Annotated in this window: 98 protein-coding genes, 1 other RNA gene, 2 pseudogenes and 1 riboswitch; of the genes and pseudogenes, 36 read left to right on the forward strand and 65 right to left on the reverse strand. The window is 66.6% G+C overall.

Translation table 11 applies throughout. From position 1 onward, the window contains the following. Positions 1-107: 107 nt before the first annotated feature. On the reverse strand, positions 108-731 hold the full coding sequence (locus FHT08_RS09685; RefSeq protein WP_166774969.1) for a LemA family protein: 624 nt from the start codon (positions 729-731) through the stop codon (positions 108-110). A 259-nt stretch (positions 732-990) separates the two neighbouring features. Beyond that, positions 991-1371, reverse strand: a complete 381-nt coding sequence (locus FHT08_RS09690) for a diacylglycerol kinase (RefSeq protein WP_104607379.1) — start codon at positions 1369-1371, stop codon at positions 991-993. A 318-nt stretch (positions 1372-1689) separates the two neighbouring features. Here FHT08_RS09690 and FHT08_RS09695 point away from each other — a divergent pair, with 318 nt between their 5' ends. Continuing rightward, a complete protein-coding gene (locus FHT08_RS09695) occupies positions 1690-2391 on the forward strand; it encodes an SGNH/GDSL hydrolase family protein (RefSeq protein WP_166774970.1) in 702 nt (233 codons plus the stop codon). 237 nt (positions 2392-2628) lie between these two features. On the opposite strand, the gene FHT08_RS09700 is transcribed toward FHT08_RS09695, so the two are convergent. The 3 genes from FHT08_RS09700 to FHT08_RS09710 form a co-directional block, all read right to left on the reverse strand. Next, positions 2629-3900: a HAMP domain-containing sensor histidine kinase gene (locus FHT08_RS09700; RefSeq protein WP_166774971.1), complete on the reverse strand. Its 1272-nt coding sequence runs from the start codon at positions 3898-3900 to the stop codon at positions 2629-2631. Between the two features lie 144 nt (positions 3901-4044). Next, a complete protein-coding gene (locus FHT08_RS09705; protein WP_002811889.1) occupies positions 4045-4758 on the reverse strand; it encodes a response regulator transcription factor in 714 nt (237 codons plus the stop codon). Between the two features lie 104 nt (positions 4759-4862). Continuing rightward, positions 4863-5531 carry an arylesterase gene (locus tag FHT08_RS09710; protein WP_208408955.1) on the reverse strand — a complete coding sequence of 223 codons (669 nt, stop codon included), beginning with the start codon at positions 5529-5531 and terminating at the stop codon, positions 4863-4865. 91 nt (positions 5532-5622) lie between these two features. On the opposite strand from FHT08_RS09710, the gene FHT08_RS09715 reads away from it, so the two are divergent. The 7 genes from FHT08_RS09715 to FHT08_RS09745 all read left to right on the forward strand — a co-directional run bounded on the left by FHT08_RS09715 (position 5623) and on the right by FHT08_RS09745 (position 13215). Then, entirely contained in the window at positions 5623-6240 is a 618-nt protein-coding gene (locus FHT08_RS09715) for an ATP-binding cassette domain-containing protein (RefSeq protein WP_258077291.1), read from the forward strand. Continuing rightward, positions 6237-8720, forward strand: coding sequence for an FtsX-like permease family protein (locus tag FHT08_RS09720; RefSeq protein WP_166774973.1), 2484 nt, complete (start codon positions 6237-6239; stop codon positions 8718-8720). Before FHT08_RS09715 ends, FHT08_RS09720 begins: the two co-directional genes overlap by 4 nt. Positions 8721-8920: 200 nt before the next feature. After that, positions 8921-9838 carry a TauD/TfdA family dioxygenase gene (locus FHT08_RS09725; RefSeq protein WP_166774974.1) on the forward strand — a complete coding sequence of 306 codons (918 nt, stop codon included), beginning with the start codon at positions 8921-8923 and terminating at the stop codon, positions 9836-9838. Positions 9839-9924: 86 nt separating this feature from the next. Continuing rightward, a complete protein-coding gene (locus FHT08_RS09730) occupies positions 9925-10968 on the forward strand; it encodes an ABC transporter substrate-binding protein (protein ID WP_104538485.1) in 1044 nt (347 codons plus the stop codon). A gap of 3 nt (positions 10969-10971) precedes the next feature. Then, positions 10972-11811, forward strand: coding sequence for an ABC transporter ATP-binding protein (locus FHT08_RS09735; protein ID WP_104538486.1), 840 nt, complete (start codon positions 10972-10974; stop codon positions 11809-11811). Next, the gene (locus tag FHT08_RS09740; RefSeq protein ID WP_104607371.1) at positions 11808-12692 is read left to right on the forward strand and encodes an ABC transporter permease; all 885 of its coding nucleotides are present in this window, start codon (positions 11808-11810) and stop codon (positions 12690-12692) included. Before FHT08_RS09735 ends, FHT08_RS09740 begins: the two co-directional genes overlap by 4 nt. Positions 12693-12861: 169 nt before the next feature. Further along, positions 12862-13215, forward strand: coding sequence for a DMT family protein (locus FHT08_RS09745; RefSeq protein WP_039408585.1), 354 nt, complete (start codon positions 12862-12864; stop codon positions 13213-13215). 139 nt (positions 13216-13354) lie between these two features. Here FHT08_RS09745 and FHT08_RS09750 read toward each other — a convergent pair whose 3' ends face one another. From FHT08_RS09750 to FHT08_RS09770, 5 genes and pseudogenes are all read right to left on the reverse strand, one after another. After that, positions 13355-14278, reverse strand: a complete 924-nt coding sequence (locus FHT08_RS09750; protein ID WP_166774975.1) for a DUF6607 family protein — start codon at positions 14276-14278, stop codon at positions 13355-13357. Between the two features lie 27 nt (positions 14279-14305). Next, a complete protein-coding gene (locus FHT08_RS09755; RefSeq protein ID WP_104607369.1) occupies positions 14306-14938 on the reverse strand; it encodes a Hemin transport protein in 633 nt (210 codons plus the stop codon). 14 nt (positions 14939-14952) lie between these two features. Further along, positions 14953-15420: pseudogene (locus FHT08_RS09760) on the reverse strand (TonB-dependent receptor plug domain-containing protein); the annotation flags it as partial. 157 nt (positions 15421-15577) lie between these two features. Further along, the gene (locus tag FHT08_RS09765; RefSeq protein WP_024938306.1) at positions 15578-15817 is read right to left on the reverse strand and encodes a hemin uptake protein HemP; all 240 of its coding nucleotides are present in this window, start codon (positions 15815-15817) and stop codon (positions 15578-15580) included. A gap of 318 nt (positions 15818-16135) precedes the next feature. After that, positions 16136-17104 carry an aldo/keto reductase gene (locus FHT08_RS09770; protein ID WP_166774976.1) on the reverse strand — a complete coding sequence of 323 codons (969 nt, stop codon included), beginning with the start codon at positions 17102-17104 and terminating at the stop codon, positions 16136-16138. Between the two features lie 1249 nt (positions 17105-18353). Between FHT08_RS09770 and FHT08_RS09775 the strand changes: the two genes are divergently transcribed. The 4 genes from FHT08_RS09775 to FHT08_RS09790 all read left to right on the forward strand — a co-directional run bounded on the left by FHT08_RS09775 (position 18354) and on the right by FHT08_RS09790 (position 22992). Continuing rightward, a complete protein-coding gene (locus FHT08_RS09775; RefSeq protein ID WP_166774977.1) occupies positions 18354-19652 on the forward strand; it encodes a nucleoside transporter C-terminal domain-containing protein in 1299 nt (432 codons plus the stop codon). A 78-nt stretch (positions 19653-19730) separates the two neighbouring features. Continuing rightward, the gene (locus FHT08_RS09780; protein ID WP_016903834.1) at positions 19731-20687 is read left to right on the forward strand and encodes a ribokinase; all 957 of its coding nucleotides are present in this window, start codon (positions 19731-19733) and stop codon (positions 20685-20687) included. Positions 20688-21137: 450 nt separating this feature from the next. Further along, positions 21138-22136, forward strand: coding sequence for a tRNA dihydrouridine synthase DusB (gene dusB / locus FHT08_RS09785; RefSeq protein WP_166774978.1), 999 nt, complete (start codon positions 21138-21140; stop codon positions 22134-22136). 28 nt (positions 22137-22164) lie between these two features. After that, positions 22165-22992 (forward strand): class I SAM-dependent methyltransferase, encoded by an 828-nt coding sequence (locus FHT08_RS09790; RefSeq protein ID WP_166774979.1) that lies wholly within the window; start codon positions 22165-22167, stop codon positions 22990-22992. Between the two features lie 58 nt (positions 22993-23050). On the opposite strand, the gene FHT08_RS09795 is transcribed toward FHT08_RS09790, so the two are convergent. Further along, positions 23051-24139, reverse strand: coding sequence for a metal-dependent hydrolase (locus tag FHT08_RS09795; protein WP_104607362.1), 1089 nt, complete (start codon positions 24137-24139; stop codon positions 23051-23053). A 724-nt stretch (positions 24140-24863) separates the two neighbouring features. Between FHT08_RS09795 and metK the strand changes: the two genes are divergently transcribed. Continuing rightward, positions 24864-26075, forward strand: coding sequence for a methionine adenosyltransferase (gene metK / locus FHT08_RS09800; RefSeq protein ID WP_104538497.1), 1212 nt, complete (start codon positions 24864-24866; stop codon positions 26073-26075). Positions 26076-26357: 282 nt separating this feature from the next. On the opposite strand, the gene FHT08_RS09805 is transcribed toward metK, so the two are convergent. The 6 genes from FHT08_RS09805 to FHT08_RS09830 form a co-directional block, all read right to left on the reverse strand. After that, complete coding sequence (locus tag FHT08_RS09805) at positions 26358-27560, reverse strand: OmpA family protein (RefSeq protein WP_166774980.1); 1203 nt, start codon at positions 27558-27560, stop codon at positions 26358-26360. A gap of 325 nt (positions 27561-27885) precedes the next feature. Further along, positions 27886-29910, reverse strand: a complete 2025-nt coding sequence (locus tag FHT08_RS09810) for an alpha/beta fold hydrolase (protein WP_166774981.1) — start codon at positions 29908-29910, stop codon at positions 27886-27888. Continuing rightward, a complete protein-coding gene (locus tag FHT08_RS09815; RefSeq protein ID WP_166774982.1) occupies positions 29907-30944 on the reverse strand; it encodes a DUF4105 domain-containing protein in 1038 nt (345 codons plus the stop codon). Before FHT08_RS09815 ends, FHT08_RS09810 begins: the two co-directional genes overlap by 4 nt. Then, on the reverse strand, positions 30941-31513 hold the full coding sequence (locus FHT08_RS09820; RefSeq protein ID WP_166766267.1) for a TetR/AcrR family transcriptional regulator: 573 nt from the start codon (positions 31511-31513) through the stop codon (positions 30941-30943). Before FHT08_RS09820 ends, FHT08_RS09815 begins: the two co-directional genes overlap by 4 nt. 132 nt (positions 31514-31645) lie before the next feature. After that, positions 31646-34360 (reverse strand): phosphoenolpyruvate carboxylase, encoded by a 2715-nt coding sequence (gene ppc, locus FHT08_RS09825; protein ID WP_166774983.1) that lies wholly within the window; start codon positions 34358-34360, stop codon positions 31646-31648. A gap of 389 nt (positions 34361-34749) precedes the next feature. Further along, on the reverse strand, positions 34750-37275 hold the full coding sequence (locus FHT08_RS09830; protein WP_166774984.1) for a prolyl oligopeptidase family serine peptidase: 2526 nt from the start codon (positions 37273-37275) through the stop codon (positions 34750-34752). A 138-nt stretch (positions 37276-37413) separates the two neighbouring features. Next, positions 37414-37527: riboswitch (S-adenosyl-L-homocysteine riboswitch) on the forward strand. Positions 37528-37558: 31 nt separating this feature from the next. On the opposite strand from FHT08_RS09830, the gene ahcY reads away from it, so the two are divergent. Next, positions 37559-39001, forward strand: a complete 1443-nt coding sequence (gene ahcY / locus FHT08_RS09835) for an adenosylhomocysteinase (RefSeq protein ID WP_166774985.1) — start codon at positions 37559-37561, stop codon at positions 38999-39001. Positions 39002-39406: 405 nt separating this feature from the next. Here ahcY and FHT08_RS09840 read toward each other — a convergent pair whose 3' ends face one another. After that, positions 39407-39964 carry a DUF3228 family protein gene (locus FHT08_RS09840; RefSeq protein WP_166774986.1) on the reverse strand — a complete coding sequence of 186 codons (558 nt, stop codon included), beginning with the start codon at positions 39962-39964 and terminating at the stop codon, positions 39407-39409. 57 nt (positions 39965-40021) lie between these two features. Next, a complete protein-coding gene (locus tag FHT08_RS09845; protein ID WP_046345723.1) occupies positions 40022-40567 on the reverse strand; it encodes a DUF2058 domain-containing protein in 546 nt (181 codons plus the stop codon). A gap of 383 nt (positions 40568-40950) precedes the next feature. Here FHT08_RS09845 and FHT08_RS09850 point away from each other — a divergent pair, with 383 nt between their 5' ends. Next, the gene (locus FHT08_RS09850; protein WP_166775442.1) at positions 40951-42321 is read left to right on the forward strand and encodes an alpha-amylase family protein; all 1371 of its coding nucleotides are present in this window, start codon (positions 40951-40953) and stop codon (positions 42319-42321) included. A gap of 133 nt (positions 42322-42454) precedes the next feature. Here the strand turns inward: FHT08_RS09850 and FHT08_RS09855 are convergent, their stop codons facing one another. The 3 genes from FHT08_RS09855 to FHT08_RS09865 all read right to left on the reverse strand — a co-directional run bounded on the left by FHT08_RS09855 (position 42455) and on the right by FHT08_RS09865 (position 45296). Continuing rightward, a complete protein-coding gene (locus FHT08_RS09855) occupies positions 42455-43390 on the reverse strand; it encodes a Gfo/Idh/MocA family oxidoreductase (protein ID WP_104538507.1) in 936 nt (311 codons plus the stop codon). Between the two features lie 370 nt (positions 43391-43760). Further along, positions 43761-44738: an NAD(P)H-quinone oxidoreductase gene (locus tag FHT08_RS09860; RefSeq protein WP_166774987.1), complete on the reverse strand. Its 978-nt coding sequence runs from the start codon at positions 44736-44738 to the stop codon at positions 43761-43763. A 321-nt stretch (positions 44739-45059) separates the two neighbouring features. Continuing rightward, the gene (locus FHT08_RS09865) at positions 45060-45296 is read right to left on the reverse strand and encodes a hypothetical protein (protein ID WP_166774988.1); all 237 of its coding nucleotides are present in this window, start codon (positions 45294-45296) and stop codon (positions 45060-45062) included. A 214-nt stretch (positions 45297-45510) separates the two neighbouring features. Here FHT08_RS09865 and metF point away from each other — a divergent pair, with 214 nt between their 5' ends. Then, positions 45511-46338: a methylenetetrahydrofolate reductase [NAD(P)H] gene (metF, locus tag FHT08_RS09870; protein ID WP_104538511.1), complete on the forward strand. Its 828-nt coding sequence runs from the start codon at positions 45511-45513 to the stop codon at positions 46336-46338. A gap of 149 nt (positions 46339-46487) precedes the next feature. Beyond that, complete coding sequence (locus FHT08_RS09875; protein ID WP_104538842.1) at positions 46488-47081, forward strand: hypothetical protein; 594 nt, start codon at positions 46488-46490, stop codon at positions 47079-47081. Positions 47082-47239: 158 nt separating this feature from the next. Here the strand turns inward: FHT08_RS09875 and FHT08_RS09880 are convergent, their stop codons facing one another. From FHT08_RS09880 to FHT08_RS09900, 5 genes are all read right to left on the reverse strand, one after another. Next, on the reverse strand, positions 47240-47752 hold the full coding sequence (locus FHT08_RS09880; protein ID WP_104606800.1) for an AAA family ATPase: 513 nt from the start codon (positions 47750-47752) through the stop codon (positions 47240-47242). Positions 47753-47754: 2 nt separating this feature from the next. Further along, positions 47755-48702, reverse strand: a complete 948-nt coding sequence (locus FHT08_RS09885; RefSeq protein ID WP_104606762.1) for a Nudix family hydrolase — start codon at positions 48700-48702, stop codon at positions 47755-47757. A gap of 170 nt (positions 48703-48872) precedes the next feature. Further along, positions 48873-49241, reverse strand: a complete 369-nt coding sequence (locus FHT08_RS09890; RefSeq protein WP_104606763.1) for a VOC family protein — start codon at positions 49239-49241, stop codon at positions 48873-48875. Positions 49242-49689: 448 nt separating this feature from the next. Then, the gene (secA, locus tag FHT08_RS09895; RefSeq protein WP_166774989.1) at positions 49690-52428 is read right to left on the reverse strand and encodes a preprotein translocase subunit SecA; all 2739 of its coding nucleotides are present in this window, start codon (positions 52426-52428) and stop codon (positions 49690-49692) included. Positions 52429-52583: 155 nt separating this feature from the next. Then, complete coding sequence (locus tag FHT08_RS09900) at positions 52584-53528, reverse strand: M23 family metallopeptidase (RefSeq protein WP_166774990.1); 945 nt, start codon at positions 53526-53528, stop codon at positions 52584-52586. Between FHT08_RS09900 and FHT08_RS09905 the strand changes: the two genes are divergently transcribed. Continuing rightward, a complete protein-coding gene (locus FHT08_RS09905) occupies positions 53529-53975 on the forward strand; it encodes a DUF721 domain-containing protein (protein ID WP_166774991.1) in 447 nt (148 codons plus the stop codon). A 186-nt stretch (positions 53976-54161) separates the two neighbouring features. Here the strand turns inward: FHT08_RS09905 and lpxC are convergent, their stop codons facing one another. From lpxC to mraZ, 15 genes are all read right to left on the reverse strand, one after another. Then, complete coding sequence (lpxC, locus tag FHT08_RS09910; RefSeq protein WP_039515842.1) at positions 54162-55073, reverse strand: UDP-3-O-acyl-N-acetylglucosamine deacetylase; 912 nt, start codon at positions 55071-55073, stop codon at positions 54162-54164. 233 nt (positions 55074-55306) lie between these two features. Continuing rightward, complete coding sequence (gene ftsZ, locus FHT08_RS09915; protein WP_039530676.1) at positions 55307-56545, reverse strand: cell division protein FtsZ; 1239 nt, start codon at positions 56543-56545, stop codon at positions 55307-55309. A 291-nt stretch (positions 56546-56836) separates the two neighbouring features. Next, on the reverse strand, positions 56837-58072 hold the full coding sequence (ftsA, locus tag FHT08_RS09920; protein ID WP_003485272.1) for a cell division protein FtsA: 1236 nt from the start codon (positions 58070-58072) through the stop codon (positions 56837-56839). Beyond that, positions 58069-58905 carry a cell division protein FtsQ/DivIB gene (locus tag FHT08_RS09925; RefSeq protein WP_166774992.1) on the reverse strand — a complete coding sequence of 279 codons (837 nt, stop codon included), beginning with the start codon at positions 58903-58905 and terminating at the stop codon, positions 58069-58071. Before FHT08_RS09925 ends, ftsA begins: the two co-directional genes overlap by 4 nt. 112 nt (positions 58906-59017) lie before the next feature. Further along, entirely contained in the window at positions 59018-59974 is a 957-nt protein-coding gene (locus FHT08_RS09930) for a D-alanine--D-alanine ligase (protein WP_166774993.1), read from the reverse strand. Beyond that, complete coding sequence (gene murC, locus FHT08_RS09935; RefSeq protein WP_104606770.1) at positions 59971-61404, reverse strand: UDP-N-acetylmuramate--L-alanine ligase; 1434 nt, start codon at positions 61402-61404, stop codon at positions 59971-59973. The genes FHT08_RS09930 and murC overlap by 4 nt, the downstream gene beginning before the upstream one ends. Then, positions 61401-62681 carry an undecaprenyldiphospho-muramoylpentapeptide beta-N-acetylglucosaminyltransferase gene (murG, locus tag FHT08_RS09940; protein ID WP_166774994.1) on the reverse strand — a complete coding sequence of 427 codons (1281 nt, stop codon included), beginning with the start codon at positions 62679-62681 and terminating at the stop codon, positions 61401-61403. The genes murC and murG overlap by 4 nt, the downstream gene beginning before the upstream one ends. Next, on the reverse strand, positions 62678-64057 hold the full coding sequence (gene ftsW, locus FHT08_RS09945; protein WP_104606772.1) for a putative lipid II flippase FtsW: 1380 nt from the start codon (positions 64055-64057) through the stop codon (positions 62678-62680). The genes murG and ftsW overlap by 4 nt, the downstream gene beginning before the upstream one ends. After that, the gene (gene mraY, locus FHT08_RS09950) at positions 64057-65142 is read right to left on the reverse strand and encodes a phospho-N-acetylmuramoyl-pentapeptide-transferase (protein ID WP_104538520.1); all 1086 of its coding nucleotides are present in this window, start codon (positions 65140-65142) and stop codon (positions 64057-64059) included. The genes ftsW and mraY overlap by 1 nt, the downstream gene beginning before the upstream one ends. Beyond that, positions 65132-66625, reverse strand: coding sequence for a UDP-N-acetylmuramoyl-tripeptide--D-alanyl-D-alanine ligase (murF, locus tag FHT08_RS09955; protein WP_166774995.1), 1494 nt, complete (start codon positions 66623-66625; stop codon positions 65132-65134). Before murF ends, mraY begins: the two co-directional genes overlap by 11 nt. After that, positions 66622-68097 carry a UDP-N-acetylmuramoyl-L-alanyl-D-glutamate--2,6-diaminopimelate ligase gene (locus FHT08_RS09960; protein WP_181141378.1) on the reverse strand — a complete coding sequence of 492 codons (1476 nt, stop codon included), beginning with the start codon at positions 68095-68097 and terminating at the stop codon, positions 66622-66624. Before FHT08_RS09960 ends, murF begins: the two co-directional genes overlap by 4 nt. 8 nt (positions 68098-68105) lie before the next feature. Continuing rightward, on the reverse strand, positions 68106-69974 hold the full coding sequence (locus FHT08_RS09965) for a penicillin-binding protein 2 (protein ID WP_024939428.1): 1869 nt from the start codon (positions 69972-69974) through the stop codon (positions 68106-68108). Positions 69975-70185: 211 nt separating this feature from the next. After that, complete coding sequence (gene ftsL / locus FHT08_RS09970; protein WP_005991913.1) at positions 70186-70449, reverse strand: cell division protein FtsL; 264 nt, start codon at positions 70447-70449, stop codon at positions 70186-70188. Further along, positions 70446-71504, reverse strand: coding sequence for a 16S rRNA (cytosine(1402)-N(4))-methyltransferase RsmH (gene rsmH, locus FHT08_RS09975; RefSeq protein ID WP_166775443.1), 1059 nt, complete (start codon positions 71502-71504; stop codon positions 70446-70448). Before rsmH ends, ftsL begins: the two co-directional genes overlap by 4 nt. A 14-nt stretch (positions 71505-71518) precedes the next feature. Then, positions 71519-71974, reverse strand: coding sequence for a division/cell wall cluster transcriptional repressor MraZ (gene mraZ, locus FHT08_RS09980; protein WP_104538522.1), 456 nt, complete (start codon positions 71972-71974; stop codon positions 71519-71521). A 314-nt stretch (positions 71975-72288) separates the two neighbouring features. Between mraZ and FHT08_RS09985 the strand changes: the two genes are divergently transcribed. Next, positions 72289-73062, forward strand: coding sequence for an NRDE family protein (locus tag FHT08_RS09985; protein ID WP_166774996.1), 774 nt, complete (start codon positions 72289-72291; stop codon positions 73060-73062). Positions 73063-73259: 197 nt separating this feature from the next. Here the strand turns inward: FHT08_RS09985 and rnpB are convergent. Both rnpB and rsmI read right to left on the reverse strand, forming a co-directional pair. Beyond that, positions 73260-73687, reverse strand: an RNA gene (gene rnpB / locus FHT08_RS09990) — RNase P RNA component class A. Between the two features lie 162 nt (positions 73688-73849). Further along, entirely contained in the window at positions 73850-74671 is an 822-nt protein-coding gene (rsmI, locus tag FHT08_RS09995; protein ID WP_039523544.1) for a 16S rRNA (cytidine(1402)-2'-O)-methyltransferase, read from the reverse strand. A gap of 82 nt (positions 74672-74753) precedes the next feature. On the opposite strand from rsmI, the gene FHT08_RS10000 reads away from it, so the two are divergent. Genes FHT08_RS10000 through FHT08_RS10015 form a run of 4 tightly spaced genes read left to right on the forward strand, consistent with a single transcriptional unit; the run spans position 74754 to position 78795 of the window. Next, on the forward strand, positions 74754-76484 hold the full coding sequence (locus FHT08_RS10000) for a penicillin-binding protein activator (RefSeq protein ID WP_104538524.1): 1731 nt from the start codon (positions 74754-74756) through the stop codon (positions 76482-76484). Between the two features lie 4 nt (positions 76485-76488). Beyond that, complete coding sequence (locus FHT08_RS10005; protein ID WP_104538525.1) at positions 76489-76857, forward strand: YraN family protein; 369 nt, start codon at positions 76489-76491, stop codon at positions 76855-76857. A 16-nt stretch (positions 76858-76873) separates the two neighbouring features. Continuing rightward, complete coding sequence (locus tag FHT08_RS10010; protein WP_104606776.1) at positions 76874-77413, forward strand: metal-dependent hydrolase; 540 nt, start codon at positions 76874-76876, stop codon at positions 77411-77413. Beyond that, positions 77410-78795, forward strand: coding sequence for an FAD-linked oxidase C-terminal domain-containing protein (locus FHT08_RS10015; RefSeq protein ID WP_166774997.1), 1386 nt, complete (start codon positions 77410-77412; stop codon positions 78793-78795). The genes FHT08_RS10010 and FHT08_RS10015 overlap by 4 nt, the downstream gene beginning before the upstream one ends. A 13-nt stretch (positions 78796-78808) precedes the next feature. Here the strand turns inward: FHT08_RS10015 and FHT08_RS10020 are convergent, their stop codons facing one another. The 6 genes from FHT08_RS10020 to FHT08_RS10045 all read right to left on the reverse strand — a co-directional run bounded on the left by FHT08_RS10020 (position 78809) and on the right by FHT08_RS10045 (position 86883). Beyond that, positions 78809-79525 (reverse strand): response regulator transcription factor, encoded by a 717-nt coding sequence (locus FHT08_RS10020; RefSeq protein ID WP_166774998.1) that lies wholly within the window; start codon positions 79523-79525, stop codon positions 78809-78811. Continuing rightward, the gene (locus FHT08_RS10025; protein WP_104606779.1) at positions 79515-82181 is read right to left on the reverse strand and encodes a sensor histidine kinase KdpD; all 2667 of its coding nucleotides are present in this window, start codon (positions 82179-82181) and stop codon (positions 79515-79517) included. The genes FHT08_RS10020 and FHT08_RS10025 overlap by 11 nt, the downstream gene beginning before the upstream one ends. A 62-nt stretch (positions 82182-82243) precedes the next feature. Next, positions 82244-82897, reverse strand: coding sequence for a potassium-transporting ATPase subunit KdpC (kdpC, locus tag FHT08_RS10030; RefSeq protein WP_047130174.1), 654 nt, complete (start codon positions 82895-82897; stop codon positions 82244-82246). A gap of 3 nt (positions 82898-82900) precedes the next feature. Further along, a complete protein-coding gene (kdpB, locus tag FHT08_RS10035; protein ID WP_166774999.1) occupies positions 82901-84949 on the reverse strand; it encodes a potassium-transporting ATPase subunit KdpB in 2049 nt (682 codons plus the stop codon). Between the two features lie 11 nt (positions 84950-84960). Then, positions 84961-86775 carry a potassium-transporting ATPase subunit KdpA gene (gene kdpA, locus FHT08_RS10040; protein ID WP_166775000.1) on the reverse strand — a complete coding sequence of 605 codons (1815 nt, stop codon included), beginning with the start codon at positions 86773-86775 and terminating at the stop codon, positions 84961-84963. A 15-nt stretch (positions 86776-86790) separates the two neighbouring features. Beyond that, complete coding sequence (locus tag FHT08_RS10045) at positions 86791-86883, reverse strand: potassium-transporting ATPase subunit F (protein ID WP_006452907.1); 93 nt, start codon at positions 86881-86883, stop codon at positions 86791-86793. 1006 nt (positions 86884-87889) lie between these two features. Here FHT08_RS10045 and FHT08_RS10050 point away from each other — a divergent pair. Next, positions 87890-88228 (forward strand): hypothetical protein, encoded by a 339-nt coding sequence (locus FHT08_RS10050; protein ID WP_039509881.1) that lies wholly within the window; start codon positions 87890-87892, stop codon positions 88226-88228. A 41-nt stretch (positions 88229-88269) separates the two neighbouring features. Here FHT08_RS10050 and FHT08_RS10055 read toward each other — a convergent pair whose 3' ends face one another. Together FHT08_RS10055 and FHT08_RS10060 are read right to left on the reverse strand one after the other, a co-directional pair. Then, on the reverse strand, positions 88270-89196 hold the full coding sequence (locus tag FHT08_RS10055; protein ID WP_047130177.1) for a DMT family transporter: 927 nt from the start codon (positions 89194-89196) through the stop codon (positions 88270-88272). Continuing rightward, the gene (locus FHT08_RS10060) at positions 89193-89984 is read right to left on the reverse strand and encodes a PhzF family phenazine biosynthesis protein (RefSeq protein ID WP_166775444.1); all 792 of its coding nucleotides are present in this window, start codon (positions 89982-89984) and stop codon (positions 89193-89195) included. The genes FHT08_RS10055 and FHT08_RS10060 overlap by 4 nt, the downstream gene beginning before the upstream one ends. Positions 89985-90113: 129 nt before the next feature. On the opposite strand from FHT08_RS10060, the gene FHT08_RS10065 reads away from it, so the two are divergent. Further along, the gene (locus FHT08_RS10065) at positions 90114-91523 is read left to right on the forward strand and encodes a PLP-dependent aminotransferase family protein (protein WP_047130178.1); all 1410 of its coding nucleotides are present in this window, start codon (positions 90114-90116) and stop codon (positions 91521-91523) included. A 61-nt stretch (positions 91524-91584) separates the two neighbouring features. On the opposite strand, the gene FHT08_RS10070 is transcribed toward FHT08_RS10065, so the two are convergent. The 11 genes and pseudogenes from FHT08_RS10070 to FHT08_RS10115 form a co-directional block, all read right to left on the reverse strand. Further along, entirely contained in the window at positions 91585-92301 is a 717-nt protein-coding gene (locus tag FHT08_RS10070; RefSeq protein WP_166775001.1) for a DUF4386 domain-containing protein, read from the reverse strand. A 44-nt stretch (positions 92302-92345) separates the two neighbouring features. Beyond that, the gene (locus FHT08_RS10075) at positions 92346-92807 is read right to left on the reverse strand and encodes a hypothetical protein (protein ID WP_208408957.1); all 462 of its coding nucleotides are present in this window, start codon (positions 92805-92807) and stop codon (positions 92346-92348) included. Beyond that, entirely contained in the window at positions 92804-93019 is a 216-nt protein-coding gene (locus FHT08_RS10080) for a hypothetical protein (RefSeq protein WP_146096362.1), read from the reverse strand. Before FHT08_RS10080 ends, FHT08_RS10075 begins: the two co-directional genes overlap by 4 nt. A 9-nt stretch (positions 93020-93028) precedes the next feature. Continuing rightward, positions 93029-93325: a helix-turn-helix domain-containing protein gene (locus FHT08_RS10085; protein ID WP_243849001.1), complete on the reverse strand. Its 297-nt coding sequence runs from the start codon at positions 93323-93325 to the stop codon at positions 93029-93031. Positions 93326-93541: 216 nt separating this feature from the next. Then, positions 93542-94372 (reverse strand): S-formylglutathione hydrolase, encoded by an 831-nt coding sequence (fghA, locus tag FHT08_RS10090; protein WP_166775002.1) that lies wholly within the window; start codon positions 94370-94372, stop codon positions 93542-93544. Between the two features lie 58 nt (positions 94373-94430). Continuing rightward, positions 94431-95006, reverse strand: a complete 576-nt coding sequence (gfa, locus tag FHT08_RS10095) for an S-(hydroxymethyl)glutathione synthase (protein WP_166775003.1) — start codon at positions 95004-95006, stop codon at positions 94431-94433. A gap of 68 nt (positions 95007-95074) precedes the next feature. Further along, on the reverse strand, positions 95075-96184 hold the full coding sequence (locus tag FHT08_RS10100) for an S-(hydroxymethyl)glutathione dehydrogenase/class III alcohol dehydrogenase (protein WP_166775004.1): 1110 nt from the start codon (positions 96182-96184) through the stop codon (positions 95075-95077). A 63-nt stretch (positions 96185-96247) separates the two neighbouring features. Further along, a complete protein-coding gene (gene frmR, locus FHT08_RS10105; protein WP_016902624.1) occupies positions 96248-96523 on the reverse strand; it encodes a formaldehyde-responsive transcriptional repressor FrmR in 276 nt (91 codons plus the stop codon). 278 nt (positions 96524-96801) lie between these two features. Continuing rightward, complete coding sequence (locus tag FHT08_RS10110) at positions 96802-97206, reverse strand: hypothetical protein (protein WP_243849002.1); 405 nt, start codon at positions 97204-97206, stop codon at positions 96802-96804. 307 nt (positions 97207-97513) lie between these two features. Beyond that, a pseudogene (locus tag FHT08_RS19985) lies at positions 97514-97810 on the reverse strand (hypothetical protein); the annotation flags it as partial. A gap of 499 nt (positions 97811-98309) precedes the next feature. Continuing rightward, positions 98310-99410, reverse strand: coding sequence for a glycosyltransferase (locus tag FHT08_RS10115; protein WP_166775005.1), 1101 nt, complete (start codon positions 99408-99410; stop codon positions 98310-98312). Between the two features lie 137 nt (positions 99411-99547). Between FHT08_RS10115 and FHT08_RS10120 the strand changes: the two genes are divergently transcribed. Both FHT08_RS10120 and FHT08_RS10125 read left to right on the forward strand, forming a co-directional pair. Beyond that, a complete protein-coding gene (locus FHT08_RS10120) occupies positions 99548-100267 on the forward strand; it encodes a response regulator transcription factor (protein WP_104606787.1) in 720 nt (239 codons plus the stop codon). Next, complete coding sequence (locus FHT08_RS10125; RefSeq protein ID WP_166775007.1) at positions 100264-101784, forward strand: ATP-binding protein; 1521 nt, start codon at positions 100264-100266, stop codon at positions 101782-101784. The genes FHT08_RS10120 and FHT08_RS10125 overlap by 4 nt, the downstream gene beginning before the upstream one ends. Positions 101785-101911: 127 nt before the next feature. Here the strand turns inward: FHT08_RS10125 and FHT08_RS10130 are convergent, their stop codons facing one another. Further along, entirely contained in the window at positions 101912-103276 is a 1365-nt protein-coding gene (locus FHT08_RS10130) for a glutamate--cysteine ligase (RefSeq protein ID WP_166775008.1), read from the reverse strand. Positions 103277-103585: 309 nt separating this feature from the next. Between FHT08_RS10130 and FHT08_RS10135 the strand changes: the two genes are divergently transcribed. Both FHT08_RS10135 and FHT08_RS10140 read left to right on the forward strand, forming a co-directional pair. After that, on the forward strand, positions 103586-104422 hold the full coding sequence (locus tag FHT08_RS10135) for a helix-turn-helix transcriptional regulator (RefSeq protein WP_166775009.1): 837 nt from the start codon (positions 103586-103588) through the stop codon (positions 104420-104422). Positions 104423-104526: 104 nt separating this feature from the next. Further along, entirely contained in the window at positions 104527-105501 is a 975-nt protein-coding gene (locus FHT08_RS10140) for an MBL fold metallo-hydrolase (RefSeq protein ID WP_166775010.1), read from the forward strand. Between the two features lie 72 nt (positions 105502-105573). Here FHT08_RS10140 and yihA read toward each other — a convergent pair whose 3' ends face one another. Further along, on the reverse strand, positions 105574-106197 hold the full coding sequence (yihA, locus tag FHT08_RS10145; RefSeq protein WP_104606792.1) for a ribosome biogenesis GTP-binding protein YihA/YsxC: 624 nt from the start codon (positions 106195-106197) through the stop codon (positions 105574-105576). A gap of 144 nt (positions 106198-106341) precedes the next feature. Here yihA and FHT08_RS10150 point away from each other — a divergent pair, with 144 nt between their 5' ends. From FHT08_RS10150 to betA, 7 genes are all read left to right on the forward strand, one after another. After that, positions 106342-107139, forward strand: a complete 798-nt coding sequence (locus FHT08_RS10150) for a c-type cytochrome (RefSeq protein WP_166775011.1) — start codon at positions 106342-106344, stop codon at positions 107137-107139. Positions 107140-107236: 97 nt separating this feature from the next. Beyond that, the gene (locus FHT08_RS10155) at positions 107237-107887 is read left to right on the forward strand and encodes a thiol:disulfide interchange protein DsbA/DsbL (RefSeq protein ID WP_166775012.1); all 651 of its coding nucleotides are present in this window, start codon (positions 107237-107239) and stop codon (positions 107885-107887) included. 91 nt (positions 107888-107978) lie between these two features. Beyond that, positions 107979-108794, forward strand: a complete 816-nt coding sequence (locus tag FHT08_RS10160; protein WP_104606794.1) for a thiol:disulfide interchange protein DsbA/DsbL — start codon at positions 107979-107981, stop codon at positions 108792-108794. Between the two features lie 49 nt (positions 108795-108843). Then, positions 108844-109581 carry an endonuclease/exonuclease/phosphatase family protein gene (locus FHT08_RS10165; protein WP_104606795.1) on the forward strand — a complete coding sequence of 246 codons (738 nt, stop codon included), beginning with the start codon at positions 108844-108846 and terminating at the stop codon, positions 109579-109581. 136 nt (positions 109582-109717) lie between these two features. Next, positions 109718-111697: a choline BCCT transporter BetT gene (gene betT, locus FHT08_RS10170; RefSeq protein ID WP_166775014.1), complete on the forward strand. Its 1980-nt coding sequence runs from the start codon at positions 109718-109720 to the stop codon at positions 111695-111697. Positions 111698-111737: 40 nt separating this feature from the next. Further along, on the forward strand, positions 111738-113210 hold the full coding sequence (betB, locus tag FHT08_RS10175; protein WP_166775015.1) for a betaine-aldehyde dehydrogenase: 1473 nt from the start codon (positions 111738-111740) through the stop codon (positions 113208-113210). A 154-nt stretch (positions 113211-113364) separates the two neighbouring features. Continuing rightward, positions 113365-115035 (forward strand): choline dehydrogenase, encoded by a 1671-nt coding sequence (gene betA / locus FHT08_RS10180; protein WP_166775016.1) that lies wholly within the window; start codon positions 113365-113367, stop codon positions 115033-115035. Positions 115036-115343: the final 308 nt, after the last annotated feature.

Raw genomic sequence — 115343 nt, forward strand, 5'->3', positions numbered from 1 at the left:
AGGGGCGGATGAGGGGACGAGCCAAGCCTTGTGTCATTGGACAACCCAAAGGCTTCGCCCCGTCCCCTCACCCCAACTCCTCTTAACGATGCGCAGGTTGCGATGGCTTACTGCGCAGGTTGCGGCTGCGATTGCTGCGGCGCCTGCTGATTGCCGAAATCCACCTGCGGTGCGCGCGAAATCTGCGCTTCGTTTTCCACGCTGAAATTGGGCTTGGCCTGATAGCCGAAGATCTTGGCGGTGATCACCTGCGGGAACGAACGGATGTAGGTGTTGTAGTCCTGCACCGTCTGGATGTAACGACCGCGCGCCACGGTGATGCGGTTCTCGGTGCCTTCCAGCTGCACCTGCAGATCGCGGAACGACTGGTCGGATTTGAGTTGCGGATAGTTTTCGCTGACCACCAACAGGCGCGACAGTGCGCTGCCAAGCTCGCCCTGCGCCTGCTGGAATCGCTTCAACGAGGCTTCGTCGTCGGCGTTGACCTGGATCTGCCCCACACGCGAGCGCGCATTGGTCACTTCGGTCAGCACCTGGCGCTCCTGCTGGGCGTAGCCCTGCACGGTGCGCACCAGATTGGGAATCAAATCGGCACGACGCTGATATTGGTTCAGCACCTCCGACCAACCTGCCTTGACCCCTTCTTCCTTCTGCTGGATTGCGTTGTAGCCGCAACCGGACAGCGAGACGGTCAGCATCAGCAACACCAGGGCGCGAATCAGGACGGGCATGCAGGCGATTCCGTTGAAAGAGAGCTGCAGCATGCCACGCGGCGAGTCAAGCCGGCATGCACATGCGCCCGCCTGACGGACGATCCGGGCCCAGCGCGGTGGGCCTGACAACAGAAAGAAGCAGTCGCAGCATGCTGCGTGGCCGGGACGCATCGCTGGTGCCTAGGTGCGGCGCATCGCCATGAACGCCGCCACGCAGACGACACTCCAGTCGCCTACAGAAGCATGGCAGCTGCAGGTCGCGCAAACGCAGTGCTCCTCAGAACAAGCGCGGCAGCAGGATCAGTCCCCAGCACAACAGCACATTGATCAGCAGCAGGAACACTGCCGCCGAGCCCATGTCCTTGGCGCGGCCGGCCAGTACATGGTGCTCGGGGCCGTAACGTTCGATCACCGCCTCGATCGCCGAATTCAGCAATTCGGCGGCCAGCACGATCAGCAGCGGCGCGATCAGCGCGATGCGTTCCAGGCCGGACTGGCCGAGCCACAGCCCCAGCGGCACCAGCACTACCGCCAGGCACACCTCCAGCCGGAACGAGGATTCGTGCAGCCATGCCGCGCGCAATCCCTGCCACGACCAGATCGCCGCCTTGAGCATGCGGCGCGGGCCGCGCGGCACGTGTCCCAGTTGATCTGCCATGCGTCAGTGCTTCCGGCCGCAAGGGCGTGTCTGGGGACGGCTCGAACGCATGGCGTGGTCACTGCTGAGGAAAGTGCGAATCTTGCACCGTCATGCAGCGCGCCGCCAGGGCGCACGACGCGCCCGAACGGGTGGCGCTGGGTCTGCGATGCGGTCAGATGCTGCCGCATGGCGCAATTTCTGCCCCAGCGCCGGTGCAGGCCCGGCGATGCGATCTGCGAGCAAGCCGATAACACGCGCTGCAAGCCCACCGGTTTGCCCTACGCTTCCAGCCTGTCGCACCATGGTGGCCCGCTTCGCTGTCGCAGGTTCTTTCGCATGACCAAACATCCCTTGCGCACGCTGCTGTGCGTCCTTGCCTTGTTGTCCGGCCACGTCCACGCCGCCGCACCGAACGCCGCGCCACAGATACCGGCGCAGGTGTCCAATGCCGCCTGGGAAGCCGACATGCGTCGCTTTTCCGACAGCGATGCGCAACAACCGCCGCCCAGGCACGGCATCGTCTTCGTCGGCAGTTCGTCGATCCGTTTCTGGGACACGCTGGCGCAGGATTTCCCCGGAATGCCGGTGATCAATCGCGGCTTCGGCGGTTCGGAAGTGCGCGACAGCACCTGGTATGCCGACCGTATCGTGATTCCGTATGCACCGCGCCAAGTGGTGCTGTATGCCGGCGACAACGATCTCAACAGCGGCCGCACGCCGCAGCAGGTGCGCGACGATGTACTGGCATTCGTCAAGCGCGTCCGCCGTGATCTGCCCACCGCGCGCATCAGCTATCTATCGATCAAACCCAGTCCATCGCGCGCGCATCTGCTGCCGGCGATCGTCACCGCCAATCGCCTGATCAAGGACGCACTCGCGCCGCTGCCGCACGTGGACTATGTGGATGTCTACACGCCGATGCTCGATGCCGACGGCAAACCGCGCGCCGAGCTGTTCCGCCAAGACATGCTGCACATGACCGCCGAGGGCTATGCCATCTGGCGCAAGGCGGTGGCCCCGGTGTTGGGGCAGAAGTAGCGATCGACAGGTCGCGCTGGCGACGCATTCGCCAGCGCGACCGATCGATTGGTTGCGGCACCCGATCACGCCGATGCATCTGGCGTCTGCGCGTAACGGCAAGGCAGACAGCGTCAATGCCAGGTAGTGGAAAACCCCATCATCGGCAGGCGCAACCGGTGCCCCAGGCGCGTGCAACGTGTTCCCCCGCCTGGGCCGATACCAAGCAAACCACATGCCGTTAAGGCCGCCACTCCCTCAGGCCACCACCACTGCAACCGAGGTACCGACACCCGACTCGCTATGCAGTTCGATCCGCCAGCCGAAGCGATCGCACAGCCGGCGCACGATCGACAGACCCAGGCCGGTGCCCTGCGGGCGTGTGGGATCGGCGCGGAAAAACGGCTCGAACGCGCGCGCGCGCGCTTCTTCGCTCATGCCGATTCCGGTATCGCGCACGATGATGCGGTCCTGGGTGACCTCCACTTCGATGCTGCCGGTGTCGGTATAGGCGCAGGCATTACGCAGCAGGTTGCTCAGCACCACGCGCATCACGCGCGGCGGGGCGAACATCTGCAGGCTGCGGTCACCGACCTTCGTCAGGGACACCGGCTTGTCGCCCAGCAATTCGCGGGCACTGTCGACCTCTTCGCTGGCCAGTTCGGCGGCATCGAAGGTTTCACTTTGCGGGTCGATCTCCGCTTCGCGCGCCAGGATCAGGAAGGCGTCGATCACCGCTTCCATGTCGCGGCCGGCGCGCTGGATCCGGCGCAGGCTGCGCTGGGTGCGTTGCGACAATTCGTCGTCGGCCAGCGCCATGTCGCTGGCCACCCGAATCACCGTCAACGGTGTACGCAGTTCGTGGCTGGCATCGCGGGTGAAGTTGCGCTCGCGCGCGACGTGCTCACTGACCTTCTGCCCGAGCGTATGCAGGGCGGCGGCCAATTGCCGGGTCTCGCCCTGCAGGTCGGCAGGAAGCCGCTCCGGTGCCAGTTCGTCGACATCGGGGTTGCGCGGATCCCACTGCGACACGCGCCATACCAGCCAGCTGATCGGCGACACCAGCCGTCTGGACGTTTGGTAGGTCACCCAGAACACGCCGTAGATCGCCAGCAGTACCAGCATCGCCGGCACCACGCCGAACCAGAGCGTCAGGTGCGCCGCACGCGAGCGTGGAAACACCAGATACAAGCGCCCTTCCGGACGTTGATCGACATACACCAGGGCGTCGGCGGCCGCCACTTCCCTGAAGCCCGGCGACAACCGCTGCAACGCTGCCGGCGCAGTGTCGCGGCCTTGCCCGGTGGGCGAAAAATAGCCCTGGATGTTGCGTGTATTTGGCGGCGGGTTGTTGGGCGCGCTCTTGCGCATCTGCCAGAAATGCACCGCCTCGTCGGCAAGCACGGTCCGCACCAGGCTGTACTTGATGACGAACGACAGCAGATAACCGCCCAGCACGATCGCCAGGCCCGCCAGAGCGACCTGCAGAAGAAAGGCCAGACGTATTTTTCGTGAAAGCCCGTGCGGCATTGCTGCATCCAGGGGAGAGCGCCGGATTATAGGCAACGCTTCCGTAAGCCCGTCGTGCAGCCAGACGGCAGCACGCGGAAGCGACAGGCGCGTGGGCGCCTACAGGAGGTGACCGACCGCCAGAACGGTGGCCGGCCGGTGACATCAGGCCATCGGCTGAGCGATGTCGGCAATGCGGTAGCCGGCGCTCTGCACGGTATGCAGCAGCGGGCGATCGAACGGCTTGTCGATGATCTTGCGCAGGTTGTACAGATGGCTGCGCAAGGTGTCCGAATCCGGCAACCCGTTGCCCCAGATCTCGCGCTCGATTTCCTGGCGGGTGACCACACGCGGCGACTCGCGCATCAGGATGGTGAGCAGCCGCAGGCCGATCGGCGAAAGCTGCAGCTCGGTGCCGGCGCGGGTGGCACGCATGCTGACCGGATCGAGCACCAGGTCGGCGACCTTGAGCACTTCCGAGCCCACCTGGCGACGCTCGCGACGGATCAGGGCACGTAGACGCGCTTCCAGTTCCTGGATCGCAAATGGCTTGGTCAGGTAGTCATCCGCACCGAAACCCAAGCCGGTAAGCTTGTCGTCGAGCGTGTCGCGGGCGGTCAACATCAGCACCGGGGTGGATTTGCGTGCGTCGTTACGCAGGCGACGACACACTTCGATGCCGTCCAGACGTGGCAGCATGAGATCCAGCACGACCACGTCGTAGCTGTTCTCGGCGGCCAGACGATAGCCGTCGAGTCCGTCCTGTGCATAGTCGACCTCGAAGCCACGGCCTTCTAGGTACTCGCCGATCATTTCAGAGATATTGCGGTTGTCTTCGACGACCAGCACGAGGCCGGACGTTTCCTTGGTCTGACGCATGGACTTTCCTCGGTCTTCAGCTTTGTGAAACATGCCGGATCGGCAGTGGAAAGGGCGTGAAGATCAAGTAACGCTTTGTAACGGCATGTGGTCGCTGCCAGCTGTCAACGCCCGAGCATGGGGCGTAGCGCCGGCCACACCGTTTCCAGCACCTTGGGCTGGGCTGCGGCAGTGGGATGCAGGCCGTCGGCCTGCATCAGGCCTGGCTGCAGTGCGACCTTTTCGAGGAAGAACGGCACCAGCGCCGTCTTGTACTGCCCGGACAGATCGGCGTAGGCCGCCTTCAGGCGCTCGCGGTAGGCGGGGCCGTAATTCGGCGGCACGTCGATGCCGAGCAACAACACCTGCGCGCCGGCCTGCTGGCTGAGCCGGATCATCTTTTCCAGATTACCCTTGAGCTGGGCCGGGGTCAGGCCGCGCAGCGCATCGTTGCCGCCGAGTTCGATCACTATCACACCGGGGCGATGCTTCTGCAGCAGGCCGGGCAGCCGCGTCAACGCACCGGATGTGGTTTCGCCGCTGATGCTGGCATTGACGACCGCCGGTGGCGTCGCCATGTCACGCTTGAGACGTTGGTCCAGCAAGTTGACCCAACCGGACTGCACCGGGATGTTGTGTGCAGCGCTCAGGCTGTCGCCGACCACCAGGATCGGTGCAGTCGCCACCGGACTTTTGGCAGAGGCAATTCCTGGCGCAAGCAGGGACAGTGTCAGCAGCCACAGGACTAGCGCGCCATATCGCAGTGTTCTTTCACGCATTCGGAGATTCCTCATCGACAGTCTGGCCCCCCGCTCCAGCACCCGCACCGCCATCGACGTCCGCGAGGTCGGTAAATCCGTCAATGGACCGGAGGGAACGCTCCACATCCTCGACAACGTCAGCTTGACGGTCGGTGAAGGCGACAGTATCGCCATCGTCGGCGCGTCCGGTTCGGGCAAGACCACCCTGCTCGGACTGCTTGCCGGCCTGGACCTGCCCAGCCGCGGCAGCATCGCGTTGTCCGGGCAGGATCTGGGCCAGCTGGACGAGGAAGCCCGCGCCGCCTTGCGCGCGCGCGAGGTGGGCTTCGTGTTCCAGAGCTTCCATCTGCTGCCGGCGCTCACCGCCGAAGAAAACATCGCGCTGCCGCTGGAACTGGCCGGACGCGAGGATGCGGCGCGGGTGCGCGAGGTGCTGGAAGCGGTCGGCCTGAGCGCGCGCGCGCGCCACTACCCGCGCCAGCTGTCCGGCGGCGAGCAGCAACGTGTGGCGCTGGCACGCGCGTTCGTGGCCAAACCGCGCATCCTGTTTGCGGACGAGCCCACCGGCAGCCTGGACCAGACCACCGGTGCGCAGATCAGCGACCTGCTGTTCGCGCTCAATGCCACCAGCGACACCACGCTGGTGCTGGTGACTCACGACATGACGCTGGCGCAACGCTGCAATCACGTCTACCGCATCGACAGCGGCCGCCTGCACGCCCAGCCCGGTTCGGCCGCATGAACGTACTGCGTCAAGCCGCGCGCGCCATGCGCCGCGAATTCCTGGCCGGCGACCTGCTGACCGTGTTCGCCGCGCTGGTGCTGGGCGTGGCGGTGATGACGGCGGTCGGCACGCTGGTCGATCGGGTGACCCTGGCGCTGACCTCCAGCGCGGCCGAAGTGCTCGGTGGCGATCTGGGCGTGACCGGCCGCCAGGAGATCCCGGCCGACTTCGCCGAAGAAGCGCAGCGTCGTGGCTTGCGGAGCACGCGCATGGTCAGCTTCCCCAGCGTCCTGTTTCATGGCGACGCCAGCCAGATGGCCAATATCCGCGGTGTCGGCGCGGGCTACCCGTTGCGTGGGCAATTGCTGGTGTCCACGGACAGTGCCGGCATGCAGGGCAAGCCTGCGGGCGCACCACCGCCGGGCCAGGCCTATGCCGACCCTCGTCTGCTGGAGGCCCTGGGCCTGCGCGTGGGCGAACAGCTGGAATTCGGCGCTGGCCATCTCACCATCACCGGCGTGCTGCGTGCCGAGCCGGATGCGTCCGGTGAGCTGATGCAGTTGTCGCCGCCGCTGCTGGTCAATCGCGCCGATATCGATGGTGCTGGCCTGCTTGGCCCCGGCAGTCGCGCCTCGTACCGGCTGATGTTCTCCGGCGCGCCCGATGCCATCGCCGACTTGCGCGCCTGGCTGAAACCGCGCGCCAGCGAATACCGCCTGGTCGGCATCGAGGACACCCAGCGCGGCATGCGCGCGGCGTTCGATCGCGCGGGGCGCTTTTTGGCCTTGTCGGCATTGCTGGCGGTGCTGTTGTCCGGCGTGGCGACCGCGTTGGCAGCCAACCGCTTTGCGATGCGCCGTATCGACACCGTGGCGGTGTTGCGCTGCCTGGGCGCACGCCAGCGCGACATCCTGGCGATGCTGTCGCTGCAACTGCTGCTGACTGCGATTCCGGCCTGCCTGGTCGGGATCGGGCTGGGCATGCTGGCGCAGGAAGGCCTGGTGCAGGCGCTGGGCAGCCTGATCCCGAACCGGCTACCGTTGCCGCAGGCCACCCCTGCCCTGGCCGGTGCAGGCATCGGCCTGGTGCTGTTGCTGGGCTTCGGCCTGCCGCCGCTGCTGCGGCTGCGCAACGTGCCGCCGATGCGCGTGCTCAACCGCAGCTTTGCCGCGGTGCCGCCAAGTTCCTTGCTGGTCTACGCCGCGGCATTGGCGGCCACGCTGGCGCTGACCGTGTACGCGACCGGCAACCTGGTGCTGGCCGGCTGGGTCCTGGGCGGCCTGGCCGCACTGGCGCTGGTGGCGATGGCGCTGGGACTGGGCCTGCTGGCCTTGCTGCGGCCGATCCAGCACCGCCTGCGCGGCGCCTGGAAGCTGGGCCTGGCCTCGCTCACGCGGCGACGCGGGCTGAGCGTTGTGCAGTTGGTCGGGCTGTCGCTGTCGTTGTGCGCGCTGCTGCTGCTGGCGGTGGTCGGCCCCGGCCTGCTCGGGCAGTGGCGCAACCGCCTGCCGGCGGACACGCCCAACTATTTCCTGATGAACATCCAGCCCGAGCAGACCGAGCCGGTGCTGCAGACGCTGCGCGGCCTGGGCGTGGAGGATGCGGCCGTGGAGCCGTTTTCGACCGGGCGCCTGGTGGCGATCAACGACAGGCCGCCACTACGCGGCGACCGCGATCCGGCCGACGATGGCGATGGCGACAACCGCCCGGTCAATTTCTCCTGGCGGCATGCATTTCCGCCGGCAAACACCCTGCTGGAAGGCAGATTCTGGGCGGCCGACAGTACTGCGCCGGAGGCCTCGGTGGAAGAAGGCTGGGCGCAACGGTACCAGCTCAAACTGGGCGACCGCATCACCCTGCTGCTGGGCGAGCAGCAGCGCAGCTTCACCGTCACCAGCATCCGCAAGGCCGACTGGGATTCTTTCCGGGTCAATTTCTTCCTGCTGCTCAATCAGGGCTCGGTCGGCGATGCGCCGTACAACCTGATTTCCAGCTTCCATCTGCCGCCCGGCAACGCGCCCAGGCTGGCGTCGCTGAGCCGCGACTACCCCAACATTTCGGTGCTGGACATCGATGCGATCCTCGGCCGCGTGCGCGAGGTGATCGACCAGGTGGCGCAGGCGGTGCAACTGGTCATGGGTTTCAGCCTGCTGGCCGGCGTGCTGGTGCTGCTGGCGGCCTTGCAGGCCACCGCCGGCGAGCGTCGCTATGACAGTGCGGTGCTGCGCACGCTGGGCGCGCGTCGCGGGCAGTTGCGTGGCGCGGTGCTGGTGGAATTCGGCGCGCTCGGCCTGTTGGCGGCAACGCTGGCGGTGACCGCCGCCGCGGTGATCGGAGCGGTGGTCGGGCAAAAAGCCTTCGAGATCGCGTTGACGCCGGATTGGCCGCGCCTGCTGATCGGTGGCACGTTTGGCCTGGTGTTGAGTCTGCTGGCCGGCTGGTCGGGCACGCGACGCATCCTGTCCACGCCGCCGGCGTTGGCGCTGCGCACCGAGTAAGGCCCGATCCCGATCGGTTCAACCCGCGAACGGGCGGCGCGCAGGCGTCGCCCGTTCGCGTTCCGTCGCGCTGCCGCATATACCGGCAGCGCATAAGCACCTTGCCAATCGTACGTTCGCAGCCGCGACCGGACTGCCTACAGTGATATGTCCGGCTGCCGGCCAAGGCGGCCATTCGTTGCCGTCGAGGTGCCACCGTCATGGCCAGCGTCACTTCCGCTGCGCGTGCGCAACCGCCGCGCGATGCGATTTCCACAGAGCACCCTTCCGGTGTCCGGATCGTGCCGTTCGATGCCCCGCTGGGCGCCGAAGTGATCGGTCTGGATCTGTCGCAGCCTCTGGATGCGGATACCTTTGCGCGCATCCATCAGGCGCATCTGGACCACCACGTGCTCGTGTTCCGCGAGCAACGCATCACGCCGGCGCAGCAGGTCGCTTTCAGCCGTCGCTTCGGCCCGCTGCAGATCCATGTGCTGCGTAACTTCCAGCTGCGCGGACATCCGGAAGTGCTGGTGGTGTCCAACATCAAGGAGCACGGCGAGCCGATCGGTCTGGGCGATGCCGGGCACTACTGGCATTCGGACCTGTCGTACAAGGACACGCCCAGCCTGGGATCGTTGCTGCATGAGCAGGAACTGCCCAGCGAGGGCGGCGACACCTTGTTCGCCAATCAGCACCTGGCCTGGCAGACCCTGCCCGACGCGCTCAAGCACACGGTACAGGATCTACGTGCCGAGCACAGCTATCTGGCCAAGTACGAAGAACTGCGTGCGCGCAATCCGTGGCGCCCGGCGCTGACGCCTGAACAGATCGCCGAAGTGAAACCCGTGCAGCATCCGATCGTGCGCACACACCCGGAAACCGGGCAGAAAGCGTTGTTCGTCAGCGAGCATTTCACCACCCGTATCGTCGGCTTGCCCGACGACGAAAGTGATGCACTGCTGCAGGCCCTGTTCGCACACAGCACCGGCAGTGCCCTGGTGTATCGGCACCGCTGGCAGCCGCACGACATGGTGTTCTGGGACAACCGCTCGGTCATACATCTGGCCGCCGGCACGCCCGATCACCTGCGCCGTCGGCTCAACCGCACCACCATCGAAGGCGATGCGCCGTTCTAGCCAAGGTGCTGCCTTGCGCGCGTCTGGCAGCACGTAGTGCGCTGGGAAACGCGCCCTCTTCCTCCCCCCCTCGACTGGAGCGCCGCATGCGTTTGACCGTTACCTCTCACGCACGTCCGCGCGGACGTTTTTCCCGACGTGTCGCGCTGCTGCTCCTGGCCGCATTGCCGTTGCTGCACAGCGCGCATGCGCAGGCCGAAGGAAAGCTGCGCGTCGCCAAGCAGTTCGGCATCGTCTATCTGTTGCTGGACGTGGCACAGGATCAGAAGCTGATCGAGCAGCAGGGCAAGGCGGCCGGCGTGGACATCGACGTGCAGTTTCTGCAGTTGTCCGGTGGTGCGGCAGTCAACGATGCCCTGCTGACCGGTTCGATCGATATCGCCGGCGCCGGTGTCGGGCCGTTGTTCACCATCTGGGACCGTACGCATGGCCGCCAGAATGTGCGCGGTGTGGCCTCGCTGGGCAACTTCCCGTACTACCTGATCAGCAACAATCCGCGCATCAAGAGCATCGGCGATTTCACTCCGCAGGACCGCATTGCGGTGCCGGCCACCGGCGTGTCGGTGCAGTCGCGTTTCCTGCAGCATGCTTCGCAACAACGCTGGGGCGACAAGGGCACCCATCAACTGGATCCACTGCAGGTCGCGTTACCGCACCCGGACGCGGCCGCCGCAATCATCCGTGGCCGCACCGAGATCACCGCGCATTTCGCCAGCCCGCCATTCCAGGAGCAGGAACTGGCGCGCAATCCGGCCGCACACATCGTGACCAGCTCCTACGAGATCGAAGGCGGCCCCTCGTCGGCCACCGTGCTGTATGCCACCGAGACATTCCGCCGCGACAATCCCAAGACCTATCGCGCCTTCGTCGCGGCGCTGGATCAGGCCGCACGCTTCGTCACCGCGCATCCGGAACAGGCGGCGGATATCTTTCTGCGTCGCAATGGCTCGAGCATCGATCGCGCACTGGTGTTGCAGATCCTCAAGGACCCGAAAGTGCAGTTCACCGTGGTACCGCAGAACACGCTGGGACTGGGCAAGTTCATGCAGCACAGCGGCGCGATCAAGCAGACCCCGAGCAAGCTGAGCGACTACTTCTTCGACGATCCGCTGATTGCCGGTGGGAGCTGAGCGATGAGTCCGTCCACACCATTGCTGCAGGTCGATCACGTCAGCCTGGAATATGCCTCCGCGCAACGCGTGGTGCGCGCCACCCACCGCGTGCGCTTCGATGTGCACGAAGCCGATCGCTTCGTGCTGCTGGGGCCGTCGGGTTGCGGCAAATCCACCCTGCTCAAGGCGGTGGCCGGCTTCGTCACCCCGCGCGAGGGGCAGATCCGTCTGGATGGCAACGCGGTCACCGGGCCGGGGCCGGACCGGGTGGTCGTCTTCCAGGAATTCGACCAGCTGGCGCCGTGGAAGACCGTGCGCGAGAACGTGGTGTTCGGCCTGCGCGCAGCCCGCAAGCTGTCGCGTGCCGAGGCGCGCGAACGTGCCGACGACAGCCTGGCCCAGGTCGGGCTGAGCGCGTTCGCCGGGGCTTACCCGCACACCTTGTCCGGCGGCATGAAACAACGCGTGGCGATTGCGCGTGCATTGGCGATGCGCCCACGCGTGTTGTTGATGGACGAACCGTTCGCCGCACTCGATGCATTGACGCGTTCGCGCATGCAGGAGCAGGTGCTGGAGTTGTGGGAGCAATTGCGCTTCACCTTGTTGTTCGTCACTCATTCGATCGAGGAGGCGCTGGTGGTCGGTAATCGCGTGCTGCTGTTGTCGCCGCATCCGGGCCAGGTGCGCGCCGAACTCAACGCGCATGCGTTCGGCCCGCACAGCGCCGGCAGCGTGGCGTTCCAGCAGACCGCGCAGCGGATTCATCGGCTGCTGTTCGACCTGCCCGACGACGCCCTGGATGACGCCAAGGTGGCGCCATTGCGTCGCCCGGCCGAGCGCCAGCGCGAGGCGCTGCCATGAGCCGCGCCAACGCCCCCGCGCTGCCGCCACTGCCACCAGTGCGGGCCGAGTACGAAGTCGCCCTGCAGCCGCTCGATCCCGCGTTGATTGCAGCCGCCGTACCGCTGCGCTGGCGAGCACCGCCATGGCTGCGCAAGGCGCTGGTGCTGGTGGTGCTGGTCGCGGTGTGGGAGATCGCCGCACGCGTGGTTGGCGACGACCTGATGCTACCCAGCGCGCTGCAGACCGCACGCGCGTTCTACGATGGGCTGCTGTCGGGCGAATTGCTGCGCCGCGTGGGCGCTTCGCTGCGTGTGCTGGCGCAGGGTTACGCGCTCGGCGTGGTGCTGGCCTTCGTACTGACCGCGTTGGCCGCCTCCACGCGCTGGGGCCGAGACGTGCTCGGCACGCTGACGGCCATGTTCAATCCGCTGCCGGCGATCGCGCTGCTGCCGCTGGCCTTGCTGTGGTTCGGCCTGGGCACCGGCAGCCTGGTGTTCGTGCTGGTGCATTCGGTGCTGTGGCCGCTGGCGCTGACCACCTATGCCGGCTTCCAGGCGGTGCCGGAGACCCTGCGCATGGCCGGGCGCAATTACGGGCTGCGTGGGCCGCGCTACGTGGCGCAACTGCTGATTCCCGCCGCGCTGCCGGCGATCCTGTCCGGGCTGAAGATCGGCTGGGCCTTCGCCTGGCGCACCTTGATCGCCGCCGAGCTGGTATTCGGCGCCACCTCCGGCCAGGGCGGTCTGGGCTGGTACATCTTCCAGAACCGCAACGAGCTCTATACCGACCGCGTGTTCGCCGGCCTGGCGATGGTGATCGTGCTGGGCCTGCTGGTGGAGGGCGTGGTGTTCCAGGCCATCGAGAGGTTGACCGTGCGTCGCTGGGGCATGCAGCGCTAGCGGGGTGACCGCAGGCGCGGCACACGGCCGGGCGTTCTGCCTGGCCGTACTGCAGGCGAGCCTCGCACCGGCCTCCAGCGGCCTGAGCTACGTGCCGGACTCATCGGCACGGTCGCGTGCGCTTAACGGGACTGGCTTATGCTGCCGGCCCCTAGCTGCCACTGCCGTCATGCCTACCGCGTCCTTCACTGCCTATCTGTATCCGGTGCTGCTGCTGCTCGCCAGCAACGTGTTCATGACCTTCGCCTGGTACGGGCATCTGAAGTACAAGAGCACGCCGCTGATGATCGCGATCCTGGTCAGCTGGGGCATCGCGTTCTTCGAATACTGCCTGCAGGTACCGGGCAACCGCCTGGGCAGCGCGGTGTACTCGGCGCCGCAGCTCAAGGGCATGCAGGAAGTGATCACACTGCTGGTGTTCGCCGGCTTCTCCACGTTTTACCTGGGCCAGTCGTTGAAGTGGAATCACTGGGCCGCGTTCGGCTTGATCCTGGTGGCGGCGTTCCTGATGTTCAAGGAGTAACGGCTTTTTGAACGACCAACCGCCGTCTCGCTCGTAGGAGCGCACCAGGGCGCGACCTCGCAAGAGCGTCCTGTGATGCGATGGGCGTTCTCGGGAATGCCCGATCGCGCCCGGGTGCGCTCCTACGGCATCCGGATGACTAGTTCGCCGGTTCGACCCACTGCGCGAACACCGCGTCGATCTGCGCGTCCTTGACCCGTTTGCCGTTCTGCACCATCTCTGCCTGCTCGAACATCGGCATGATCATCGCCATGCCGTCCGGCTTGGTCTTCAGATGCAGGCCCGGCGGGGTATCGAGCAACCTGGCCCAGCGCGTGCGCACCTTGGCCCAGTAGTCTTGGGTACCTTTCCAGTAGGCATAGGCCGGGGCGAAGTCGACCTCGGTGGTCTTGCGGTAATCGTTGAAGCCAAATTCGCGCGCGATCGCTTCCTGGCTGCCGTCGGGCTTGCGCAATACCTTGGTATTGAACTGCTCGTGGGTCCAGCCGTTGGGCGTAAGCGTGTGGCGATTGATCACCGCGAGCGCGTTGTAGTCGCTGCGCCTGGTGTACTCGCGGCGCGGCAACGGGCGCCAGCTCAGATCGCTGGTCCAGGTGGGATGGCCATCGGCGTAGTCCCAGCGACCGGTGCCGCAATAGCGCGGCGCGTCGCTGACCTCGTAGACGCACTGGGTCCAGGCGCCGGTGGTGACTGCCGGCGGCAGCGCATGCACCGTCCAGGTCTGATCGGCGCTGAATTCGAAACGCTGCGGCGCCTCGTAGATCCAGTCCTGCCGCCAATGCTTGGTCACGTGCTTGCTCTTTTCGTCGACCAGCAAATGCTGCAGCACCAGCTTGCGCGGCGCGTCCTCCACCACGATCACCACTTCGCTGGCGCCGCTGCGCATGGCCGAGGCACGCTCGTAACCGGGTTTGAGCAACACGGTCTCGTCGAAGGCAAAGTCCACGGCGTACTCGCCCTGCATCGCCAGGATGCTCTGGCGATCGCGCTGGGCATCGGCAGCGGCGATCAACGGCAACAGGCTCAATGTCAGTGCGATACAACGGGAAAACGTTCGACTCATCGGAACTCTCGGGAGTGGTTGGAGACGTCAGCGGCGCAGGCGCACCAGCGACGTCGTCATATCGGACGGGGTGATGTTGCTGGACGTGATGGAGCTGGTACGCAAGGCGGCAGCGCGCGCGCAGCAGCAATCGTCCACCGCCACACGTCCGTCGATGCCCTCCTCGCGCGCAAGACGTGCGGCAACTTCTGCACCCAGCGCCGACACGGTCGCCAGGCTGGCGACCAACGGCTGCTCGCGAGTTGCAGCAGTCTGCAGGCGCAGCGCGCTCAATCGCCACGCTTCGCCGCGCATGCGCCCGGCCAGACGACGCCACAACCGCTCGCCGACGCCCAGCTCATGGCTTTCCATCGGCAGTGGCGGCAGACGCGAAACCAGGCGATCCCAGATCAGAAAGTCGCTGTCGGGCAATAGACAGATCCGCCAGCAGCACTGCCCCTCGGCATCGAAGAACCAGATGCTCTCACGCACGCCATCGCTGTCGACCTGCCGGCACGCCGCCGCATCCACCGCGTGTTGCCAGCCATCCAGTTCGTTGCCCAATGCGGGCCGATACAGGCACAGCACCGTGCCCAGCGCCGCCAACTGCTGCGGCCGCGGCAACGTAGCGCGGGTGGCACGTGCATGCGACAACGACGGCAGCGGGCGGGCGATGGGCATGGCAGCTACCAGCTCAGGGCGCTGGCCGGCCCGCGCACCACTTCGACGCGCTTGAGCGTTTCCAGATCGACGAAGTTGCGGTTGGCGTTGAGGTAGCTGCCGAAGCTGAAGGTGTCCGACACCGGCACGTTGTCGACCAGGGTCGCCATGCGGTTGCCGTCCAGCCCGCGGATGCGGATGCCGCTGGCGCCGGTGAAACGGCCGCTGGTGCTGGTCACCGACACGCCCGGCGTGTAGCGGAACAGATCCTTGAGCTCGCGCACCAGTTGGTTGTCCAGTTGTTCGCGATCAATCACATCCACCATGCTCGGCACATCGGCCAGGGCGCGCTGGGTACGCGTGGCGGTGACCTGCAGCCGGTCGAAGTCGTGGGCCTCACGCGCGGCATCACCACTGGCGGCGAGGTCGGCAGCGTGAGCACTCAACGGAAGAGCAGGCAGCGCCAGCGACAGCGCGACCACCAGCGGATGCAGGCGCATCATCGGGAACCTTTGGACGGAAGTTCCCGGCAGCGTGTGCTGCAGCCTAGGCCGCGACCGGCCGCCGGGAGAGAACGTGGGGGTGCGCGGACGGCGGCGGCAACGCCCGCGACAAACGACCCGATCCCCTGCGCCAATGCGCGGAATCGGAGGGTAGGCCTTACTTGGTCAGGATGAGCTTGTCGTTGCTGGTGTGGCGCAGGCGATAGACGCGGTCGCCATGCTGGATCAGCACTTCGCGACGGCCTTTGAGCAGCGCCTCGCTGCTGATGAGGTCTTCTGCGGGGACGGCACGCGGGGCAGCGCGGTCGCGCAGGTTGACCGGTTCGGAGCGGAGCAGCACGGGATGAGCGGTCATGATCTGGATCTCCAGTCGGTTGGCCAGACAAATAATAACCATTCTCATTTAATGATCAAGAGCCATTCTCATCTTATCGACATGACCTTTGCATGGATTGGACGATTCCGATTCACCAGGCCTATTGAAAATATCCGGCCACGTTTTCCGCCGGTGTTTTTTAGGTGGGAGATCGTTGTCTTGCTGATGAGGACTGCATTGGGCAAGCGAGAGGACTGACTGAACGGCGGACCATTGCGATGAGAGATTTGGCCGGCGTGCAGGACCGGCCAGATGCGGCCTCTCGTTTGCGTTGAAGAGCCCGACGAACCAACACCGCGCAGTCGACCGTCCGCACTCACGCCCACCGCACGGCTGTCCTCAGCGCGTCGCCGCCTCTACCCGTGCCCAACCGTCGGCTTCGACCTGGGTCAAGGTCTCCAGCGCGCCGAGATTTTCTTCCAGCTGCGCCACCCGACTGGCACCCAGGATCACCGTGGACACGTGCGGGTTGCGCAGGCACCAGGCGATGGCCAGGCGCGCGGGCGACTGGCCCAGCGCGGCGGCCAAGGCGCAGAACGCGCGGGCGCGTTCCAGGCGGCGCGCTTCCGGCGCGCCTAGCACTTCGTCCTGCAACCATTGATTGCCCGGCTGGCCGAGGCGGCTGTCGGCGTCCACCCCGGCGTTGTACTTACCGGTCAGCAGGCCCGAGGCCAGCGGCGACCAGATCGTGGTGCCCAGCCCGCTCTCGCACAGCGGCGCGTATTCGCGCTCCAGCCGGTCGCGGTGCAGCAGGTTGTACTGCGGTTGCTCCATCGCCGGAGCGTGCAGGTGCTCCTGCTCGGCGATGCGGATGGCCTCGCGCAACTGCTCGGCGCTCCACTCGGAGGTTCCCCAGTACAGCACCTTGCCCTGGCGGATCAGGGCATCCATGCTGCGCACGGTTTCGCGGATCGGCGTGTCCGGGTCGGGCCGGTGACAGAAGTACAGGTCCAGATAGTCCACGCGCAGGCGCTTGAGCGCGGCATGGCAGGCGTCGGTGACATGCTTGCGCGAGAGTCCGCGCTGGGTCGGCCGCGGGCTGTCCACCGAGCCGAAGAACACCTTGCTCGACACGCAGTAACCATCGCGCGGCAGGCGCAGATCGGCGATCACATCGCCCATCACCTCTTCGGCGCGGCCGCGTGCGTAGACCTCGGCGTTGTCGAAGAAATTGATGCCGTTGTCCCAGGCAGCGGCAATCAGGTTGCGCGCTTCGCTGCGCCCGATCTGCTTGCCGAAAGTGACCCAGGCCCCGAACGACAAGGCCGACAGCTGCAGCCCGGTGGCCCCCAGACGACGGTATTGCATTGGCAGACTCCAACAACCTCCGCGGCGCCCTGCCCCGGATCGGCGTGCGCAGTGTAGGACGTGGTGCTGCCAGGGCGACAGGGTGAGGCGCCTTGGCACCGCACAGATCGGTCCCGCATGCACGTCTGCTGGTGTGGCGCATTGCGTTCAACGATGACGTGGCAATGCAGGAGTTGCTTGCCGATCAGCAGTAGCAATCTTGGGAGCGTGGTGTCGCGTCCGGGGGCGGGACCGTGTGGCGGCATGGATGCCGCCACCGAGCCTCCACGGACGGATTCACGGCGTGTCCCGACACCGGATGCGGCGCCGCGCTGCCGACCAACTCCGCACACCGATCCATCTATGCACGACATCTATCTTTTCAATGCGAACGCTTCGGTCTGCCGAGGGTGCTTGCACGCGTACCGGTGTGGGACACGCCGCAAGTACGTCCGTGTAGGCTCTGGCGCGGCATCCATGCCGCTCAAGGTCCCACGCCGGCACCCGCGCAAGCACCACCGGTTGTTGTCGGTTGCGGAAAGAAATGCCGAGGTCCTGCTGGGCGACAGGTCCTTCGTAGCGTCCATCCTGGCGCCGTGAAAGCAGATAGATGGCTTGCCGATTACATCGGAAAGGAAGTCCACAGGAATCAACACGTGCTTGAAAGCATTGCTTGCCGATCAGCAGTAGCACTCTTGGGAGCGTGGTGCTGCGTCCGGGGGCGGGACCGTGTGGCGGCATGGATGCCGCCACCGAGCCTCCACGGACGGATTCACGGCGTGTCCCGCCACTGGATGCGGCGCCGCACTGCCGACCAACTCCGCACACCGATCCATCTATGCACGACATCTATCTTTTCAATGCGAACGCTTCGGGTCTGCCGAGGGCGCTTGCACGCCTACCGGTGTGGGACACGCCGCAAGTACGTCCCTGTAGGCTCTGGCGCGGCATCCATGCCGTCAAGGTCCCACGCCGGCACGCGCGCAAGCACCACCGGTTGCTGTCGACGGCTGAAGGGAAAAGCGGCATCCGGTCGGGTGATCGTGCTTCGGGGCGCGGTCTGTGCGGGCGACGCACGGGCAGCGAATCGACGCCCCCGCCCCATCACCTTGCGCAAGCGTGGCTCGTCTGCCCCCGCGCAGGGAACTGCCCGCGCCCGCCCTGACTCGCCTGCGGGCCAACGGGCGGGCCCTGAATGCTGCTCGCCTTGCCCACGGTCACCCCCTGCTCTAGGCTTCCCGTTTTGCCGTCAGCAGCCCCGGGGATTGGAATGGTCGAAGGTTTGGGAAGGATCGGTTTCGGCCTGTTCGGTCTGGCGGTGCTCATCGGCATCACCTGGCTGTTTTCGAGCAACCGCCGCGCGATCGACTGGAAGCTGGTCACCACCGGTCTGGCGCTGCAGATTTCGTTCGCCGCACTGGTGCTGCTGGTGCCGGGCGGACGCGATGTGTTCGATTCGCTGGGCAAGGGCTTCGTCAAGGTGCTGAGCTTCGTCAATGAGGGGTCGACCTTCATTTTCGGCAACCTGATGAACATCGACAGCTACGGCTTCATCTTCGCGTTTCAGGTGCTGCCCACCATCATCTTCTTCTCGGCGCTGATGGGCGTGCTCTACCATCTGGGCGTGATGCAGGTCGTTGTACGTGCGATGGCGTGGGCGATCACCAAGGTGATGCGCGTCTCCGGTGCGGAAACCACCAGCGTGTGCGCCAGCGTGTTCATCGGCCAGACCGAGGCGCCGCTGACGGTGCGCCCTTACATCCCCAAGATGACCCAGTCCGAGCTGCTGACGATGATGATCGGCGGCATGGCGCATATCGCCGGCGGCGTGCTTGCCGCCTACGTCGGCATGCTCGGCGGCAGCGATCCCGCGCAGCAGGCGTTCTACGCCAAGCATCTGCTCGCCGCCAGCATCATGGCCGCACCCGCCACGCTGGTGGTCGCCAAACTGCTGGTGCCGGAAACCGGCACCCCGCTGACCCGCGGCACGGTCAAGATGGAAGTGGAAAAGACCACCAGCAACGTCATCGATGCGGCGGCGGCCGGCGCCGGCGATGGCCTGCGGTTGGCGCTCAACATCGGCGCGATGCTACTGGCCTTCATTGCGCTGATTGCCCTGATCAATGCACCGCTGACCTGGCTGGGCGAAATCACCGGCGCCGCCGCGCTGCTGGGCCGCCCGACCAACCTGTCGACGATCTTCGGCTACGTGCTGGCGCCGATTGCCTGGGTGATCGGCACCCCGTGGGTGGACGCGACCACGGTCGGTTCGCTGATCGGGCAGAAGGTGGTGATCAACGAGTTTGTCGCCTACAGCGAGCTGTCGCGTATCGTGAAGGGCGAAGTGCCGGGCGTGGGCCTGAGCGCGGAAGGTCGGCTGATTGCCACGTATGCGCTGTGCGGCTTTGCCAATTTCAGCTCGATTGCGATCCAGATCGGTGGCATCGGCGGGCTGGCACCGGAACGCCGTCACGATCTGGCCAAATTCGGCCTGCGCGCAGTGCTGGGCGGTTCGATCGCCACGTTCATGACCGCTACCATTGCCGGTGTGCTCTCGCATTTCGGTTGAGGCGGCGCGGGTTCATCGGTATGACGGTCTAATCGCCGCACGCCACGTTTCATTCAGTCATTCAAGTCAAGGGTATTTATGAGTTCGGTCGTCGTTGTCGGGTCCTTCAATGTCGATCACGTGTGGCGCTGTGATGTCCTGCCTGCGCCGGGCGCCACCATTGCCGGTCGCTACAGCACCGGCCCGGGTGGAAAGGGCTTCAACCAGGCGGTCGCGGCCGCACGTGCCGGTGCCAGGACGCACTTTCTGTGCGCATTGGGCGACGACGCCGGCGGCGCGTTGGCGCGCTCGCTGGCTGCGCATGACGGGTTCGCGCTGATCGCCGAGCCCAGCAATGAGCCGACCGGCACCGGCGGTATCTATGTCGACGCGCACGGCCGCAATACCATCGTGATCGGGGCCGGTGCCAACTCGGTACTGAGTGCAGCGTTCGTGGACAACCAGCGCGCGCTGGTGGCCTCGTCCGGCGTGCTGCTGGCGCAGTTGGAATCGCCGGCGGAAACCATCGAGTCGGCGCTGGCGCTGGCACGCGAATGCGGCGTACTGACCGTACTCAACGCCGCTCCGGCCAATGCGCCGACCTCGATCGGCCTGCTCAAGCTGTCGGATGTGCTGACGCCCAACGAAACCGAATTTGCCGCCCTGCTCGGCCGCCACGTCGGTGAACGCATCAATGCAGACGATGTGGCGGCGCTGGACGGCAACACGCTGCATTCGTTGTGCCGCAAGTTGCTACCGGGCGGTACGGTGGTGGTGACGCTGGGATCGGTGGGCGCCTTCATCTCGCACGCGGAAGAACAGCTGCGCGGCGACACGGCTGCGCATTACCGTGTGGGCGCGGAGAGCGCGCAGACGGTGGACACCACCGGCGCCGGCGATGCCTTCAATGGCGCGCTGGTGGCCTCGCTGGCGCAGGCGCCCACTGCCAGCTTCATCACCCACGTGCGCTTTGCCACCCGCTACGCCGCGCGCTCCACCGAAGTGGAAGGCGCTGCCACCTCGATGCCGCGCATGGTGCCCGAACCGGCCGTGTGATCCGCGCGCGCTTCAAACAGACCACGAAGGCGACCGCAGCGATGCGGTCGCCTTCTGCGTTCGGGCATCGGCATACCCATGAGACTGCGTCGCTCCGCAAACGACATGTCGAGGCCTGCGCGTCGACGGACGCTACGAACCCGGCTGCGCCGGAGCTCCGATCTTCTTCATCGGACAGTCGTGAAGGTAACGGGAAGCAAGCGTGATGCGAGGTTGGGCGCCCGTACCCTCATCCGGCGCTGACGCGCCACCTTCTCCCGACGGGAGAAGGAATAGAAGCCCCTCTCCCGCCGGCAGAGGGGTTGGGGTGAGGGTACGGTCAGCCAGCAATCTCGCCGCTGCCCTCGCTCTACTGGTCACCTGACCCACACAGCAACCGCACAAGACCGAAGGCCGGAACTGCTCTCCCGATTCCCGATTCCCGATTCCCTACCCAGCTACAATGCCGCCATGCAGATCGGCCCCTACTCCATCGACCCGAAGGTGATCCTCGCCCCGATGGCCGGCGTCACCGACAAGCCGTTCCGGCTGTTGTGCAAGCGGCTGGGCGCCGGGCTGGCGGTGTCGGAGATGACCATCTCCGATCCGCGCTTCTGGGGCACGCGCAAATCGCTGCACCGCATGGATCATGCCGGCGAGCCGGATCCGGTCAGCGTGCAGATCGCCGGCACCGAACCGCAGCAATTGGCCGAGGCGGCGCGCTACAACGTCGACCACGGTGCGCAGCTGATCGACATCAACATGGGTTGCCCGGCCAAGAAGGTCTGCAATGCCTGGGCCGGCTCGGCGCTGATGCGCGACGAGGGCCTGGTGGCACGCATCCTCAGCGCGGTGGTGCAGGCGGTGGATGTGCCGGTGACCCTGAAGATCCGCACCGGGTGGGACTGCGATCACCGCAACGGCCCGACCATCGCGCGCATCGCGCAGGACTGCGGGATCGCCGCGCTGGCCGTGCACGGGCGCACCCGCGATCAGCATTACAGCGGCACCGCCGAGTACGCCACGATTGCGCAGATCAAGGCGGCGCTGCAGATTCCGGTGATCGCCAATGGCGATATCGACTCGCCGCAGAAGGCGGCGCAGGTGCTGCGCGAGACCGGCGTGGATGCGGTGATGATCGGGCGTGCCGCGCAGGGGCGCCCGTGGATCTTCGGCGAGGTGGCGCACTATCTGTCCAGCGGCGAGCTGTTGCCGCCGCCGACGCTGGCGTTCGTGCGCGACACCTTGCTCGGCCATCTGGAAGCGCTGCACGCCTTCTACGGCCAGCCGCAGGGCGTGCGCATCGCGCGCAAGCATCTGGGCTGGTACGCCAAGGACCACCCGCAGAGCGCCGACTTCCGTGCGGTGGTCAATCGCGCCGAAACGCCGGAAGCGCAGCTGGAACTGACCCGCGCGTATTTCGATGCCTTGATCGCCGGCGTGCCGCCAGCGCTGGCGGCGGCTGCCTGAGTTTTCCTGCTTTGCTGGAGCTGCAGCGATGAACGCACCAAGCGACACCCCGACCTATCTGCATGGGTTTTCGTCCACCGAACAGGCACGCCTGCTCAAGCAGGCGCGCCTGCTGGAAGCCACGCTGTTCAACCAAATCGACTACAGCGGCACACGCCGGCTGCTGGAAGTGGGCAGCGGCGTGGGCGCGCAGACCGAAATCCTGCTGCGCCGTTTTCCCGACCTGCACGTCACCGGCGTGGATCTGAGCGAGGCGCAGTTGGGCGCGGCACGCGCCAATCTGGAACGGCTGGCATGGTGCCGCGAGCGCTACACGCTGCAGCAGGCCGATGCGAGCGATCTTCCGTTCGAGGCGCGTCAGTTCGATGCGGCATTCCTGTGCTGGGTGCTCGAGCATGTGCCCTCGCCTGCGCGCGTGCTCAACGAGGTGCGGCGTGTGCTGCTGCCGGGCTCGCCGGTGTATGTCACCGAGGTGATGAACGCCTCGTTCCTGCTGCATCCGTATTCGCCCAACCTGTGGCGCTACTGGATGGCCTTCAACGATTTCCAGCACGACCAGGGCGGCGACCCGTTCGTCGGCGCCAAGCTGGGCAACCTGCTGCTGGCCGGCGGCTTTCGCGATGTGCACACCGAGATCAAGACGCTGCATCTGGACAACCGCGAGCCGGGCCGGCGCAAGACCATGATCGGGTTCTGGGAAGAAGTGCTGCTGTCGGCGGCCGACCAGTTGCGCGAGGCCGGCGCGGTCAACGCAGACACCGTGGATGGCATGCGCCGCGAACTGGCGCAGGTGCACAGCGACCCGAATGCGGTGTTCTTCTACTCGTTCGTGCAGGCGCGCGCGACGGTGTATTGAGCGGGCGTGCTGCTCGACGTGTTGCACGCGCGTTGACGAGCGGCCCCGCCAAGCGGGCCTACCGAGCTGCCGGCGCAGGCGTGGTGGCATGTTCCAGGTCGCCGGTCAGCACCGTGCCGGTCGGCTCGTGCCAGATGCGTCGCCACATCTGCGCCAGCACCTCGCCGATCTGATCGCGCGCCACCGGCGCGCGGTAGGCCGCCTGGATCTGTCGTGGCGTGATCGGTTGCCACTGCCCGTCTTGGCGATGGGCCACCACGAAGTTGAAGTTGTAGTCCGGTTCCAGGCCCATGCGCAGATCGCTGAGCATCAGCTCGTCGTCGACCAGGCGTGCGCGCATGAAACCGCGATTGAACCAGGTCAACCGGCGCACCGCATCGAAACTGGTCACTTCGCCCAGCGCCTGGGTGTTGCTGGAATAACCGCGAAACTGCATCGGGCCCTTGTCGGCCACCAGCGAGCGCTCGCCGATCACATAGCCGTTGGGCGTCATCGCCACCACGCGCCACAGCAAGGTGTTGAGCGGCATCGGCACCGAGAAGCGCGGCGCATCCTTCAAGCCGAGCGCGGCCAGCGCACGGTCCGCTTCCTGGTCGACCAGGTGCTTGGCCAGCAACGACCAGCCCAGATAGGCGGAGCTGAGCGCCAGCCCGATCACCAGCGCGTGCTGCGCGATCGGGCGTGCGCGCGCAAACCACCCTACCGCGCAGGCAAGCAGTAACCACAGCGTGTAGGCCGGGTCGATGATGAAGACGCTCGACCACATCGCCGGATGCGGCTGCAGCGGCCACCACAGCTGGGTACCGTAGACGGTGAAGGCATCCAGCAGCGGATGCGTGATCAAGGCCAGCTGGATCGCCCAGAACCAGCGCTTGGGCGCAGCGGCCACGCGCCCATTGCCGTAACGGCGAAACAGCCACCAGATCAACCCGCCCAGCAACGGCAGCACGAACAACGAATGGCTGGCGCTGCGATGCACCGTCATCAGCGTGACCGGATCGTCGGTCAGCGGCAGCAACACCAGCGCATCGAGATCGGGCAAGGTGCCCAGCGCGGCGCCGGCCAACAGGGCTGCACGGCGCTGTCCTGCCGGTGCGATGGCGGCAGCGATGGCGCCGCCAAGAACGATCTGGGTCAATGAATCCATCGGCCGATGCTAGCAGGCCGGACACCGTCCAATGCCATCGCGCGCGTTCTGGCCGGCGGGCAGTCAGCCAGCAGGCACGTTGCTCGCATCGCGCCGTGGTTGCGGACCGAAAAAACGACGCCGCGGCCTCCGTCCGCATTCCCTGTCCCCGGACGGCGAACGCTGCACGCCGCGCACGTCCGATGGCAGCACCCGGCAGCTGCGGGCTGCCGGCATCTGCCGCGCATGGCAAGCGGATAGGAACAAGGCGCGGACAGGAGGATGCAACGTGGACAAGTGCATGCGGACGTCTCCAGGACAAAAACTCGGCGCCGTGGTCGGGCGTTGCGCTGGCAGGTTGCGTGTGCCGCCCGCAGGCGTCGGCAGCGCGCTCGCGCAAATGCGCCCACTGCAAGGCGCGGCGGAGCGCTGCGATCGGACAAGCGCAGGTCTTGGTCGCCAGGGCAGCCATGCGCCTTGGCCCCGGCACGCTGGCCAACGACATCGCTTATTCCCCTCCAGCGGGGTGGCTGCACGCAGCCATGCCGCCAGGCACGCGCGCATGCTGGCCGGTCAATACGACCAACGCATGGCAAGCTGACGACGCCCGGATGACCGTGCAAACCCGCGCCAGGACACGGGTTTTAACGCCACACCGGGCTGTTCAGGCGCACAATGCACGGGCTTGTCGGACGGTGTATCATCCGCACCCATCTTTTCATCCGAATTAAGGGATATAAGCCTGATGTCCAGCTACCTGTTCACCTCCGAATCGGTCTCCGAAGGCCATCCGGACAAGATCGCCGACCAGATCTCCGACGCAGTGCTGGATGCCATCCTGGCCCAGGACAAGCGCGCCCGCGTGGCATGCGAGACGATGGTCAAGACGGGCGTGGCGATCGTTGCCGGCGAAGTGACCACCAGTGCCTGGATCGACCTGGAAGCGCTGACCCGCAAGGTCATTCTGGACATCGGTTACAACAGCTCCGACGTCGGTTTCGACGGCGAGACCTGTGGCGTGCTCAACCTGATCGGCAAGCAGTCGCCGGACATCAACCAGGGCGTGGATCGCAAGAACCCGGAACAGCAGGGCGCCGGCGACCAGGGCCTGATGTTCGGCTATGCGACCAACGAGACCGACAGCCACATGCCGGCCGCGATCCATCTGGCGCACCGCCTGGTCGAGCAGCAGGCCAAGATCCGCAAGAAGAAGAACTCGGCGCTGTCCTGGCTGCGTCCGGACGCCAAGTCGCAGGTCACCCTGCGTTATGAAGACGGCGTGGCGACTGCGATCGACGCGGTGGTGCTGTCGACCCAGCACGATCCGGGCATCAAGCAGAAGGATCTGGTCGAAGCCGTGCGCGAGGAAATCCTCAAGCCGGTGCTGCCGGCCAAGTGGCTGCACAAGGGCACCAAGTTCCACATCAACCCGACCGGCAAGTTCGTGATCGGCGGGCCGGTGGGCGATTGCGGCCTGACCGGCCGCAAGATCATCGTCGACACCTACGGCGGTTGGGCGCGTCACGGTGGCGGTGCGTTCTCCGGCAAGGATCCGTCCAAGGTCGATCGCTCGGCAGCCTATGCCGCGCGCTATGTGGCCAAGAACGTGGTGGCTGCAGGCCTTGCCGACCGTTGCGAAGTGCAGGTCTCCTACGCCATCGGCGTGGCCGAGCCGACCTCGATTTCGGTCACCACCTTCGGCACCGGCAAGATCGCCGACGAGCAGATCGAAAAGCTGATCCGCAAGCACTTCGACCTGCGTCCGTTCGGCATCATCCAGATGCTGGACCTGATCCACCCGATGTATCAGCAGACCGCGTCCTACGGTCACTTCGGCCGCAAGCCGAAGGAGTTTTCCTACACCGACGCGACCGGCGCGCAGCACAACGCCACCGCGTTCTCGTGGGAGAAGACCGACCGCGCCGATGCCCTGCGCGCCGACGCCAAGCTGAAGTAAGCCAGTCGCTCCTGCGGGAGCGGCGCTGGCGACAAGTGCGAATGGGCCGCGTCTGCGGCCCATTTGCGTTCTGGCCGAACGCCTGTCCGAAGGCGGCGGGCAGGGCCGGACACACCGGCCGTCGGTACGCACTGCACAAGGCCGCGGCATGATGACACGCAGACCGGCCGGCATCATTCCATCGACACACCTGGCCGAACCGCGTGCTTGATACGTCACCTGTCGGGGATTGGGTTGGTCCTGCGTCTGCATGCGAGCAATGCCGCGCAGATCGGCCCGCACTCAGGTGCGCAGGAAGATTTCCACGCGTCGGTTGAGTTGTCGCCCGCCGGGGTTGTCCTGCCCATCCAGCGTATTGGGTGCCACCGGTTGCGATTCGCCATAGCCTTTTGCGCCGGCCGACTGCGCGGCACCGCGGGTGCGTAATGCGGCCAGCACCGCCTCGGCGCGGCGCTCGGACAGCGCCTGGTTGTAGGCGTCGCTGCCCTTGGCATCGGTGTGCCCGCGCACTTCCATCTCCCTGGCGCTGACCTTGGCGAGCGCGGCCGCCAGCACGTCGATCACGCGCGCAGCATCGGGGCGGATTTCGGCCTTGTCGAAGTCGAACAGGATGCGCTCGTTCAAGGTGATCAGATAGCCGCACGGTGCACCGGGAAGTGCGAACTTCTGCAGCAGCGGGAAGCGCCCGGCCGGGGGCACCTTCGGCAGCGGCGGCATGCGCACTTCGCGCGGCGGGGTACCGACGGTGCCGGTGCCATTGCCGCGGTTCTGCACCAGTCCGTCCGGGCCGTTCCAGGTTCCCGAGCCGTCGGCGTTGATGGTGATCAAACCGCGCGGGCCGTTCCAGGTGCCGCTGCCATCGCCGTGGTTGTCGACCAAACCGCTCTTGTCGCTGTTCCAGGTGCCTGCCCCCTTGCCATCCAGACTGATCAGGCCGGCCGGGCCGTTGTAGGTACCGGCGCCGCTGGCCTGGACCTGGATGATCGCGTCGTCGCCCCCGGCGCCGCTGGCGTTGATGGTGCCGCTGCCGTCGGCATTGACGCGGATCAGGCCGCCGTCGAAGTTGGCGGTACCGCTGCCATCGGCCTTGAGGTCGAACAGCCCGCCGTCGCCGTTGCGCAGCAGGTTGCCATTGGCATCGACGCTGGTGATGCCGGCGTCGTTGATCAGGCTGCCGCCATCGCCGCAACGTGCCGGCGCCACGCTGACGCCTTCGATCGGGTCGAGAATGTCCTGCAGCGAGGCTTCCAGTGCGCGCTGCGCCGGGGTCACGCCAGCAATCTCCGGCACCACGATCGACGGGATGGCCGGGAACTCGGGCACCGCTTCATCGGCGACCGGTGGCGATGCAGATGGAGACGCTGCGGTCTGCGCTGCCGGCGGCGTGGCGCCCGCAGGGTCGGCGGCCTCGCGTTGACCTTCGCCGCGGCCGCAACCGGCCAGCAGCAAGGGCACCCAGATCACTGCCGACAGCGTCTTGCGCATTGCGTCTTCCCTGGTTCGAGCGTGTTCGAGAACCGCCTGATAGCACGGGCCAGGTAAACAACGCGCTAAACGCGGCCAACGCAACGACTGCGCGACCGTCAGGCAGTGTGGTCGGTGCCGGGATCGGCATGCTCGTGTACTCCGGCTCCTGCGCGTGGTCCGCACCCATCCGACGACCGCGCGTTGCCTAGGTTGGCCGGCCTAGGCGTGAGCGATCGCAACGCCGTGACGCGTACCGGAAAATGGTGCGCATTGGCAGCGGACAAACTCCACACCCCGCGGTGCGTGACTAGCAGCCACGCCTTCCACTGATGGTGCAGCGCACTCAGAACGTCGCAGGCGTCGCAGCCGGGCGCGCGGCCTGCGCCTGGTTTGTGTCTGCCGCTTCGGCTTGCAGTTGCTCGTGCAGGATGCGGCGGATTTCCAGAATTGCCTGCGGGGTTTCCTGCACGCTATGCCAGGAGGTCACCACCAGCTCCGACTCGGCACCGTCCAGATGCGCGCTGCGATACGGCACCAGGCCATCGTCGGAATCGGCCAGCGGCACCTGCGGTTTTTCGCGTCCGACAATGGTGTGGTAATGCACTTGCGGGGAGATCGGCAGGTCCATGCTGGCGCGCACGAACGGGTCGGTATCGCGCAGGTTGTCGATGCTGGTCGGCGGCAGCAGACGCCGCTTGCGTCGCGGGTCGTCGCCCTGCGCGCGCCGCTCGCTGCTGGCCAGATCCTGAAACACATCGCCGAAGCGATCCAGCAAGGCGATCGGCAAACGCACCAGGCGGCCGACGAAGCGCCCGAGCCCACCTTCGGCCAAGGGCGTGCCGCGATGCGGCGCGGCGATGAAGATGGCGCGGTCGACCTGCGGCATTGGCGAAAAATGCAGCAACGGCGACAACTTCGCGCGCACGCGTGCGCCGCGCTCGCCGTCCAGCCGGTAGTTTTCCAGCAGGGAATTCCACAGGCGCTCGCCCGACGAAGACACCAGCAGGCGCCCGATCACCCCGCCCATGCTGTGGCCGATCAACACCATGTCGTGCGATGCGGTCGCCGTGCCGGACGGATCGAAGTGCTGCAGGCTGCGCTCCACCAGGGCCTGGATTTCGGCGCGGTTGACGGCCACCGGCGCATTGGTGGGGTAGTACACCTGCCAGATCTGGTAGCGCTGGCGCAGCGCTTCATCTCCCATCACTTCGTTGGCGACATTGACCCAGGCTTCCGGGCTGCTAGCAAGGCCATGCAGCATCAGCAGCACGCGTCGGTCCGGGTCGTAGGGCTGCATCAGATACAGATGCGGGCGGTCGATGCCGCGCGCGCTGCCCAGCATCGACCGCAGGGACTGCGCGGCAAACCCGGACCTGGCCAGCCACAGGCCATACGCGGCGGTGAAGTTGGCCGCCAGCGGCACGCGCTGGCCATGCAGTACCACTTCGTTCTGGCGATACGGATCGTAAGGCACCACGGTGACGGCACGACCGCGCAGCACCGCATCCAGCGTATCGCCCTCGAAGCGCAGCAGCAGCGTTGCCGGTGCATACGGCATCTCGCTGAAGGTGGGCAGCGGACGCTCAGGTGTTGCGACAGCGGCAGCAGATTGTTGCAAGGCCAGTCCGGCAGGGTCGCCGACCACCTGCGGGTCCACCTCGGCCACCAGCTCCGCACCGAAGCCGTCGCGTCGGTACGTGCTGCGCAGTCCATCGAAGCGCAATGCCGAGGCGGCGAAGATCGCGCGCGGCGTGTTGCCGCCGCCCGGCAACCGATACGCAGACATGTCGATACCGACCTGCCAGCGGCCTATGGCGGTCGGCTCGCGCTCGGTCTGGCCGGTCTGCTGCGCGCGTGCGAACAAGCGTTCGATCACCTGCTGCACCGCGTAGTTGTAGTAGTCGCGCACCTGGGTCTGGCGATTTTCGAACGCACGCGCACTGGGCGCCCGATCGGTGAAGAACAGGTACGCGTACGCATGCCGCGCGGCCTCCAGCCAGGCATCGACTGCGGCGTCGCTCATCGTTGTCGGGTCGCGCCCGCCCAGCGCGATCGCATACGCGGTCCACAGCTCGGCCTGCGTTGCCAGCCGGCGCTCATCGCCGATGCCAGCGACGCTGGCAAGTTGCTGCAGGCAGGGCAGCGGGTCGCTGCGGCAGGCCTTGGATTGCAGACCGGCCACCTGCACCGTCTCGCCGCTGGCCTGGCTCAACGCGCCGGTACTGAGCACATCGCCACGCGTGCGCGCGATGTAGTCGCCGCTGCTGCGCGATTGCACCGTGACCATCGCGCAGCCGCTCAGCCACAGGCTCGCCAGCACGCCCGCCAGCACTGCAGCGGTGCGGCATCCACGCCGGCGCGGCATCACCGGGCCACGCTCGCGGCGACGGCAGGCGCCGGTGCTTGCGGCATGCCGGCACGGATGCGCTCGGAAAAGTCCGCCGCCCTGTCGGCGGCGATCGCACGTGCGGTGAAATGCCCGCGCTGCTTCAGTGTCGCGAAGTCGTAGCCGGGCAGCAGCCCATCGTGATCGTAGGCGTATTCGTCGGCGTAGCCGGACAACAGCAGGCGATGATCCATCGGCAATGTGGGCTGCAACTGCCGCGCCAACGCGAACACGATCGTGGTGCAGTTGCTGGTGAGCGTGTTGTAGAACGCCGGCGCGCGATTCAGCTTGTTGGCCAGCCCCACGTAGCCCATGAACATGCGGCGTAGCCCGACCTTGGAAATCGCCAACCGATACAGATACATGTCTTCGCCGCGCACATTGGTGCGCACGCGCAGGATGTCGCGCTCGTCCGCGGCCACCAGGGTCTCTTCGAAACTGCGGAAAAATCCGCCCAATGCCGAGAACGACTCGTCGCGCTCCTTGCGGATTTCCAGCGAGAACACCACGTGCGAGCCGTCGTCGAAACCGAACGACACCAGGGTGTGTGCGATCGCCGGGCCCATCCAGTACGACAGCGCCAGATCGGCGCTGACCAGACGGTCCAGATCGTACTGGCGGGTTTCCCAGCGCGGCTGGTAGTCGGTTTCGCTATGCCAGTCGAAATTGCGCACGTTGTGCAGCGTGACGATGTTGCCGTGCACCTCGGGCTGCAGCCGTTGGGCGACATCGTCGGCCCAATCGCGGTCCTGGCTGGGCTGCATCATCCACCACGACGCCGCCAGCACCACAAATGCCGCACTGAAGATGCCTACCAAGGCCCAGTTCTCGCGGCCACGACGCAAGCCCCACAACGCCGCGATTGCCATCGCGCACCACGAGCCCACCCACGCCGCGCGTACGAACGCATTGCCGCTCAGCGCGAAGTAGATCGCCAGCCCGCCCCAGAGCGCGGCCAGCACCAGCGCCGCGCGCAGTGACCAGCGCCCGATGCGCGAACGCGTGGCCGGTTTCATCGGGTGCCGCCTTCCGGCACCTGCATGCCCAATGCGTGCATCAACAGATCGGCCGAACGATGGGCAAGCCGTTTGCGTTCGGATTCGTCATTGCCGCGCAGGCAGCTGCCCAGCATGTCGATCACCAGCAGCAGCTGCTCGTCGTCGACATCGGCGCGGCACAGGCCGGCGTCGCGGGCGCGATGCACGAACGGCAGGAAAATGCTCACCACACGCCGGTCGGCGGTTTCCACCGCCGGGTGCGCGCGTTCGATGGACCGCCAGAAATCCACCAGCGGCGCGGACTGGGCGATGTGCTCGGCCACGTCGTGCAACAGCACGGCCAGCCCGTCCGGGCGCTCGGCCAGATCGGCGGCCAGCCGTTCCAGGCCGTCCAGGCCACGGGTCATCAGCGCGGTCATCAGCGCGAGCCGGTCGGGGAAATTGCGGTACAGCGTGGCGCGGCCAAGGCCGGCACGCTCGACCACCAGTTCCAGCGGGGCATTGACGCCGTGTTCGCTGAACACTTCGTCGGCGGCATCGAGTATCTGCCGGCGGCGCAGCGCGGCATCAGGGCGGGGAGTCGTCATCGCGGCATTATCGGACAGATTTGTCCGGCCACGCCAGAGTCCGCTTGCCGATTCCACGCCCTCTCCGACCAACGGTCGGATCAGGTGGTCGGATTCAACCGTCTGATGCGACGGTCGCAGCGACGAAGCGGATCAACCGGTGTTCTGCACGCCTTGCGAAACGCCATTCACGCAGGCGACCAGCGCGCGCAGCAGCTCGTCGTCTTCGCCATCGGTGGCACGCCAGCGTTGCAGCAGATCCACCTGCAGCACGCTGATCGGATCGATGTAGGGATTGCGCAGGCGGATCGACAAGGCCAGCCGTGGGTCGTGCTGCAGCAGCGACTGCTGGCCGGTCAACGCCTTCACCCAGCCCTTGGTCAGCGCCAGCTCGGCGCCGATACCCGGGAAGAACCGCTGGTGCAGGTCGCCCGACAACCGCGAAAACAGTTCGGCAATGGTGAGATCGCCCTTGGACAGCACCATCGCCACGTCGTCGAGAAAGGTGCGGAAGAACGGCCAGTCCTGCGCCATCTCGCGCAAGGTGGCTTCGTGCCCGGCATCCACCGCCGCCTGCAGGCCGCTGCCCACGCCGTACCAGCCCGGGATCACCGCACGCGCCTGGCTCCAGGCGAACACCCACGGAATCGCGCGCAGGTTGGACAAGGCCGCGTCCTGGCCGAGCCGGCGCGACGGGCGCGAGCCCAGCGTCATGCGTTCGATGACATCGATCGGCGTCGCACGACGGAAGTACTGCATGAAATCCGGCGCACCGACGAAGGCGCGATACGCCACGGTGCTGCGTTCGGCGACCAGATCCATCACCGGCCGCCAGCGATCCTCGTGCGGTTCGGGCGCACGCGGGCGCAGGCTGGACAACAGCACCGCGCCGGTCATCTGTTCCAGCGAGCGCAGCGCCAGGGCACGGATGCCGTACTTGCGGTGGATCACCTCGCCCTGCTCGGTCACGCGCAGCCGGCCATCGACACTGCCGCGCGGTGCGGCGTCCAGCGCGCGGCTGGTCTTGCCGCCGCCACGTGCGATCGAGCCGCCGCGGCCGTGGAAGAAGGTCAGCCGCACACCCAGCTCGGCGGCGGCCTCGAGCAACTCCACCTGCGCGCGCTGCAGCCCCCAGCGCGAGGCGGTGATGCCGCCGTCCTTGCCGCTGTCCGAATAACCCAGCATCACCATCTGCGTATCGCCGCGCGCGGCCAGATGCTGGCGGTAGACCGGGTCGGCCAGCAGATCCTGCACGGTGCCGGTACCGCCGCGCAGATCGTCCACGGTTTCGAACAGCGGCACGATATCCAGCGGCACCGCGCCGGCGGCGTCGACCAGGCCGCCGCGGCGCGCCAGCGCCAGTACGATGAGCACGTCGGCGCGGTTGTGCGCCATCGAGATGATGTAGCTGCCCAGCGCATCGGCGCCGTGGCGGCTGCGCGCATCGGCAAGCGCGGCGAACACCGCATCCAGCCGCGCATTGCCTTCGTCATCCACGCGCGGCAACGCCTGCTCGCCGGACGCATACGGACCGAGCAATGCAGCGCGTTGCTTGGGTTCGTGTTCGTCCCAATCCGCCTGGCCGAGTGCATCGGCCACCGCACGCGCATGCACGCTCGATTCCTGGCGCACATCCAGGCGCGCCAGATGGAAGCCGAAAGTGCGCACGCGCCACAACAGGCGGCGCACCGCAAACCAACCGGCGTGCAGGCCCTTGTTGGCCTGCAGGCTGTCCAGGATCAATTGCAGGTCGTGTTCCAGCTCCGACGGGCTGGTGTAGGCACCCTCGGTATCGTCCAGCGTGGCCTGCAGGCGCGCACGCATCAGATCGTTGAGCAGCCGGTACGGCATGTCGCCGTGGCGCGGACGCGAGCGTGCGGCGTCTTCCGGCAACAAGGCGCGGTAGCGCTGCAGTTGCTCGCTCAGTGCCGTGCTCACCGCCACGAGCGTGGTCGACTGGCTGAGCAGGCTGGCCAGTTGCCAGAGTTCCTTCTGATACCGGTCCAGCACCGCACGCCGTTGCGCATCCAGCGTGCCGGCGATGGTGACGGCATCCACGTTGGGATTGCCGTCCATGTCGCCGCCGACCCAGGTGCCGAAGCGCAGCAGCCGCGGCAGGGTCGGCACGCTGCCGTAGGTTTCTTCGATGGCGTGTTCGAGGGTTTCGTACATCACCGGGACCACGCGATAGAGCACCTGGGTGAGGTAGAAGCCCACGTGCTCGCGCTCGTCCTCCACGGTGGGGCGCACCGGCGAGGAGTCGGCGGTCTGCCAGGACGCGGTCAAGGCCATACGGAAACGCGCCGCGTCGGTGGTGCACTCGTTGGGCGTGCGCATGCCATCCAGGTTGTCGACCAGGCTGGCAACCATCAGCTGCTCTTTTTCCAGTAGCGCGCGGCGCACCGCTTCGGTGGGATGCGCGGTGAACACCGGCTCCACGTCGATCCGCGGCAACCACTCGCTGAGTTCGTCCAGCGTCACGCCCTGCGCCTTGAGCCGGCGCAGGGCATCGTGCAACCCGTCCGGCTGCGGCGTGTCGGTGCCGCTGCGCTGGTACTCGCGACGGCGGCGGATGCGGTGCACGCGCTCGGCGATGTTGACCACCTGAAAATAGGTGCTGAAGGCACGCACCAGCGACTCGGCCTCGCGCGGCTCGCGCCCGGCCAGTTGCTCGCTCAGCGTAGACGGTGGTGCATCGCTCTCGCGCCGCGCAATCGCCGTGGTGCGGACACGTTCGATTTCATCGAGGAATTCCGCAGAGACCTGCTCGGCGAGCAGGTCACCGACCAGTGCACCGAGCCGACGTACATCGTCGCGCAAGGCAAGATCGGGGGTGGCGAACACAAGACTGCTGCGGTACTCGTTCATCGGAAACGCACACCCTCTTCAAGCGCAAAGTCGTCGAAGACTAACCCAAAAGGATTAGATGATCGCGGCCGGCACGACGGTTTCAGCGCGAACCATCGTGTGCTGGCGCGTTCTACCGATGGCGCGCGCTGGCGCGATGGGGCTTTCACGGTGATGCCCCATCGCGGGCAGGCCGCTCATACGCGATGTGGCTGTCCTGGTCATGCCCTATCGCGCCCGGGTGCGCTCCTACCGGTGATCGCAGCAATCGTGTGGACGGTGCAGCGAATCTTTCAGGGACGCGAGGCGGACGCACTCACCGTAGGAGCGCACCCGGGCGCGACGAAGCTTCATCGGTAACGCCGCATCGCGCGCGATGCACGCTGCTACCGGTGCCAGCGCACCATCGCTCAACGCGTGCGCGTAGCGCCGGTCTCGGTCACCGGCTCGCCGAGATTGGTCTTCAACCACTGCTCGCTCTCGGCCAGCATCTGCAGGATCGACTGCCGCGCACGATACGCATGCGATTCATTGGGCAGCAGTACCAGCCGCGCGGTGCCGCCCAGGCCCTTGATCGCGGCGAACATGCGCTCGCTCTGGATCGGGAAGGTGCCGGTGTTGTTGTCGTCCTGGCCGTGGATCAGCAGCAGCGGATCCTTGATCTTGTCGGCGTAGTTGAACGGCGACATCGCCTGATACACCGATTGCGCCTGCCAGTAGTTGCGCTCTTCGGCCTGGAAGCCGAACGGGGTGAGGGTGCGGTTGTAGGCCCCGCTGCGTGCGATGCCGGCCTTGAACAGCCGCGTATGCGCGAGCAGGTTGGCAGTCATGAAGGCGCCGTAGGAATGCCCGCCGATGGCGATGTGCTCGCGGTCGGTGACCCCGCGCCGCACCACTTCGTCCACCGCGGCCTGCGCATCGGCGACCAGCTGCGGCACATAGGTGTCGTTGGGTTCGGCATCGCCTTCGCCGACGATCGGCATGGTCGGGTTATTGAGCACCACATAGCCGATCGCCAGAAACGCCTGCGGCCCCCAGTAGCTGATCGCATTGAAGCGATAGGGCGAGTCGGTGACCTGGCTGGCGGTGTCGGCACTCTTGAACTCGCCCGGATAGGCCCACATCAGCAGCGGCCGCGGGCCGTCGCGCTTGGGGTCGTAACCGGGCGGCAGCAGCAGCGTGGCGGTGAGGTCCACGCCATCGGCGCGCTTGTAGCGGATCTGCTCCTTCTGCACGCCACGCAACTGCGGCAGCGGATGGGCGAAATGCGTCAACGCCCGCGGCGCAGGCGCTGCATCGCCCAACGCCTGCACGACATAGTTGGCCGGCTCCTCGGGCGATTCGCGGCTGAGAAGCAACTGCGTGCCCTGCGCATCCAGCAATGCCAGCGGCGCGGAATAACTCGGCGCCTGCGAATGGAACAGGCGCGTGGCGCGCTTGCTGTGCAGATCGAAGCGATCCACGAACGGGCGGTCGCCTTCCGGCGAGGCGCCCTTGCCGAGCAGGAACAGGCTGTTGCCATCGGCACCGGTCTGCAGCAGCGCGCGGCCCTTGCCGTCGGCCACGGTCGCCGGCGTGCCGGGATCGTTGTAGCGGTCCTGCGAGGAGCGGTCCCAGAGCAACTCGGGCGGGCGCTGCGGCTGGTCCGGTGCGATACGCCACTGCTTGCTGCGGCGGGTCTTCCACCAGCTTTCGCTGAGGATGGCCAGATCGCCGCGGCCCCACTGGATGCCTTCGAAGCGGCTACCCAACTGCGCCAGCGTGACCGGCGCGCGCGTAAATGGCGCAGCCTGCATCAGCACCGCATCACGGATACTGCTCTCGCGTGCCGGGTCGCCGCCGTCCTGCGCCTCGGCCCAGACCAGCGTGGCCGGCGCATCGACGCGCCAGGCGATGTCACGCACGCCGGTGGGCACGGCGTCGTTGCCGGTCGGCAGGCCTTCCACCAACGGCAGCCTGGCGATCTGCCGCACCAGCTTGCCCTGCAGGTCTAGCACCTCGATGCGACGCGCGAAATTGTCTACCGGCACCACGTACGAAAACGGCCGCTCGCTGCGTTCGCTCAGGATGTAACGGCCATCCGGCGACACCGACAGGTCGAGATAGATGCCGGGCGTGGCGATCGGGCGCACCTGCCCGCTCACGCTGACGATGATGGGCTGGCCGGTGGCGTAATACTCGAACACGCGCGCATCGGCCTCGTTGCGCAGCAGGTCCTGATAGGTCGGCAGCGAGCGCACGCCGGCAGCGGCGCTGGTCTGCTGAATCGCCGGGCCGTCCGGGGTCGCCTCGCGCGCCGGTGGCGCGCCCTGCCCGGCCACTTGCTGCTGCAGCAGCAGGCCGCTGCCATCGGGCAACCAGCGCAGATCGTCGTTGATGCTGGTGTTCAAACCGGCCACGAGACGCCGCGCCTGCCCGGCCGCCACGTCCACCAGCCACAGCTCGTTGGCGCCGCTGGTCGCGTCCTCGTGGCGGAACGCCAGGTAGCGCTGATCCGGCGACCAGCTCAACGTGGCCAGCGACAACGGTGACGGCAGCCCGGCGATCTGCCGCTCGCTGCCGTCGGCCACCGACAGCAGCCACAGCTTGTCGGCAAAGGAGAACCGGCTGCCGGCGAACGTCTTGGGATGGATGCGCAGGCCGGCCAGCTTGAGTTCGGGCTGGGCCACCTCGGCGATGTCCGGCAAGGCCGGCAACTGCAGCATCGCGCCCAGGTCGCGTTTGGGCGACAGGTGCAGCAGCGGCGCGCGCGGGGCATCCACCACCGCCTGCAGCGCCTTGGAAGGCAGTTGGTAGCCGGTGCTCGCCGCAGCGGCAGGCGGGCCAGCCGGCGCGACAGCTGCGGCCGCAGCCAGTGGTGCGCTCAGCGCCAGTACGCCTGCCAGGGCCCATCGCTGCGGCCGCCTGCCGTGCCGTGCATTCGCTATCGCCTGCATTGTCCGTCCCCCGTGTCGATCGACTCCGGACCATAGCAGTCACCCGCTCCCCGGCCCCCTGCCGTTGGTTGGGGGGGCGTGCCGAGTCAAGCCGGCCAATTCATGCCGGAGGGGGGTGCTGCCGATATAATCCACGCTCTCGTCGAGGGGCGCTGCGACCGGTATGGCGGACTGATCTGCCAACTGCACGAAACGTGCAGGAAATACGGCCAGGCTCGACAAGCATTCATCGTTCAACGGCGCCCCGCATTGCAGACATTGATCTGCTTACCGGAGCTATTGCATGAACGCTGTCACGAAAATCGCCCCACATACCGATTACAAGATCGCCGACCTCTCCCTGGCCGATTGGGGCCGCAAGGAGCTGGACATCGCCGAGCACGAGATGCCGGGCCTGATGTCGATCCGCCGCAAGCATGCGCAGACCAAGCCGCTGAAGGACGTGCGCATCACCGGCTCGCTGCACATGACCATCCAGACCGCAGTGCTGATCGAAACGCTCAAGGACATCGGCGCCAATGTGCGCTGGGCCTCGTGCAACATCTTCTCCACCCAGGACCACGCGGCCGCCGCCATCGCCGCCTCCGGCACGCCGGTGTTCGCCTGGAAGGGCGAGACACTGGAAGAGTACTGGGACTGCACCCTGGACGCGCTGACCTTCACCCTGCCCGACGGCACCCAGACCGGCCCGGAGCTGGTGGTGGACGACGGCGGCGACGTCACCCTGCTGATCCACAAGGGCTATGAGCTCGAAAACGGCGGCACCTGGGTCGACGAGCCGGCCTCCTCGCACGAGGAGGGCGTGATCAAGGCACTGCTCAAGCGCGTAGCCGTCGAGCGTCCGGGTTACTGGACCCGCGTGGTCAAGGACTGGAAGGGCGTCTCCGAAGAGACCACCACCGGCGTGCACCGCCTGTACCAGATCGCCGAAGCCGGCAAGCTGCTGATCCCGGCGATCAACGTCAACGACTCGGTCACCAAGAGCAAGTTTGACAACCTGTACGGCTGCCGCGAGTCGCTGGCCGATGGCCTCAAGCGCGCGATGGACGTGATGCTGGCCGGCAAGGTCGCGGTGGTCTGCGGCTACGGCGACGTCGGCAAGGGCAGCGCCGCCTCGCTGCGCGCCTACGGTGCCCGCGTGATCGTCACCGAGATCGACCCGATCTGCGCGCTGCAGGCGTCGATGGAAGGCTTCGAGGTCAACACCATCGAATCCACCCTGGGCCGCGGCGACATCTACGTCACCACCACCGGCAACAAGGACATCATCACCGTCGAGCACCTGCAGGCGATGAAGGATCAGGCCATCGTCTGCAACATCGGCCACTTCGACAACGAGATCCAGGTCGACGCACTGAACGCGCTGAAGGGCGTGGAAAAGATCAACATCAAGCCGCAGGTCGACAAGTACGTGTTCGGCAACGGCAATGCGATCTTCCTGCTGGCCGACGGCCGCCTGGTCAACCTGGGCTGCGCCACCGGCCACCCGAGCTTCGTGATGTCCAACTCGTTCGCCAACCAGACCCTGGCGCAGATCGACCTGTGGGAAAAGCGCGACAGCTACGAGAAGAAGGTCTACATCCTGCCCAAGCACCTGGACGAAGAAGTCGCGCGTCTGCACCTTGAAAAGATCGGCGTCAAGCTGACCACCCTGACCAAGGATCAGGCCGAGTACCTCGGCGTTGACGTGGCCGGCCCGTACAAGCCGGATCATTACCGTTACTGAGTGATCGGGCGAGTGTCGCCCGTGCAATGACGTGTGAAAAACGGGCGCCGCAAGGCGCCCGTTTTCCTTGCAGGATGCCGGATGACCACGCGTGCAAGCGGACCCGCCTGGCGATCAATCTGCGTTCGCGCCATGCGGCATCGACATCGACATCGACATGCATCGCGTGGATGCAACGCCTCGAGCAATACACCATGGAATCCAGCATGCCGGACAGCTTTGCCGTGGGAGTGTCAGCTGTTGCCGTGTGCGATACTCGCTCAAGGCTTGCGGCATACCCTGCGTGCCGGCAATCAACCAAAGGATGCGCCCGCGGCGGCGAAGCGACACCGCGCCGCCTGAGCTCAAGAGCAGCGCTGCTTTCCCTGCGAAAGAATTGCATGACACGTCGCGGCTATCTGCCCGCTACGGCCGCCAGTTCGCATTGCGTTCCCAAAACGCAACGCTGCGCCGGTAGGCATCGCGGTCCAGTGCCACGCCGGAGCCGCCCTCGTCCACGCCCAGTGCATTGCGCAGCATGGTGATGGGCGCCATCGGAATTTCTTCCGGCTCGCTGGTGTAGAGGCAACCGACCACACCCCAGTCGGCGTCGATCGGCGCGCCCTCCTTGGCCAGCTGATCGCGGCTATAGAGGATCGGCAGCAGATACGTCGCTACCGGTGGCTCCACACCTTCGAACCAGCGCACCAGCACCGGCAACTCCTGCGTGCTGCGTGCCTCGTAGCCGGAGCGCAGCTGGTGGCGGTTGTCGTCGGTGATCGGTGCAGTGAGGCAGCGCGTCGAGGTCCAGTTGCGGTGCACATGCAGCTGGCAGAACGGCGCATAGCCTTCGATCACGCGCACCGGCGCCTCTTCATTGAGCCGCTGGATGAACTGCTCGGGCGTGCAGTCCTGGATGGCGTTGCGACGACCATCGCGGGGAAACAGACGGGTGCGGGCAAACGGTGTGAGAACGATGGACATGACGGTGGTGGGTGGCAAAGAACGCCAGGGTAGCCTGCAGCCCTGCCATGCGACCACTTACCAGATCAGATCGTCCGGCACCTTGAACTGGCTGTAATAGTCGTCGTCGCTGTCCGGCGCCGAAGGCGTGCTGCTACGGCCATGATCCAGCACCACAGTGTCCGCATCGCGGCTGTAGACCTTGTCGGCGGCGGCGCGCGGAATCAGCTCGAAGCCATCGCCATGCCGCACGATCACCAGCGCTCCGCTGGCCAGCTGGCTGCGCAGCGTAGGATTGACCAGCACGCTGCGGATGACGCGGCCGTCGTTGAAGCGGTAGTCGATCTCGCCATCGCGCTTGACCTTGTTGGTCTCGACGATCTGCCGGACCTGGGCCAGCACTTCCTGCCGCCGCAGCTGCAGCTTGCGTTCTTCGGCCAGCGCGCGATCGCGCTCGGCGCGCTCGGCCTGTAGCCGCGCCGCGTCCACCTTGTCGACCTCGGCCGGTGCCACGGCCGCGCCCTTGGCATGACGCTGCTTGTTCTGCTCGCGCGCGACCTTGTCCACCTGGGCCTTCTTGACCAGGCCGGCCTTGAGCAGTTGTTCTTGCAGCGGATTGCGCATGGGAGGGGAACCGGTGAATGTGCGCCCAGTTTACCGCGCCCCGCGCCACCCAGCCTGACTGCCCAAGCGCGCGCCGGCTGCAGCACCGCGCCGTGCCGCGGTACCGCGATCCACCGGCACCGCGCAAAGCGCGACCTGCATCTGGGTTTTTGCAGGTACCCGCATTGAATACGTATGCACAACAGCGATGTTGCGCCGCGATGCACGCTTAGCATCACCGCGCGCTGCACGCCGTGCGCGCGCTTTCCGGAACAGGGGCCGGAGGCCTCGATGCGGGCATCGCACAGCATGCGTGTGCTCGCGCTTACCGACTGGAGATCCATCCGATGCGCGATACGCACACTCCACCCCCACCCTCACGGCTTCAACGCAGCTCGCGGCTGCTGCTCGCCGCACTGGTGCTGCTGCTGACCACCGCCAATGTGCAGGCCGATGTGATCCTGCATGCCTTCAATTGGCCGTATGCCACCGTGGAAGCACGCGCCAAGCAGATTGCCGATGCCGGCTATCGCAAGGTGTTGGTCGCTCCCGCCTATCGCTCGCAAGGCAGCGCGTGGTGGGCACGCTACCAGCCGCAGGATCTGCGCGTGATCGATGGCCCGCTGGGCGACACCGCCGCGTTCTCGCGCATGGTGCAGGCGCTGGCCAATAACGGCGTGGAAACCTATGCCGACGTGGTGCTCAACCACATGGCCAACGAGGCCGCGACACGCTCGGATCTCAACTACCCCGGCAGCGCCGTGCTCGCGCAATACGCTGCAAATCCCGGCCGTTACGAGAGTTTGCGTCTGTTCGGCACCTTGCAATCGAATTTCCTGAGCGCCAGCGATTTCGGTCCGGCCCAGTGCATCACCAACTACAACGACGCCTACCAGGTGCGCACCTATCGCATCTGCGGTGGCGGCAGCGATCCGGGCCTGCCCGACCTGGTCGGCAACGATTGGGTGGTGCAGCAGCAGCGCGCCTATCTGCAAGCGCTGAAGGGCCTGGGTGTGACCGGCTTCCGTGTCGATGCGGCCAAGCATATGAGCTTCGACCATCTCAATCGGGTCTTCGATGCAGGCATTCGTTCCGGCGTCTATGTGTTCGGCGAAGTGATCACCGGCGGCGGTACCGGCAATGGCGATTACGACCAGTTCCTGGCGCCGTACCTGCAGTCCACGCCGCATGCGGCCTACGACTTTCCGTTGTTCAACGCGGTGCGCAATGCGTTCGCCGTCGGCGCCAGCCTGCAGCAGTTGGTCGATCCCGCGTCCACCGGCCAGGCCTTGCCAGGCAATCGCGCGGTGACCTTCGCCGTCACCCACGACATCCCCAACAATGCCGGCTTCCGCTACGCCATCCTCGACCCTGTCGACGAGACGCTGGCATACGCATATCTGATCGGCCGCAACGGCGGCATGCCGATGGTCTACACCGACAACAACGAAAGCGGCGACAACCGCTGGGTCAACGCCTATCTGCGCGACGACCTGCGCCGCATGATCGGCTTCCACAACGGCGTGCAAGGCAGCGACATGCAGGTGCTGTCGTCCAGTTCCTGCCATGTACTGTTGCGGCGCGGCAGCCTGGGCATCGTCGGCATCAACAAGTGCGGCAATCCGGTCACCACCACCGTGGCGATGAATGGCAGCGTGCTGTACTGGAACGCGGATTATGTGGATGCACTGGGCTCGGGCAGCGTGGTGCGTATCTCCAGCGGCTCCTACACCTTCACGCTGCCGGCGCGCGGTGCGCGTATGTGGCGCCGCTGAGCTGTCGGGCGAGCACGCGGCGTCCGCCGCGTGGTTGGAGCCCGATCGCAAAGACACGCGGCCTCTGACACAGGAAAACACCGGCTTATCGCCGGTGTTGTGGATGTTGCAACACGTTGGATGGTGCGACCGGCTACCAGGCGAACGGCGCGGTGACCTTGCGCGCGCCGAGCATGAACGCATCGGCCACATGCACGAACGGGGTGACATCCACCTCCGATTCGCCGGCGCGCACCAACTGCACGAAACGCCGGTACAAGCCGTCGTACTCGCTGGCCGCCTCCACCGGTTGCGGCTGGCCATCGATGCTCAACCTGGCACCGCCCTCGCTGAGCACGAGCAGGCCAGCGGTGGTATCCACTTCGATATCCCAGCGCTGCTGGCCGGTCTGCAAAAAATCCAGTTCCGCCGTCACCGGCACGCCTGCAGTATCGACAAAACCGAGCCTGGCATACAGCGGTGCCTGGCGGTTTTCCGGCGTGTGCAACTCTGCTTCGCGCAGCGCGAAGGGGCGCGGCAACAGATGCGTGACGATGGACAGCGCATTGATGCCGGGGTCGAACACGCCCATGCCGCCCGGCTCCAGGATCCAGTCCTGGCCTGGGTGCCAATGACGAATGTCTTCCTTCCAGGTGATGTGCGCGCGCAGGATCTGCTTGTCGGCCAGCCACGCCCGCGCAGGCTCCACGGCAGCGGCGCAGCGCGAATGCCAGCTGGTGAACAGGCTGCGTTGCGCACGCTGCGCCAACGCGCGCAGATCGTCGATCTCGGCCAGGGTGGCGGCTGGGGGTTTTTCCAGGAACACATGGCGCCCGGCGGCCAGCGCGGCCTGTGCCTGCGCATGCCGCCCCACCGGCGGCGTGCACAGCGCGACCGCTTCGATTTGCGGATGCGCCGCGAAGGCCTCTTCCAGGCTGTGATAGGCCGGCACTCCATCGACCGTGCCGTGCCGGCTCACGGTGGCCACCAGCTGCACATCGGCGCGCGCGGCGATGGTGGGCACGTGCTGGTCGCGGGCGATCTTGCCGATGCCGACAAGGGCAATGCGCAATGCGTCTGGATGCTTCATCGAAACCTTCGGGCTGAGGGTGAAGTGGCGGGACCCGCGCGATCGCCCGTTTCAGGCGCATGCACGGAGCCTGCGGCAACGGCGCGCTGCACCAGCGCACGCAACGGCGCAGTGTAAGGTCAGGCTGCGGTTCGCTGCGAGACATCGCTCCTGCTTGTTTTGCTATACCTGCGCCGCCCGGTGGCCGTGCAGGAGCCGCCATGCTGCATCGGTGCAGCTGCACGGCACGCCTTGCCGTTCGTGGCCTTCCACCTGGTCGCACTGGAGCACGGCGGCAACTGCGGTGGGGCACCCTGCCTGCGGCCGATGTATGGCCGGGCCTGCGACACCGGCTGCAGACAGAGCTACCTGCATGCGCCTTGCGATGCGCTCACATCTCCAGCACGACCTTGCCCAGGTGGCTGCCCTGCTCCAGATAGCAGTGCGCTGCAGCGGCGTCGCCAAGCGGGAAGCGCTTGTCGAGCAGTACGCGCAGCTTGCCCTGCGCGATCCACGGCCACACCACGCGCTCTACTTCCGCGGCCAGGCGTGCCTTTTCGTCGGCACTGCGCGGGCGCAACGTCGAGCCGGTGAGGATCGCCTGCTTGCGCATCAGCAGCGGAATCGGCACCTCGATGGTCGAGCCGGCCTGCGAGGCGATATAGACGATGCGCCCGCGCGGATTGAGCGCCTCCAGGGTGTCGGCGAACACCGCAGCGCCCACCATGTCCAACGACACATCCACCCCGCCGTGCGCCTTGGCCGCGTCGACAAACGATTCGGTGGTGGAATCGATCGCCACATCGGCGCCCAGTTCGCGTGCCTGCGCCGCCTTGCCCGCCGAACGCGCGGTCGCCAGCACATGCGCACCGGCGGCCTTGGCCATCTGGATCGCAGTCACGCCGATCCCGGACGTGGCGCCGTGCAGCAGCAGCCATTCCCCGGCCGCCAGCCGGCCGTGCTCGAACAGGTTGGTGTACGCGGTAAAGATGGTTTCCGGCAGCGCGGCGGCATGCGCCAGATCCATGCCCGGCGGAATCGGCAGCACATGCCGCGCATCGACCGCTGCGTACTGTGCGTAACCGCCGCCGCCCAGCAGCGCACACACCCGATCGCCGACCTTCCAGCGACCGGCCGGCTCCACGATCTCGCCGGCGATTTCCAGCCCGAGCGTTTGCGGCGCGCCCGGCGGCGGCGGATAGTGGCCGGCGCGCTGCAACAGATCGGGACGATTGATGCCGGCCGCATGCACGCGGATCAGCACCTGTCCCGGCGCGGGGCGCGGGCGCGGCTGCTCGCTGGCGTACAGCGCATCCGCATCGCCCTTGCCATCGCGGATGGCGATTGCGGTCATCGTGGTATCGCTCATGCGCAGCACTCCGTAGAAAGTGCGCCCAGTGTAGAGCTGCCTGCGTCAACGCCTGGCGCAAGCTTGGTCGCGACACGTCACGCACGCGCAGCGTAACCACCTCGCTACCGCTTCAGGGCAAGCAACTGCACGATGGCCGGCATCACGCGTTGCGCAGTGCGGCAACAGGAGCGATTTACCGGATTGATGCGAGGCGCGGTCGCCGCCACGCGGCGATCGCCTGCAGGCCCGCAGATCCGGCCGTCACTCCGCTGCCAGAGCACTGCAAGACCACAGCACCTGACCACGCGCGCCTGCATGGCAGACGCAGGTGGCAACCAGTCACTCCGCGCTTGGAGCGGCATCCTGGTCAATGTACTGGCGGATCGCCCCGAACACCTTGGAGGTCCCGTCATCCTGATCCGAAGGCAGGCGAGCGGCAAAGTCCCTCAGCAACTTGTCGCCGTCCACGCCGGGTTGCTCGGCCAGGGCGAGCGCCAGGTCGCCGACGCTGCGCGCCAATGCAACCCAGATGCGGCCCAGCGATTCGGCGATTACATCCATGTCCTGTTCCTGCATGTCGCGCTCCGATCAGATGGCGTGGGGTAGCCGTGAGCTTACCGCGTACGCGGCATACCAAGACTGGCGCCCCAAGCAGCCCCAACCATGTGTGCGTGGCGCGGACCCGTATGATCTTTCGGCGATGCAGCCGAATGCAGGACATCCGCAACCAAATATGCATTCATCGCGATGAAGCGATATTATGCCGGCACGATCCGCCGGACCCGCCGCGATGACGCATCTCAGTTTCGAGTTCTACCCGCCCAAGACCGACGACCAGCGCGCACAGCTGGACCGCACGGCGGCCAGGTTGAAGGGCTACGCGCCGGAATACGTGTCGTGCACCTTCGGTGCCGGCGGCTCCACGCTCAGCTACACCTCCGAGACGGTGCGCCACCTCAAGCAGAAGCACGGTTTCGAAGCCGCCCCGCACCTGTCCTGCGTCGGCGGCAGCCGCCAGGAGATCCGCGAGCTGCTCAAGCTGTATCGCGCGATCGGCTGTACCCGCATCGTCGCGCTGCGCGGCGACCTGCCCTCGGGCATGGGTCACCCGGGTGACCTGCGCTATGCCTCGGACCTGATCGCCTTCATCCGCGCCGAACACGGCGATGCGTTCCGGATCGAGGTCGGTGCGTATCCGGAGACCCATCCGCAGGCGACCGACGCGTTGAGCGATCTGCGTTACTTCAAGGCCAAGGTGGATGCCGGCGCCGATGCCGCGATCACCCAGTACTTCTACAACGCCGATGCGTACTTTCATTTCCGCGACGCCGTGCAGCGCATGGGCGTGGAGATCCCGATCATCCCCGGCATCATGCCGATCTCCAATTTCTCGCAGTTGCGGCGTTTTTCCGAGCAGTGCGGTGCAGAAATTCCGCGCTGGATCGGCAAGAAGATGCAGTCCTATGGCGACGATGCCGATGCAGTGCGCGCCTTCGGTGCGGAAGTGGTGGCCACCGTGTGCGAGCGCCTGATCGCCGGTGGCGCGCCTGCCCTGCACTTCTACACGCTCAACCTGGCCAAGCCGACCACGCAGGTGCTGCAGCTGCTAGGCCGCTGAGCCGCCCGGCCGACGCCATGCCGCTCGGCAGGCGCGTCTGTGCGGGCACCTCATTCGCAAGCGCGCGCATGATACGCAAACGTCGTACAACTTCCCCCGGTCCCTGCGCGTTGTTCGCCGGCTCACGCACCGCCCGTTACGCTGCGCCGATGCCTCGTCTGCTGCTGCCGTTACTGCTGTCGTTCTGCCTCTGCCCGGCCACACGCGTGCAGGCGCAGGAGATCCGTCGCTGCGTGACAGCGGATGGGCAGACCATGTTCACCGACCGCCGCTGCGAAGATGTCGGCGCCGCGTCGCGCCCGCCGCCGGCTACGCGCACGCAGGGCAACACCGGCCTGTATCGCTACGGCTGCCCGCGCCGGCTGAGCGAGCTGGTGTCGTTGCTGCAACTGGCCGTGGACAGCCGCGACGTCAATCGGCTCTCCAGCCTTTACCTGTGGAGCGGCCAGTCCGACACCGCTGCCAACCAGCTGCTGAGCCGGCTGGAAGCGATCGTGCAACGCCCGTTGCTGGACATCGTCCCGATGTACCCGCAACGCGATCCGCCGACCTGGGAAGCCGATGCCGGCACGGCAGTGGCTCCATCCCTGGACGGCAGCGCCATCGACGCCCCACTCCCGGCACCGCCAAGCCGCCCGCGCCCCTGGGGCCTGCGCCTGGAACAGAACCTCGCCAGCGGTGCGCCCGCAAGCAGCGTGTTGCGGCTGCGCCGGCAGTACAACTGCTTCTGGGTGACGTTTTAGCGCAGCGCCCGGCGTGAGCGGATTGCAGCGGCAAGTACATGCGACGGCGCATTGCCCCGGCAATCGGTGATGGTGACGATGGTGGTGTGGGCTGCGAGGCAGTGAGCGTATCGGCTCAGAGACCCCGAACCTCATGCCTCATAGGTAACGCTTGCAGGCTATGCGACAAGCCGGCCCATGATCTGCGTCACCGCCTGCTGCGGACTCAGCACCGCGCTGTCGATCACCCAATGCGGCTCGGTCCACGCCGCGTAGTCATGCGCGAGCACGCAAGACCACTCCGGCACGCGCAATCCGACGATGTCGCTTTGCCGCGATTCCACGCGCTGCCGGTGCACATTGCGATCGCTGCACACCACTTCGATCTCCAGCAAGCGGCTGCGTGTGCGACGAGCGACAGCACGCCACGCTTCACGGGTGACCGGCAGTGGGTTCACGCAATCGGCGACCACCACGTGACCCAGTTGCAGATTGGCCTCGGCAAGCGCATAGGCGGTCATATAGCCGGCTGCTCCGACGTCGTTGGCGAGTGCACCACTTGCGCGTAGTGCCTGCTCGATCGTATCGATACGCAAGTAAAACCCAGTGCAGTGCGTCAGTAGCGCCTTGGCAATGGAACTCTTGCCGACGCCCGGCAATCCGCCGAACACCACCAGGATCGCTGACTGCAAGGTCACTGCGGCCACAGTGCGCGAATCGCGGCGATGCCTTGCGCGCCATGCGAACGTGCTTGGCGCAGGTCGTCGACCTGCATGCCACCGAGTGCGTAGATCGGCAAGGAGACCTGCTCGCGCAGACGTTCGAATCCTTCCCATCCCAGGGGTGTCGCACCCGGATGCGACACAGTCGCCTGCACCGGGCCCAGCACCGCAAAATCGCAGCCCAGACGCTGGGCGTGGCGCAGGTCTTCCAGCCCGTGACACGAGGCGGCGACCGGCTGCTCGGCCGGTAACGGGCGCTCCTGCAGGCCGGCCAATTGCTCCGCGCCCAGGTGCACGCCGATGCCGAGTTCGCCGGCCAATGCGATGTCGCGGTTGAGCAGCAGTTGCGCGCGCGCACGGCCGCGCAGGCGCATCACCTGCTGCAGCAAGGCATGCCAGCGCGCCGGTTCGGCCTGCCGCGCACGCAACTGGATGCGCGTGATGCCGTCCTGCAGCGCACGCTCCAGGCCTTCCAGCCACAGCGCGTCATCGTCCGGTTCGGGCGTGATCAGATAGCGGTCGGGCTGGCGCAGCACACCGACCACCGGCACATCGGCCGGCGGCATCGAATAACGGGGCAGCTTGTCCGCGGCGACCCAGGTCATCGCCTGGCCTTCGCGGCCGCGCGGGCTGCCTTTCCATGTGGTGATGTGGCGCACTTCCAGGCGCAGCCGCTTGTCCGGGTACAGCTGCGGCACGTCCATCAGCCACTCGCCGACCTGCGCCTCGATACCGAGTTCTTCGTTGAGCTCGCGCACCAGTGCCTGTTCGGAGGTTTCGCCAGGTTCGCGTTTGCCGCCGGGAAACTCCCACAGGCCGGGCATGTCGCGGGTCTCGGTACGGCGGGTCAGCAAGATGCGGCCGCGGGCGTCGGTGATCACGCCGGCAACGACGTGGATGGATCTTAGAGAATCGGGCATGGCGCAAGAGTGCCGCGAGTGAGCCGTTCAGCGCAATCGCTTGGGGCGGGGAATGGGGAATGGGGAATGGGGAATGGGGAATGGGGAATTGGGAATCGGGAATCGGGATTGGTTGAAGCATGCACCATGTCCGCCTTTGCAATTCCCCATTCCCCATTCCCGATTCACGCCTAGAGTGGATGCCCGATGCGCCACAGCACCCCGCTGGGATCGTGCAAGGTGAAATCGCGTGCGCCCCATGGCCGGTCTTCCGGCGCGCTGCAGCTCACTCCGAACTGCGTGCCCAGGCCGGTGTCGTGCACGTGTTGCCACCAGCTGTCGGCATCGTCCACCCACAGGTGCAGCATCAGATTCTCGGCCAGTTCGCGCAGATAGAAATCCTGCAGCAGAAACGCGCAATGCGTGCCATGCCGGAAGCAGGTCACATTGCCTACCTCGTCTTCCTGCACGAAGCCCAGCGCGCGATAGAACCGCTGCGACACCGCGTAGTCGCGCGCAGGCACGAACACCTTCAATTGCTGGCTGGACAGCAGCGCCATGACCGCACTCCACGCAGGATGTGGATCGAGCATACGCCCAGCAACGGCACCGGCGCAGACGCCTGCATGCGCAAGGCGCAGTTGGCGCCGCAAGAAATGGACAGCGTGTGGCGGACCTGCCGTGCCGAGGCCCACCGCAAGACAGCTCGCAGGACGCTTCCAGCGTCTATGCCGTGGTTTCCGACCTTGCCTGGCAGCGATGCAAGCCATGACTTCGCAGGGAGTTGGCCAAAGGCGGCGAAACCTGAGCGTGGCCTCGCACTCGGTCTGCGATATCCCCCTTCCTGCTTCAAGACCCCCTCAGGATCCCATCCGTAAGCAGAGCCCCCTTGGTAAGGGGGCGCGCCAAGGGCGCGGGGATCGGAAGCAAGGATCGTGCACCAGGCGTCCGCTACGCGGATGCCTGGTGCGCAGCCCGCCAAGCGGGCTGCGCCACGGTCAACTCAGCTCAGCTGAGTTGACCGTGGCAGTGCTTGTACTTCTTGCCGCTGCCGCAGGGGCACGGATCGTTACGGCCCACCTTGGGCTCGTCGCGGGTCACCTGCGACACCGGCACCGGGGCGTTGCCGCCCTGCATCTGTTCCACTTCCTCGTCGGCACCGTAGCCGCCGGCGTCCTGATGCTGGAACTGCGAGGCCATCAGGCGCGCCTGCGCCTGCAGACGCTCCTGCTCTTCCAGCTCGGCCACTTCCTCTTCGCTGCGGATGCGCACGCGCGCCAGCAGGTTGATCACTTCGCGCTTGACGTTCTCCAGCATCTCGGAGAACAACTCGAAGGCTTCCTTCTTGTATTCCTGCTTGGGCTGCTTCTGCGCATACCCGCGCAGATAGATGCCCTGGCGCAGGTAATCCATCTTGGCCAGATGCTCCTTCCAGCCCTGGTCGAGCACGGTCAGCATCACGTGCTTCTCCAATGCGCGCATGGTGTCGTTGCCCACCGCCGCTTCCTTCTCGGCAAAGTGCGCATCCACCGCTGCCTGCACCTTGGCCGCAATCTGCTCGGCGTCCAGTTCTTCCTGCGTGCGTGCCATCTCGCTCAGCGCCAGCGGCATGCCCAGTTCCGATTCCAGCGTGGCTTCCAGACCCTTCAGGTCCCACTGCTCGTCGACCGAATTGGGCGGCACGAAGCGTGCGACCAGGTCGTAGATCACGTCGCCACGGATGCCGTCCACATTGTCCTTGACCGATTCGGCATCCAGCAGTTCGTCGCGCTGGGCGTAGATCACCTTGCGCTGGTCGTTGTTGACGTCGTCGAAGTCCAGCAGGTTCTTGCGGATGTCGAAGTTGTGCGCTTCCACCTTGCGCTGCGCCTTTTCGATCTGCCGGCTGACCAGGCGATCTTCGATGACGTCGTCTTCCTTCATGCCCATCATGCGCATCGCCTTCTGGACCCAGTCCGAGGCGAAGATCCGCATCAGGTTGTCTTCCAGCGACAGATAGAAGCGTGACGAACCCGGGTCGCCCTGACGACCGGCGCGGCCGCGCAGCTGGTTGTCGATACGCCGCGACTCGTGCCGCTCGGTACCGATGATGTGCAGGCCACCGGCGGCCTTGACCGCGTCGTGACGACGCTGCCATTCGGTCTTGGCCGCCAAGCGCTGCTCGTCGCTGATGTCTTCGCCCAGGCCATGCAGCTCGGTTTCCAGCGACCCGCCCAGCACGATGTCGGTACCGCGACCGGCCATGTTGGTGGCGATGGTCACCGCGCCCGTCTGGCCGGCGTTGGCTACGATGGTGGCTTCGCGCTCGTGCTGCTTGGCGTTGAGCACTTCGTGCTTGACCCCGGCCTTGCGCAGATGCTCGGAGAGCATCTCCGAGGTCTCGATCGAGGTGGTGCCCACCAGTACCGGCTGACCGCGCTTGGCGCAGTCTTCGATGTCGGCCAGCACCGCGTTGAACTTGCCCTTGCGGTTGAGGAACACCTGGTCCGGATGGTCCTTGCGCACGGTCGGGCGGTTGGTCGGGATCACCACCACTTCCAGGCCGTAGATGCTCTGGAACTCGTAGGCTTCGGTGTCGGCCGTACCGGTCATGCCGGACAGCTTCTTGTACATGCGGAACAGGTTCTGGAAGGTGATGCTGGCCAGCGTCTGGTTTTCGCGCTGTACCGGCACGCCTTCCTTGGCCTCGACCGCCTGATGCAGGCCATCGGACCAGCGGCGCCCGCTCAGCGTGCGGCCGGTGAATTCGTCGACGATCACCACCTCGCCATCGCGCACGATGTAGTCCACGTCGCGCTGATAGATCGCATGCGCGCGCAGCGCGGCATTGAGGTGATGCACCACGCTCAGGTTCTGTGCGGCATACAGGCCGTCTTCGGCATTCTCGAGAATGCCGGCCTGCATCAGCAGCTCTTCGGCGTGGCCCATGCCCGCCTCGGACAGATGCACCTGCTTGCCCTTCTCGTCGATCCAGAAATCGCCCTCGCCTTCTTCGCTTTCCTGCTTGGTCAGCTGCGGCACGATGCGGTTGACGCGGATGTACAGCTCCGGCGATTCGTCGGCCGGGCCGGAGATGATCAGCGGGGTACGCGCTTCGTCGATCAGGATCGAGTCGACTTCGTCGACTATCGCGTAATGCAGATTGCGCTGGTAGCGGTCGGCCTTGGACAGCGCCATGTTGTCGCGCAGGTAATCGAAACCGAACTCGTTGTTGGTACCGTAGGTGATGTCGCTGCCGTAGGCCTCGCGCTTGTCGCTATGCGGCATGCCCGGATACACCACGCCCACGCTCAGGCCCAGCCAGTTGTACAACTTGCCCATCTGGGCAGCGTCGCGGCGCGCCAGATAATCGTTGACCGTGACCACATGCACGCCCTCGCCCTGCAGCGCGTTGAGGTACACCGGCAGCGTGGCCACCAGGGTCTTGCCTTCGCCGGTGCGCATCTCGGCGATCTTGCCCAGGTGCAACACCATGCCGCCGATCAACTGCACGTCGTAATGGCGCATGCCGAGCACACGGCGGCTGGCCTCGCGGCACACCGCAAAGGCTTCGGGAAGAATCTTGTCCAGGGACTCGCCGGCGGCAAGTCGCTGCTTGAACTCCGGGGTCTTGGCTTGCAGCTCGGCGTCGGAGAGCTTCTCGATCGTCGGCTCCAGCGCATTGATCTGGGTGACGAGGCGGTTGAGCTGGCGCAGCTGGCGTTCGTTACGACTGCCAAAGACACGGGTAAGCAGACTGTTGATCATTGAAGAAACCGGTTGAAAAGGAACGGTTTGACCGACGCCGGTCCCCAAGACCCGGCCGCCGTAAACGAAACAGGGCGCACTGCGCCCTGTCGATGGCAACACCCTATTGTAGCTTGGGGCGGGCCTTCACGAATCAAGCACCACCCGCGCCGTCGTCAACCGCGCCCGCGGCGGCCCACCGGGGTATTCGTATCGCCCAGGAAGTTGCGTGGATTGACCACCCGCCCGTCCGCCCACACTTCGAAATGCACGTGCGCGCCGGTGGAGCGGCCGCTGGATCCGGCCCTGGCCACCTGCTGGCCGGCACGCACCAGATCGCCCACCTTCACCACCAGGCGCGAATTGTGCGCATAGCGGGTCACATAGCCGTTGCCGTGATCCACCTCGACCACGTTGCCATAGCCGCCGCGCACGCCGGCATAGCTGACCACGCCATCGGCGACCGACGTCACCGGGTCGCCCACATTGGCGTGGAAGTCCACTCCCTTGTGGAAGGCCGAACCACCGTCGAACGGGTCGGCGCGGCCGCCGAAGCCGGAGGTGATGTAGGTGTTGCGGATCGGCATCCGCGAGGGCACCGAATTCTGTTCGAGCTGATGATCGAACATCAGCGCCGCCAGCACGTTCAGTTGTTGGCCGGAGGCGGAGAATTGCTGTTCGACTTGCCCTAGCGTCTGCTTGAGCGACTCGACCGGCATGTCGCTGACCGGCTCATCGCCGCCGCCGACGCCGACCGGCGCGTCGAAGTCGAATTCGCCGTCCTTCAGCTTGCCCATTTCGGTCAGCCGCTCGCCCAATGCATTGAGACGGGTGGCCTGCGCCTGCAGCTCGCCCATGCGTGCGGCCAGTGCGTTGACCTGCGCCTGCGAGGCGCGCTGCACCTGGGCCAGCTCGGCCTGCTGCCGGGCAACCTTGGCCTGCAACGCGGAATTGGTCACCATGCCAGTGGCGGTGCTGGCACCGATGCCGATCAACATGCCCAGCCCAAGCACGGCGCCAAGGACTACCATCGGTCGATCCGCGGCAAAGCCCTGGAACTGGCGGGCCAACCGCTGCGCCCGGGTTTCGCGAGATTTGATTACGACTTTCTTCAACGCCATATGAGTGTCATGTCCAAGCCCAAGTCCAACGCACGCAACCCTTCCGTCCCACAACCGGCCATCGAGGCCGCATTGGGTGAAAAGGCTGGCGACCCCTTGCGCCGAGCGTTGTGGCTCGATGCGCTGGACCGGCAGTTGCGCCCCCTGTTACCGCCTCATCTGGTCACCCGTTGCCGGCTGGCCAATGTCAGAGACGAACAGCTCGTTTTTCTGGTTGATTCACCTGTCTGGCATGCCAGGTTGCGGCTTGCCGAGACCCAATTACTGGATGCCGCCCGATCCATCGGGCTGAAGGCCACCGCAGTGACCATCAAGACCACCACCACCCCGCTGCATTCCCCAACGCAGCAGAATCGCGAGCGTCCGCGCCCCGTCTCGGAGGCCACGCACAGAGGTCTGCGCGATGCGCTGGCCTCCCTGCAGGACGTTCCACCCACCAAACGGTGAGCGCCGCGCAGCCGGTGCGAAGTGGCCGCCGCAGCGTGAAAGAATTGCGAAGACCGCGCACGACCCGACGCATCCTAGCGGGCCTCAGCCACGCAGGAGTTAGAGAAGTCTTAAATAAACGTTAAGAACGGGCCGGTAATCCGACGCAGTTCACACTTCGAACGCCAACTACGGCATTCACCGACATCAGGCGTAGACGGGGCTGGCGTAGGTGACCGGCGGTTGCACGGTGCCTTCGGGGAAGCTGACCCATTCCCAGGCGGCCTGGTCCGCCAGTAGCGCACGCACCAGCTTGTTGTTGAGCGCGTGGCCGGACTTGAAGCCTTCGTAGGCGCCCAGAATGGCGCCGCCGGCCAGATACAGGTCGCCGATGGCGTCCAGGATCTTGTGCCGTACGAATTCGTTGGTGTAACGCAGGCCGTCCTCGTTGAGCACGCGGAACTCGTCCAGCACGATGGCGTTGTCCATCGAACCGCCCAGGCCCAGATTGCGCTCGCGCATGTATTCAAGGTCGCGCATGAAACCGAAGGTCCGGGCGCGCGAGATTTCCTTGACGTAGGCCGAGGTGGAGAACTCGATTTCCTGGCGCGACTGCTTGGCCGGGATCATCGGGTGATTGAATTCGATGGTGAAGCCGAGCTTGTAGCCGTCGTACGGCTCGAAGCGCGCGACCTTGTCGCCCTCGCGCACTTCCACCGTCTGCTTGATGCGGATGAAGCGCTTGGCCTTGTTCTGCTCGACGATGCCTGCCGACTGCAGCAGGAACACGAACGGGCCGGACGAACCGTCCATGATCGGCAGCTCGGCCGAGGACAGTTCGACAATGACATTGTCCACACCCAGGCCGGCCAGTGCCGACATCAGGTGCTCGACGGTCTGGATCTTGGCGCCATTGCAGGTCAGACCGGTGCACAGCGTGGTCTCGGTGACCAGCTCGGCATCGGCGGGGACTTCGACGATCGGCTCCAGGTCCACACGCCGGAACACCACGCCATGATCGACCGGAGCCGGCCTTAGCGTCATGTAAACCTTGTCGCCGCTATGCAGGCCGACGCCGGTGGCGCGAATGGTGTTCTTGAGTGTGCGTTGCTGGGTCATATGCGAAGTCTGGATGAACAATGCAGACAGACGCTGAACCGGCTGTCTAATCCGTTGAGATTATCCGAATTTTAACAAGTCGCGCGTGACGGGAACTGTAATTCCCAGGTCACGCAACTGCAAAAGCTGCCGGACCGTGGCCGATCCGGCAGAAAGGACATGGCACTGCACCCCCCGGGGCGAACCCGGAGGCGGGACGGACCGCGTCGCCGTAGCGACGCAGCCGACGATCCTCAGTCGGCCTGGCGGCGCAGGAACGCCGGGATATCCAGGTAATCGTTGGGCAGGTCTGCGGCCGGCGCAGCCGAACCGCCGCCGTTGTTGCCACCGCTGCCGACCGAGTCGCTGCTCGGACGACGCAGGCCCAGGCCCATGCTGCCGCCGACGGCCTTGGACACCGCATCGCCGCCGCTGGTGTCGAAATCGCCGAATTCCGGCTGGCCGGTGGTGGCATTGCGCACCAGCTTGATCGGCGCACGCTGGTCCGGGCGCTGGGTCTGACGGGCAACCGCACGGTTCAGGCCAGTGGCCACCACGGTGACGCGCACTTCGTCCTGCATGTCCGGGTCGAGCACGGTGCCGACGACCACGGTCGCATCTTCCGAGGCGAACGCCTCGATGGTGCGGCCGATCTCGTCGAACTCGGACATGGTGAAGTCCGGGCCGGCGGTGATGTTGACCAGGATGCCGTTGGCGCCGGCCAGGTTGACGTCGTCCAGCAACGGGTTCTGGATGGCGGCTTCGGCAGCGGCCTGCGCGCGATCGTCGCCGCGCGCCGAACCGGTGCCCATCATCGCCAGGCCCATTTCCGACATCACGGTGCGCACGTCGGCAAAGTCGACGTTGATCAGGCCCGGACGCACGATCAGATCGGCGATGCCCTGCACGGCGCCCTGCAGCACGTCGTTGGCAGCGCGGAACGCCTGGATCATGGTGGCGTTGCGGCCGAGCACGGTGATCAGCTTTTCATTGGGGATGGTGATCAGCGAGTCGCAATGCTGGCTCAGTTCCTCGATGCCCTTCAGCGCGACCTGCATGCGGCGACGGCCCTCGAACGGGAACGGCTTGGTGACCACGGCCACGGTCAGGATGCCCATTTCCTTGGCCAGCTGTGCCACCACCGGCGCTGCGCCGGTGCCGGTGCCGCCGCCCATGCCGGCGGTGATGAACACCATGTCCGCACCCTGCAGCGCGTCCATGATGCGCTCGCGGTCTTCCAGCGCGGCCTGACGGCCGACTTCCGGATTGGCGCCCGCGCCCAGGCCCTTGGTGACGTTGGTGCCGAGCTGCAGCTGCAGCTTGGCGCCGCAGTTCTTGATCGCCTGCGAGTCGGTGTTGGCGGTGATGAATTCCACGCCATCGACATTGGTGTTGACCATGTGCGCAACCGCGTTGCCGCCGCCACCGCCCACGCCAACGACCTTGATTACCGCGTTGGGAGCCATCTTTTCGATCAGTTCAAAATGTGCCATGTCAGTGTCCTCTTTGGATGCCGTGAATGGGGAATCGGGAATGGGGAATCGGATCGCTCCGTTCGCCAGCCCAACACCCGCATGTCGGCGAATGTTGTTGTTTGAATGCCGGGAATGGGGAGTCGGGAATGGGGAATCGCAACAGCGAATCACCTCCACGCCAACTACCACTTTCCTCGGCGGAAACACAAAAAATTACGCCCTGCCCGCTCTCACCCGCTCTCCACTCAAACCTGCCGCAACCGCTTCGCCTTTGCTTCAACCAATTCTCGAATCCCGATTCCCGATTCGTCAGAATTCGCCGCGATACCAATTCTTCAATTTCTTGAACAAGCTCCCGGCGCGTCCGGTCGGGATCGACGGGCGGCGCGGGTGTTCGATCTGGCTGCCCATCAGCAACAGGCCCACGCCGGAGGCGTGCACCGGGTTGCCGACGACTTCGCCCAGACCGGTGACGTGCTGGGGAATGCCCACGCGCACCGGCATCTGCAACATCTCCTCGGCCAGTTCGACCACGCCTTCCATCTTCGACGCGCCACCGGTGAGCACCATGCCGGCGCGCACCATTTCCTCGAAACCGGAGCGGCGCAGTTCGGCCTGCACCATTTCGAAGATTTCCTCGTAACGGCCCTGCACCGCCTGCGCGAGCGCATGCCGCGGCATGCGGCGCGGCGGGCGATCGCCGACCGACGGTACCTGGATGCTTTCTTCGGCGGTGGCCAGCTGCGCCAGCGCGCAGGCATACCGCACCTTGATCTGCTCGGCTTCCGGGGTCGGCGTGCGCAGCATGTGCGCGATGTCGTTGGTGACGTGGTCGCCGGCGATCGGCAGCGAGGCGGTGTGGCAGATCGCGCCCTGCACGTAGACCGCAAGGTCGGTGGTGCCGGCGCCGATATCCACCAGCACCACGCCCAGTTCGCGCTCGTCGGCGGTCAACACCGCCACGCTGGAAGCCAGCGACGACAGCACCAGATCGTCCACCTGCAGGCCGCACTTCTGTACGCACTTGGTGATGTTGGCCGCCGCCGACTGCGCGCACACCACCAGATGCGCATGCACCTCCAGGCGCACGCCGGTCATGCCGACCGGATTGCGGATGCCTTCCTGCGAGTCGTCCAGCACGTACTCGCGCGGGATCGCATGCAGGATGCGCTGGTCGGCGGGAATGGCCACGGCCTTGGCCGCATCCAGCACGCGCTCCAGATCGCTCCAGGTCACTTCGCCGTCGCGGATCGGCACGATGCCGGGCGAGTTCTTGCACTGCACGTGGTTGCCGGAAATCGACGCGTACACCGAGCGGATCTCGCAGCCGGCCATCAACTCGGCCTCTTCCACCGCGCGCTGGATCGACTGCACGGTGGACTCGATGTCCACCACCACGCCGCGCTTGAGACCGCGCGATTCATGCGAACCGATGCCGATCACTTCGATCGGATTGCCGGGCGAGTACTCGCCGACCAGCGCGACGACCTTGGAGGTGCCGATGTCCAGTCCAACGATGAGGGATTTGTCGCCTTTGCGGTTCATGTCTTAAAGCCGGGAATAGGGAATAGCGAATGGGGAATGGTCAACAGCGGTGCACGAATGCGAGGAGAATTGAGGACAAGTGTGTGAGGCGCAGCGGGCGGCGTCGGCTTGGGTTTTTTATCCATTCCCGACTCCCCATTCTCCATTCGCCGTTCGACCGTAAAGCCATTGGTGTAGCGCAGGTCGGCGCGGGCGATCGGGCGTTGCGGGTCAGCCAGTTGCGGCAGCACGCGGGCGAAGCGTTGCAGGCGGGCGCGGGCGTCGTCGCGGCCGATCACGATCTGCACGCCGTTGCTCAGGCCCAGCGACCAGCTACCACGCGCGTCCATTTCCAGACGCTCCACATCCAGCCCGGTCGGCGCGAACAGCGCGCGCGATTCGTTGTAGAGCGCCACCACGTCCTGGGTCTTGCTGTCCGGGCCACCGAGTTGCGGCAACTTGAAATCCTTCAACAATGGCGGGGTGCGGAACAACCGGCCCTGTTCGGACAACATGCGGTCGGTGCCCCAGCGCGCGAACGGCTTGTGCTCGGTGACGTGCACTTCCAGCACGTCCGGCCAGCGCTTGCGCACCTGCGCACTTTCCACCCACGGCAAGCGCGCGATGGCGTCCTGCGCGTTCTGCAACTTCACCGCGAAAAAGCCCGAGCGCGCATACGGCAGTACCACCGCACGCAACTCTTCGGCCGGCACCCGCTTGAAGTCGCCCGACACCCGCAACCGCGCCAACGGCCAACGCTCGGCACCGACCCAGCCATTGAGCACGGCCACCACCGGCAACGCGACCAGCGCCACCGCGAGCAACCACGCCAGGATGCGCAGGGTGGCGTTCATGCGCGCGCTCCGCGCGCGGGAATGGGGAATCGGGAATAGGGAATCGTCAACAGCGGCGCACTGCCTGCTGTCGCTTTTGCGATTCCCGATTCCCGATTCCCCATTCCCGGCGTCATAGCGTCTGCTCCAGCACGCGCCAGACCAGTTCTTCGAAATCGATACCGAGCTGGCGTGCGGCCTTGGGCACCAGCGAGTGGCTGGTCATGCCGGGGGCGGTGTTGACTTCGAGCAGATACAGCTGGCCGCTGGCGCGATCGCGCATCACGTCGACGCGGCCCCAGCCGCGGGCGCCGGCGGCGCGGAAAGCGTCGAGGGCGAGCTGGCGCAGTTGCGTCTCGGCATCGTCGTCCAGGCCCGGGCACAGGTACTGGGTGTCGTCGGCCAGGTACTTGGCGTTGTAGTCGTACCACTGGCCCTTGGGCACGATGCGGATCGACGGCAGCGCGACCTCGCCGAGCACGGCCACGGTGAGTTCGTCGCCTTCGATCAGTTGCTCCATCAGCAGCGCGCCGTCGTAGCGCGCCGCCAGCACCACGGCTTGTTCGAGCTGGGCCTGGTCGAACACGCGGCTGATGCCGACGCTGGAGCCTTCGTTGGCCGGCTTGACGATCACCGGCAGGCCAATCTGCCGGGCGGCGGCATGGATGTCGTCGGCGCTGGCACCGGCGGCCAGGCGCGCATAGCGCGGCGTGGACAGGCCCAGCGACAGCCACACCTGCTTGGTGCGGATCTTGTCCATGCTCAACGCCGAACCCAGCACGTCGGAGCCGGTGTACGGCACCTTGAAGGCTTCCATCAGGCCTTGCACGATGCCGTCTTCGCCGCCGCCGTTATGGCCGTGCAGCACGTTGAAGACGCGATCGAAGCGTTGCGCGACCAGCGCCTGCGCCAGGGCCGGAATGCCGTCGACCGGCTGCGCATCGACACCGCGCCCGCGCAGTGCATCGAGCACGTTGCTGCCGGAGTTCAACGACACCTCGCGCTCGGACGAGGTGCCGCCGAGCAGCACGGCGACGCGGCCGAACGCGGCCGGGTCGCTGATGCGTGCGTTGGGAATCATCGCGCTCATGCGCTCGCTCCGGTGAAACCGTTGTTGATGATGTGCTGTGCGACATAACCGATATCGCCTGCGCCCATCATCAGCAACAGATCGCCATCCTGCAGCACGTCCGGCAGCACTTCGGCCAGGCCGGAGATCTGGCCGACCACGACCGGTTCGCTGCGCCCGCGCGCACGGATCGCACGCGCCAGTGCACGCGCATCGGCGCCCGGAATCGGCGCTTCGCCGGCCGGATACACCTCGCTCAGCACCAGCGCATCGACGGTGCTCAGCACCGCGGCAAAGGCGTCGAACTGATCGCGGGTACGGCTGTAGCGATGCGGCTGGAACGCCACCACCAGGCGCTTGTCCGGCCAGCCGCCACGGGCGGCGGCGAACACCGCTTCCAGCTCGCGCGGATGGTGGCCGTAATCGTCGACCACGCGTACCCGCGCACCGGTGCTGGTGGTGACTTCGCCCAGGTCGTTGAAGCGGCGGCCGATGCCGGCGAAGTTTTCCAGCGCACGCGCGATGGTTTCCGGCGCAACGCCCAGCTGCCAGCCGATCGCGGCGGCCGCCAGTGCGTTGAGCACGTTGTGGCGGCCCGGCAAGGCGAGCGTCACCGGTGTGGTGGTGCCCTCAGGCAGGCGCAGCGTGAAGCGCATGCGCGGACCGTCCTGCACCACGTCCTCGGCGCGCACGTCGGCGTTTTCGCTCATGCCGTAGCTCATGACATGGCGCGGCGTCTTGCCGGCCAGCGCAGCCACTTCCGGATCGTCGATGCACAGCAACGCCAGACCATAGAACGGCAGGCGCTGCAGGAACTCGGCGAATGCCGCCTGGATGCGCGAAAAATCGTTGCCGTAGTTTTCCAGGTGATCCGAATCGATGTTGGTGATCACCGCCATCAGCGGATTCAGACGCAGGAAGCTGCCATCGCTCTCGTCGGCCTCGGCTACCAGCCACTGGCCGCCGCCGAGCTTGGCGTTGGCACCGGCAGCCAGCAATTGCCCGCCGATGACGAAGGTCGGATCCAGCCCGCCCTCGCTCAGCACCGCTGCCGCCAGGCTGGTGGTGGTGGTCTTGCCATGCGTGCCGGCCACCGCAATGCCGCGACGGAAACGCATCAGCTCGGCCAGCATCGCCGCACGCGGCATGATCGGAATACGCTGGCTGCGCGCTTCCATCAGCTCGGGGTTGTCTTCGCGGATCGCGCTGGAGACCACCACGCAATCGGTGCCGAGCACGTTGGCCGCCGAATGCCCGCGCATCACTCGCGCACCCAGCTTGGCCAGCCGACGTGTCGCCACGTTATCGGAGTTGTCCGAGCCGGAGACTTCGTAGCCCAGCGTCAGCATCACCTCGGCAATGCCGCTCATGCCGGTGCCGCCGATACCGACGAAATGCACGCGCGGAAACGCCCGCACCAGATCGCCACTGTCCTGCAGACGGCGGATCACGCGGCACCTCCGGTGGAGGTGCGAATCGGGAATTGGGAATCGGGAATCGTGTAAAGCGAGGCACCTGCGGCGTTGAGCGCCTGACCGGTGCGCTTGTTTTCTTGCATCACTGTCTGTTCCTGCAATTGTTCTGAGCTCTGCCCATTCCCCATTCCCGATTCACCACTGCCGGCTTCCTGCAGAATGATTTCGGCGATGCGTTCGGCGGCGTCCGGCTTGGCCAAGGTGCGCGCGGCTTGCGCCATCGACAGGCGGCGGGCGGGATCGGCGAGCAGGCCCTGCAGGACCTGCTGCAGCCGCACGGCCAGGGTGTCGTCCTGCTTGAGCAGCACGGCGGCGTCGGCGCCGACCAGGTATTCGGCATTGCGGGTCTGGTGGTCGTCCACTGCTGCGGCGAAGGGCACCAGCACGCTGCCGATGCCGGCGGCGCATAGTTCGGCCAGCGTGGAGGCACCGGCGCGGCATACGACCAGGTCGGCCCAGGCGTAGGCGGCGGCCATGTCGGCGATGAACGGTTCGACGCTGGCGTTGACGCTCGCCTGCGCGTACGCGGCCTCGGCTTCCGCACGCAGCTTTTCACCGCACTGGTGGCGCACGTCCACATCTGGGTGACCGAGCGCGGCCAGTGCCGCCGGCACCGCCTGGTTCAATGCGCGTGCGCCCTGGCTGCCACCGAGCACCAGCACGCGTACGGCAGTGCCACGGCCGAGCAGGCGCGTGGCCGGCGCGGGAAGCGCTGCGATTTCCGCACGCACCGGATTGCCCACTGCTTCTTCGCCGACGAAGCTGCCCGGGAAGCCGGTCAGCACGCGGCGCGCAAACCGCGACAACACCTTGTTGGTCATGCCGGGCGCGCGGTTCTGCTCGTGCACCAGCAACGGCACACCGAGCAGCCGCGCTGCCAGGCCGCCCGGGCCGGCCGCAAAGCCGCCGAAACTGATCACCGCACGCGGCTGGCGCTTGCGCAGCACGAAGCCGGCGGCGCGCACTGCGCGCATCACCCGCACCGGCGCGCCCAGCAATTTCACCAGGCCCTTGCCGCGCAGACCGCTGATGGACAGCGTGTCCAGTGGAATGTCGTGCTGCGGCACCAGCCGGGTTTCCATCGCCCCGTCGGCGCCCAGCCAGGTCACCGGCACGCCACGCGCGCGCAGCACCTTGGCCACGGCCAGACCCGGGAAGATGTGCCCGCCGGTACCGCCAGCAAGAATCATCACTGGTCGGATCCCCGCACCTGGATGTGCAGGCGTTTGCGCGGGATTCGCATGAGCGCTCATGCAATCCTCCCGAAGGTCGGTTCCACACGCGGCTGCATGCGGCTGGTGCCGCGCAGGAACTCGGACGCATGCGCAGACGTCGCCGAGGCTGCAGCGACCGGTGCCGGGGCGGATGCTGCGGCAACTGGCTCGCGCTGCGGTTTGCGCGCGGGCGCATAGGCCGGCGCGGCCGACTCGACCACCGGTTCGACCGGCTCGGCCGACGGCGCGCCCGCACCCTGCGGCGACAACTTGCTGCGCAGGCGCTCGGCACGATCCATTTCGTAGGACACGCGCAGCAGCAGGCCCATCGCCACGCAGGTCATCAGCACCGACGAGCCGCCGGAGGAAATCAGCGGCAGGGTCAGGCCCTTGGTCGGCAGAATCCCCAGGTTCACGCCTACCGAAACGAAGCTCTGCAGGCTGATCCACAGGCCGATGCCGAAGGCGATGTAGCCGGAGAAGTGACGCTTCATTTCCACGCAGCGCATGCCCAGCCAGAACGCGCGGCCGACCAACAGCGCGTACAGCGAGATCACCCCGCACACGCCGACAAAGCCGAGCTCTTCGGCGATGACCGAGAAGATGAAGTCGGTATGCGCTTCGGGCAGGTAGTTGAGCTTCTGCACCGAGGCGCCCAGGCCCACGCCGGTCCACTGGCCGCGGCCGACCGCCATCAAGGCGTTGGACAGCTGATAGCCGGAGCCGAGCTGGTCGGCCCACGGGTCCAGGAACGAGGTGATGCGACGCAGCCGGTACGGCTCCAGGATCGCGATGAAGGCGAACACCGGCAGGCCGAACACGATCGGCATCGACATGCGCGGCAGGTTCACCCCGCCCAGCACCAGCATGCCGGCGGTGATCGCCAGCAGCAGCGTGGACGAGCCGAAGTCCGGCTGCATCAGCAGCAGGCCGACCAGTGCGATCGCCACGCCCAGCGGCTTGAGCATCGCCGGCCAGGTCGCGTTGACCTCGTCGCGAAAGCGCACCAGATAGCTGGACAGCCACACGATGTAGAGCACCTTGACCGCTTCGACGGTCTGGAATTTCGACACGCCCAGATTGATCCAGCGCTTGGCGCCATTGACGCTGCTGCCCAGGCCGGGCACGAACACCACCATCAGCAGGCCGAAGCAGGCCAGCAGCAACACCTGGTTGTACTGCTCGATGGTCTTGAGCTCGGTGCGCATCGCCCAGAATGCCAGGCCCACGCCGATGCCCAGGAACAGCAGATGGCGGGTCAAGTAATAGAACGGGTTGTCGGACAGCTCGATCGAGCTGGACGCCACCATCACCACGCCCAGCGAGGCGAGCGTGGCCGCGGCCCCGAGCAGCCACGGGTCGTAGCGGCCGCCGATGGCGTCCAGTCGCGTGGCCTGGCGGGACATGTCGTTCATCAGCGCACCTTCAACGTGGCAAGGCCGATCAGCACCAGCACCACCGAAATGATCCAGAAGCGCACGATCACGCGCGGCTCCGGCCAGCCCTTGAGTTCGAAGTGGTGGTGGATCGGCGCCATGCGGAACACGCGCTTGCCGGTCAGCTTGAAGCTGGCGACCTGGATCATCACCGACAGCGTTTCGATCACGAACACCCCTCCCATGATCACCAGCACCAGCTCCTGGCGCACGATCACCGCGATGGTGCCGAGCACCGCGCCCAGCGACAGCGCGCCGATATCGCCCATGAACACCATGGCCGGATAGGTGTTGAACCACAGAAAGCCCAGGCCTGCGCCGGCGATCGCCGAGCAGATGATGATCAGCTCGCCGGCCCCGGGAATCAGCGGGATCTTCAGGTATTCGGCAAACACCACGTTGCCCGAGGCGTAGGCGAACACGCCCAGCGCACAGGCCACCAGCACGGTCGGCATGATCGCCAGACCATCCAGGCCGTCGGTCAGGTTCACCGCATTGGAGAAGCCGACGATCCAGAAATAGGCGATCACCACGAAGCTCACGCCGGCCAGCGGCAGCGCGATCGACTTGAACATCGGGATGTAGAAGGTGATCGCGGCCGGCACGTCGGCGGTGTAGTACAGGAACAGGCCTGCGGCCAGGCCGAAGATCGACTGCAGCAGATACTTCCAGCGCGACTTCAGGCCATTGGGATCGCGGCGCACGATCTTGATCCAGTCGTCGTACCAGCCGATCGCGCCGAAACAGATCATCACCGCCAGCACCAACCACACGTAACGGTTGCGCAAATCGCCCCACAGCAGTACCGACAAGGTCACCGTCAGCAGGATCAGCGAACCGCCCATGGTCGGGGTGCCGGCCTTGGAGAAATGCGTCTGCGGGCCGTCCTGGCGGATCGGCTGGCCGCCTTTGAACTGGGCCAGCTTGCGGATCACCGCCGGGCCCATCCACAACGACAGGAACAGCGCGGTCAGCGCGGCCAGGATGCCGCGAAAGGTCAGATAGTTGAACAGCCCGAACAGGCTCTCCAGTTGCTGCAGCCAACGCGCCAGCTCAAGCAGCATGGGATGCGTCCTCCGCCGGGGCGAGCAGCGCGGCGACAATGCGGTCCATGGCGCTGCCACGGGAGCCTTTCACCAGCAGCGTGGGCGGGGTTTGCGCCGTGGGGGCGGCAGTGGGCGCCGCCGCACCGGTGTGTTCGTACATCGAAGAAGATTCCTGCGTTTGGGTCGACGAAACGGCGAGCTGTGCCAGATCCGCCTGCAAGGCCGCGATCAACGCGGCATGGGTGGCGAACACCCGGCCGCCCTCGCCGAACGCTTGCGCGGCGGCGGCACTGAGCTCGCCCAGCGCATACAGGCGCTGCAGCTTGGCCGCGCGCGCGCGACGTCCGGCGGCGGCATGCAGGGCCGCGCCTTCCGGGCCGAGTTCGCGCATGTCGCCGAGCACCAGCCAGCCCTCGCCAGGTGCAGCGGCCAGGGTGTCGATGGCGGCATCCAGCGAACCGGGATTGGCGTTGTAGCTGTCGTCAATCAGCACCGCGCCGCCAGGCAGGGCGTGGGTGATCTGACGTCCGGCCACCGGGTGCGCCTGGGCCAGACCGGCGGCGATGATCGGCAAGGCGATGCCCGCACCCAACGCCAGACCGGCCGCAGCCAGCGCGTTGAGCACGTTGTGGCGGCCCGGCAACGGCAGCGCGATCTGCGCTTGGCCCTGCGGGGTCACCAGGGTGAATTGCGCGCCACTGGCCTGCAGCCGCAAGCCATGCGCGGTGATGTCGGCACTGGCCTGCAGGCCGTAACGCAACACGCGACGGCCCTGCACCGGCTGCGCATGCAACTGCTGCTCGAACCAGGCACCGAAGGCATCGTCGGCATTGATCACCGCCACGCCATCGGCCGGCAATGCGGCGTAAATGGCGCCCTTGGTGCGGGCGACGCCGAGCAGGCTGCCCAGGCGTTCCAGATGGGCGGGCGCGATGTTGTTGACCAGGGCCACGTGCGGCTGCGCGATCTCGGTGAGATAGGCGATATCGCCCGGCTTGCCGGCGCCCATTTCGTAGATCGCCAGGTCCGCATCGTCCGGCGCAGCAATCACCGCCAGCGGCAGGCCGATCTCGTTGTTGCGGTTGCCCGGCGTGGCGTACACGGTGGTGCCGTCGACACGCCCGGCCTCGGTCAGGATGGCCAGCAGCAGGGCCTTGACGCTGGTCTTGCCGTTGGAGCCGGTCAAGGCGATCACCCGCGTGGCGCGGTCGCGCTGCATGCCGGCAGCGATACGCGCAAGCGCGAGTTCGGTATTTTCCACCAGCACCTGCGGCACGCTCAGCGCCGGCAGCAGGCGATCGACCAGCACACCGCTGGCGCCGTGCGCCACCGCGTCTGCGGCAAAGTCGTGTCCGTCGAAACGCTCGCCGCGCAGCGCCACGTACAGGCTGCCGTTGGCCAGCGTGCGGGTGTCGTTGCCGACGGTGTCGATCATGGCGTCGTCGCCATGCAGCTCGCCACCGGCCCAGTGGGCGATCAACGACAGCGGAGTGAGCTTCATGCGCGCACTCCCAGTAAGGTGCGCGGCAACAGGGCCTGCGCCGCCACGATAGCGTCGTCGAAGGCATGCCGCACGCCGGCGACTTCCTGGTACGGCTCGTGGCCCTTGCCGGCGATCAGCACGATGTCGGAGGGGCTGGCCATGCTGATGGCCTGATGGATCGCCGCGGCGCGGTCGCGCTGCACGATGGCCGCATCCGGGCGCGCGAAGCCGCGCAGGATATCGGCCACGATCACATCGCCATCTTCGCCACGCGGATTGTCGTCGGTGACGATCGCCACGTCGGCATTGACCTCGGCAATGGCCGCCATCTGCGGGCGCTTGCCGGTATCGCGCTCGCCGCCGCAGCCGAACACGCAGATCAGCCGGTCCTGTGCATGCGAGCGCAGGCTGGCCAATGCCTGTTCCAGCGCGTCGGGCGTGTGTGCGTAGTCGACGACCACCAGCGGTGCGCCATGCGCGCCACCCAGGCGATTCATGCGGCCGTGGATCGGCTGCAGCCGACCGAGCACTTCGGCGATCTGCGCCGGCGCGATCTCCAGCGCAGACAACGCACCGGCCACGGCCAGCAGGTTGTCCACGTTGAAGCGGCCCAGCAGCGGCGAGTGCACCGGATGCACCTGGCCGTCGAGATGCAGCGCGAAATTGATGCCGTTGTGATCCAGCTGCAGTGCCTGCGCACGCACGCTTGCCTGGGCCTGCGCGCGCGAGCTCACGCCGATCGCGCGCAGCGCGGGGTCGAGCGAGGCCAGCAGCGTGCGGCCGAAGTCATCGTCCAGGTTCACCACCGCGGCCTTCAATCCGGCGCGCGTGAACAGCCTGGCCTTGGCCGCGCCGTACTGCGCCATGTCGCCGTGGTAATCGAGATGGTCGCGGGTGAGATTGGTGAACACCGCCACGTCGAAATGCACCGCATCCACGCGGCCCTGGTCCAGCGCATGCGAGCTGACTTCCATCGCCACCGCCTGCGCGCCCGCGTCGCGCAACTGCGCCAGCAAGGCATGCGTTTGCAGCACCAGCGGCGTGGTGAAACCGGTCGGCACGGCGCTGCCGTACAGGCCGACACCCAGGGTGCCGAGCGTGCCGGCAGGGGTGCCGAGCAGCGTCAGGGCCTGCGCCAGCAATTGCACGGTGGAGGTCTTGCCGTTGGTGCCGGTGACGCCGACCATGCGCATCGCCCGCGAGGGCTGGCCATGGAACTGATCGGCCATCGCGCCCAGGCGCGCACGCAGGCCCGGCACCGCGATCGCATCGGCCGGTGCCGGTAGGTCGGCCGGCGCCGGCGGTTCGAACAACACCGCCGCCGCGCCATTGGCGCGCGCCTGGTCGACAAAGCCCAGGCCATGCGCACCAAACCCGGCGATCGCCACGAAGGCATCGCCCGCACGCACCGCACGGCTGTCCATCACCAGGCCCGACACCTGCACCTCGTGCGCAAGCGGCACGTCCGGCAACAACTGCGACAGCGGCATGCTGCGGCTCACTGGCGGCTCTCCTGCAGCGGTGCAGGCTGGGCGGGTGCGGGCAGTGCAGCCGGTGCGAGTGCGGTGGGAATACCCGCAGACACTTCATCCACCGGGTCCGGCACCAACGCCGGATCCAGATCGGCGGGCTGCGGCTTGACTACCGGCTGCCCGGTCTTGCCGGCGGCCTGCGCGGCCAGCCACGACTGGATGTCGTCCGGCGGCACGTCCATCAGCCGCAGCGCGCCTTCCATCACCCTGTGGAACACCGGCGCCGACACCAGGCCGCCGTAATACACCTTGCCCTGCGGATCGTTGATCACGATGACGGTGGCAAAGCGCGGACGCGTGGCCGGCACCAGGCCGGCGAACAGCGCGTTGTAATGCCCGCGCTCGTACCCGTTAGCGCCGTTCTTGCGCGCGGTACCGGTCTTGCCGGCCACGTGATAGCCCAGGATCGCCGCGCCCTTGGCGCCGCCCTGGGTGACCACGGTTTCCATCATGTCGATGACCTGGCGCGCCACCTCGGGGGTGACCACCTGGCGGGTCTCGTTGTGCTGGCCGCGCACGAAGGTCGGCGGCGTCAGCTTGCCGCCATTGCCCAACGTGGCATACGCCTGCGCGATCTGCAGCGGCGTCACCGACAGGCCGTAGCCGTAGGACATCGTGGTCTTGGACGGGCCGCTCCAGCGCGCCGGCTGCAGCACCACGCCGGCCGATTCGCCGGGAAAACCGCTGTGCGGCGCCGCGCCGTAGCCGAAGTTGCGGATCGACTGATAGAAGGTCTGGTCCGGCACCTTGGCGGCGATCTTGGCCGCGCCGATGTTGGAGCTGCGGGTGATCACGCCGGTGACGTTGAGCACGCCGTTGTTGCGCGGCACATCGCGGATGGTGAAACGCCCCACCGACATGTAGCCGGGGTTGGTGTCGATGACCGTGTCCTTGGTCACCACACCGGCAGTCAGCGCGGTGGCCACGGTCAGCGGCTTCATCGTCGAGCCCGGCTCGACCAGATCGGTGACCGCACGGTTGCGGCGTGCCGACGGGTTGATGCCGGTGACCGCGTTGGGGTTGTAGGTGGGCAGGTTGACCATCGCCAGCACTTCGCCGGTGGCCACATCCATCACCACCATCGACCCGCCGGCCGCATTGTTTTCGACCAGCGCGTTGCGCAGCTCCTTGTAGGCCAGGAACTGGATGCGGCGGTCGATGCTCAGCGTCAGGTCCTTGCCCGGCTGCGCCGGACGTACCAGATCCACGCTCTCCACGATCGCGCCGCGCGCATCGCGCACCACCTTCTTGGAGCCCGGCTTGCCGCGCAGCCATTCGTCGAAGGCCAGCTCCAAGCCTTCCTGGCCGCGGTCATCGATATTGGTGAAGCCCAGCACGTGGGCCATCGCCTCGCCTTGCGGATAGAAGCGGCGGAACTCGCGCTGCGAAAACACACCGGGAATCTTCAGATCGACAATCGCATGTGCCTTGTCCGGATTGATCCGGCGCTGCAGGTACATGAATTCCTTGCCGGCCTTCTGCGCCAGCTTGGCGTTCAACTCGTCCAGCGGCTGGCCGAGCGCCTTGGCCAGCTCGGGAATGCGGTCCGGGTTGCGCAACAGTTCCTGCGGATTGACCCAGATCGATTCCACCGGCGTGGAAACGGCCAGCGGCTCGCCGTTGCGGTCGGTGATCATGCCGCGCGAGGTGGCGATCGGCAGCTCACGCAGATAGCGCGCTTCGCCCTGGCGTTGGTAGAAATCGCGGTTGACCAGCTGCACGAACGCCGCCCGGCCGATCAGCGTCACCGAGCACAGGCCCAGCGCGATGCCGACCAGTGTCAGGCGGCCACGCAGATTGAAGTTGCTGCGCGCGCGGTTGCGGCCGGCTTTCATGGCGCACCTCCGTGTGCGCCACCCTGCGGGCGGCTTCGCCGTGCAAAACGGCTGTCCTGCCGTTTTGTCATGGGCGTACCTGTGTGTGCGCCACCCTGCGGGCGGCTTCGCCGTGCAAAACGGCTGTCCTGCCGTTTTGTCATGGGCGTACCTGTGTGTGCGCCACCCTGCGGGCGGCTTCGCCGTGCAAAACGGCTGTCCTGCCGTTCGGTCATGGGCGCACCACCACGATGTCGTTGGTCTCCGGGAACTTCATCCCGATGCGCGCACGCGCGACCTGATCCACGCGATTGCTTTCCGCCCAGGTGGCCTGCTCCAGTTGCAGCCGGCCGAATTCGATGTTCAATTCATCGCGCGTGTGCTCGAGCTTGGACAACTGCACGAACAGCTTGCGATGCATGTGACGCATGTACACGACCCCGATCGCCGAGGCGATGCTGCAGGCGAGCAGCACGATGAGCAGCAGGCGGCTCATGCGGCGTCTCCGTTCGGAGACGCCGGGAATCGGGAATCGGGAGTCGGGAATCGGAAAGCAGCGGCACTGTTGCCTTTGTCCATTCCCGATTCCCCATTCCCCATTCCCAGCTTTTCGGCCACCCGCAATACCGCGCTGCGGGCGCGAGGGTTGACGCTCAGTTCGGCGTCGTCGGCCTTGATGGCGCCGCTGATCAGCTGCAGCGTCGGCACGAACGGCTGTGCTTCGGGCAGGCGGCGGTTGCTTGGCGGGGCCTTGGCGTAGCGGGCCATGAACTGCTTGACGATGCGGTCTTCCAGCGAGTGGAAGCTGATCACCGCCAGGCGGCCGCCGGGCTTGAGCGCGCCCAGGGCGGCATCCAGGCCGGCTTCCAGATCGTCCAGTTCGCGGTTGATGTAGATGCGGATCGCCTGGAAGCTGCGCGTGGCCGGATGGGTCTTGCTGTCGCCGCGCGGCATCACCGAGGCGATCAATTCGGCCAGTTGCGCGGTGCGCAGCAGCGGCTGTTCGGCGCGGCGCGCCACGATGGCGCGCGCGATGCGGCGGCTCTGGCGCTCTTCGCCATAGGTCCACAGCACGTCGGCGATGTCGCGGTCGCTGGCATGCGCCAGCCACTCGGCCGCGCTCTGGCCGGCGTCCGGGTCCATGCGCATGTCCAGCGGGCCGTCCTTGCCAAAACTGAAACCGCGCCCGGCCACGTCCAGCTGCGGCGAGGACACGCCCAGATCCAGCAGGATGCCGTCGACGGTTGCCGCAGCGACCACCTGGCCGAGGCCGGCAAAGCTGCCGCGATGGATGGACACGCGCGCATCGTCACCGAACGACTGTTCGGCCACGGCGATCGCGTCGGGGTCCTTGTCCATCACCAGCAGTCGACCTCCCGGGCCAAGGTGTTGCAGCACACCACGGGCGTGTCCGCCACGCCCGAACGTGCCATCGAGATAGGTTCCGTTGTCGATCACCTGCAGGCCGTCCAGAACCTGCGTGTACAGCACCGGCACGTGGGCCGCCGGTGGCTGCGACACCGGGTGACCGGGCTGCGCTTCACCGCGCATCCGGGCACCCCGGCTCACAACCTGAGATCGAGCAATTCATCGCCCAGATCCCCGTCAGACAAGGTCTGCTGGATCAATGCGCGATGTGCCTGCTCGCTCCAGAGTTCGAATTTGTCGCCCATGCCCAGCAGCACGGCCTTCTTCTCGATGCCGACCGCATTGCGGTGGCTGGCCGGGATGCTCAGACGGCCATTGGCGTCCAGCTCGAGCATTGCGGAAGAACCCACCAGTTTCTGCTGCAGCGTGCGGACCACGCGCTGGGTATTGGGCTTGGACATCACATCGTCACGCACCCGCTCCCACTCCTTTTCCGCATACAGCCACAGGCATCCGGCTTCGAACGGGTTGTACGTCAGCACCAGGCGATTGCCGCTCGCGCGCGTGACCAGGTCGCGGTACGCGGTCGGCACCGCCATACGCCCCTTGTCGTCCACCGTGATGGCAGTCTCGCCCTGAAACACCGAATACAACCTCGAATACCCGCTGGGGGATCATTGAACCACGAAAAACCACAAAACACCTGGTTTTCCCTCCGTTGCCCACCTTAGCAGCGCGTCAAAGGTTGTCAACAACTTTGAAGGCCATAAATCGCCAGTTGCATCAATGAGTTGCAGCACTCTTTAGAGACTTGTTCAAAGGTTATCCACAAGTTGCTGTTTCATCTCAGATTTTGAGATTGAACAAAAATTCAGGGGCGTGAAGGCGATGTAAACCCGACCGCAGTCTCACTTCACACTGCGCCAGCTGCACATGGGCATTGCGCAAACAGGCGACAATCGGCGCCATGTGCCTGGTCGCTCTTGCCTGGAAAACCCACCCGCGTTGGCGTCTGCTGCTGGCGGGCAACCGCGATGAGTTCCACGACCGGCCGACCGCTGCGCTGGCGCGCTGGCCGGCGCCCGCCAATGGCGTACTGGCGGGCCGCGACCTGCGCTCGGGCGGCAGTTGGGTGGGGTTGGGCAGCGACGGGCGCGCCGCAGTGGTGACCAACGTGCGCGACCCGCTCGCCAGCACGTCCGGGCGCTCGCGCGGACATCTCATTGCCGATTACCTGGCCGGCAGCCTGGACGCGGCCGTTTACGCTGGCGACCTGGCAGCGGCCGCGCACGAATTCCCGCCATTCAATCTATTGCTGTGCGACACCGAGCGCTGCGAACACCTCAGCAATCACCCGCCGTTGGCGCGCACGCTGGCGCCCGGCATCCACGGCATGTCCAACGGCCCGCTGGACGCGCGCTGGCCCAAGACCGCTGCACTGACTGCAGCCCTGCAGGACTGGTGCGCCGCAGGTACCGACGACCTGCAACCGCTGTGGACCGCCCTGGGCAACCCCGCCATCGCGCCTGACGCCGCCCTGCCCCACACCGGCGTAGACCTGCCCACCGAACGCCTGCTCTCGGCCGCCTTCATCAACGGACCCAGCTACGGCACCCGCGCCAGCACCATCGTCGCGGTGGACCACCAGGGCAACGGCTTCATCCACGAACGCCGCTTCGGTCCCGCCGGGATCTTCCAGGGCGACACACGGCTGGACATCGTCGGGACGCGTCGACAATGACCGCAACAACCAGCTCACATTGATCGCAGCCAAGGCAAGGCGCCCGGCAAAGCACCCAAGTGCAAGCCCCCTTGAGTCAAGGGGCGCGGCAACAGCCGCGGGGTTCTGGCATGCCCGGAGCGGGGCCCGCGTTTTGTACTGCCGAAGGCGGTACCAAGCGTGGGCATCTTCGAGAAGGGCGAACGCCCAAACGAAGGTGGCGGAGCCGGCCGGTAAGCCGGGTTCTGTCGTGGACAGTCATTCGTCTAGGCGCTACGTCACCGCAACGCTCAAGCAACCTACCCGGATCCAGCGCGGGCCACGCCAATGGATCCCTATTTGGTCTTGCTCCAGGTGGGGTTTGCCGTGCCGGTCCGTTACCGGACTCGCGGTGCGCTCTTACCGCACCATTTCACCCTTACCGGCCCCTCGCCACCCCTCTGCGGCCTCCGAACGCACTTGGCGATGCTGATGCATCGCCGACACGTTTCAGTGGCGGCAGAGGGGTGACGAGGGACGTAGGCGGTATCTTTCTGTTGCACTTTCCGTCGGCTTGCGCCGCCCAGGCGTTACCTGGCACCTCGCCCTATGGAGCCCGGACTTTCCTCGGCACTCTTGCGAGTGACGCGACTGTCTGGCCGACTCCGCCGGGGCGCACTATACGCTATCGCCACCATGCAGAACGGCGTAACGCTGCCAGCCCCGCAATTGCCGGTAGGCCCGCAATTGCCCGTAGGAGCGCACCTGGGCGCGAGAGGCCTTACCGAGAAAAATCCCAGTGCACGTCAACCTGCTCCTGCAACAGCACCTAGCCGCCATACAACGCCTTGCGCGGTGCACCGGTCAGCTCGGCGGCCAGCTTGGCGGCGGTGGACGGCGGCAGGTGTTCGGCCAGCTTGGCGTAGACGCGGCGGCCTTCGGCCAGCTGGCCTTCGGCGGCGTCGGCGGCGCCCTGCACCATCACCACGAACTCGCCCTTGCGCTGGTTGTCGTCGGCTTCGACCCTGGCCTGCAGCTCGGCCAGGGTGCCGTCGAGCACGGTTTCGAACAGCTTGGTCAGCTCGCGGGCGATCACCGCCGGACGCTCGTCGCCGAAGGCGCCGCGCAGGTCGGCCAGCGACTCGACGATGCGGTGCGAGGACTCGTAGAACACCAGGGTGCGGGTTTCGCCGGCCAGGTGCGCCAGGCGCTCGCGGCGGGCGGCGCTCTTGGCCGGCAGAAAGCCCTCGAAGCCGAAGCGGTCGCTGGGCAGGCCGGCCACGCTGAGCGCGGCGATGGCGGCGCAGGCGCCCGGCACCGGGCTGACCCGGATCCCAGCGGCGCGGGCGGCGCGCACCAGCTTGAAGCCGGGGTCGCTGACCAGCGGGGTGCCCGCGTCGCTGACGATGGCCAGCGACTCGCCCTCGCGCAGGCGCGCGACGATGCGCTCGGACATGGCTTCTTCGTTGTGGTCGTGCAGGGCCAGCAGCGGGCGGTCGATGCCGAAATGGCCGAGCAGCTGGCGGGTATGGCGGGTGTCTTCGGCGCAGATCGCGGCCACGCCACGCAGCACCTCCTGCGCACGCGGCGACAGGTCGGCCAGGTTGCCGATCGGCGTGGCGACCACATGCAGGGTTCCAGGGGAGGTCATCGACGGTATTCCGTAGGGCAAAGGGTAGAATCGTAGCGTTTTTAACGATCCGCCCCGGCGGACCCCGTCCAATGGATCTGAAATGAACAAGCGTGTTGCAAGGATCTCCGCCCTGTCGCTGATGGCGATGCTGGCCGCCGGTTGCGCCACCAGCAGCGTGACCCAGACCGCCTCGCCGACCCAGAGCGCGGCGCTGGCGTTGCTGGACCAGGGCAAGCCGCGCGAGGCGGCCCAGCAACTGGAAGCCGAGGCCGCCGGCGCCAGCGGTGCGCAGCGCAGCCGCCTGCTGGCGGCGTCCGCATTCGGCTGGCACGACGCCGGCGATGACGCACGTGCGCGCACGCTGCTGGCGCAGGTCACCCCGCGTCATCTCAGCGGCGAAGACCGCGCCCGCTTCGAGCTACTGACCGGCGAGCTGGCAGTGATCGACAAGCAGGCCGCGCAAGCGTTGCAGGCGCTGGGCGACAGCCCGCAAGGCCTGCCGCAGCCACTGCAGACCCGCTGGCTGCTGGCACGCGCCGCCGCACTGGAAGGCACCGGCGACCTGTTCGGGGCCGCCGCCGACCGCGCACGCGCCGACGCCAGCCTGACCGGCACCCCGCGCAGCGAGAACCAGCGCGCGATCGTGCGCCTGCTCGCCGCGCTCGACGACGCCACGCTGAAGGGCCGCACCGCGGCGCTGCCGGCCGGCGACCCGCTGTACAACTTCGCCGGCCGCGCCTTGATCAGCCGCGGACTGGCGCTGCCGCGCGCGTTCGACCGCGACGCGCAATGGGGCTTTGATACCAGCAAGCGCCCGCCGGCCGAACGCGATGGCTACCGCCCGCCGGTCAAGCTGGGCGTGCTGCTGCCGCTCAGCGGCAGCCTGGCCACCGCCTCGGCACCGGTGCGCGACGGCCTGTTGGCCGGCTACTACGCCGAAACCCGCCGCCGCCCGGAACTGCGCTTCTTCGACACCGCCGGCACCGCCGCCGGCGCCAATGCCGCCTACGACAAAGCGGTGAGCGCCGGGGTCGATTACGTGGTCGGCCCGTTGGGTCGCGACGAGGTCAGCGCCGTGTTCGCACGCGGCCAGCTGGCGGTGCCAGTGCTGGCGCTCAACCGCCCCACCGACAACAAGGCCCCGCCCAGCGGCAGCGCCGGCTTCTCGCTGGCGCCGGAAGACGACGGCATCATGGCTGCCGAATACCTGCTCGCGCGCGAGCGCCGCAACGTGCTGATCGTCGGCACCAGCGACGACAACGGCAAGCGCACCATCAAGGCGTTCCGCGACCGCTTCAGCGAACGCGGCGGCAGCGTGGCCGGCAGCATCAGCGTGGCCGAGGTGCCGGGCGACATCGGTGCACAGCTGCGTAACTATGGTGCTGCCGATGCAGTGTTCCTGGCGGTGCGTGGCAACACCGCGCGCGCGCTGGCACCGCAACTGGCCTTGAGCGGATTCGCCGGCAAGTCGCGCGTGGGCACCTCGCAGCTGGTGGCCGGCACCGGCAAGGTCGAGGACGACCTGGCCCTGGACGGCATCATCTACCCGAGCGAAACCTGGACCGCGCTGGGCGTGTCCGGCCTGCCGGCCTCCACCCAGGTCGCCAGCACGCTACCCAGCGCACGCGGACCGGGCGCACGCCTGTTCGCGTTCGGCTACGACGCCTGGAAGATCAGCGCGTACCTGGAAAAGCTCGCCACCGGCACCGACGGCGGCCTGCGCGGCGCCACCGGCACGCTGCATCTGGATGGCTTCGGCAACGTGCTGCGCACCCCGGCCTGGTCCACGTTCAACGGTGGCCGCCCGGTGCCGATCGCCGACGGCCGTTGACGCCATGCCGGCAACGCGCCAGCAGCGTGGTGCGGCGGTGGAAGCGGCCGCACGCGCGCTGCTGGAGCAGGCCGGGCTGCGGCTGGTGGTGGGCAATGCCAACTACCGCGGCGGCGAACTGGATCTGGTGATGCGCGACGGGCAGGCGCTGGTGTTCGTGGAAGTGCGTTATCGCCGCGACAACCGCTTCGGCGGCGGGGCGGCATCTGTGGATGCGCGCAAGCGCCGCAAACTGGTGCTGGCCGCGCAACTGTTTCTTGCCTATCACCCGGCGCTGGCAACCTTGCCGTGCCGCTTCGATGTGGTGGAAGCCAGCGGCGAGCCGCCGGTGCTGAACTGGATCCGCGACGCCTTCCGCGCCGACGATTGCTGATAACGACCCACGCGCGATGCCCACCATCATCACCCATGCCGCGGTGCCGCTGGCGCTCTGGTGCGCCAGTGAACGCGGCCGCGTATCGCCGCGCCTGCTCGGTGCCGGCATCGTCGCGGCGATGCTGCCGGATGCCGACGTGCTGGCGTTCGCGTTGCATGTTCCGTATGCGGATGCGTTCGGCCATCGCGGTGCCAGCCACTCGTTGCTGTTCGCCGGGCTGAGCGCGCTGCTGGGTGGGGTTGCGCATCGGCTGTTGCGTGCGGACGCGCTGCAGGCAGCCGCATTCTTGTTCGTCTGCACCGCATCGCATCCGCTGCTGGATGCGATGACCTCCGGCGGACTGGGCGTTGCGCTGACCTGGCCATGGAGCGAGGCGCGCTGGTTCGCGCCGTGGCGGCCGATCCGCGTGTCGCCCTTGGCCAACGGTTTCTTCAATGCGCGCGGCCTTGCCACGCTGCTCTCCGAGCTGCGCTGGGTCTGGCTGCCGCTCACCGTCGCGGTGCTGGGATGGACATGCATCCAGCGCGCGGCACCACAGGATCACCCGTCATGACCGATGTGCTTCCCACTGCCCTGGCCGCGTTGCTGGCCGCGCGGCTTGGCCCCGATGGCTGGTTGACCGGCGACGACGCGCGGCGCCGCTATGGCGAGGACGATTCGCGCCGCTGGGCGTTGCCCGCCGCCGTCGCCTTGCCGGGCGATACCGAGGATGTGGTGGCGATCGTGCAGGCCTGCCGCGCGCATGGCGTGCCGATCGTCGCGCGCGGCGCCGGCACCGGCACCACCGGTGCGGCGGTGCCGTTTTCCGGCGGCGTGGTGATGTCGATGGCACGCATGCATCGCATCCTTGCGCTGCGTCCGGCCGATCGCTGCGCCATCGTGCAACCGGGCCTGCTCAACGGCCACTTGCAGCAGGCCTTGCAGCCGCATGGCCTGTTCTGGCCGCCGGATCCGTCCAGCGCGGACATCTGCAGCGTCGGCGGCAACCTGGCCACCAATGCCGGCGGCCCGCGCGCGGTGAAATATGGCGCCACCCGCGACAACGTGCTCGGCCTGGTCGCTGTGACCGGCACCGGCGAGGTGATCCGCTGCGGCGGCGCGTACACGAAAAATTCCACCGGCTACGACCTGACGCATCTGCTGGTCGGCAGCGAAGGCACCCTGGCGATCATCGTCGAAGCGACCCTGAAGCTGACGCCGCGCGCGGTCGCACAAGCCGGCGTGCGCGCGCTGTATCGCGATGCGGCCAGCGCCGCGGCGGCGGTGTCGCGCATCATGGCGCAACCGACCACGCCGACGATGCTGGAATTCATGGATGCCAGTGCGATCGCATTACTGCGCCGCAACGGCAGCGATGTGCCCGAGGCCGGCGCGATGCTGCTGATCGAAGCCGATGGCGATCACGACACCCTGCCCTACGCATTGCAGGCCTTGCACGATGCCGCCGATGGCGAGGGCGTGGTGAGCCTGGACGTGGCCGCCGATGGCAGCGCGCGCTACAGGTTGTGGGCTGCGCGGCGTGCGCTGTCGCCGGCATTGCGCACGATCAAGCCGGGCAAGATCAACGAGGACGTGGTGGTGCCGGTCTCGCGCATCCCCGAACTGGTGGCCGGCGTGGAAGCGCTTGCCGCCGAGTTCGCGTTGCCGATTGTGGCCTTCGGCCATGCCGGCAACGGCAACCTGCACGTCAACATCATGTACGACCCGGCCGATGCCGACGAAGACGCGCGCGCACATGCCGCATTGCCGCGCCTGTTTGCACTGGTGCTGGCGCTGGAAGGCACGCTCTCCGGCGAGCACGGCATCGGCGTGGCCAAGCGCGATTTCATGGCCCAGGCCTTCAGCGCACCGACCCTGGCGGCGATGCGCGCGATCAAGGCCGCGCTGGATCCGGACGGAATCCTGAATCCGGGCAAGGTACTGCCACCGTTCTAGTGGCGTGGTCGCCTCAACGCGTCACCCCGATAAAGCGCAAACCCACGCCCGGTTCGGTGACGATGTAATGCGGGTCGGCGGCATCGTCGTGCAGTTTCTGGCGCAGCTTGCCGACCAGGATGCGCAGGTAATGGGTGTCTTCCTCGTGGGTGGGGCCCCACACCTCGCGCAGCAATTGCGGCTGGGTGACCACGCGGCCGGCGTGCTTGAGCAACAGCGCGAGCAAGGCATATTCCTTGCGGCTCAAGGGCACCGCCTCGCCATCGAGCGTGACCTCGCGCAGGCCCAGGTGGATATGCAGGCGGCCGTCGTTAAACACGCTCTCTTCCACCGTGCTGCCGGCGCCGGCCTGGCGCAGCAGCGCGCGGATGCGCGCCATCAGTTCCTGCACGCCGAACGGCTTGGTGACGTAGTCGTTGGCGCCGGCATCGAGCGCGGCGACCTTTTCGGTTTCGCCGGCGCGCACGGTAAGCATGATCACCGGCACGTTGGACCACTGGCGGATCTCGCCCAGCACCTCGTGGCCGTCGCGATCGGGCAGGCCGATGTCCAGCACCACCAGGTCGGCGCCCTGCCCGGCCAGCGTGGCCAGGCCGTCCTCGGCAGTGCCGGCCTGCAGCACGCGATAGCCCTGCGCACGCAGGCTGATGTCGAGAAAGCGGCGGATCTGCGGCTCGTCGTCGACGATCAACACGCGGGCAGGAGGGATGGCAGTGGGGTCAGTCGGCATCGGGGCGAGGTGGCGCGGCGGGAACCAGCAGCGGCAGCGTAATGCGGATCGTGGTGCCGTGACCATCGGCGCCGGCCAGTGCCTCCACGCTGCCGCCATGGGCGCCGATCATGCCCTGGCAGATGGTCAGGCCCAGCCCGGTGCCGTGACGGCCGCGGTCGCCACGCTCCACGCTGTAGAACATGTCGAAAATGCGCGCGCGCTCGTCCTCGGGAATGCCGGGGCCCTGGTCGCCGATATCGATCTGCAGGGCGCCGGCCTGCAGCCGCGCCTGCACGGTCACCGCAACTCCTGGTGGCGAAAATTTCGCCGCATTCTCCAGCACGTTGAAGATGGCCTGTTCCACCAGTGCCGGGTGCACCCAGATCGCCGGCAGGTCGGCGGCCAGATCCAGTTGCAGGCGCACCGCCGGCTGGTAGCGCTGCAGCCGCCGCGTGGCCGAGCCAATGAGCTCGTCCACGCCGATCCAGTCGCGCTTCAAGGTCAGCCCGGTGTGGCCGAGCCGGGTCATGTCGAGCAGGTTCTGGATGTAGCGATCCAGCCGCTCGCCTTCGAGCTGGATGGTGTCGAGCAGGCTGTGGCGGTCCTGTGCGTCCATCGCATCGCCGTAGCTGGCCAGGCTGCTGGCCGAGCCGATCATCGAGGCCAGCGGCGAGCGCAGATCGTGCGAGACCGACGACAGCAAGGCCGAGCGCAGGCGCTCGGTTTCGCCACTGACGCGCGCGCCTTCCAGATCGGCGACCAGGCGCGTGCGCAGCGCTGCCTGGCCGATGTCTTCCACCATCGCTTCGGCCAGCCGACGCTCTTCCAGACCGGGCCGCTGCACGCTCTGACGAAAGCGCAGCGCGGCCACTCCCAGGCTGCCGCGTTCGTGCCGCACCGGCAGGCACCACCACTGCGCGCCGGCCAGCGTATCGGTGAAGCGGCCGGCCGGCTGCGCGTGGCGCTGGGTCCAGTCCGCCGCGCTGCGATCGAGTGCGCCGAAGCTGGCCGGTGCATCGCTCTCGCGTTGCTCCAGACGCAACCAGGCCTCGGCATCCAGTGCCGTGGCCAGGGCGCGACGGCCGGCTTCCAGCACCTGCCCCAGATCGGCGGCAGTGCTGAGCTCGCGGGCCAGCGTCTGCAGCGCGTTGGCATGCGCATTGGCGGCGCGCAAGGCCAGCACCTGGCTGCGCAGGCGCGAGGCCAGACGGCCGGCGACCAGCGCGGCGATCAGGAACAGGCACACCGTCACCACGCCCTGACGCGCGCTGATGTGCAGGGTGAAGCGAGGTTCGATGAAGAAGAAGTTGTAGGCGACAAAGCTCAGCAGCGCGGCGATCACCGCGGCGGCCATGCGCGTGCGCGAGGCCACCAGCACCACCGCGACAATGAACACCATCGACAGATCGTCGATGTCGGTCCAGCGCTGGATCACCCACGCCACCGCGACCGCGGCCGCCGCGGCGATCGCCGCGAAGGCCAGGTCGTCGCGCTGCAACCACTGGCGCGGATTGCGCCAACGCTGGCGTGCGCGTGCGCGTGCACGCGCATCGGCGGAGCTGACGATGACCAGTTCGTAATGCGCGCCGCGCTGCAGCAGTTGCTGGGTCAGCGTGCGGTTGAACATGCGCGCCAGCGGGCGTTCGCGCGTGCGCCCCAGCACCAGCGTGGAGACACCGTTTTGCGCAGCGAAATCCAGCAATGCCTCGGCGACGTTGGCGCCGTGCAGCAGCGCGGTATCGCCCCCCAGGCGGCGTGCCAGTGCGAACGCGCGGTCGATCTCCAGCTGCCAGGCGGCGTCGGCCACGGTGCGCGTCTGCACGGTGACCACCGTCCATGGGGCATCGCGTCGTTCGGACAACCGCCGCGCCACCCGCACCAGATAATCCGAGCTGCCACGGCCATCGATGGCCACCACCACGCGGCGACGCAAGGCGGCGGTGCCGGGCAAACCGCGTGCGGCCTGGGTGTCGCGCAGGTCGCTGTCGACGCGGTCGGCCGCGGTCTGCATCGCCAGTTCGCGCAGCGCGGTGAGGTTGGAAGGCGAAAAGAACGCCTGCAAGGCCTGTGTCGCCTGCTCGGGCAGATACACCTTGCCCTGCTGCAGGCGCTCGATCAGTTCGCGCGGTGGCAGGTCCACCAGCACGATGTCGCGCAGACGGTCAAATACCGCATCGGGCACGGTTTCGGACACGCGCACGCCGGTGATGCGCAGCACGATGTCGTTGAGGCTTTCCAGGTGCTGGATGTTGACCGTGGTGTAGACATCGATGCCGGCATCGAGCAGCTCGACGATGTCCTGCCAGCGCCGCTCGTGCCGGCTGCCCGGCACGTTGCGATGGGCCAGCTCGTCGATCAGGGCCAGCTTCGGCTTGCGCGCCAGCAACGCATCCAGGTCGAGTTCTTCCAGCTCCCGGCCCTGGTAGCCGATGCGGGTGCGCGGCAGCAGCGGCAGGCCGTCCAGCAGTGCGGCGGTTTCGCTACGGCCATGGGTTTCCACCACCCCGGCCACCACGTCCATGCCCTGGCGCAGGCGCTCGCGCGCCCGCGACAGCATGGCGTAGGTCTTGCCCACCCCGGGCGCTGCGCCCAGAAACACGGTCAGGCGCCCGCCATGTTCGCGCTGCAGTTCGCCGATCAGCGCGTCGGCTTGTTGGGTGCGGGCGTCAATCATCGGGAATGGGGAATGGGGAATGGGGAATGGGGAATCGCAAAGCCTACAGCTGCCCGATGATCCTAGTGCTTTTGCTTCACCCCATTCCCGATTCCCGACTCCCCATTCCCGGCGCGCTCCAGCGCCAGGTTCAGCGCCAGCACATTCACCCGCGGCTGCCCGAGCAGGCCGAACTGTGGTTGTTCGGTGGCGGCCTGTACCAACGCGGCCACGCGCTGTTCCGGCCAGCCGCGCGCGGCGGCGACGCGGCGCACCTGGACCTGTGCGCCGGCCGGGCTCAGGTGCGGGTCCAGGCCACTGCCGGACTGGGTGATCAGCTCAGCGGGAACCGCCTCCGGTGCGATGCCGTCGCGTGCCGCCACCTCGGCGCGCGTGGCGGCGATGCGGGTTTGCAGGTCGGGATTGGAACGCGCCTGGTTGCTGCCGGCGGCCGCGGCCGGGTCGTACTTGGCCGCCGAGGGACGTGGCTGGAAATAGCGCACATCGGCAAACGGCTGCGCCACCAGGGCCGAGCCGACCACGCGCGCATCATCGCGCAGCAGCGAACCGTGCGCCTGCACCGGGAACAGCGCACCGGTGATGCCGGTGGCGACCAGCGAGTAGCTCAGGCCCAGACCCAGCAGGATGAACAACGCCAGCATCACGGCCCCGCGCAGGGCGCCGTCGTCACGCAACGGCTGCGACATGGATGTGCCGGTTCTCGAAGAAATCGTCATGACTCAGTTCCCTAAAGTGGCGACAAGCGCCAGGTCGATCACCTTGATGGCGGCAAACGGCAGCAACACGCCACCCACGCCGTACATCACCATGTTCCGGCGCAGCAAGGCCGTGGCGCTGGAGGGGCGAAAGCGCACGCCACGCAACGCCAGCGGAATCAATGCCGGAATGATCAGCGCATTGAAGATCAACGCCGCCAGCACCGCATGCCGCGGGTTGGACAAGTGCATCACGTTGAGTGCGGCCATCGACGGAATCGCCGCGGCAAACAGCGCCGGCAGGATCGCGAAATACTTGGACACGTCGTTGGCCAACGAAAACGTGGTCAACGCACCGCGCGTGATCAGCTGCTGCTTGCCCACTTCGACCACCGCCAGCAGTTTGGCCGGATCCGAATCCAGATCGACCATGTTGCCGGCCTCCTTGGCCGCCTGCGTGCCGGAGTTCATCGCCAGGCCCACATCGGCCTGGGCAAGCGCCGGTGCATCGTTGGTGCCGTCGCCGACCATCGCCACCAGCCGCCCGCCGGCCTGCTCGGCGCGGATGCGGGCCAGCTTGTCTTCCGGGCGCGCCTGGGCGATGTAATCGTCCACGCCGGCTTCGGCGGCAATCGCGGCCGCCGTGAGCGGGTTGTCGCCGGTGATCATCACCGTCTTGATGCCCATCGCACGCAGCTGCGCGAACTTTTCCTTGATGCCTTGCTTGACCACATCGCTCAGCTCGACCACACCGAGCACATGCCGGCCTTCGGCCACCACCAGCGGGGTGGCGCCGCCGCGCGCGACTTCTTCGATGCGGCCGTTCAACTCCGGCGACACCGTGGCGCCCTGCGCCTGCACATAGGCCACGATCGCATCGCCGGCACCCTTGCGGATGCTGCGCCCGGCCAGATCCACGCCGGACATGCGGGTTTGCGCGGTAAAGGCGATGAAATGCACGCCCTCCGGCTCGATGGCCACCGCGCCCTGCTGGCGTGCCAGCTTGACGATGGACTTGCCTTCCGGCGTCGGGTCGGCCAGCGAGGCCAGCATTGCCGCATCGCGCAGCTGCGCACGGTCGATGCCGGCCAGCGGATGGAACGCGGTGGCCTGCCGGTCGCCGTAGGTGATGGTGCCAGTCTTGTCGAGCAACAGCACGTCCACGTCGCCGGCCACTTCCACCGCCTTGCCGGATTTGGCCAGCACATTGGCCGACAGCGCGCGGTTCATGCCGGCAATGCCGATCGCCGGCAACAACCCGCCGATGGTGGTCGGGATCAGGCACACCAGCAGCGCGATCAGCAACAGCGGATCCAGCGTAACGCCGACAAAACCCGCAATCGCCGGCAGCGCGGCCACCACGATCAGGAAGGTCAGCGTCATCGCCGCCAGCAACAAAGTGAGCGCGATCTCGTTCGGCGTCTTCTGCCGGTTGGCGCCTTCCACCAAGGCGATCATGCGATCCAGAAAGCTGTGCCCCGGCTCGGCGGTGACCTTGAACACGATCTCGTCGGAGAGCACGCGCGTTCCGCCGATCACGCCACTGCGATCGGTACCGGCCTCGCGTAGCACCGGTGCCGATTCGCCGGTGACCGCCGCTTCGTTGATCGTTGCAACGCCGCGCACGATCTCGCCATCGGCGGGGACGAATTCGCCTTCGGACACCATCACGTAGTCGCCCGGGCGCAGTTCCGCCGCCGGCACGCGGGTCTGGCGGCCGCCGAGTGCGGTTTCCACCCGGCGGGCAACCAGATCCTTGCGCGCACGGCGCAGCGATGCGGCCTGCCCACGCCCGCGTGCTTCGGCGATGGCCTCGGCGAAATTGCCGAACAGCACGGTGACGAACAGGATCGCCGTCACCGACCAGCCGAACCCCGCGTTGCCATGTCCGCTGGCGGTGATCACCGCTGCCAGCAGCGTGCCGCCCATCACCACCGCCATCACCGGGCTGCGCAGCAGATGCCGCGGCGCCAACTTGCGGAAGGCCGCGCGCATCGCCGCCACCAGCACGGCGGCGTCGAATAACGCCGCGTCACCGCGCGCGCGTTTTTCAGTCGTATCGATCGTAGACATTGCTCAAACTCTCAGGACGCCGCCAGGGCGAGGTGTTCAGCGATAGGACCCAGCACCAGTGCCGGCATGAACTGCAGCACGGTGAGCACCAGCACGATCGCCATCAGGGTCAGCGCGAAGGTTGGCGTTTCGACCTGCAGGCTGCCGGCCGATTCCGGCGCGCGCCGCTTCACTGCCATGCGCGCGGCCACCATCAGCGGCAGGATCAGCGCGGGATAGCGCCCCAGTGCCAGCACCGCCGAGCAACTCAGGTTCCACCAGGACGTCGCATCGCCCAGGCCTTCGAAACCCGAACCATTGTTGGCAAAGGCCGAGGTGTACTCGTAGAACACCTGGCTGATGCCGTGGAAGCCGGGGTTGGAATTGGCCGTAAATGCCGGCACCGCCAGCGCCACTGCGGTGAATCCCAACACCACCAACGGCTGCAGCAGGATCAACAGCGCAAGCAACTGCACCTCGCGCGCTTCGATCTTGCGGCCGAACAATTCCGGCGTGCGCCCGGTCATCAAACCGGCCAGGAACACGCTCAACAGCAGATACACCACGAACTGCTGCAAGCCACAGCCGATGCCGCCCCAGATTGCGTTGATCAGCATGTCCACCAGGGTGACCAGGCCGCTCAACGGCGCCAGCGAATCGTGCATCGCATTGACCGAACCGTTGGAGGTCTGTGTGGTCAGGGCCGCCCACAACGCCGAGGCATCCGCACCGACACGCACCTCCTTGCCTTCCATCGAGGCAGGCGAGCCGGCGCTGGCCGAATGCGCTTCGGACCACAGCAACAGCGCGGTGGACGCGGCCGACATCGTCAACATGGTGCCGAAGACCAGTGCGGTGAGACGCCTGCGCCCGGTCAGGTAGCCGACCATGAACACCACGCTCATCGGCAACAGCACCAGCGCCAGCGTCTCCAGCAGATTGCTCAGCGGCGTGGGATTTTCCAGCGCCACCGAACTGTTGGGGCCGTACCAGCCACCGCCATTGGTGCCGAGCTGCTTGACCGCGACCATCGCTGCCACCGGCCCGACCGGAATGGTCTGCTCGGGCATGCCGGCGCTGCTGTCCAACGGTGTGGCGGTGGCCGCACCCTGCAGCGTGGAGGGCACGCCCTGCCAGCCGAGCAGCACGGTCCACAGCAGGCACAGCGGCAGCAACACACGCATGCTGGCGCGGATCACATCCGCCCAGTAATTGCCGACGTCTGCCTCGGGCAGTGCCTCCAACCCGGAAGCCGACGGCTGCCGTCCCGGGCGCGGCATGACGATCTCCGGCTCGTCCGGCCCGGCCACCGGTTGTTTAGCGCTCGCGGTCGCATTGGATGCCGGCAAGGCGTCGGACACAGTGGCGACGGCTCGCCCACCGAACAATGCGCGCAAGGTCGCCACCGCCAATGCCAGGCCCATCATCGGCGTCACCACCTGCAGGCCGACGATGCCGGTCATCTGCGCCAGATACGACAGCTGCGCCTGGCCCGAGTAGTGCTGCTGATTGGTGTTGGTGACGAACGACACCATGGTGTGCAGCGCCGTGTCCCAGCGCATGTTCGGGATGGCGTCCGGGTTGAACGGCAGCCACGCCTGGGTCATGAACACCGCCCAAGTCAGCAGGCCGACAACCAGGTTGCTGAGCAAGAACGCCACCGCATACCCACGCCACGACATGCCCTGCTGCGGGCGGGTGCCGAGCAACGCATACAACGGCCGTTCGATCCAGCCGAACAGGACATCGCCACGCATCGGGGCGCCGCGCATCACCGCTGCCAGGTAGCGGCCCAGGGGCCAGGCCAGCACGATGGCCAGCGCGTAGACAAGGAGAGTTTCAATCATTGGAGCGCACTCGCATCAGAAGTCTTCCGGGCGCAGGACCACGTACAGCAGGTACGCGGCGGCAACGAGTACGGCCACGCCGCACAACAGGGACAACCAGGCAGGCATGTCGGCTACTCCCCGAGACGCGCGCGACGCGGCGCGATGGATGCGATATGCGACGGCGCATGCAGGGTCTGCAGGCCGACAAGGCAAAGCGCTGCCGCACCGCGCGCGCAGCGGCGATGGAGCAGACAGGTCAAGGGATGCATCGGGATCGTCCACGGCGGAACCGCTCCGCCAACCTGCGCAGTGTCTGCCCGGGCTGCGTAAAGTCGCTATGGACCTGCGACAGCCGCCGCGTAAATTCCGCATAAATGCTGGGTGGCGACGGTCTTCAGTCACGTCTCCACGCTATGCAGCCGTTTCCGGGCAACTTCGGCCTCTAGTCCCAACTCAGGACGACCAGGTTTTGAGTCAGGGCGTTATGAGGTCGGAGCAAAGCCTCGTTGGTCGAGGGCGCGGTGCCCTCACCACTTCCGGGACACGCCGTGCATCCGTCCATGGAAGCCCCTTGGCGGCATCCATGCCGCCAAGGGTCCCGCAACCGGCAAGGTCACCGCACCAGGATTTGCTGAGGTTGCTTTATCGAAAGCCTGCTGATTGCTTGGCTCGTCTTGGCAAATGATTGGCCATGCTGCAAACGATGCATGCCGCGCCTTGCTTACCCGTGCGCACCGACCATCTGGACTGGTCCTTGCCCGCCCACCGTCGCGGGACCTTACGCGGCATGGATGCCGCGTAAGAGCCTACACGGACGTACTTGCGGCGTGTCCTGCGAGGGTGGGCGGGCAAGGGCCCTGCAGCCAAGCCGCAGAGTAGCCGCTCTACAACTGATCTAGCCGCGCGACCTCATCCCTAATACACAAGGAGACAAAGACAACCGGGATTCCGAGTTGCAGCCTCGCTCACCAGATGCCGTCAAAACCTGGGCAGGCGAGCGCACAGCGCCCTCCCCGCTCGCGAAACAAGCCGTGACTCCGCAGCTGGAGGCTCCCACGTGTCCCCACCTGTCGACGGAGCGATCACCGCCGCTGCACTAACGTACCGGCGTCATCCATCAGAGTCCTTGCACATGCCTGTCAGCTACTCGATCAGCCTGCCCGACCCCAAGCTCGCCCGCGGCGGCGATGCGAGCGTGAGCTTCAGTGCCCATGGCGCCGAGGCCTTTGCCGAACAGTTGCAGGCCGCCCTACGTGATCCGGCCTGGTTCGATCGCTGGCGCCAGCTGCAGGCCGACCCGGACGCGGTGGACCCCAGCCTGGGCGTGACCGATCCATCGGCCACGGTTACCGGCAAGCAGGGCGACCTGCGTGTGGACCTGGTCGCCACCACCAGCATCCCCGGCGACCTGCTCAAGCAGCGCATGCAGGCCCTGGCCGGGCACCACTGGGAACTGCGCGACGTGCGTTGAGTTCTACGGCCGCCGCGTGCACTGCGCGGCGGCAACTTCGCTCAGGTCGGTGCGCTGTCTGTTATGCGCCGCGGCCAGCGCCATTTCAGATTCACCGCCAGCGTGCCCACCACGATCAGCGTCAGGCCCAGCCACTGCACCGGCACCAATGCGTGACCGTAGAGCAGATAGTCCAGCAGTAGCGTCACCAGCGGATACACGAACGCCAGCACCGCAATCGTGGCCACATGCAGATGGCGATAGGACGAATAGAACAGCACATAGACGATACCGCTGTGGATCACGCCCAGGCCCGCCAGCCACAGCCAGTGCAGGCCCGGATGCAACGCCGCACTGCTGGAAAACCCGGCCAGCAGGAACGTGCCGACCCAGCACTGCACAGTCACCACCGCCAGCGGCCGCTCGCGGCTGATACGGCGCGACATCAGCAGCGACGCACCGCATAGCAGCGCCGCCAACAGCGTGAGCGCGATGCCGATCAGATAGCCACGGTCGGCCGCCTGCCACAACCGCGCCGGGTTTGCCGAGCAGGCCACGCCGACGAATGCCAGCAACGTCCAGCCCAGATCGGCACGCCGCGTGCGCTCGCCCTGCAACAGCGCGGCCAGCAGCAACATCACGAACGGAAACACGTGGTAGACCATGGTCGCCACGCCGATCGACGAGCGCGCCATGCCGGCGAACAACGCCACCCAATTCAACACCAGCAGCACGCCGCTGATGATGGCATCGCGCAACAGCGCACGCTCGCGCCATAGCCCTCGCAGCTGTCCACCGACCAAGCCGCATACGGTAAGAAACAGCGCCCCGAACAGGCAGCGATAGAACACCGCCGTCACCGGATCCTGGCCGCTTTCGTGGACGAACACCCCAACCGAACCGATCAGCACTTCGGCAACCAGCAGTTGCCAGATCGCGCGGCGCCCGGCGCCGGCCGATGTCGCTTGCACGGGCAATGGAATACTCATAGCGCAATGGTTCCCTGCAGATATTGGACAGCGCTGCCACGCACGTAGACATGCTGCGGCTCGACCCGGCACTGCAGTTCGCCGCCACGCGCGGAGGCCTGCCACGCGATGAGCTGCGTCTTGCCCAGCCGCTGCGCCCATAGCGGTGCAAGCGCGGCATGAATCGATCCGGTGACCGGGTCTTCGCTACCGCCGTTGGACGGCCAGAAATAGCGGGAAACAAAATCATGCTCTTGGCCTGCCGCGGTGACCGCCACATCGCGCGGCGCCAGTGCCAGCATCCGGCCCAGATCCGGCGTTACCGCACGCACCTGTGCCTGGTCGGCGTAGACGGCGATGTACGCCTGCGCGTTCGCGTAGACAGCCTGCGGCGCGATCGACAACGACTCAGACAACGCTTGCGGCACCATCTGCACCAGGGACGGCAACTGGTTGGGGAAGCGCAGCTCGAAGCTGCGCTCGTCCACCCTGGCAACGGCGATCTCACCGACAGCCGGCGCACGCAAGCGCAGCGGAAATGCCGCGTGCTGGTACGTCGCGATCACGAATGCACTGGCCAAGGTCGCATGCCCGCAGAAGCCGACCTCCTTCATTGGAGAAAACCAGCGGATGTCGAACACGCCGCTGTCGTCGCGAACGAAGAAGGCGGTCTCCGAAAGATTGTGTTCGCTGGCGATGGCCTGCATCACCGGCTCCGGCAGCCAGGCCTGCAACGGCACCACGGCTGCCGGATTGCCCTTGAAACGCACCGTGGTGAACGCATCGACGATAAACACGGGAAGCAGCACGGCCAACCTCACAGAAGGAATCCATACCTGGCGTACTCGCCGGGCACGCCCAGTCTGCAACGTGCTACACGACCATGACAGATTCAGATACGCTGCAAATAGACCAATACAGATGGAAGGCACCCGCCAATGCTCCTGTACGAATCGCTGGCCACGCAGCTGCGGCAGCAGATCGAAGGCGGCACCTTGCGTGCCGGCGAGCGCCTGCCCTCGATCCGGCAACTGGCCGCCAACCATGGCATCAGCACTGCCACCGCAGTGCAGGCCTGCCTGCAACTCGAACGCGAAGGGCGCGTGCAAGCGCGCCCGCGCTCCGGCTACTTCGTGCGCAGTACGATCTCTGCGTTGCCGGCCGCAGCCCCCGCCACACGTCGGCGCAAACCCGGCGTGGTCGACAACCCGGCCTTGCAGCGCGTGCTCGACACCTTGGCGCGTACTGACCTGGTGCCGCTGCACACTGCCACGCCCGCGCCTGCGCTATTGCCCACCGCGCAACTGGCCGCAGCCCTGTCGCGGCAGTTGCGTCGCCAGCGCACGGCTGCGTTGGATTACGCGCCGCCGCAAGGCCACGCCGCACTGCGCCGCCAGATCGCACAGCGTTATGCCCACTGCGCAACCAGCGTCGACGCGGAAGAAGTGGTGATCACTGCCGGCGCGATGGAAGCGATCAGCCTGGCGCTGCGCACGCTTACCGCACCAGGCGATGTGGTGCTGGTGGAAACGCCCACGTATCACGGCATCTTGCAGGCGGTGGCTGCGTTGCGGCTCAAAGTGCTGGAAGTACCCAACCGTCCCGGTCACGGTATCGATATCGCGCGTCTGGATGTGCTACTGCAGCGCACGCCGGTGCGTGCGGCAGTGCTGGTCCCCAACTTCAACAATCCAAACGGCAGTCTCACTTCCGACAGCGCCAAACGCGCGTTGCTCGACAGCTGCGCACGCCATGGCGCCGTGGTGATCGAAGACGATATCTACGGCGAACTGGATTGGTCGGGCCAACGTCCCCGTCCGCTGCGCCATTTCGATATCCACGCCAACGTGATTACCTGCGGCTCGTTCTCCAAGGTGCTCTCGCCCGGCCTGCGGGTGGGATGGTTGCTCGGTGGCGACTGGACCGACGCCCTGGTGCGCGCCAAGTACTTTTCCACCGTCGGCAGCGCCAGCCTGCCGCAACTGGCAATGGCCGATTATCTGGCGCAACACGATCTGGAACGGCATCTGCGCAAGCTGCGCCGCACCCTGGCCGACAATGGGCAGCGGCTGCGCGATGCGCTCGTGCGGTATTGGCCGGAGGGCACGCGCGTGGGCGACCCGGCAGGTGGGTTATCGCTGTGGCTGCAGTTACCCGACGGCGGTAGCGGCCAAGCCTTGTTCGAGGCCGCACTGGCAGAACGCATCGGCACCTCGCCCGGTCATCTGTACTCCAGCCGTGGCGACTACGCAGATCACCTGCGACTGACCTGCGGCCAGCCGTGGAGCGACACGCTGGAACGTGCGATGCGGCGATTGGGCAAGCTTGCGGCGCAGGTGGTGCGTTAGTTTCGTTGCAGGCATCAACTTCGTGTTGCCAATTGCGCCTGCTGGACAAGGGGAACGGCGCCTACATCGCAGCGGCCCTGGCATCCCACTGCCGCCGATCGACACCGCGGATCAGCAGCCACAGACAGAACGTCGTTTCGCCCACCAGAACCGGCAGCAGAACCCCGGGATTGATCAGCCGTGCGAACGCAGGCGCCAGCAGTTCGGCGAGCGAAGCCACCAGATAACTGATCCCGGCCAGCAACATCAATCCACCCACGAACCTGGGGAAATAGCGCGATCGCCAGATCAGCGTGCCGCTGACCAGGCAGGCGGCGCCGAAGAAGAGCAAAGCGATGTTGAAACCGAGGTCATGGCCCAGCAATGCCAGCGCGACCAGCGAAAGGGCCTGACCAGGGTCGGCCGCCGAAGAGCCGCCGGACGCCAGGGGCAGTACCATCAGCTGGAACAGTTTGCTGACCGCCTCTACCGAAAGCGACGCAAGGTTCAATAACACAAACAACAGCGCCAGGCCTCTTCCAGCAGGCCGCAGCAGCATGTATTCGATCCACAGCTGCACCACCGCAAGCAGCGGCACCACCAGATTTGCGGCCAGCCCCAGCGTCCACAGCTGCGCATGCTGCACGATGGCGTGGATCGTGGCCCGGGCATCGCCCGGCACGATCAAGGAGTTCGCCACGTAGCCTTCAGCCAGACCGCCGAGAACGATGACGGCGAGATAGAGCGCGCCTGCAACTCGCGCATAGAACTGCGGGCGAGCCTGAATGTCGTACGCCATGGAATGTCCCGTCTTTTTGCGTTGTGGGCGAGGCAGGACGGCAGTCACCGCCAGCGGTCACCGGGCATACGGATGAACATCGACGCGACGTAGCGCCACGGGATCACGATCGGAAAGACCACGACCAACAGGCAGGCCGACAACGTGGACCACGTGCCGGCATCCATCCGATCAAGCAGCAACCGAGGCGTGGCGACCATACCCAGCCAGATCAGCTTCCATGCAATCTCGAACAGCAGCAGCGGCAGCAGCTTCAGCGGATAGCGAAGCCCGAGCAATGCCAGCAACCCCATCGCTCCCAGCATGCACTGCACCACACCCTCCATCAGTTCCCAGCTGCCGTGTCGCAGCACAATGTCTGGCCAGACCTGTACGCCCAGACCAACCACGAGCAACAGATAGCCGGCGCGCAGGCCGTACAACCGCCAAAGCGGCACGGTGTCCGGCACGCACCCGGGCGTGGTGGAGACGGAGGCGCCGCTGGCGACGGTCGCGGTCGCCGTCATTCGACGTCCTTGAGAATTCTTTCGATACCCTCCAGGCGGATGCGCATGTCGTTCAACGCAGTCTGCGTTTTCTCGGCCAGCTCGCGGTAGGCCTGATTGTGATCGAGTTGCGCCTTGGCCTGTCGGATCGCGGCGAAGTAGCGCATCCCGAAAACCAGCAGGATCGTGCTCAGCGGCAGGCAGATCGTCAAAAGATACAAATGCTCCGACAAGGCCGTCTCCTATTTTTCTGTCTTGTCGGTCAGCGACATCGCCGCTTCCGCAATGACCGAAGGTGAAAGTTCCAAGCGAAAGGCGCTGACCTCGAAGTAGTTGAGCGCTTTTCCGTCCTGTGACAACTCAAGTTGACTGGTCACCAGACCCGCAGCTTCGAGCTTGTTCAAATGCAGATGCAACAACGGACGACTGATCCCGATCTCACGCGCCAGACTGCTGATGTAGTTGCGGCCACCGGTTTCCAGCGCCGCGACGATCCTGAGTCGATGCGGATTATCTAGCGCCGAAAGAATCTCCAGCAATCGATCCCCTGTCGTTTGCCCCCCCCTTTTCATGCGTAAGAAATATCTGACAGGTGGCGGCGTGTCAAGCGCTGCGGACAAACGTTGCACAAGCGCATTGCTGGAGTGTGGGTCGGCAACCGGCGTTATCAGGCCATTGCGGCAAGCAGGCACAGTCTGCGCACCATCGGCGCGCGTCTTGTAGCGCCCGCGCCGCAGACGCACCCGACCGGACCATCAACCACGCAACGCCGCAGCATGGTGCGCGATATGTTCGCCGATAAAACTGGCAATGAAGTAATAGCTATGGTCGTAACCGGGCTGCATCCGCACCGTGACCGGATAACCGGCAGCCTTGGCAGCCTCTTCGAAGAGCGCGGTTTTCAGCTGGTTTTCGAGAAATTCGTCGCCATCGCCCTGATCGACCAACAGCGGCAGGCGCTCCTGTGCCTGGGCGATCAACGCAGTGGCGTCGTACGCTTGCCACGCTGCGCGATCGGGCCCCAGATACTGGCCGAACGCCTTCTCGCCCCACGGCACCTGGCTTGGCGCGACGATGGGCGAGAATGCCGACACGCTGCGATAGCGGCCCGGATTCTTCAAGGCGATGGTCAAGGCGCCATGGCCGCCCATCGAATGGCCGCTGATCGCACGCGCGCCGGTGGTGGCGACGTGCGCTTCGATCAATGCCGGCAATTCGTTCACCACATAGTCGTACATGCGGTAGTGCGCCGCCCATGGCTGCTCGGTGGCATCGACATAGAAGCCGGCGCCTTTACCGATGTCATAGCCGTCCGCGTCAGCCACATCGTCGCCACGCGGGCTGGTGTCGGGCGCGACGAGGATCACGCCATGCTCGGCCGCGTAGCGCTGCGCGCCGGCCTTGCCGATGAAATTCTGTTCGGTGCAGGTCAGCCCGCTCAGCCAATACAGCACCGGCAACGGACCATCGGCGGCCTGCGGTGGCAGATAGACGCCGACCTGCATGCTGCAGTTCAAGCTCTGCGACTGATGCCGGTAGACGTCTTGCCAGCCGCCGAAGCAGGCGTGGTGTTCGATACGTTCCATGGGATTCCTTCGGTAGAAACCTGCGGCCGGCAGGCGTGCCGGCCGCAGGATGGGGCGATCAGTGCAGCAAGCCCTTCTTGCGTGCCACATTGGCAGCCAGTGCATCCATCAATCCCGGCGACAGGCAGTCGTACGGGGTCAGGCCGAGCTCATTGAGGCGCGCGCGTATGCCATCCATGTCGTCCGGCGACGTGCCGGTTTCGATGATGGAGGACACGAACGCCGCAAAGCCCGGCGGCGACCAGCCTGGCTGCTGCGACAACTCGGTATGGATGAAGTCCAGACCGTAAAACGCGTGATCCTTGTTTTCGATGCGACCGAACATATGCACGCCGCAGCCAGTGCACGCGTGCCGCTGGATCGCCGCGCTTTCGTCGACGATCTTGAGCTTCTCCGCATGCGCGGTCACCGTGACCTTGTCGCGTGGCACCACTGCAATCACCGAAAACGTTGCGCCTTCCGGCTTCCAGCATTTACTGCAGCCGCAGGCGTGGTTGTGCGCGGTCTGCGCACCCACCTCCACGGTGACCTTGTCGCTGGCGCAGTGGCATTCAAGGGTTCCGCCTTGAAAACCTTCTGCACCGCCACGCGCTATACCGCTGTCTACCGAAGGATGAATCGAGACGCTGGTCATCATGCCCCTCCCGGAGTATCGGGTACCACGTGCGCGGAAGCGGCCGCGCGCCGATCCTGGCCGTACGGTCAGAAATGAATCACGGTGCGGATCGACTTGCCTTCATGCATCAGGTGGAAGGCCTCGTTGATCTCTTCCAGCGGCATGGTATGGGTGATGAACGGATCGAGATCGATCTCGCCCTTCATCGATTGCTCCACCATGCCCGGCAACTGGGTCCGTCCCTTGACTCCGCCGAAGGCCGAGCCGCGCCACACGCGGCCGGTCACCAGCTGGAACGGACGGGTGCTGATTTCCTGGCCGGCGCCGGCCACGCCGATGATGACGCTCTCGCCCCAGCCCTTGTGGCAACACTCCAGCGCCGAACGCATCACGTTGACGTTGCCGATGCACTCGAAGCTGAAGTCCACGCCGCCATCGGTCAGCTCGACGATGACTTCCTGGATGGGCTTGTCGTAGTCCTTGGGGTTGATGCAATCAGTGGCGCCCATGCTGCGCGCCAGATCGAACTTGCCCGGGTTGGTGTCGATGGCCAGGATGCGCCCGGCCTTGGCCTGCACCGCGCCCTGGATCACCGCCAGCCCGATGCCGCCCAGGCCGAACACCGCCACGCTTTCGCCCGACTTGACCTTGGCGGTGTTGTGTACCGCGCCGATGCCGGTGGTGACGCCGCAACCGAGCAGGCAGACCTTTTCCAGCGGCGCTTGCGGGTTCACCACGGCCAGCGAGATCTCCGGCACCACGGTGTATTCGCTGAAGGTGCTGCAGCCCATGTAGTGGTAGATCGGTTCGCCGTTATAGGAAAAGCGCGTGGTGCCGTCGGGCATCAAGCCCTTGCCCTGGGTGGCGCGCACGGCCTGGCAGAGATTGGTCTTGCCGGACAGGCAGAATTTGCACTTGCGGCATTCGGCGGTGTACAGCGGGATCACGTGGTCGCCGACCTTGACGCTGGTCACGCCCTCGCCGACCTGCTCGACAATGCCGCCGCCCTCATGGCCCAGCACGGACGGGAAGATGCCTTCCGGATCGTCGCCAGACAAGGTGAACGCGTCGGTATGGCACACACCGGTGTGGGTGATGCGGACCAGCACCTCGCCCGCCTTCGGCGGTGCGACGTCGATCTCGACGATTTCCAGCGGCTTGCCGGGACCGAATGCAACTGCTGCACGGGATTTCATGTGATGGCGCTCCTGACGATGAGGTTCGAGGACGGGCACGGCATGCGCCGACCCGGTGGGAGTTCATTTGAGATAGGACCGGACCAGCCCGAGCAGCTCCTGCACCCGCTCGGCGCGCTGCGCATCGGAGGCGGCGGCATGACCGAAGTCTTCGCGGATATGCGCTTCGAGCACCTGCGACATCAGCCCATTGACGGCACCCCGGATCGCGGCGATCTGCTGCAGCACGGGCGCACAGTCTGCGCCCGCCTCCAGCGCGCGCTCGAGCGCGTCGCATTGCCCGCGCAGGCGTCGCACGCGCGCTAGCGCCCGCTTTTTTTCCTGCGGCGAGTGGGGCATGACAGCTCCGGCGGAATACTGGGGGGCAGTATATGGACTTGCCGGGAAAAAGCCATGCCCAGGAAAGCAGCCCGCTCGCGAACTTCTGCGAAGGGCGCGGTCCGGATTGGAGCCCGGCGGCGGCGACACCGCGTCGGCCATGGCGCTGAACGTCCGTCCAGGCGGCGGCGGCTCGCCGACTCGTGGTCCTGCGCTGCTGCGGATTCGGCGCGCCGGCCACCGCCGTCGTCGCAGTGCAGCACGACAGTGGCGGGCGTGTGCAGGCGCTGCCTGCATCTTCAGCTGTCGTCGCTTTCCAGCCGCATGCTCTCCGACACCGGCAGCTCGTTGGTGCAACGCACTGCGTCCGTCCACGCCACGTAGGCCGTTTCGGCCTGCAAGCGGTACGTCAGCGCGCGTTCGATCAACTCGCGGCCGTAGCCGGACCCTTGCGCCGCCTTGCCCGGCGCCGGCATGCGCACGCCGGTCTCGCTCCATCCGATGCGCGGGCGGGCGCCTTTGGCCGTCCCCAGCAGGCGCCAACCCACCTGCAACTGGCCGCTGGCCTGTGCAAGCGCGCCGTGCTTGCTGGCGTTGGTCGCCCGCTCATGCAGGGCCAGCGCAAAGGTTGGCACGGTGCTGGGGGGCAGATGCGATAGACAGGCAACCCCCATCTCGCGGGTGTGCGCACTGACCAGTTGCACGCAGCCGCAGTCGGTACGCGCAAGGCACAGGCAAGCGCGGCGATGGCCTGCAGCGCGATGCGGGCATCGGCCTGTGCCGCCAGACTGACCTGCAAGGCATGCAGCCGCCGCATGCCGGAGAATTCTTCCTGCAGCGCGGGGTTGCCCCGCATGGGGTCGTCGGGCACGGCACTCATCGTGTCCGCCTCTTGCCTGCGTGCATCCTGACCGGTCATTCGTACCGGGCGAGACCACACGGTGCGCAATCGATGGCGAAGAGCGTGTCGGTAGCGCGGCCGACACAGCGGAATCGCCACGATCAGCATGATCAGCCACGCCGGGGCGGTGGCTTGAAGCCTTCAGCCTCCAGGCATTGCGCCAGTGCCGGCGGTGGCGGGCCCGGGGGCCGCCGGTCAGGCGCCGGCAATGCGATGCCTTGCGCTGTGGCACAGGCCTGCAACGCGGCGTCGAAGTCAGGATCGTAGGGTGGCGGACCAGATGGTTCGCCGGGTTCGTACCAGCCAGCAGGCCCCGGACCGTCATGCCACGGCTCGCCCGGCATCGGCGGTGGCCGCGTCACGCCCTTGTCGGCCAGACAGCGGTCAAACGCGCACTGCGATTCACGCCCTCCGCAGGCGTATCGTGATGCGGCGTGGCCGCAGCTGGCGGAGGCAACGCCTTCCCCTGCTCCTGAGCACACGCCTGCATCGCGGCCAGATCGCTCGCGCTCGGTGGCGGTGGCGGTGGCGGACCGCGCTGCGCCTGCGGTGGCGCGGGCGGCGGCGGTGGCCCGCCGGAAGGCGCGCCGCAGAAGCTGGCGCAGCCGCCCAAGCCGAGCACTGCAAGCAGCGCACTGATGGCAACGGCGGTGGAGCGTGTCTGGACCATCGTGAATCTCCCTGGCTGGATGGCGCACATATGCGTACTGCACGCATATGGCAATGGCGGGATGCACCCGCTTGGTCAGGGAGAGCGTTGCATTGCGATATGTCGTGCATTTGCCGCTGCGCGCCGATCGCTGGCGTGCGCGGTCACGCGGCGTGCAAGGCGTGGAGCCGCGCAAGCACCGCGCGCTGCATGCAATACGCTTGACCGCGGGAAAAGCCTTGAGCCGGGCTAACGCATCAGTTCTCGACGACCGCCGGGGCCACGCTTGCGATGGCATCCGCCGCATGTGCGGGCAACGACGCCAGCACCGCATTGCGAAAGCGTGTAGCGAATGCGGCATCGTTGGCCTGGTAGAACGCCCGCGCGTTGACCGACAACTGGTCCAGCTGCGCCTGCGGCAATGCCAGCGCGGTTTCCACTGCCTGCGCAATGCCCGCCGCGTCCACGTAGTAGTACGACGCCAGACGCCGCTGGCGCACCTCGGCCGCCCCAATCAGCACGCCGTGCTCGGGCCTGACCAGTTCGTTCATCGGCTCACCGTCGGTGGCCAAGGTCACAGCGCCCACGCTCAGCGCTTCCATCAGGTAATGCCCAAAGCCCTCGGCCTCGGACGGGCACAGATGGAACAGATGCGCGTTCTGCAGCCGGCGCAGTTCGGCGTCGTCGAGATAACGGACGCGGTGGTCGATGTTCGGCGCCACCACCGGCTTGCCGGCCGTCCGCGGGTTCTGCACCACCGTCAGCAGCGGCCACTCCGGATGCCGTTGCCAGGTCTCCAGCAGCACGCGGGTACCCTTGGCGGTACTGCGCCCGGCCAAATGGAAGAACGCACGTTGACGCGCGACCTGCGCGTCGTAGCGATCCGGGCTGGTGAAGCCGATGAACCGCGTGGTGCAGCCCAGGCTGCGGAAAATCCGCTCCGCGTGATGGGTCTTGCACAGCACCGCGTCGAACTGCGGCAGCCGCGGCAGCCATTTGGGCAGCAACCACTCCGGATTGGGCACCAGCAGGTTGGTCTGGCCCAGCGGCAGGCAGCGCGCATACACGCGCTCGGAGAAGATCTGCACCGGCACCCGCCCGAACAGCGCGCGACTGGCCCACAGACGGGCTTCGCGCGCGGTATCGTGCAGCCGCTGACTGGTGAAGCCCACCTCCTGCACCGGTATGCCGCCGGCACGCAGCGTCTGCGCCATCAGTTCCATGTCCCGGGTCAGGCCCACGCCGTTGTCGCGGCTGATCACCCGCATCATCGGAAACGCCTTGTCATGCGTACACTCGGCATTGCAGCGGCACAGTGTCGATGGCCCGGTTTCCTGCGCGATGTCCCGTTCTGTCATGTTGCGTCACACGTGTGCCAAAGGTTGACAAATTCAAGCATTATGATGCGTGCTCCAGCCCTGCAACTGCGAGCACCATGTATCCGGTAGCCACCACCCTGCGCGGGCCAAGCTCTGCGCCACCGACGATGATCTCCATGGACATGCAACAACCCTGCGTTCTTGTGGTCGACGACGACCCGGACCTGCGCAAGCTCATCGGCGAGTTCCTTAGCGCCCACGGCTACCAGGTGGAGGTTGCCGAAAACGTGGCGGAGATGCGCAAGAGCATCGCGCAGCGTCGCCCGGACCTCATCGTACTCGACGTGATGATGCCTGGAGAAGACGGCCTGAGCGCAGCGCGGGCGCTGGCCAGCGAGCGCGGTTCACCTGCGGTCATCATGCTCAGCGCGCTGGGCAACGACACCGACCGCATCATCGGCCTGGAAGTGGGCGCCGACGATTACCTGGCCAAACCCTGCAATCCGCGCGAACTGCTGGCGCGGGTACGCGCCCTGCTACGCCGCAGCCAGGCCAGCAGCGAGCAGGCCGATCACCGCGGCAATGTCTACGAGTTCGCCGGCTGGCGGCTGGACGTGGTGCGGCGCGACCTGCGCGACCCCACCGGCATCTTCATCAACCTGTCCGACGGCGAATTCGCGCTGCTGCGCACCTTCGTGGAGCATCCGCAGCGGGTACTGAGCCGCGACCAGTTGCTGGACTACGCCCGTGGCCGCGACACCGACGTCTACGACCGCGCCATCGACAGCCAGATCAGCCGCCTGCGCCGCAAGATCAACGAGCGCGTGCATACCGAATTGATTCGCACCGTGCGCAACGAGGGCTACATGCTGCTGCCGGGCGTTTCGCGTCTGTGAGCAAACCGGCACGTCGCGGGCTGTCGATCTTTGCCCGTACCTTCGTGTTGCTGGCGGTGGCGCTGCTCACCGCCCAGGTCATCGGCATCGCCCTGCTGGTGATGCGCACCCCGGTCTACGAGCCACCGGTGCATCCGCCGGAAGTGGTGGCGCTGCTGTCCACGCGCATGCCGGCCGGCACCCAGACCTTGACGGTGCACGAGTCGGCCCAGGCCCCACTGCCGCCGGCAGGCCAAGTGCGCGACGGGTTTGCCGAAATGCTGCTGGCCCATTGGCTGGATGTCCCCGAGCAGCGCGTGCGCTTCTACCGCAGCGCCGACGATCGTCAGGGCATGCGCGGCATGTCCCCACCGCCGCGCATGCCCGGTCAACCGCAGGCATCCGGGGCCGATGACGACGATGCCAGTCCCGTCGGCAATCGCCACGCTGCCTTGCAGCGCTCGCCGCCGGCACCAGACGACTGGCCGCGCGATCACCCCCCCGGTGCCCCGCCGTTCGGCAATGGACTGCGTCCGGACGATACTCCCGGCGCCTGGGAGAGCGAGCGCCTGACCCCGGGCGTACCGTTGCTGGACGGCTTCACCGCCGCGTTGCAGCAGCCCGATGGCCGCTGGCGCACGGTCGAATCGCCACCGCGACGACTGTCGGCCGAGTTCAAGACCCACGTGGTGCTGCTGTTCCTGGCCGGCCTGCTGGCCAACGTGCCGCTGGCGTGGTGGTTCTCGCGTGCGCTATCTGCGCCGATCAAGCGCTTTGCCGAGGCCGCCGACCGGCTGGGCCGCAACCCGGACGCCGCAGCGTTGCAACGCAGCGGCCCGCCGGAGATCGTGCGCGCGGCCGAGTCGTTCAATGCGATGCAGGCACGCCTGAACCGTCTGATCAACGAACGCACCCACATGGTGGCGGCGATCGCGCACGACCTGCGCACGCCGCTGGCGCGCCTGTCGTTCCGCCTGGACGGCCTGCAGCCGCCATTGCGCGACAAGGCGCTGGCCGACATCGACGAGATGAAGGCGATGATTTCCGCCGCGCTGGATTTCATCCAGAACGATCGCCACCGCGGCAAACGCGCGCCGCTGGATCTGCGCCTGCTGGTGGAAAGCGTAGTCGACAACGCCACCGACATCGGCGCCGATGCCGAACTGCTGCCCGGCCCGGAGCTCACCCTGGATGGCGACCCGCTGGCCTTGCGGCGCGCGGTGATGAACCTGCTGGAGAACGCGCTGAAATACGGCAAGCGCGCGCGCCTGCAGCTGCAGCGCGACGGCGAAGACGGCGTGCTGTGGATCGACGACGACGGCCCCGGGATCGACCCGACCCAACGCGAACAGTTGCTGCTTCCCTTCGTGCGCGGCGAGTCCTCGCGCAATCGCGACACCGGCGGCATCGGGCTGGGCTTGTCGGTGGCGCACAGCATCGTGCTGGCGCATGGCGGCGACCTGCGCCTGGACAACCGTGCAGCAGGTGGCGGCCTGCGGGTGACCGTGCGCCTGCCGTGCATGCCGGAGCGACGCTAGGGCCAGGTTGGAGCGCATTCCTCTGCAGGCGAGGTCGGCGATGCCGTCGCGCACCCGAGTCTGGCTGCAACGACCCACCCGCGCCCCAGCCCGGCGACGTGCTACGACCGCTGCAGGCAGCAAGCGCTCAGTACGCAAACTCGCGGAACACGCGATCGATGTCGCCGTTCCATGCGCCGTGATACAGCGCCAGCTTGCGCTCGGCCGCGGTGACACCGCTCTCGGCGATCTCGGCGATCACATCCACAAAGCCGGTTTCGTCCTGACCGTCGGCATTCAGGCGCGCACGCCGACGCAGGCCCTCGCGGGCGATCTTGACCGCTTCCACCGCCAAATCGCGCACCGTGCCATTGCGGAACGGCAGGCCGAGTGCATGCTTGGGCACCCCGTCGCGCAGCGCGTGGCGCTCGCTGGTGCTGAAATCCTTGACCAGATCCCAGGCCGCATCCAGCGCGGTGTCGTCGTACAGCAAACCGACCCAGAATGCCGACAGCGCGCACAGGCGATCCCACGGGCCGGCATCGGCGCCGCGCATTTCCAGATACTTCTTCAAGCGCACTTCCGGGAACGCGGTGGTCATGTGGTCCGACCAATCGCGCAGCGTCGGCAACGCGCCCGGCAGTGCCGGCAACCTGCCCTGCATGAAGTCGCGGAAGCTCTGCCCGCTGGCATCGACGTAGACGCCGTCGCGGTAGGAGAAATACATCGGCACGTCGAGCAGGTAATCGACATAGCGCTCGTAGCCGAAGCCGTCTTCGAACACGAAGTCCAACATGCCGGTGCGATCGGCGTCGGTGTCGGTCCAGATGTGCGAGCGGTAGCTCAGGTAGCCGTTCGGCTTGCCTTCGGTGAACGGCGAATCGGCGAACAACGCGGTGGCGATCGGCTGCAATGCCAGCGACACGCGGAACTTCTTCACCATGTCCGCTTCGGTGGCGTAGTCCAGATTGACCTGCACGGTGCAGGTGCGCGTCATCATGTCCAGGCCGAGCGAGCCGACCTTGGGCATGTAGTTCTTCATGATCTGGTAGCGGCCCTTGGGCATCCACGGCATTTGATCGCGGCGCCACTTGGGCTGGAAGCCCATGCCCAGGAACCCCAGCTGCAACTCGCCGGCCACCTGCGCCACTTCGTCCAGATGGGTGCCGGTTTCCACACAGGTGTGATGCAGGGTTTCCACCGCCGCGCCGGACAGTTCCAGCTGGCCGGCCGGCTCCAGCGTCACCGAGGCGCCGTCGCGCAGCAGCGCGATGGTGTGGCCGTTTTCCTGCACCGGCTCCCAGCCGAAGCGGGTCAACCCGGTCAGCAGCGCCTGGATGCCGCGCTCGCCTTCGAACGTGGGCGCGCGCAGGTCGTCGAGCTGGAAGCCGAACTTTTCGTGCTCGGTGCCGATCCGCCAGTCAGCGCCGGGCTTCTCGCCGGAGGCCAGCACCTGGACCAGTTCCGCGCGTTCGGTGATCGGCGTTTCGGCAACGTGGCTGGGACTCGACAAGGGCAGGCTCGCAGGAAAATGAGGGGGACGATGTGGGGATCCTCCCCTGCCACCGCAAGGCCCGCACTATAACCGCAGGGCATGGAAAGAATTGCTGCCATCGGCCGGGTCTGAGATTTCCATCCATGCGCACGGCGTGGCCGACGCAGGCGCTGGCGTGACCGCGGCACCGAGGTCGGGAGTGACGGAGGCGCCGCGGGCTGCAACCGTCCAGGCTGAAACTGGACACCCGCGACTTCCCGCAGGCGCGGATGCATGGCGTTCGATCACCCCAGCCGCGCACCCGCGATCCTGTAGCATCGCCCGGCCATGACCGTTGCACCCACACCCACCGATGCGCTGCTCGCGCAGATGGCCAGTCTGATGCACTGCGAGCGCGCCGAAGCGTTCGTCTGCGTGAGTGCGCGGCGCGAACACGGGGCACGCTCGGTGGATCTGACCCAGGCGCAGTTCGCGATTCTGCTGCAGGGCCGCAAACAGGTGCGCAGCACGACCCAATCGCTGGAGTTCGTGCCGGGCGATCTGTTCCTGGTGACGCGCCGTTGCCGGATCGATGTGATCAACACGCCCGACCCACAGACCGGGCTCTACCTGAGCGTGGTGGTCCCGCTATGCGTAGAGGCGCTGGTCGCTGCGCGCGCGTTGTGGAACGAGCCGCTGCCCGAGGCCGGCGCCGACATCGCGCGGCTGGCGGCGATCGATTTCGAACTGACGCTGCAGCAATGGCGCGATGCGCTGCACCACGGTCTGTATGCCGAAGCACGTCTTGCGCTGGCCGCACTGGTCGTCAATCTCTGCCGCCGCGGCCACGGCGGCCTGCTGCTGCCGCCGGCGCCAAGCATCGCCGAGCAGGTGCGTACGTTGATCACCGCGCAGCCGCAGCGGGCATGGCGCTCGCGCGATGTCGAAGACAGCCTGGGCATCAGTGGCGCCACCTTGCGTCGGCATCTGGCCGCCGAACAGCGCTCGCTGCGCGAGGTGATCACCGACGCGCGGCTGGCGCACGCCATGGCCTTGCTCTACAGCACGCGCTGGCCGCTCAAGACCGTGGCCGCGCGTGCCGGGTATCGGTCTACCCGCAGCTTCAGTCAGCGCTTCCAGCAGCGCTACGGGCTGGACCCGGCCAGCATCGGCAATAGCCGCTAGATCGCCGGCGCGAGCGCTTCGCGCAGCGCAATGAGCGAATCGCGCAGGTCGCTGCGGCCAGCATGGCGACACCGCGGCGGCTGCCGCCTGTCCTGGAGTTGCTCATGTCTGTTTCCGCCCTGCGTTCGCTGGCACCGCTGTTGCTCGCCGCAAGCGCCACACTGGCGCACGCCGCTGCGCCCGCATCCTCCCACGCACAGGTTCCCGGCTTCTACCTGCAGCGCATCGGTACGCTGCGCGTCACTGCGTTGTTCGACGGTAGCGTGGCGTTGACGCGGCAACAGCTATCCAATATGGACATGACAGAGCGCGACCGCCTGCTCGCGCAGGGCTACGTGCCCGAGGACAACAAGGGACTGCAGACTGCAGTCAATGCCTATCTGATCCAGGACGGCAGCCACCTCAGCCTGGTCGATACCGGCACCGCGCAATGCCTGGGGCCCGGTCTGGGCCAGGTGCTGAGCAACCTGCGCGCCGCCGGTTACGACCCCGCCCAGGTCGACGATGTGCTGCTCACCCACGCGCATCCGGACCATCTGTGCGGCCTGCTGGATGGGCAGGGCACACCGGCCTTTCCCAACGCCACGGTGTGGCTGTCCGACGCCGATGCCGCGTACTGGCTGGACCCCGCTTCGGAAGCCGGTGCCGCGCCGATGCTGCAGTTCGCCTTCCCGCTGGCACGCGCGGCCGTGGCGCCGTATCAAGCCCAGGGTCGGCTGCGCCGTTTCCAGCCGGGCAAGACCGCATTGCCGGCCGGCATCACCGCGCTGGACAGCCAGGGCCACACGCCCGGCCATGTTTCGTATCGCTTCGACGGCGGCACCGGCAACACCGTGCTGGTGTGGGGCGATGTCTTGCACTACCACGCCGTGCAGTTCGCCCAGCCGGACGCATCGTTCGAGGCCGACAGCGACCGCACCAAGGCAATCGCCTCACGGCGTCGCCTGCTGACGCAGGCAGCCGACGGCCGCTGGTGGGTGGCGGGCGCGCATCTGCCGTTTCCGGGGCTGGGTCATGTGCGCCGCGAGGGCAAGGCGTTCGCCTGGGTGCCGACCGAATTCGGCGCGGTGCCGCAATGAAAACGGCGAGCCCTGGCTTGCCGTCCTGACGGTCTGAAGGACCAGGCGTCATGGCGCCAGGCCCGCCCCGGCTCACTCCGCGGCAGGCGCCGCACCGTCCAGGCCCAGCCAGCCGCCGACGATGCCGCGCAGTTCGTCCACGCCCTGGCGCGATTCGCCGGAGTAGGTCTGCACGGTCACGCTGTCGCCGAAGCGCGAGGTCACTTCCTTCTTGACCTTCTGCAGGGTCTGCATCTGCTGGCCACGGCCGAGCTTGTCGGCCTTGGTCAGCAACCCGTGTGCGGGCAGGCCGCGCTCGGCCGCATAGCCGAGCATCTGCAGGTCGTAATCCTTGAGCGGATGACGGATGTCCATCACCACCACCAGCCCGCGCAGGGCCTCGCGGGTGCGGAAATAGCGGTCGATGAAAGCCTGCCAGTGCGCCTGCAGGTCCTGCGGCACCTTGGCGTAGCCGTAACCGGGCAGGTCCACCAGATAGCGCTCGGGCTGGATCTGGAAGAACACCAGCTGCTGGGTGCGGCCAGGGGTCTTGGACACGCGGGCCAGCGCGTTCTGGCGGGTCAGCGCGTTGAGCGCGCTGGACTTTCCGGCATTGGAGCGGCCGGCGAAGGCGACCTCGTACCCGCCATCGTCGGGCAATTGCCGGGCGTTGTGGGCGGACAGGTGGTAGCGGGCTTGTTCGATAAGGAGCGACATCTCCCTAGGATCGCACGTTCGGGGCCCGACGGTTTTGCTGCACTGTTCGTTGACCCTGGCGCAAAGGCGTGTCGATAATCGAAGCACGCCTGCCACAGCCAGCGCCCAACGCGCGCGGGCCGGGTCCATACGGAGCTTTAGCTGATGCGCCATGCTCGTGTGCTTGTCCTCGCCGCCCTCGCCGTGCCGGTCATCGCCGCCGTGGCGTTTGCGCAATCGGCAGTCACGCCGATCCCCGATCCACCGCCGGTGCGGGTGGCCCCGCTGGAGGTGGACCTGTCCAAGACCACCTGGGGCGATGCCAAGGCCGGCCAGACCAAGGCCGCCGCCTGCGCGGCCTGCCATGGCCCGGACGGCAATCCGGCGGTGGCCATGTACCCGCGCATCGCCGGCCAGACCGAACGCTACGTGGCGCATCAGGTCGCCTTGATCGCCAGCGGGGAGCGCAATACTGGCATGTCGGCGGTGATGGTGCCGTTCGTCAAGGACCTCACCGCGCAGGACATGCGCGACCTGGGTGCCTACTTCGCCACGCAGAAATCCGCTGCCGGGGTGGCCGACGATACGGTGGTCAACGAGGGGCCGTCCCAGGGCCTGAAGTTCTACGAGGTCGGCGAGAAGCTCTACCGCAGCGGCGATGTCGCGCGCGGCGTGCCGGCCTGCATGGCCTGCCATGGCCCGTCCGGCAGCGGCAATCCGGGCCCGGCGTATCCGCGCCTGGGCGGCCAGCATGCCGAGTACGTGGCGCGGCGCCTGAAGGAGTACCAGGCCGGTACCACCCAGGAGCGCAACCCGGCACTGTTCAATATCATGGCGCAGGTGGCGCACCCGCTGACCGAGCAGGAGATCCAGGCGCTGGCCAGCTATCTGCAGGGTCTGCACGACCGCGCCGACGATGCGGCCGCCGCGCAAACGCCCGCAGCAACGCCCGCACGCTCATGAGCTGACCGCCGCAACCGCCACACCGTGTCACGACGCCGGTCCCGCGACCGGCGTCGTCGTTTCCCGCCCTCCCCCTTTCCATCCCCACGGAGCCTGCATGAATCTGCTTTCCCGCCTGTCCCTGCTGTTGTTGCTGCTGATGCCGCTGGCGGCCTGTGCCGCCGACAAGAACGCCCCGCCGGTCGAAGGCGACGACTACATCGTCATCGACGGCGGCCAGCCGTATGCGCCGCTGGCCGGCAAGGTGGAAGTGGTCGAGGTGTTCGGCTACACCTGCCCGCACTGCGCGCACTTCGAGCCAACCCTGGAGACCTGGGTAGCCAGGCAGCCGTCGTATGTGCGCTTCACCCCGGTGCCGGCGGCATTCGGCGGGTTCTGGGATGCGTTCGCGCGTGCCTACTTCGCCGCCGACCTCCTGGGCGTGGCCAAGCGCAGCCACCGCGCCATGTTCGAGGCGATCCACGAGAAGCAGACCGTGCCGACCCAGAATGTCGCCCCGGAAGAACTGGCCGCGTTCTATGCCGGCTATGGCGTGCCGCAGCAGCGCTTCATCGAGACCTACAAGAGCCAGGTGGTGGATGCCAGGCTCGATGCCGCGCGCGAGTTCGCCAAGGGCAGCAAGCTCCCCGGCACCCCGGCCATCATCGTCAACGGGCGCTATCTGATCGGCGCGCGCAACTACCCGGACATGCTGCGCGTGGCGGACTACCTGATCGCCCGCGAACACGCCGGTCCTGCCAAGCGCTGAACCGCGTAACCGCCACCAACGGCCGCCCATGGCATCATGCGCCCCGCGGCCGTCCGGCCCTTTCCTCGCCCCACGCTGGAGATCCAATCCGATGAAGACCCGCTTCGCCCTGACGCTGATGGCGCTGCTGCCGATCCTGGTCGCCTGCAAGGCCCAGGACGGCTCGTCCGACACCGCACCTGCCGCCGCCACGCCGGCTGCCGAGACGGCGCCTGCTGCGGCCGCTGCCACGCCGGCCGCCGACCCCGCCGCGCCGCCTGCGGTTGGCGAGAGCGCCAGCGCCCCGCCGGCCGCCGCACCCAGCGCCGCACCGCGCGCGCCGAACGGCCCCGAGCCGGTCGCCGGCACCGATTATCTGGATATCGAAGGCGGCCAGCCGTACCAGCAGGCCGCCGGCAAGATCGAAGTGGCCGAGGTCTTCGGCTATGTCTGCCCCGCCTGCAACGCGTTCCAGCCGCTGATCGGGCCGTGGAAGGCCGGTCTGCCGTCGGACGTGCACTTCGTCTACGTGCCGGCGATGTTCGGCGGCCCATGGGACGACTACGGCCGTGCGTTCTATGCCGCCGAAACCCTGGGCGTGCAGGAAAAGACCCACGAAGCGCTGTACAGGGCCATCCATACCGAGCAGACCCTCAAGGGCGAGCGCGGCAAGGATTCGGTGCAGGACATCGCCGCGTTCTACGCCAAGTACGGCGTGGACCAGAAGACCTTCATCGACACCATGAGCAGCTTCGGCGTGTCGGCCAAGACCAACCGCGCCAAGCAGTTCGCCACCCGCAGCAAGCTCACCGGCACCCCGTCGCTGATCGTCAACGGCAAGTACCTGGTCAAGGGCCAGAGCTTCCCGGACATGCTGCGCATCGCCGATCACCTGATTGCGCGCGAACGCGCCACGCTGGCCAAGTGATCCTGTCGATCGCAGCCCTGTGAACGCTTCGGATTCGCGCACCCTGCGGGTGCTGACCGCCAACATCCAGGCCGGCTCCAGCACCCGCCGTTACAGCGATTACGTCACGCGCAGCTGGTCGCATGCGTTGCCGCTGGGCAGCAAGCGCACCAGCCTGGACAGCATCGCCAAACTGGCCGGCGAGCGCGATATCGTCGGCCTGCAGGAAGCCGATCCGGGCAGCCTGCGCTCGGGTTTCACCAACCAGACCCACTACCTGGCCGAACGCGCCGGCTTCCATTACTGGAGCCACCAACCCAACCGCCGCATGGGCGGTGTCGCCTCCAGCGCCAACGGCTTGCTCAGCAAGCTGGAACCGCTGGAAGTGCAGGACCACGCCCTGCCCGGCCGGATCGGCGGGCGCGGCATCCTGCTGGCCAAGTTCGGGCAGGGTCGCGAAGGCCTGGCGGTCGCAGTGGCGCATCTGTCGTTGGGCGCCAACTCGCGCATGGCGCAACTGGCCTTCATCGCCGAGTTGTTGTCCGAGCATCCCAACGCGATGTTGATGGGCGATTTCAACTGCATGGCCGACCGGCCGGAAATGCAGGCGCTGTACCGGCACACGCGATTGCAACCGCCGAGCTGCGAAGTGCATACGTTTCCCAGCTGGCGTCCGGATCGGGCGATCGACCATATCCTGGTCAGCGACAGCTTGAAGATCGAACATATCGAAGCGATTCCCGCAGCGTTCTCCGACCATCTTGCGGTCGGCATGGATATCCGCGTACCGCTGCCCCTGCTGCGCTAGCAAGCATGCAACGTGGCCATGGGTTCGCACTGGCGGACTCGACCGATGACACCCCCTCGACACTGCCTGTGCGATAACGCAGGCGGTTTTTCGTTGGGAGCACGGCACGTGATACGCGTCATATGAGTGTGTCGGCATGAGTGCGGTAGAGCCGCAGCGGTTGCCGGTGCGCACCCTGCGGCCGGTGTTCGTGCTGGCGGCGACCGTGGTCTGTACGTTTGCGTTGTTGGTGTCGTTGTTTCCGCTCGAGGCGGGCCGCGTGCTGCTGGACGCGCAGACCTGGGCCTCGCGCAATGTCGGCTGGTACTACCTGTTGGCGATGACGGTGTATCTGGTATTCGTGCTCGGCGTGGCCTTGTCCAGCTACGGCAACATCAAGCTCGGCGCCGATCACGACGAGCCGGAATTCAGCTATCTCTCCTGGGCCGGCATGTTGTTCGCCGCGGGTATCAGCATCACGCTGTTCTTCTTCTGCGTCTCCGAACCGCTCACCCATTATCTGCAACCGCCGCAAGGCGGAACCGGCAGCGGCGAGGCCTCTGCGCGTCAGGCGATGCAGTTGCTGTTCCTGCATTGGGGACTGCATGGCTGGGGCGTGTTCGCGCTGGCAGCGATGGCGCTGGCGTATTTCGCATTCCGCCACAACCTGCCGCTGGCCTTGCGCTCGGCGCTGTATCCGCTGATCGGCAAGCGCATCAACGGGCCGATCGGCTACACCGTGGATGCGCTGGGCATCGTGGCCACCGTGTTCGGCCTGGGCGCGGACATGGGCTTTGGCGTACTGCACCTCAATGCCGGCCTGAGCACCTTGATGGATGTGCCGCACACCCACTGGGTGCAGGTCGCGCTGATCGTGGCGATGATGGGCGCGGCAATCGTGGTGGCGGTGTCCGGCGTTGAGAAAGGCGTGCGCTGGATGTCGGACATCAACATGCTGCTGGCGATCGCGCTGCTGCTGTTCATGCTGTTGGCCGGCCCCACGCAGTATCTGCTCAACGCGTTGATCCAGAATCTGGGCGACTACCTGGGCAGTGTGGTCAACAAGAGTTTCGATGTGTACGCCTACGGCGGCCGCGGCGACTGGCTCGGCAATTGGACGGTGTTCTACTGGGCGTGGTGGATCGGCTGGGCACCGTTCGTAGGCCTGTTCATCGCCCGCATTTCGCGCGGCCGCACCATCCGCGAGTTCGTGCTCGGCGTGTTGCTGATCCCGCTCGGCTTCACCCTGGCGTGGCTGTCGATCTTCGGCAACAGCGCGCTGGACCAGTTGCTGCATCACGGCCAGGGCGCGCTGGCGCAGCAGGCCATCGATGCGCCGCAGACGGTGCTGTATTCGCTCCTGCAGAACTACCCGTGGAGCCGCACGGTGATCACGGTGACGGTGGCGATCAGCTTCGTGTTCTTCGTGACCTCTGCCGATTCCGGTACGGTGGTGTTGTCTACGCTGTCCTCGCACGGCGGCGAACCGCACGACGACGGCCCGCGCTGGTTGCGCGTGTTCTGGGGTGTGCTCACTGCGGTGGTGACCGGCGGCCTGTTGCTGGCCGGCAGCATGGATGCGCTGAAATCGGCCGTGGTGCTGGCCTCGCTGCCGTTCTCGGCGGTGCTGCTGCTGATGGCCTGGGGCCTGTCGCGCGCGCTCAGCGAAGAGTCGCAACGCAAGCGCGCACAGCTCTACAGCCCCAGCCCGCTGATCGGACAATCGCGGCATCACCGCGGCTGGCGTCAGCGCCTGGGCCAGGCGATGCATTTCCCGGCGCGCGATGAGGTGTATCGCTTCATGCACGATCAGGTGCGCCCGGCGATCGAAGCGGTCACCGCGCAACTGCAGGAAGAGGGCTGGCAGGTCAGCAGCCGGCTCGACGACGGCGACATGGACATCAGCGTCGATCACGGCGAGCAGCAGGGATTCCGCTACCAGGTGGTGATGCGCGGTTACCTGACGCCGTCCTTCGCCGCGCAACGCCTGCGTAACCAACGCTATTACCGCGCCGAAGTGTATCTGTACGAAGGCAGCCAGGATTACGACCTGGTCGGTTACAGCCGCGAGCAGATCATCAACGACATCATCGATCAATACGAGCGTCACCTGCAGTTCCTGCATCTCACGCGCTGAGGTGCCGCCGCTGCCGCGTGCGCCCCACAGGAGGTTTGTCATGCCACGTTTTCCCGACCAGTTGCTGTACATCGGCGGCCGTTATGTTCCCGCCCGCGGCGGCCACACCTTCGAGGTGGTCAATCCCGCCACCGGCGAGGTGCTGGCCAATGTGCACAACGCCGGTGCCGACGATCTGGGTGCCGCGGTCGACAGCGCCAAGGCCGGCCAGCAGCAATGGGCGGCACTGACCACGGTGGAGCGCTCGCGCATCCTGTTGCGTGCAGTGGCGCTGCTGCGCGAGCGCAACGACGCGCTGGCCGAGCTGGAAACGCTCAACACCGGCAAGCCGCTGAGCGAAACCCGCAGCGTGGACATCGTCACCGGTGCGGACGTGCTGGAGTATTACGCCGGCGTGGCGCAGGCGCTGCAGGGCGCACAGCTGCCGTTGCGCGAAGGCAGCTTCTTCTACACGCGGCACGAGCCGCTTGGCGTGGTCGGCGCGATCGGCGCGTGGAATTACCCGATCCAGATCGCGCTGTGGAAGGCCGCGCCCGCGCTGGCGGCCGGCAACGCAATGATCTTCAAGCCCAGCGAGGTGACACCGCTGACCGTACTCAAGCTGGCCGAACTCTTCACCGAGGCCGGCCTGCCCGATGGCGTGTTCAACGTGCTGCCCGGCGATGGCGCCAGCGTGGGCACCGCGCTCACCGAACACCCGCAGATCGAGAAGATCAGCTTCACCGGCGGCACCGCGACCGGGCGCAAGGTGATGGCGAGTGCCTCGAGTTCGTCGCTGAAAGACGTCACCATGGAACTGGGCGGCAAGTCGCCCTTGATCGTCTGCGCCGACGCCGACCTGGATCTGGCCGCCGACATCGCCATGATGGCCAACTTCTACAGCTCCGGGCAGGTATGCACCAACGGCACGCGCGTGTTCGTGCCGCGCGCGCTGCGCAACGCCTTCGAAGCGCGGCTGCTGGCACGCGTGCAACGCATCCAGATCGGCGACCCGCTGGACGAGCGCACCACCTTCGGCCCGATGGTCAGCGCCGCGCACATGCAGCGCGTGTTGGACTACATCGAACAGGGCAAGGCCGAGGGTGCACGTCTGCTGTGCGGCGGCCAACGTCTGCGCGACGGCGCGCTGGCACAAGGCTGCTATGTCGCACCGACCATCTTCAGCGACTGCACCGATGTGATGACCATCGTGCGCGAGGAGATCTTCGGACCGGTGCTGAGCCTGCTCGCCTACGACGACGAAGACGAAGCGATCGCACGCGCCAATGCCACCACCTACGGCCTGGCCGCGGGCGTGGTGACGCCGGACCTGGCACGCGCGCATCGCCTGATCCATCGCCTGCAGGCGGGCATCTGCTGGATCAACACCTGGGGCGAGTCGCCGGCACCGATGCCGGTGGGCGGCTACAAGCAATCCGGCGTGGGCCGCGAGAACGGCCTGGCCACACTGCAGGCCTACACCCGCACCAAATCCATCCAGGTCGAACTGGAGCGCTACGCGTCGGTGTTTTGAACGCTGACGCCACACGGCAGGCTGTCCCCGGCAGCACCGGCGAGATGCGCGCTCCGCAGCCTGCGGATCGTGCCGTTTCGCACAGAGACGCCCGCCCATTGCGCAATCGCTTTTGAAAGCCGCTTCACACCGGCACCGCAACAAGGAGAACCTCATGCAACGCGAGTACGACTACATCATCATCGGCGCCGGCTCGGCAGGTAACGTGCTGGCCGCGCGCCTGACCGAAGATCCGGACGTCAGCGTGTTGCTGCTGGAAGCGGGCGGGCCGGATTATCGGCTGGACTTCCGCACCCAGATGCCGGCTGCATTGGCGTTTCCGTTGCAGGGCCGTCGCTACAACTGGGCCTACGAGACCGAGCCGGAGCCGCATATGGACAACCGGCGCATGGAGTGCGGGCGCGGCAAGGGATTGGGCGGCTCGTCCCTGATCAATGGCATGTGCTACATCCGCGGCAATGCCCTGGATTTCGACCATTGGGCCAAGCGGCCGGGCCTGGAAGACTGGAGCTACCGCGATGTGTTGCCGTACTTCCGCAAGGCCGAGACGCGCGACATCGGCGCCAACGCTTATCACGGCGGCGAAGGCCCGGTCAGCGTCGCCACGCCGAAGAACGACAACAACGTGCTGTTCCATGCCATGGTCGACGCCGGTGTGCAGGCCGGTTACCCGCGCACCGACGATCTCAATGGCTATCAGCAGGAAGGTTTCGGGCCGATGGATCGCACGGTGACGCCGCAAGGACGTCGCGCAAGCACCGCGCGCGGCTACCTGGACATGGCGCGTCCGCGCGATGGCCTGCACATCGTCACCCATGCCACCACCGACCGCATCCTGTTTGCCGGTAAACGCGCGATCGGCGTGCATTACCTGGTCGGCAACAGCAGCGAGGGCATCGACGCGCATGCACGCCGCGAAGTGCTGGTGTGCGCTGGCGCGATCGCCTCGCCGCAGCTGCTGCAACGCTCGGGTGTCGGCGCACCCGATCTATTACGCGCGCTCGACGTGCAACTGGTGCACGACCTGCCCGGCGTCGGCCAGAACCTGCAGGATCACCTGGAGGTCTACATCCAGTACGCCTGCACCAAACCGGTATCGTTGTATCCGGCATTGCAATGGTGGAACCAGCCGGCGATCGGTGCGGAGTGGCTGTTTGCCGGTACCGGCACCGGGGCGAGCAACCAGTTCGAGGCCGGCGGTTTCATCCGCACGCGCGAAGAGTTCGACTGGCCCAATATCCAGTATCACTTCCTGCCGGTGGCGATCAACTACAACGGCAGCAATGCGGTGAAGGAACACGGCTTCCAGGCGCATGTGGGCTCGATGCGCACCCCCAGCCGCGGGCGCGTGCATGCCAAGTCGCGCGACCCGCGCCAGCATCCGTCGATCCTGTTCAACTACCAATCCACCGATCAGGACTGGCAGGAATTTCGCGATGCGATCCGCATCACCCGCGAGATCATCGCCCAGCCCGCGCTGGACGCTTACCGCGGCCGCGAAATCAGCCCGAGCGCGGACTGTAAGACCGATGCCGAGCTGGACGCCTTCGTACGCGCGCGCGCGGAGACGGCGTATCACCCGTCCTGCTCCTGCGCGATGGGCACAGATGACATGGCGGTGGTCGACGGACAGGGCCGCGTACACGGCATGGACGGCCTGCGGGTGATCGACGCATCGATCATGCCGCGCATCATCACCGGCAACCTCAACGCCACCACCATCATGATCGCCGAGAAGATCGCCGACCGCATGCGTGGCCGCACGCCACTGCCGCGCAGCACGGCGGACTACTACGTGGCCGGCGATGCGCCTGTGCGCGGGTGATGCTAGAAAACGCGGTGCGCCGCCTTGGGTCGAGTGCGCGATGCCCTCACCGCACCAGAGAGTTTGCAGGTTGTTTATTGAAAGCCTGTCTTCTGATCTCGTTGCGTTGCGGAGCTGATCGGATGCGCCATTACCGAACAACGCACGTCATGCATTGCTTGCAACCATGCACCGACCATCTTCGATGGTCCTTGCCCGCTCACCGTCGCGGACCTTACGCGGCATGGATGCCGCGTAAGAGCCTACAAGAACGTACTTGCGGCGTGTCCCGCGAGGGTGGGCGGGCAAGGGCCCTGCAGCGAAGCTAC

The organism is Xanthomonas sp. CFBP 8151, from assembly GCF_011761885.1.
GTDB classification, from domain to species: domain Bacteria; phylum Pseudomonadota; class Gammaproteobacteria; order Xanthomonadales; family Xanthomonadaceae; genus Xanthomonas; species Xanthomonas arboricola_B.

Bases quoted from the DNA above. Each gene is read 5' to 3' on its own strand.
- FHT08_RS10100 (WP_166775004.1), bottom strand. From the start codon at position 96,184: ATGAAATCCCGTGCAGCAGTTGCATTCGGTCCCGGCAAGCCGCTGGAA.
- rsmH (WP_166775443.1), bottom strand. From the start codon at position 71,504: ATGCGCGGTGAAGCGCAGCCCGGTCACCCGGTGTCGCAGCCACCGGCG.
- kdpC (WP_047130174.1), bottom strand. From the start codon at position 82,897: ATGACGATTTCTTCGAGAACCGGCACATCCATGTCGCAGCCGTTGCGT.
- FHT08_RS10055 (WP_047130177.1), bottom strand. From the start codon at position 89,196: ATGAGTATTCCATTGCCCGTGCAAGCGACATCGGCCGGCGCCGGGCGC.
- FHT08_RS10075 (WP_208408957.1), bottom strand. From the start codon at position 92,807: ATGACGGCGACCGCGACCGTCGCCAGCGGCGCCTCCGTCTCCACCACG.
- betT (WP_166775014.1), top strand. From the start codon at position 109,718: ATGAGTGCGGTAGAGCCGCAGCGGTTGCCGGTGCGCACCCTGCGGCCG.
- kdpB (WP_166774999.1), bottom strand. From the start codon at position 84,949: ATGTCTACGATCGATACGACTGAAAAACGCGCGCGCGGTGACGCGGCG.
- FHT08_RS09905 (WP_166774991.1), top strand. From the start codon at position 53,529: ATGAGTGTCATGTCCAAGCCCAAGTCCAACGCACGCAACCCTTCCGTC.
- kdpA (WP_166775000.1), bottom strand. From the start codon at position 86,775: ATGATTGAAACTCTCCTTGTCTACGCGCTGGCCATCGTGCTGGCCTGG.
- gfa (WP_166775003.1), bottom strand. From the start codon at position 95,006: ATGACCAGCGTCTCGATTCATCCTTCGGTAGACAGCGGTATAGCGCGT.
- ftsW (WP_104606772.1), bottom strand. From the start codon at position 64,057: ATGAACGACATGTCCCGCCAGGCCACGCGACTGGACGCCATCGGCGGC.
- FHT08_RS10045 (WP_006452907.1), bottom strand. From the start codon at position 86,883: ATGCCTGCCTGGTTGTCCCTGTTGTGCGGCGTGGCCGTACTCGTTGCC.
- murG (WP_166774994.1), bottom strand. From the start codon at position 62,681: ATGAGCGCTCATGCGAATCCCGCGCAAACGCCTGCACATCCAGGTGCG.
- FHT08_RS09855 (WP_104538507.1), bottom strand. From the start codon at position 43,390: ATGAAGCATCCAGACGCATTGCGCATTGCCCTTGTCGGCATCGGCAAG.
- dusB (WP_166774978.1), top strand. From the start codon at position 21,138: ATGCAGATCGGCCCCTACTCCATCGACCCGAAGGTGATCCTCGCCCCG.
- FHT08_RS09695 (WP_166774970.1), top strand. From the start codon at position 1,690: ATGACCAAACATCCCTTGCGCACGCTGCTGTGCGTCCTTGCCTTGTTG.
- FHT08_RS09820 (WP_166766267.1), bottom strand. From the start codon at position 31,513: ATGACGACTCCCCGCCCTGATGCCGCGCTGCGCCGCCGGCAGATACTC.
- ppc (WP_166774983.1), bottom strand. From the start codon at position 34,360: ATGAACGAGTACCGCAGCAGTCTTGTGTTCGCCACCCCCGATCTTGCC.
- FHT08_RS09900 (WP_166774990.1), bottom strand. From the start codon at position 53,528: ATGGCGTTGAAGAAAGTCGTAATCAAATCTCGCGAAACCCGGGCGCAG.
- FHT08_RS09710 (WP_208408955.1), bottom strand. From the start codon at position 5,531: ATGAGGAATCTCCGAATGCGTGAAAGAACACTGCGATATGGCGCGCTA.
- FHT08_RS09730 (WP_104538485.1), top strand. From the start codon at position 9,925: ATGCGTTTGACCGTTACCTCTCACGCACGTCCGCGCGGACGTTTTTCC.
- FHT08_RS09815 (WP_166774982.1), bottom strand. From the start codon at position 30,944: ATGAAACCGGCCACGCGTTCGCGCATCGGGCGCTGGTCACTGCGCGCG.
- FHT08_RS09840 (WP_166774986.1), bottom strand. From the start codon at position 39,964: ATGTCCATCGTTCTCACACCGTTTGCCCGCACCCGTCTGTTTCCCCGC.
- FHT08_RS10120 (WP_104606787.1), top strand. From the start codon at position 99,548: ATGGACATGCAACAACCCTGCGTTCTTGTGGTCGACGACGACCCGGAC.
- FHT08_RS09780 (WP_016903834.1), top strand. From the start codon at position 19,731: ATGAGTTCGGTCGTCGTTGTCGGGTCCTTCAATGTCGATCACGTGTGG.
- betA (WP_166775016.1), top strand. From the start codon at position 113,365: ATGCAACGCGAGTACGACTACATCATCATCGGCGCCGGCTCGGCAGGT.
- FHT08_RS09735 (WP_104538486.1), top strand. From the start codon at position 10,972: ATGAGTCCGTCCACACCATTGCTGCAGGTCGATCACGTCAGCCTGGAA.
- metF (WP_104538511.1), top strand. From the start codon at position 45,511: ATGACGCATCTCAGTTTCGAGTTCTACCCGCCCAAGACCGACGACCAG.
- FHT08_RS10155 (WP_166775012.1), top strand. From the start codon at position 107,237: ATGAATCTGCTTTCCCGCCTGTCCCTGCTGTTGTTGCTGCTGATGCCG.
- FHT08_RS09690 (WP_104607379.1), bottom strand. From the start codon at position 1,371: ATGGCAGATCAACTGGGACACGTGCCGCGCGGCCCGCGCCGCATGCTC.
- FHT08_RS09700 (WP_166774971.1), bottom strand. From the start codon at position 3,900: ATGCCGCACGGGCTTTCACGAAAAATACGTCTGGCCTTTCTTCTGCAG.
- FHT08_RS09725 (WP_166774974.1), top strand. From the start codon at position 8,921: ATGGCCAGCGTCACTTCCGCTGCGCGTGCGCAACCGCCGCGCGATGCG.
- FHT08_RS09805 (WP_166774980.1), bottom strand. From the start codon at position 27,560: ATGCGCAAGACGCTGTCGGCAGTGATCTGGGTGCCCTTGCTGCTGGCC.
- FHT08_RS09775 (WP_166774977.1), top strand. From the start codon at position 18,354: ATGGTCGAAGGTTTGGGAAGGATCGGTTTCGGCCTGTTCGGTCTGGCG.
- yihA (WP_104606792.1), bottom strand. From the start codon at position 106,197: ATGTCGCTCCTTATCGAACAAGCCCGCTACCACCTGTCCGCCCACAAC.
- ahcY (WP_166774985.1), top strand. From the start codon at position 37,559: ATGAACGCTGTCACGAAAATCGCCCCACATACCGATTACAAGATCGCC.
- FHT08_RS09750 (WP_166774975.1), bottom strand. From the start codon at position 14,278: ATGAGTCGAACGTTTTCCCGTTGTATCGCACTGACATTGAGCCTGTTG.
- FHT08_RS09790 (WP_166774979.1), top strand. From the start codon at position 22,165: ATGAACGCACCAAGCGACACCCCGACCTATCTGCATGGGTTTTCGTCC.
- FHT08_RS10150 (WP_166775011.1), top strand. From the start codon at position 106,342: ATGCGCCATGCTCGTGTGCTTGTCCTCGCCGCCCTCGCCGTGCCGGTC.
- metK (WP_104538497.1), top strand. From the start codon at position 24,864: ATGTCCAGCTACCTGTTCACCTCCGAATCGGTCTCCGAAGGCCATCCG.
- frmR (WP_016902624.1), bottom strand. From the start codon at position 96,523: ATGCCCCACTCGCCGCAGGAAAAAAAGCGGGCGCTAGCGCGCGTGCGA.
- FHT08_RS10020 (WP_166774998.1), bottom strand. From the start codon at position 79,525: ATGCCGACTGACCCCACTGCCATCCCTCCTGCCCGCGTGTTGATCGTC.
- FHT08_RS09925 (WP_166774992.1), bottom strand. From the start codon at position 58,905: ATGAACGCCACCCTGCGCATCCTGGCGTGGTTGCTCGCGGTGGCGCTG.
- FHT08_RS09885 (WP_104606762.1), bottom strand. From the start codon at position 48,702: ATGCCCGATTCTCTAAGATCCATCCACGTCGTTGCCGGCGTGATCACC.
- FHT08_RS10070 (WP_166775001.1), bottom strand. From the start codon at position 92,301: ATGGCGTACGACATTCAGGCTCGCCCGCAGTTCTATGCGCGAGTTGCA.
- FHT08_RS09860 (WP_166774987.1), bottom strand. From the start codon at position 44,738: ATGAGCGATACCACGATGACCGCAATCGCCATCCGCGATGGCAAGGGC.
- ftsZ (WP_039530676.1), bottom strand. From the start codon at position 56,545: ATGGCACATTTTGAACTGATCGAAAAGATGGCTCCCAACGCGGTAATC.
- FHT08_RS10015 (WP_166774997.1), top strand. From the start codon at position 77,410: ATGACCGATGTGCTTCCCACTGCCCTGGCCGCGTTGCTGGCCGCGCGG.
- FHT08_RS09890 (WP_104606763.1), bottom strand. From the start codon at position 49,241: ATGGCGCTGCTGTCCAGCCAGCAATTGAAGGTGTTCGTGCCTGCGCGC.
- FHT08_RS09795 (WP_104607362.1), bottom strand. From the start codon at position 24,139: ATGGATTCATTGACCCAGATCGTTCTTGGCGGCGCCATCGCTGCCGCC.
- FHT08_RS10065 (WP_047130178.1), top strand. From the start codon at position 90,114: ATGCTCCTGTACGAATCGCTGGCCACGCAGCTGCGGCAGCAGATCGAA.
- rsmI (WP_039523544.1), bottom strand. From the start codon at position 74,671: ATGACCTCCCCTGGAACCCTGCATGTGGTCGCCACGCCGATCGGCAAC.
- ftsA (WP_003485272.1), bottom strand. From the start codon at position 58,072: ATGAACCGCAAAGGCGACAAATCCCTCATCGTTGGACTGGACATCGGC.
- FHT08_RS09830 (WP_166774984.1), bottom strand. From the start codon at position 37,275: ATGCAGGCGATAGCGAATGCACGGCACGGCAGGCGGCCGCAGCGATGG.
- betB (WP_166775015.1), top strand. From the start codon at position 111,738: ATGCCACGTTTTCCCGACCAGTTGCTGTACATCGGCGGCCGTTATGTT.
- FHT08_RS09930 (WP_166774993.1), bottom strand. From the start codon at position 59,974: ATGAGCGCGATGATTCCCAACGCACGCATCAGCGACCCGGCCGCGTTC.
- FHT08_RS10140 (WP_166775010.1), top strand. From the start codon at position 104,527: ATGTCTGTTTCCGCCCTGCGTTCGCTGGCACCGCTGTTGCTCGCCGCA.
- fghA (WP_166775002.1), bottom strand. From the start codon at position 94,372: ATGGAACGTATCGAACACCACGCCTGCTTCGGCGGCTGGCAAGACGTC.
- FHT08_RS10115 (WP_166775005.1), bottom strand. From the start codon at position 99,410: ATGACAGAACGGGACATCGCGCAGGAAACCGGGCCATCGACACTGTGC.
- secA (WP_166774989.1), bottom strand. From the start codon at position 52,428: ATGATCAACAGTCTGCTTACCCGTGTCTTTGGCAGTCGTAACGAACGC.
- FHT08_RS09765 (WP_024938306.1), bottom strand. From the start codon at position 15,817: ATGGTTATTATTTGTCTGGCCAACCGACTGGAGATCCAGATCATGACC.
- FHT08_RS09985 (WP_166774996.1), top strand. From the start codon at position 72,289: ATGTGCCTGGTCGCTCTTGCCTGGAAAACCCACCCGCGTTGGCGTCTG.
- FHT08_RS09745 (WP_039408585.1), top strand. From the start codon at position 12,862: ATGCCTACCGCGTCCTTCACTGCCTATCTGTATCCGGTGCTGCTGCTG.
- murF (WP_166774995.1), bottom strand. From the start codon at position 66,625: ATGAAGCTCACTCCGCTGTCGTTGATCGCCCACTGGGCCGGTGGCGAG.
- FHT08_RS10005 (WP_104538525.1), top strand. From the start codon at position 76,489: ATGCCGGCAACGCGCCAGCAGCGTGGTGCGGCGGTGGAAGCGGCCGCA.
- FHT08_RS09875 (WP_104538842.1), top strand. From the start codon at position 46,488: ATGCCTCGTCTGCTGCTGCCGTTACTGCTGTCGTTCTGCCTCTGCCCG.
- FHT08_RS09720 (WP_166774973.1), top strand. From the start codon at position 6,237: ATGAACGTACTGCGTCAAGCCGCGCGCGCCATGCGCCGCGAATTCCTG.
- mraY (WP_104538520.1), bottom strand. From the start codon at position 65,142: ATGCTGCTTGAGCTGGCGCGTTGGCTGCAGCAACTGGAGAGCCTGTTC.
- ftsL (WP_005991913.1), bottom strand. From the start codon at position 70,449: ATGAGCCGCCTGCTGCTCATCGTGCTGCTCGCCTGCAGCATCGCCTCG.
- lpxC (WP_039515842.1), bottom strand. From the start codon at position 55,073: ATGACCCAGCAACGCACACTCAAGAACACCATTCGCGCCACCGGCGTC.
- FHT08_RS09865 (WP_166774988.1), bottom strand. From the start codon at position 45,296: ATGCAGGAACAGGACATGGATGTAATCGCCGAATCGCTGGGCCGCATC.
- FHT08_RS10050 (WP_039509881.1), top strand. From the start codon at position 87,890: ATGCCTGTCAGCTACTCGATCAGCCTGCCCGACCCCAAGCTCGCCCGC.
- FHT08_RS10160 (WP_104606794.1), top strand. From the start codon at position 107,979: ATGAAGACCCGCTTCGCCCTGACGCTGATGGCGCTGCTGCCGATCCTG.
- FHT08_RS09755 (WP_104607369.1), bottom strand. From the start codon at position 14,938: ATGCCCATCGCCCGCCCGCTGCCGTCGTTGTCGCATGCACGTGCCACC.
- FHT08_RS10135 (WP_166775009.1), top strand. From the start codon at position 103,586: ATGACCGTTGCACCCACACCCACCGATGCGCTGCTCGCGCAGATGGCC.
- FHT08_RS10010 (WP_104606776.1), top strand. From the start codon at position 76,874: ATGCCCACCATCATCACCCATGCCGCGGTGCCGCTGGCGCTCTGGTGC.
- FHT08_RS09705 (WP_002811889.1), bottom strand. From the start codon at position 4,758: ATGCGTCAGACCAAGGAAACGTCCGGCCTCGTGCTGGTCGTCGAAGAC.
- FHT08_RS09965 (WP_024939428.1), bottom strand. From the start codon at position 69,974: ATGAAAGCCGGCCGCAACCGCGCGCGCAGCAACTTCAATCTGCGTGGC.
- FHT08_RS09770 (WP_166774976.1), bottom strand. From the start codon at position 17,104: ATGCAATACCGTCGTCTGGGGGCCACCGGGCTGCAGCTGTCGGCCTTG.
- FHT08_RS09845 (WP_046345723.1), bottom strand. From the start codon at position 40,567: ATGCGCAATCCGCTGCAAGAACAACTGCTCAAGGCCGGCCTGGTCAAG.
- FHT08_RS09960 (WP_181141378.1), bottom strand. From the start codon at position 68,097: ATGCCGCTGTCGCAGTTGTTGCCGGACGTGCCGCTTGCGCACGAGGTG.
- FHT08_RS09740 (WP_104607371.1), top strand. From the start codon at position 11,808: ATGAGCCGCGCCAACGCCCCCGCGCTGCCGCCACTGCCACCAGTGCGG.
- FHT08_RS09685 (WP_166774969.1), bottom strand. From the start codon at position 731: ATGCCCGTCCTGATTCGCGCCCTGGTGTTGCTGATGCTGACCGTCTCG.
- FHT08_RS10025 (WP_104606779.1), bottom strand. From the start codon at position 82,181: ATGATTGACGCCCGCACCCAACAAGCCGACGCGCTGATCGGCGAACTG.
- FHT08_RS10000 (WP_104538524.1), top strand. From the start codon at position 74,754: ATGAACAAGCGTGTTGCAAGGATCTCCGCCCTGTCGCTGATGGCGATG.